Source organism: Kitasatospora sp. Xyl93 (assembly GCF_055383135.1).
In genome coordinates, this window is sequence record NZ_AP029185.1 from 8,003,375 (window position 1) to 8,117,064 (window position 113,690).

89 protein-coding genes, 1 pseudogene and 2 CRISPR repeat arrays (1 of these 92 cut by a window edge) are annotated in these 113,690 nt (G+C 74.8%); of the genes and pseudogenes, 51 read left to right on the forward strand and 39 right to left on the reverse strand.

Annotation, left to right across the window (positions count from 1 at the left end):
* Window positions 1-534 carry the start of an ATP-binding protein gene (locus ACZ5GH_RS34795; protein WP_387755756.1) on the reverse strand. 1,248 nt of this gene lie to the left of the window's left edge, so 534 of the gene's 1,782 nt are visible here — the first part of the coding sequence; it begins with the start codon at window positions 532-534; its stop codon lies beyond the left edge, outside the window.
* Between the two features lie 558 nt (window positions 535-1,092).
* On the opposite strand from ACZ5GH_RS34795, the gene ACZ5GH_RS34800 reads away from it, so the two are divergent.
* The 5 genes from ACZ5GH_RS34800 to ACZ5GH_RS34820 all read left to right on the forward strand — a co-directional run bounded on the left by ACZ5GH_RS34800 (window position 1,093) and on the right by ACZ5GH_RS34820 (window position 5,123).
* On the forward strand, window positions 1,093-2,088 hold the full coding sequence (locus tag ACZ5GH_RS34800; RefSeq protein ID WP_464336310.1) for a GlxA family transcriptional regulator: 996 nt from the start codon (window positions 1,093-1,095) through the stop codon (window positions 2,086-2,088).
* 37 nt (window positions 2,089-2,125) lie between these two features.
* Entirely contained in the window at window positions 2,126-2,866 is a 741-nt protein-coding gene (locus ACZ5GH_RS34805; RefSeq protein WP_464336311.1) for an MBL fold metallo-hydrolase, read from the forward strand.
* A 221-nt stretch (window positions 2,867-3,087) separates the two neighbouring features.
* Window positions 3,088-3,708, forward strand: coding sequence for a SigE family RNA polymerase sigma factor (locus ACZ5GH_RS34810; RefSeq protein ID WP_387755762.1), 621 nt, complete (start codon window positions 3,088-3,090; stop codon window positions 3,706-3,708).
* Window positions 3,705-4,406, forward strand: coding sequence for a hypothetical protein (locus ACZ5GH_RS34815; protein ID WP_464336312.1), 702 nt, complete (start codon window positions 3,705-3,707; stop codon window positions 4,404-4,406). Before ACZ5GH_RS34810 ends, ACZ5GH_RS34815 begins: the two co-directional genes overlap by 4 nt.
* Window positions 4,407-4,544: 138 nt before the next feature.
* The gene (locus ACZ5GH_RS34820) at window positions 4,545-5,123 is read left to right on the forward strand and encodes a suppressor of fused domain protein (RefSeq protein ID WP_387755766.1); all 579 of its coding nucleotides are present in this window, start codon (window positions 4,545-4,547) and stop codon (window positions 5,121-5,123) included.
* A 12-nt stretch (window positions 5,124-5,135) separates the two neighbouring features.
* Here ACZ5GH_RS34820 and ACZ5GH_RS34825 read toward each other — a convergent pair whose 3' ends face one another.
* The 5 genes from ACZ5GH_RS34825 to ACZ5GH_RS34845 all read right to left on the reverse strand — a co-directional run bounded on the left by ACZ5GH_RS34825 (window position 5,136) and on the right by ACZ5GH_RS34845 (window position 9,721).
* On the reverse strand, window positions 5,136-5,816 hold the full coding sequence (locus tag ACZ5GH_RS34825; protein WP_464336313.1) for an HAD family hydrolase: 681 nt from the start codon (window positions 5,814-5,816) through the stop codon (window positions 5,136-5,138).
* A 228-nt stretch (window positions 5,817-6,044) separates the two neighbouring features.
* Window positions 6,045-6,386, reverse strand: a complete 342-nt coding sequence (locus ACZ5GH_RS34830; protein WP_387755770.1) for a hypothetical protein — start codon at window positions 6,384-6,386, stop codon at window positions 6,045-6,047.
* On the reverse strand, window positions 6,383-6,787 hold the full coding sequence (locus tag ACZ5GH_RS34835) for a hypothetical protein (RefSeq protein WP_464336314.1): 405 nt from the start codon (window positions 6,785-6,787) through the stop codon (window positions 6,383-6,385). The genes ACZ5GH_RS34830 and ACZ5GH_RS34835 overlap by 4 nt, the downstream gene beginning before the upstream one ends.
* A 70-nt stretch (window positions 6,788-6,857) precedes the next feature.
* Window positions 6,858-8,660 (reverse strand): vWA domain-containing protein, encoded by a 1,803-nt coding sequence (locus ACZ5GH_RS34840; protein ID WP_464336315.1) that lies wholly within the window; start codon window positions 8,658-8,660, stop codon window positions 6,858-6,860.
* On the reverse strand, window positions 8,657-9,721 hold the full coding sequence (locus tag ACZ5GH_RS34845; protein WP_387755776.1) for an ATP-binding protein: 1,065 nt from the start codon (window positions 9,719-9,721) through the stop codon (window positions 8,657-8,659). The genes ACZ5GH_RS34840 and ACZ5GH_RS34845 overlap by 4 nt, the downstream gene beginning before the upstream one ends.
* A gap of 183 nt (window positions 9,722-9,904) precedes the next feature.
* Here ACZ5GH_RS34845 and ACZ5GH_RS34850 point away from each other — a divergent pair, with 183 nt between their 5' ends.
* Complete coding sequence (locus ACZ5GH_RS34850) at window positions 9,905-10,840, forward strand: class I SAM-dependent methyltransferase (RefSeq protein WP_464336316.1); 936 nt, start codon at window positions 9,905-9,907, stop codon at window positions 10,838-10,840.
* Window positions 10,824-11,405 (forward strand): GNAT family N-acetyltransferase, encoded by a 582-nt coding sequence (locus ACZ5GH_RS34855; protein ID WP_464336317.1) that lies wholly within the window; start codon window positions 10,824-10,826, stop codon window positions 11,403-11,405. The genes ACZ5GH_RS34850 and ACZ5GH_RS34855 overlap by 17 nt, the downstream gene beginning before the upstream one ends.
* Before the next feature lie 48 nt (window positions 11,406-11,453).
* Here ACZ5GH_RS34855 and ACZ5GH_RS34860 read toward each other — a convergent pair.
* A pseudogene (locus ACZ5GH_RS34860) lies at window positions 11,454-11,948 on the reverse strand (alpha/beta hydrolase fold domain-containing protein); the annotation flags it as partial.
* A gap of 92 nt (window positions 11,949-12,040) precedes the next feature.
* Here ACZ5GH_RS34860 and ACZ5GH_RS34865 point away from each other — a divergent pair.
* Window positions 12,041-14,122 carry a hypothetical protein gene (locus tag ACZ5GH_RS34865; RefSeq protein WP_464336318.1) on the forward strand — a complete coding sequence of 694 codons (2,082 nt, stop codon included), beginning with the start codon at window positions 12,041-12,043 and terminating at the stop codon, window positions 14,120-14,122.
* 88 nt (window positions 14,123-14,210) lie between these two features.
* Here the strand turns inward: ACZ5GH_RS34865 and ACZ5GH_RS34870 are convergent, their stop codons facing one another.
* Window positions 14,211-15,227 (reverse strand): NADP-dependent oxidoreductase, encoded by a 1,017-nt coding sequence (locus tag ACZ5GH_RS34870; RefSeq protein WP_464336319.1) that lies wholly within the window; start codon window positions 15,225-15,227, stop codon window positions 14,211-14,213.
* A 194-nt stretch (window positions 15,228-15,421) separates the two neighbouring features.
* Here ACZ5GH_RS34870 and ACZ5GH_RS34875 point away from each other — a divergent pair, with 194 nt between their 5' ends.
* Window positions 15,422-15,991: a Uma2 family endonuclease gene (locus ACZ5GH_RS34875; protein ID WP_464336320.1), complete on the forward strand. Its 570-nt coding sequence runs from the start codon at window positions 15,422-15,424 to the stop codon at window positions 15,989-15,991.
* A 60-nt stretch (window positions 15,992-16,051) separates the two neighbouring features.
* On the opposite strand, the gene ACZ5GH_RS34880 is transcribed toward ACZ5GH_RS34875, so the two are convergent.
* The 4 genes from ACZ5GH_RS34880 to ACZ5GH_RS34895 form a co-directional block, all read right to left on the reverse strand.
* Entirely contained in the window at window positions 16,052-17,098 is a 1,047-nt protein-coding gene (locus ACZ5GH_RS34880; protein ID WP_464336321.1) for an LLM class flavin-dependent oxidoreductase, read from the reverse strand.
* 294 nt (window positions 17,099-17,392) lie between these two features.
* On the reverse strand, window positions 17,393-17,782 hold the full coding sequence (locus ACZ5GH_RS34885; RefSeq protein WP_387755790.1) for an SCO5389 family protein: 390 nt from the start codon (window positions 17,780-17,782) through the stop codon (window positions 17,393-17,395).
* Between the two features lie 111 nt (window positions 17,783-17,893).
* Window positions 17,894-19,438, reverse strand: a complete 1,545-nt coding sequence (locus ACZ5GH_RS34890; protein ID WP_387755792.1) for an MFS transporter — start codon at window positions 19,436-19,438, stop codon at window positions 17,894-17,896.
* Between the two features lie 167 nt (window positions 19,439-19,605).
* The gene (locus ACZ5GH_RS34895; protein WP_464336322.1) at window positions 19,606-21,003 is read right to left on the reverse strand and encodes an NAD(P)/FAD-dependent oxidoreductase; all 1,398 of its coding nucleotides are present in this window, start codon (window positions 21,001-21,003) and stop codon (window positions 19,606-19,608) included.
* Between the two features lie 222 nt (window positions 21,004-21,225).
* Here ACZ5GH_RS34895 and ACZ5GH_RS34900 point away from each other — a divergent pair, with 222 nt between their 5' ends.
* A complete protein-coding gene (locus ACZ5GH_RS34900; protein ID WP_464336323.1) occupies window positions 21,226-21,429 on the forward strand; it encodes a hypothetical protein in 204 nt (67 codons plus the stop codon).
* Window positions 21,430-21,448: 19 nt separating this feature from the next.
* Entirely contained in the window at window positions 21,449-22,921 is a 1,473-nt protein-coding gene (locus tag ACZ5GH_RS34905; RefSeq protein ID WP_464336324.1) for a carboxylesterase/lipase family protein, read from the forward strand.
* An 84-nt stretch (window positions 22,922-23,005) separates the two neighbouring features.
* Here the strand turns inward: ACZ5GH_RS34905 and ACZ5GH_RS34910 are convergent, their stop codons facing one another.
* From ACZ5GH_RS34910 to ACZ5GH_RS34920, 3 genes are all read right to left on the reverse strand, one after another.
* Window positions 23,006-23,536, reverse strand: a complete 531-nt coding sequence (locus ACZ5GH_RS34910) for a hypothetical protein (protein ID WP_464336325.1) — start codon at window positions 23,534-23,536, stop codon at window positions 23,006-23,008.
* Window positions 23,537-23,645: 109 nt separating this feature from the next.
* Complete coding sequence (locus ACZ5GH_RS34915; RefSeq protein WP_387755802.1) at window positions 23,646-24,254, reverse strand: ester cyclase; 609 nt, start codon at window positions 24,252-24,254, stop codon at window positions 23,646-23,648.
* A gap of 121 nt (window positions 24,255-24,375) precedes the next feature.
* A complete protein-coding gene (locus ACZ5GH_RS34920; RefSeq protein WP_464336326.1) occupies window positions 24,376-25,119 on the reverse strand; it encodes an SDR family oxidoreductase in 744 nt (247 codons plus the stop codon).
* 130 nt (window positions 25,120-25,249) lie between these two features.
* On the opposite strand from ACZ5GH_RS34920, the gene ACZ5GH_RS34925 reads away from it, so the two are divergent.
* Window positions 25,250-26,188, forward strand: coding sequence for a LysR family transcriptional regulator (locus ACZ5GH_RS34925; RefSeq protein WP_464336327.1), 939 nt, complete (start codon window positions 25,250-25,252; stop codon window positions 26,186-26,188).
* Between the two features lie 21 nt (window positions 26,189-26,209).
* On the opposite strand, the gene ACZ5GH_RS34930 is transcribed toward ACZ5GH_RS34925, so the two are convergent.
* Window positions 26,210-26,605 carry an ArsR/SmtB family transcription factor gene (locus ACZ5GH_RS34930; RefSeq protein ID WP_401103517.1) on the reverse strand — a complete coding sequence of 132 codons (396 nt, stop codon included), beginning with the start codon at window positions 26,603-26,605 and terminating at the stop codon, window positions 26,210-26,212.
* A gap of 113 nt (window positions 26,606-26,718) precedes the next feature.
* Here ACZ5GH_RS34930 and ACZ5GH_RS34935 point away from each other — a divergent pair, with 113 nt between their 5' ends.
* Window positions 26,719-28,698 carry a heavy metal translocating P-type ATPase gene (locus ACZ5GH_RS34935; protein ID WP_464336328.1) on the forward strand — a complete coding sequence of 660 codons (1,980 nt, stop codon included), beginning with the start codon at window positions 26,719-26,721 and terminating at the stop codon, window positions 28,696-28,698.
* Between the two features lie 316 nt (window positions 28,699-29,014).
* On the forward strand, window positions 29,015-30,931 hold the full coding sequence (locus ACZ5GH_RS34940; RefSeq protein ID WP_464336329.1) for a glycoside hydrolase family 5 protein: 1,917 nt from the start codon (window positions 29,015-29,017) through the stop codon (window positions 30,929-30,931).
* Window positions 30,932-31,045: 114 nt separating this feature from the next.
* Here the strand turns inward: ACZ5GH_RS34940 and ACZ5GH_RS34945 are convergent, their stop codons facing one another.
* The 4 genes from ACZ5GH_RS34945 to ACZ5GH_RS34960 form a co-directional block, all read right to left on the reverse strand.
* A complete protein-coding gene (locus ACZ5GH_RS34945) occupies window positions 31,046-32,515 on the reverse strand; it encodes a condensation domain-containing protein (protein WP_464336330.1) in 1,470 nt (489 codons plus the stop codon).
* Window positions 32,512-45,846, reverse strand: coding sequence for a MupA/Atu3671 family FMN-dependent luciferase-like monooxygenase (locus ACZ5GH_RS34950; RefSeq protein WP_464336331.1), 13,335 nt, complete (start codon window positions 45,844-45,846; stop codon window positions 32,512-32,514). Before ACZ5GH_RS34950 ends, ACZ5GH_RS34945 begins: the two co-directional genes overlap by 4 nt.
* A 143-nt stretch (window positions 45,847-45,989) precedes the next feature.
* Entirely contained in the window at window positions 45,990-47,294 is a 1,305-nt protein-coding gene (locus tag ACZ5GH_RS34955; RefSeq protein WP_464336332.1) for an MFS transporter, read from the reverse strand.
* A gap of 263 nt (window positions 47,295-47,557) precedes the next feature.
* Window positions 47,558-48,016, reverse strand: a complete 459-nt coding sequence (locus ACZ5GH_RS34960) for a PaaI family thioesterase (protein WP_387755821.1) — start codon at window positions 48,014-48,016, stop codon at window positions 47,558-47,560.
* 398 nt (window positions 48,017-48,414) lie between these two features.
* Between ACZ5GH_RS34960 and ACZ5GH_RS34965 the strand changes: the two genes are divergently transcribed.
* From ACZ5GH_RS34965 to ACZ5GH_RS35000, 8 genes are all read left to right on the forward strand, one after another.
* The gene (locus ACZ5GH_RS34965) at window positions 48,415-49,134 is read left to right on the forward strand and encodes a Phenylacetic acid catabolic protein (protein WP_387755823.1); all 720 of its coding nucleotides are present in this window, start codon (window positions 48,415-48,417) and stop codon (window positions 49,132-49,134) included.
* 47 nt (window positions 49,135-49,181) lie between these two features.
* Entirely contained in the window at window positions 49,182-50,300 is a 1,119-nt protein-coding gene (locus tag ACZ5GH_RS34970) for a radical SAM protein (protein WP_401103500.1), read from the forward strand.
* A 125-nt stretch (window positions 50,301-50,425) separates the two neighbouring features.
* A complete protein-coding gene (locus ACZ5GH_RS34975) occupies window positions 50,426-50,680 on the forward strand; it encodes an acyl carrier protein (protein WP_387755827.1) in 255 nt (84 codons plus the stop codon).
* The gene (locus ACZ5GH_RS34980; RefSeq protein ID WP_387755829.1) at window positions 50,677-51,927 is read left to right on the forward strand and encodes a beta-ketoacyl-[acyl-carrier-protein] synthase family protein; all 1,251 of its coding nucleotides are present in this window, start codon (window positions 50,677-50,679) and stop codon (window positions 51,925-51,927) included. The genes ACZ5GH_RS34975 and ACZ5GH_RS34980 overlap by 4 nt, the downstream gene beginning before the upstream one ends.
* Complete coding sequence (gene fabI, locus ACZ5GH_RS34985; RefSeq protein ID WP_387755831.1) at window positions 51,927-52,739, forward strand: enoyl-ACP reductase FabI; 813 nt, start codon at window positions 51,927-51,929, stop codon at window positions 52,737-52,739. The genes ACZ5GH_RS34980 and fabI overlap by 1 nt, the downstream gene beginning before the upstream one ends.
* Entirely contained in the window at window positions 52,736-53,740 is a 1,005-nt protein-coding gene (locus ACZ5GH_RS34990; RefSeq protein ID WP_387755833.1) for a beta-ketoacyl-ACP synthase 3, read from the forward strand. Before fabI ends, ACZ5GH_RS34990 begins: the two co-directional genes overlap by 4 nt.
* Window positions 53,737-54,738 carry an alpha/beta hydrolase family protein gene (locus tag ACZ5GH_RS34995; protein ID WP_387755835.1) on the forward strand — a complete coding sequence of 334 codons (1,002 nt, stop codon included), beginning with the start codon at window positions 53,737-53,739 and terminating at the stop codon, window positions 54,736-54,738. The genes ACZ5GH_RS34990 and ACZ5GH_RS34995 overlap by 4 nt, the downstream gene beginning before the upstream one ends.
* A gap of 33 nt (window positions 54,739-54,771) precedes the next feature.
* On the forward strand, window positions 54,772-56,352 hold the full coding sequence (locus tag ACZ5GH_RS35000) for a long-chain-fatty-acid--CoA ligase (protein WP_464336333.1): 1,581 nt from the start codon (window positions 54,772-54,774) through the stop codon (window positions 56,350-56,352).
* 91 nt (window positions 56,353-56,443) lie between these two features.
* Here ACZ5GH_RS35000 and ACZ5GH_RS35005 read toward each other — a convergent pair whose 3' ends face one another.
* The 3 genes from ACZ5GH_RS35005 to ACZ5GH_RS35015 all read right to left on the reverse strand — a co-directional run bounded on the left by ACZ5GH_RS35005 (window position 56,444) and on the right by ACZ5GH_RS35015 (window position 59,559).
* Window positions 56,444-57,532, reverse strand: a complete 1,089-nt coding sequence (locus ACZ5GH_RS35005) for a branched-chain amino acid aminotransferase (RefSeq protein WP_387755839.1) — start codon at window positions 57,530-57,532, stop codon at window positions 56,444-56,446.
* A gap of 160 nt (window positions 57,533-57,692) precedes the next feature.
* The gene (locus tag ACZ5GH_RS35010) at window positions 57,693-58,469 is read right to left on the reverse strand and encodes an NAD(P)-binding domain-containing protein (RefSeq protein WP_387755841.1); all 777 of its coding nucleotides are present in this window, start codon (window positions 58,467-58,469) and stop codon (window positions 57,693-57,695) included.
* A gap of 73 nt (window positions 58,470-58,542) precedes the next feature.
* Window positions 58,543-59,559, reverse strand: coding sequence for an alpha/beta hydrolase fold domain-containing protein (locus ACZ5GH_RS35015; RefSeq protein WP_464336927.1), 1,017 nt, complete (start codon window positions 59,557-59,559; stop codon window positions 58,543-58,545).
* A gap of 209 nt (window positions 59,560-59,768) precedes the next feature.
* On the opposite strand from ACZ5GH_RS35015, the gene ACZ5GH_RS35020 reads away from it, so the two are divergent.
* The 9 genes from ACZ5GH_RS35020 (at window position 59,769) to cas2e (ending at window position 73,881) form a co-directional block, all read left to right on the forward strand.
* Entirely contained in the window at window positions 59,769-60,422 is a 654-nt protein-coding gene (locus tag ACZ5GH_RS35020; protein WP_464336334.1) for a TetR/AcrR family transcriptional regulator, read from the forward strand.
* A 226-nt stretch (window positions 60,423-60,648) separates the two neighbouring features.
* Window positions 60,649-63,787: a CRISPR direct-repeat array (repeat unit 29 nt; unit sequence CGGCTGACCCCCGCGGGTGCGGGGAGGAG).
* Window positions 63,788-64,306: 519 nt separating this feature from the next.
* The gene (cas3, locus tag ACZ5GH_RS35025) at window positions 64,307-67,138 is read left to right on the forward strand and encodes a CRISPR-associated helicase Cas3' (RefSeq protein ID WP_464336335.1); all 2,832 of its coding nucleotides are present in this window, start codon (window positions 64,307-64,309) and stop codon (window positions 67,136-67,138) included.
* Window positions 67,139-67,353: 215 nt separating this feature from the next.
* On the forward strand, window positions 67,354-68,943 hold the full coding sequence (gene casA / locus ACZ5GH_RS35030; RefSeq protein ID WP_464336336.1) for a type I-E CRISPR-associated protein Cse1/CasA: 1,590 nt from the start codon (window positions 67,354-67,356) through the stop codon (window positions 68,941-68,943).
* Entirely contained in the window at window positions 68,940-69,794 is an 855-nt protein-coding gene (gene casB / locus ACZ5GH_RS35035) for a type I-E CRISPR-associated protein Cse2/CasB (RefSeq protein ID WP_464336337.1), read from the forward strand. The genes casA and casB overlap by 4 nt, the downstream gene beginning before the upstream one ends.
* Before the next feature lie 60 nt (window positions 69,795-69,854).
* On the forward strand, window positions 69,855-71,069 hold the full coding sequence (gene cas7e, locus ACZ5GH_RS35040) for a type I-E CRISPR-associated protein Cas7/Cse4/CasC (RefSeq protein ID WP_464336338.1): 1,215 nt from the start codon (window positions 69,855-69,857) through the stop codon (window positions 71,067-71,069).
* A complete protein-coding gene (cas5e, locus tag ACZ5GH_RS35045; protein WP_387755855.1) occupies window positions 71,066-71,884 on the forward strand; it encodes a type I-E CRISPR-associated protein Cas5/CasD in 819 nt (272 codons plus the stop codon). Before cas7e ends, cas5e begins: the two co-directional genes overlap by 4 nt.
* The gene (gene cas6e / locus ACZ5GH_RS35050; protein ID WP_387755857.1) at window positions 71,881-72,537 is read left to right on the forward strand and encodes a type I-E CRISPR-associated protein Cas6/Cse3/CasE; all 657 of its coding nucleotides are present in this window, start codon (window positions 71,881-71,883) and stop codon (window positions 72,535-72,537) included. Before cas5e ends, cas6e begins: the two co-directional genes overlap by 4 nt.
* Window positions 72,538-72,596: 59 nt before the next feature.
* Window positions 72,597-73,520, forward strand: coding sequence for a type I-E CRISPR-associated endonuclease Cas1e (gene cas1e / locus ACZ5GH_RS35055; protein ID WP_387756177.1), 924 nt, complete (start codon window positions 72,597-72,599; stop codon window positions 73,518-73,520).
* Between the two features lie 40 nt (window positions 73,521-73,560).
* A complete protein-coding gene (gene cas2e, locus ACZ5GH_RS35060) occupies window positions 73,561-73,881 on the forward strand; it encodes a type I-E CRISPR-associated endoribonuclease Cas2e (protein WP_387755859.1) in 321 nt (106 codons plus the stop codon).
* 21 nt (window positions 73,882-73,902) lie between these two features.
* Window positions 73,903-75,698: direct repeats of the CRISPR family, unit length 29 nt; unit sequence GTCCTCCCCGCGCCAGCGGGGGTCAGCCG.
* A gap of 96 nt (window positions 75,699-75,794) precedes the next feature.
* Here the strand turns inward: cas2e and ACZ5GH_RS35065 are convergent.
* Together ACZ5GH_RS35065 and ACZ5GH_RS35070 are read right to left on the reverse strand one after the other, a co-directional pair.
* A complete protein-coding gene (locus ACZ5GH_RS35065; protein WP_464336339.1) occupies window positions 75,795-76,700 on the reverse strand; it encodes a universal stress protein in 906 nt (301 codons plus the stop codon).
* Between the two features lie 10 nt (window positions 76,701-76,710).
* Window positions 76,711-77,103 carry a DUF302 domain-containing protein gene (locus ACZ5GH_RS35070; RefSeq protein WP_464336340.1) on the reverse strand — a complete coding sequence of 131 codons (393 nt, stop codon included), beginning with the start codon at window positions 77,101-77,103 and terminating at the stop codon, window positions 76,711-76,713.
* Window positions 77,104-77,290: 187 nt separating this feature from the next.
* On the opposite strand from ACZ5GH_RS35070, the gene ACZ5GH_RS35075 reads away from it, so the two are divergent.
* Window positions 77,291-79,348 carry a GAF domain-containing sensor histidine kinase gene (locus ACZ5GH_RS35075; protein ID WP_464336341.1) on the forward strand — a complete coding sequence of 686 codons (2,058 nt, stop codon included), beginning with the start codon at window positions 77,291-77,293 and terminating at the stop codon, window positions 79,346-79,348.
* A 191-nt stretch (window positions 79,349-79,539) separates the two neighbouring features.
* Here ACZ5GH_RS35075 and ACZ5GH_RS35080 read toward each other — a convergent pair whose 3' ends face one another.
* Entirely contained in the window at window positions 79,540-79,755 is a 216-nt protein-coding gene (locus tag ACZ5GH_RS35080; protein ID WP_387755867.1) for a hypothetical protein, read from the reverse strand.
* Between the two features lie 383 nt (window positions 79,756-80,138).
* On the opposite strand from ACZ5GH_RS35080, the gene ACZ5GH_RS35085 reads away from it, so the two are divergent.
* Window positions 80,139-80,756, forward strand: a complete 618-nt coding sequence (locus ACZ5GH_RS35085) for a TetR-like C-terminal domain-containing protein (RefSeq protein ID WP_387755869.1) — start codon at window positions 80,139-80,141, stop codon at window positions 80,754-80,756.
* A gap of 146 nt (window positions 80,757-80,902) precedes the next feature.
* On the opposite strand, the gene ACZ5GH_RS35090 is transcribed toward ACZ5GH_RS35085, so the two are convergent.
* The 3 genes from ACZ5GH_RS35090 to ACZ5GH_RS35100 form a co-directional block, all read right to left on the reverse strand.
* Window positions 80,903-82,267 (reverse strand): FAD-dependent oxidoreductase, encoded by a 1,365-nt coding sequence (locus ACZ5GH_RS35090; RefSeq protein WP_401103455.1) that lies wholly within the window; start codon window positions 82,265-82,267, stop codon window positions 80,903-80,905.
* Between the two features lie 162 nt (window positions 82,268-82,429).
* Window positions 82,430-82,867 carry a glutaredoxin domain-containing protein gene (locus ACZ5GH_RS35095; protein ID WP_387755873.1) on the reverse strand — a complete coding sequence of 146 codons (438 nt, stop codon included), beginning with the start codon at window positions 82,865-82,867 and terminating at the stop codon, window positions 82,430-82,432.
* Between the two features lie 85 nt (window positions 82,868-82,952).
* Window positions 82,953-84,455 carry an FAD-binding oxidoreductase gene (locus ACZ5GH_RS35100; RefSeq protein ID WP_387755875.1) on the reverse strand — a complete coding sequence of 501 codons (1,503 nt, stop codon included), beginning with the start codon at window positions 84,453-84,455 and terminating at the stop codon, window positions 82,953-82,955.
* A 297-nt stretch (window positions 84,456-84,752) separates the two neighbouring features.
* Between ACZ5GH_RS35100 and ACZ5GH_RS35105 the strand changes: the two genes are divergently transcribed.
* From ACZ5GH_RS35105 to ACZ5GH_RS35145, 9 genes are all read left to right on the forward strand, one after another.
* A complete protein-coding gene (locus ACZ5GH_RS35105) occupies window positions 84,753-85,403 on the forward strand; it encodes a pyridoxamine 5'-phosphate oxidase family protein (protein ID WP_464336342.1) in 651 nt (216 codons plus the stop codon).
* A 252-nt stretch (window positions 85,404-85,655) separates the two neighbouring features.
* Window positions 85,656-86,894: a styrene monooxygenase/indole monooxygenase family protein gene (locus ACZ5GH_RS35110; RefSeq protein ID WP_387755879.1), complete on the forward strand. Its 1,239-nt coding sequence runs from the start codon at window positions 85,656-85,658 to the stop codon at window positions 86,892-86,894.
* A 232-nt stretch (window positions 86,895-87,126) separates the two neighbouring features.
* Window positions 87,127-87,672, forward strand: a complete 546-nt coding sequence (locus tag ACZ5GH_RS35115; protein WP_464336343.1) for a hypothetical protein — start codon at window positions 87,127-87,129, stop codon at window positions 87,670-87,672.
* Between the two features lie 126 nt (window positions 87,673-87,798).
* The gene (locus ACZ5GH_RS35120) at window positions 87,799-88,710 is read left to right on the forward strand and encodes a phytoene/squalene synthase family protein (RefSeq protein ID WP_464336344.1); all 912 of its coding nucleotides are present in this window, start codon (window positions 87,799-87,801) and stop codon (window positions 88,708-88,710) included.
* A 255-nt stretch (window positions 88,711-88,965) separates the two neighbouring features.
* Entirely contained in the window at window positions 88,966-89,133 is a 168-nt protein-coding gene (locus ACZ5GH_RS35125) for an SflA family class IV lanthipeptide (protein WP_387755885.1), read from the forward strand.
* A 56-nt stretch (window positions 89,134-89,189) separates the two neighbouring features.
* Window positions 89,190-91,754, forward strand: coding sequence for a class IV lanthionine synthetase LanL (gene lanL, locus ACZ5GH_RS35130; protein ID WP_464336345.1), 2,565 nt, complete (start codon window positions 89,190-89,192; stop codon window positions 91,752-91,754).
* A gap of 205 nt (window positions 91,755-91,959) precedes the next feature.
* The gene (locus ACZ5GH_RS35135; protein WP_464336346.1) at window positions 91,960-93,480 is read left to right on the forward strand and encodes a lipase family protein; all 1,521 of its coding nucleotides are present in this window, start codon (window positions 91,960-91,962) and stop codon (window positions 93,478-93,480) included.
* A gap of 303 nt (window positions 93,481-93,783) precedes the next feature.
* On the forward strand, window positions 93,784-93,972 hold the full coding sequence (locus ACZ5GH_RS35140) for a thiazolylpeptide-type bacteriocin (protein ID WP_387755892.1): 189 nt from the start codon (window positions 93,784-93,786) through the stop codon (window positions 93,970-93,972).
* A 175-nt stretch (window positions 93,973-94,147) separates the two neighbouring features.
* Window positions 94,148-94,921: a GNAT family N-acetyltransferase gene (locus ACZ5GH_RS35145; RefSeq protein WP_464336347.1), complete on the forward strand. Its 774-nt coding sequence runs from the start codon at window positions 94,148-94,150 to the stop codon at window positions 94,919-94,921.
* Window positions 94,922-94,933: 12 nt separating this feature from the next.
* Here ACZ5GH_RS35145 and ACZ5GH_RS35150 read toward each other — a convergent pair whose 3' ends face one another.
* Window positions 94,934-95,677, reverse strand: coding sequence for an SOS response-associated peptidase (locus ACZ5GH_RS35150; protein WP_464336348.1), 744 nt, complete (start codon window positions 95,675-95,677; stop codon window positions 94,934-94,936).
* Window positions 95,678-95,725: 48 nt separating this feature from the next.
* A complete protein-coding gene (locus tag ACZ5GH_RS35155) occupies window positions 95,726-96,469 on the reverse strand; it encodes an AraC family transcriptional regulator (protein WP_387755898.1) in 744 nt (247 codons plus the stop codon).
* Window positions 96,470-96,524: 55 nt separating this feature from the next.
* Between ACZ5GH_RS35155 and ACZ5GH_RS35160 the strand changes: the two genes are divergently transcribed.
* Window positions 96,525-97,781, forward strand: coding sequence for an MFS transporter (locus ACZ5GH_RS35160; protein ID WP_464336349.1), 1,257 nt, complete (start codon window positions 96,525-96,527; stop codon window positions 97,779-97,781).
* On the opposite strand, the gene ACZ5GH_RS35165 is transcribed toward ACZ5GH_RS35160, so the two are convergent.
* Window positions 97,771-98,619 carry a PaaX family transcriptional regulator C-terminal domain-containing protein gene (locus ACZ5GH_RS35165; RefSeq protein ID WP_464336350.1) on the reverse strand — a complete coding sequence of 283 codons (849 nt, stop codon included), beginning with the start codon at window positions 98,617-98,619 and terminating at the stop codon, window positions 97,771-97,773. The two genes, ACZ5GH_RS35160 and ACZ5GH_RS35165, sit on opposite strands and share 11 nt — an antisense overlap.
* A gap of 69 nt (window positions 98,620-98,688) precedes the next feature.
* Here ACZ5GH_RS35165 and ACZ5GH_RS35170 point away from each other — a divergent pair, with 69 nt between their 5' ends.
* The 3 genes from ACZ5GH_RS35170 to ACZ5GH_RS35180 are packed head-to-tail and all read left to right on the forward strand — an operon-like array spanning window position 98,689 to window position 100,920.
* Window positions 98,689-99,726: an alpha/beta hydrolase family protein gene (locus ACZ5GH_RS35170; protein WP_464336928.1), complete on the forward strand. Its 1,038-nt coding sequence runs from the start codon at window positions 98,689-98,691 to the stop codon at window positions 99,724-99,726.
* A gap of 6 nt (window positions 99,727-99,732) precedes the next feature.
* A complete protein-coding gene (locus tag ACZ5GH_RS35175; RefSeq protein ID WP_464336351.1) occupies window positions 99,733-100,059 on the forward strand; it encodes a saccharopine dehydrogenase NADP-binding domain-containing protein in 327 nt (108 codons plus the stop codon).
* Window positions 100,060-100,074: 15 nt separating this feature from the next.
* Window positions 100,075-100,920 carry a saccharopine dehydrogenase family protein gene (locus ACZ5GH_RS35180; protein WP_464336352.1) on the forward strand — a complete coding sequence of 282 codons (846 nt, stop codon included), beginning with the start codon at window positions 100,075-100,077 and terminating at the stop codon, window positions 100,918-100,920.
* Window positions 100,921-100,929: 9 nt separating this feature from the next.
* Here ACZ5GH_RS35180 and sigJ read toward each other — a convergent pair whose 3' ends face one another.
* Entirely contained in the window at window positions 100,930-101,859 is a 930-nt protein-coding gene (sigJ, locus tag ACZ5GH_RS35185) for an RNA polymerase sigma factor SigJ (RefSeq protein ID WP_464336353.1), read from the reverse strand.
* Between the two features lie 126 nt (window positions 101,860-101,985).
* On the opposite strand from sigJ, the gene ACZ5GH_RS35190 reads away from it, so the two are divergent.
* Entirely contained in the window at window positions 101,986-102,432 is a 447-nt protein-coding gene (locus tag ACZ5GH_RS35190; protein WP_464336354.1) for a hypothetical protein, read from the forward strand.
* Between the two features lie 6 nt (window positions 102,433-102,438).
* Here the strand turns inward: ACZ5GH_RS35190 and ACZ5GH_RS35195 are convergent, their stop codons facing one another.
* From ACZ5GH_RS35195 to ACZ5GH_RS35215, 5 genes are all read right to left on the reverse strand, one after another.
* The gene (locus tag ACZ5GH_RS35195; protein ID WP_464336355.1) at window positions 102,439-104,490 is read right to left on the reverse strand and encodes an alpha-galactosidase; all 2,052 of its coding nucleotides are present in this window, start codon (window positions 104,488-104,490) and stop codon (window positions 102,439-102,441) included.
* A 111-nt stretch (window positions 104,491-104,601) separates the two neighbouring features.
* Entirely contained in the window at window positions 104,602-107,010 is a 2,409-nt protein-coding gene (locus ACZ5GH_RS35200; protein ID WP_464336356.1) for an RICIN domain-containing protein, read from the reverse strand.
* Window positions 107,011-107,289: 279 nt separating this feature from the next.
* The gene (locus ACZ5GH_RS35205) at window positions 107,290-107,856 is read right to left on the reverse strand and encodes a rhodanese-like domain-containing protein (protein WP_387755916.1); all 567 of its coding nucleotides are present in this window, start codon (window positions 107,854-107,856) and stop codon (window positions 107,290-107,292) included.
* Window positions 107,857-107,976: 120 nt separating this feature from the next.
* Window positions 107,977-108,726 (reverse strand): sulfite exporter TauE/SafE family protein, encoded by a 750-nt coding sequence (locus ACZ5GH_RS35210; protein ID WP_464336357.1) that lies wholly within the window; start codon window positions 108,724-108,726, stop codon window positions 107,977-107,979.
* Window positions 108,723-109,142 carry a rhodanese-like domain-containing protein gene (locus ACZ5GH_RS35215; protein ID WP_464336358.1) on the reverse strand — a complete coding sequence of 140 codons (420 nt, stop codon included), beginning with the start codon at window positions 109,140-109,142 and terminating at the stop codon, window positions 108,723-108,725. The genes ACZ5GH_RS35210 and ACZ5GH_RS35215 overlap by 4 nt, the downstream gene beginning before the upstream one ends.
* Window positions 109,143-109,437: 295 nt before the next feature.
* Between ACZ5GH_RS35215 and ACZ5GH_RS35220 the strand changes: the two genes are divergently transcribed.
* On the forward strand, window positions 109,438-110,823 hold the full coding sequence (locus tag ACZ5GH_RS35220; protein WP_464336359.1) for an MBL fold metallo-hydrolase: 1,386 nt from the start codon (window positions 109,438-109,440) through the stop codon (window positions 110,821-110,823).
* Between the two features lie 269 nt (window positions 110,824-111,092).
* Entirely contained in the window at window positions 111,093-111,476 is a 384-nt protein-coding gene (locus ACZ5GH_RS35225) for a cupin domain-containing protein (RefSeq protein ID WP_387755924.1), read from the forward strand.
* On the opposite strand, the gene ACZ5GH_RS35230 is transcribed toward ACZ5GH_RS35225, so the two are convergent.
* Window positions 111,418-111,936, reverse strand: a complete 519-nt coding sequence (locus ACZ5GH_RS35230; RefSeq protein WP_464336360.1) for a helix-turn-helix domain-containing protein — start codon at window positions 111,934-111,936, stop codon at window positions 111,418-111,420. The two genes, ACZ5GH_RS35225 and ACZ5GH_RS35230, sit on opposite strands and share 59 nt — an antisense overlap.
* 40 nt (window positions 111,937-111,976) lie before the next feature.
* Between ACZ5GH_RS35230 and ACZ5GH_RS35235 the strand changes: the two genes are divergently transcribed.
* Together ACZ5GH_RS35235 and ACZ5GH_RS35240 are read left to right on the forward strand one after the other, a co-directional pair.
* On the forward strand, window positions 111,977-112,450 hold the full coding sequence (locus ACZ5GH_RS35235) for a DIP1984 family protein (RefSeq protein WP_464336361.1): 474 nt from the start codon (window positions 111,977-111,979) through the stop codon (window positions 112,448-112,450).
* 332 nt (window positions 112,451-112,782) lie between these two features.
* Window positions 112,783-113,376, forward strand: coding sequence for a GNAT family N-acetyltransferase (locus ACZ5GH_RS35240; protein WP_464336362.1), 594 nt, complete (start codon window positions 112,783-112,785; stop codon window positions 113,374-113,376).
* Window positions 113,377-113,690 lie beyond the last annotated feature (314 nt).

The following is a 113,690-nucleotide window of genomic DNA, read 5'->3' on the forward strand; positions in this document are numbered from 1 at the left end:
GGCCTGCCGGTGGATGATGGCCTGCACCCGGCGGGCGATGTTGACGAAGGCGCGCTCGGCGGAGTCGCGCCGGCTGACCTCGTCGTCGACGGCCTTGGCGACGGCCTCGGTGACGGCCACCAGGGAGCGGCGGAACCTCGGTGAGACGGGGGCGTCGCCCTCCTCCAGCGGGCGGGTCAGCACGTCGAAGGAGTACCCGTACCGGGCCCCGGCGACCACCCTGCGCATCTCGACCCTGGCCAGCCGGTCCAGCTCGTCCTCCTGCCCGGCCAGCCGGCGCTGCAACTCCTCCACCTGCCGGGCGTGCCGGTCGCGCGACTCGCTCAGCGCCCGCCCCCGGCGGGCCGACTCGGCGGCCACCACGGCCACCAGCACGGTGCCCGTCGCCCCGCACCACAGCACCCCGGCCCGGGCCCCGGCGGACACCACCAGCGCGGCGACCGCCACGGCCGCCGCCATCACGGCCGTCGGCAACAACCAGCCGAGCAGGGGCGCTCGGCGCCGTCTGGCGGGTGACGATCCAGCTCGAAGCATTCAGCATCCTCAAACGATCGGAACAGTACGGGGGACGGGTGGGGGCCGGCTCCGGAGGCGTGGTGGTGCAGCATAGCCAAGTTCAGGACATCCTGACCGAAAGTCAAAAATACCGTCCCGCAACCGACTTGTCGCAAACTGCCGGACAACCCCGACATCTCGCACACCAGTCGCAACCGGGGACGGCCACCGCCCGCCCACCAGGCTTCTCGCCCCGGCGCCCGCGCGCCGCCGACCCGCTCCGGATTCGCTCATGCGAAGGGTTTCCGCTCCAAGTCCCTCCGCCGAGCGCCGAGTTCGTGCTACGGCGCGGTGATGCCGGTCAATCGGTGGTGCGGCGATCACCCGGAAGGGGATTCGCGGCTGGGCCCGGCGGGCGGGCGGGCGGACCTGTCCGTCCGGCCGCCGCTTCGGCCGTCTCGGTCGCTTGCGCCGCCTCGCCCGCTTCGGCTGCCTCGCCCGCCTTGGCCGCTCGCGCCGCTTCGGTCGTGGCCGATGGCCGGATGTGACAGAACCCCGGCATTGCGGACACGGCCCGGGCGGCGGAAGGATCGGGGCATGCCCGAACCGCGCACCGTCGTCATCGCCGCGTTCCCCGGGGTCGAGTTGCTGGAGGTGACCGGCCCCGCGGAGGTGTTCTCCGTCGCGTCCCGCCTGGTGGAGGGCGACGCCCCCGCCTACCGGGTCGAGATCGCCGCCGTGCGGGCCGGCCCGCTGCCCACCGCCGCCGGGATCAGCCTGGTCGCCGGCCGGTCGCTGGCCGAGGTGGGCCCGGGCGTCGACACCCTCCTCGTGGCGGGCGCCATGGACCACGCCGACGGCCGGTACCAGGCCGTCGGCGACCCTGACGTCGTCGGCTGGCTGGCCACGGCGGCGCCGGCCGCCCGGCGCGTCGGCGGCGTCTGCGCCGGCGTCCACCTGCTCGCCGAGGCCGGACTCCTGGCCGGTCTGCCCGCCACCACCCACTGGCTCACCGCCGACCAACTGGCCGCGCGGTACCCGGACATCGCGGTGGACCCGGAGCCGATCTTCATCCGCGCCGGGCGGATCTGGACCTGCGCGGGCGTGACCGCCGCCCTGGACCTCGCCCTCGCCATGGTGGCCGAGGACCACGGACCGGCGATCGCCCTCGACGCGGCCCGCGCCATGGTGATGTACGTCAAACGCCCCGGCGGGCAGACGCAGTTCAGCGTGCCGCTCTCCCTCCAGGCGAGTGCCGACGACCGCATCGACGAACTCCGCCGCTGGATCGACGACAACCTCGCCGAGCGGATCCCGGTCGAGGCGATGGCCGCCCGGATGAACCTGAGCGTGCGCCACTTCGCCCGGGTCTTCCGCGACCGCACCGGCCGCACCCCGGCCGACTACCTGGAGGCGGTCCGGGTGGAGGCGGCCCGCCGGCTCCTGGAGGAGACCGCCCGCAGCCTGCCCGACATCGCGGCCGCCAGCGGACTCGGATCGGTGGAGACCCTGCACCGGGCCTTCCGCCGCCGCCTGGGCGCCACCCCGGCCGAATACCGGCGCCGGTTCCGCCCCCACGCCACCGCCCGCTGAATCCCCATCACCCCCTTTCTCCCCGAGGAGCAGCCAGTTGTCCCGCACCAGGGTCATCCCGATACCCGTCCTGGGCCGTCACGCCGTCAACGCCTACCTGCTGCTCGGCCGCCACCCGGTCCTCGTCGACGCCGGAACCCCCGGCAGCGCCCGGCGCATCACCGAACAGGTCGCGGCCCACGGCGTCGACCCGCAGGACGTCCGCCTCGTCGTCGTCACCCACGGCCACATCGACCACTTCGGCTCCGCGGCCGAACTGCGCCGGCTCACCGGCGCCCCGATCGCCGCCCACGCCGCGGACCTGGGCCCCTACCGCACCGGCCGGGTCCGCGAACCGTACCTGCCCACCGGCCCGATGGGACGGCTCATGGCCCGCAACGCGAAGCTCCACGAACAGGCGGAACCCTTCGAGCCCGACCTCCTCGTCCACGGCGAGACCGCCCTGGCGGACTTCGGCGTCGACGGCCGCATCATCCCCACCCCCGGCCACACCGCCGGCTCCGTCTCCGTCCTCACCGACGACGGGGACCTGGTGGCCGGCGACCTCATCGCCAACTCCTTCATGGGCCTCATCGAGGGCCGCCCGGCCAACCCGCCCTTCCACGACGACCCGCTCGCCAACCTCGCCAGCCTCCGCGCGATGCTCGACCTCAAGCCCACCCGGCTCCACGTCGGCCACGGCACACCCCTCGACCCGGCCCGCGCCGACCGCTGGGCGACCGCCGAACACCGCAGGCTCCACCGCCGAGCGGCCCGCGGCCGCCTGCGGACCAGGTGACAGGACCCGGACCCGCGGCCGGCCGCGCGAGACCGGTGACCGGGACGCGCACGGGCGGCCCCGGGGTGGGTTCCCCAGCCGTTCGGGGCGAGGATCCGCGGGATGCCCGCGCACGGCCCGTTCTCGTGGACAGGGCCGTGCAACCCTTGCGGCGGCGCGGCGGTGAGTAGGGCAGAGCGACGGTCCGGTCGGGCCGTCGCGTGGACGCGAAGAGGAATCGGATGACCGCGAGCGCATTGAACATCCCGGTGGAGGACCGGCCCAGGCCCGTCACGGCATCGGCTTCCGCGGGCGGTCCCGGACTGCGGGAGCTCGACTTCGAGGCGTTCGCCGCCACGCGCTGGCGGCGGCTGGTGCGCACCGCCTACCTGCTCACCGGCGACCACCACGAGGCCGAGGACGTGGTGCAGGCGACGTTCGCGAAGGTCTTCAGGAACTGGTCCCGGATCAGCCGCCTGGACGAGCCGGACGCCTACATCCACCGGGCCCTGGTGAACAACAACCTGAGCCGTCACCGGCGGCGCCGGGCCAAGCAGTTGCTCATGCCCGTCCTTCCCGACCGGGCGGCCACCGCCGGCGGCGGCCACCGCGGCGTCGAGGAGCGCTCGGTGCTGCTCCAGGCGCTGGCCGGGTTGCCGCAGCGTCAGCGGGCCGTGGTCGTCCTGCGGTACTGGGAGGACATGAGCGAGCGCCAGGTCGCCGAGGTGCTCGGCTGCTCGGTGGGCAACGTCAAGAGCCAGGCCAGCCGGGGCCTGGCGAAACTGCGCGGCCACCCGGCGCTGGCCTCGTACGCGGCGGACACCGGTTCAACGATCGACGGCACGAACGGAGGCGACAGGTGATGGACACCGAGGACATGGTGCGCGGCGCCCTGCGGGACGAGGCGGCCCGGGTCGAGGTGGCGGACTGGTCCGCCGGGCCGGTGCAGGCCCACGTGCGCCGCCAGCGGCGGGGGCGCAGGGTGGCGATGGGCGCCTCCGCGGTGGCGGTCGCGCTGGCGGTGGTGGCCGGGACGGGCGCGGCCCTGTCCGCGCACCGCGGGGCCCGGGCCGTCGGGCCGGCCGCCCAGGTCCTCCCGGAACCGGCGGGGCCCGCTCCCGAGGCGGTGGTGGTGGAGCCCGGCCAGCAGCTGCCGTTGGGCCGCCCGGGCTGGTGGATGCAGCTGAAGGACCAGGAGATCTGCATCCACGACGCCCCCGCGTACGGAAGCTCCCCGGGCTGCGGCGGATACTCCTGGGCGGGCGGAGCGACCGAGGTCACCATGCAGTACTACGGGAACCCCGGGCAGCCGGACAGCCTGTACAACCTCGTCTACCACGGGCCCGGGCAGGTGGCCCGGATGGCCGTCGAACTGGACGGCCGGTCCCGCTGGGCCACCGTCGCCTCCCTGCCCGGCACCCCGGGCTACGCCACCGGCTTCGTCTGGGGGCCCAGCCGGAAGACCGCCGACGGCCCGACGGAGTTCCCGCTCGAGGGCATCAGGATCGCCGCGTACGACGCCCAGGGAATGGTCCTGGCGAGCAAGACGCTGTCGCCCTGACCCACGCGGCTCGGCGCCGACGGGCGAAGCCCGCCAGGGCAGGGCAACGCCCCGCCCTGGCCGGGCCCGCGCCAAGCACTTCCCGACCCCTGAGCGATCGGCCGGGGCCGCCCCTCGACGGTCTGGCATGATCGCGCGGTGAGCGTTGCGAAGGTGCAGGCGGCAGCGGCCGTCGAGTCGCATGTCCGGAGGTTCTTCAACGGGCATCCCGTGGAGGTCGTCGAATACGACCTCGGGCCGGGCCGGCGGGAGGTGGTGCCCGACCTGCGAGTTCTCGTCGTGGGTCCCGGCCCGCGCGGCGACTGCTGGGCCTATGTGACGGCCGGTTGCTGGTCCGCGGGAGAGCAGGACGGCTACGGACTCGAGTTCGTCATGACCTCCCACGTCCGTGACCAGCGGTTCGTCGAACTCATGGCGGTGCTCGCGTACTACCACTGCGGAGGGCATCGGCTCGACCTGGAGCACAGCATGCCGATCGGTGAACCCTGGGTGCCGGGTTCGGCCTGCGACCACCTGCTCATCAGCCTGCCCTATCTCCACGGGCCCGAGCTCGAGCGCTGTCCGTTGCCCGCTGGACACGCCCGCGTTCTGTGGGCCTTGCCGGTGACGGCAGCCGAGAACGAGTTCCGCCGACATCACGGCCACGAGGCGTTGGAGCGACTCTTCGACGCGGCCGAGATCGTTCCCACCGATCCGTTCAGGGCCTCGGTCGTGTGAGCTCCCGCCCGGTCAGAAGAGGTCCAGCAGTTCCGCGAGGGACGCGATGGACGGCACCTCCGTTGTGAGCGATCCCCGGCAGACCGCGCGCCCCGCATACCCGAGTCCGATCGCAGCGGCGACCAGGGCCGGATCGTCGTCGACGAACAGGCACTGCGCGGGCGCGAGTCCCAGCGCGTCGCTGGCATGGTGGTACATGCGTGGGTCCGGCTTGTTGCAGCCGAGCACCGTGGAGATCGCATACGCCTCGAAGAACCGCCCGATCCCCAGTCCCGCGTGAAGGTCGGGCAGATTGGGCCAGGCATCCGACACCACCGCCATCCGCACGCCCCGGCGGCTGAGCTCTCCCAGGGTGCCCACGACCTCCGGATAGGTCTCCAGGAGAGTGGCCGGCGGGACCTCGCGGCGCAAGTCGGCGAGGAGTTCCGAGGTCGGTTCCACCCCCACGTCACGAAGCATCAGCCCGTGGTAGTCGTCGAGCCCAGGCGCGGGCGACGAGGCAGCGAGGAAGCGGTCGCCTGCGGCGATGGCTGCCGCGAACTGTTCCGACGTGACCGAAGGCACGTGGGCGAGAACGGTCTGCTCGAAGTCCGCCCGTGGGTTCCACCGGCCGCCGATCGGCTGCATCAGCACGCCGCCGGAGTCGAAGAGAACAGCGCGGAGGTCTTCCTGAGAAGAGGGTCGTGTCGTCATTGGGCTCAGTCTGGTCAACGGACGCCCGTCAGTCGACCCTTGAGCGATCAGCCGGTCTGAGTCAGACCGACATCACTGATTCAAGCCCAGTGGATCTGCGGGCCAGTGATCCTGCGGATCGGAAGCGGGGGACATGGATCGAGCTTGCGAGTCCGTTTCTCCAGTTCCCCCGGTGGCGCGTGTGGGTTTCATCTGCAGACCGGCTTACCGGCGCGATCAAGGGGGGCTTCAGTCCGCGCGTCGGGACTTCCATGTGAAGGCGTCTGCTGTCCGCCTGGCCAACGATCCGGTCTGCCAGGACTCCGTGATGTCGGTCCAGTCGTGGAGGCGTGCACTGCGGGCACCGTGTTCTGCCTCTTGGTCGTAGAAGAGGCTGAACCTGTAGACCCTGCCCTCGGCGGAGATGATCTGGCCGTCTTCGTGGTCGGGGCCTTCCTGCACGAGGTCGACGACGACCGTCCCAGCGGGATCGAGCCCCTGGGTCCGCAGAAGCTCGCGCAACCGGGTCCAGAGGTCGAAAGTGCTGGTCCGCAGAAGCTCGGTGTACTGGACGACGATGCTTGTGCTCATGAGCTCGTCTTCGGGGTGTTCCAGGACCGAGCCCAGCTCTCCGCCTGGTCCGGAGGCCACAGGAAGCGGGCGCCGAACTCCTTCTCCGCACCGGGCTCCGCCTCCGTCAACGCACGGACCAGCGCCGGGCTGTAGACGGCACGGACCCGGAAGTCCACCAGGAACCGGCTCTTGATCACCATCCGCACGTAGCGGCGGTGGCTCCCTCGGTGGCGGCCGGCCACGATGACGTTCTCACCGCCGTCGCCCGAGGCCGGCGGTGCGATCCACAGCTTCGCCCCGGGCGCGAAGTGCCGCAGCCCCTTGTGGAGCTCCAGGCCGCCTTCGCCGTGGCTGGTCTCCTGAGCGACATTGGCCACCAGGCATATGCCCAGCGGCTCCGCTCCAGTTGCGTCCGTCATGCCTGCCATGATGGCTTGGTCCGGGCGTAGTGGCGTGGTCTTTTTCCCGAGGGACGGCTCTCGGAACTGTTCAGCTCATCCGGAAGACCGGCCCGCGCGGGGTGAACGGCAGGGCGGCGCCGCGGGGGACGAGGAAGGCGTGGTCGCGGCGCAGCCGCAGGACGTCGCACTCGCCGTCGGTGATGACCAGGACGGGCGCGCCGGGCGGGAAGTCGTCGGCCCGTTCGAGCAGGTCGATGCCCGGCTGGAGGACGGTGCCGCCGCGCCCGTGCACCCGCAGCCGCCCGGCGATCTCCTCGACCGGGAGGTAGCCGGCGTCGTGCGGGGCGGCGTCGCAGTGCACCACCCGGGCGGCCGGGACGTCGCGGGCGGCGGCGTAGGAGGCGATCGCGCCGAGCGCCTTGCCGAGCAGCGGCCGGCTCATCGAACCGGAGGTGTCCAGGACGACCCCGAAGGTGCAGCGCGGCACCTCCTCCTCGGGGCGGTAGCGGCCGGCCCGGGGGATGTCCGGGGTCGCGGACTGCCGGCGGGCGGGACGGGAGTAGCTGCGCACCGGTTCGGGGCTCGGCACGAACTCGTCGAACCAGCGCGCCAGTCGCGCGTCCCAGGGGAGCGGCGGGTGGGCGAGTGCGCGGATCTCCTCGACCAGGCCGGCCGGGAGCAGGCCGCGTTCGCGCCGGTGCAGCTCGAAGCCCTGCTGGAGGCCGCGCCGGTAGAAGTCGTCGAGGTCCACGTAGTCGCGCGGGCCGCGGTCCAGCGGTGCGCCGAGGACGTCCGGGCGGTTCTTCCCGGCCAGGGTGGCGAGCCGGCGGATCCGGCGCTGATCGCGGACGATCCGGTCGTACACCTCCTCGGCCGACAGGCCCTTCAACTGCGGGTCGTGCAGCAGGCCTTCGGGCATCTCGCCGACGCCCATCTCCAGCAGCCAGCCGTTGATGACGTAGTCGGCGGCGACGTTGAACAGGAACGGGTCCCGCCCGCCCTGGCGCTCGCCGTGCCGCAGGGCGGCGTGCAGCATCTCGTGGCCGAGGATGAACCGCCACTCCTCGTCGGTGTACTGGCGCAGCGGGTTGACGTAGACCTCCCCGGCGTCGGCGTTGACGGCGGCGATGGCGATGTCGTGGGCGCGGGCGAGTTCGGCGTCGGCCACCAGGGTCAGGCCGGCCGCGATGCCGCCGAGCAGCGGGTAGGAGGAGACGAACCAGTTGAGCGCCCTGGTCCAGGGGCGTTCGGGCAGGCGCTGGCCGGTCTTCTCGTCGATCCGGCCGCCGGCCCGGTCCATCGCGGCGGACACGGTGCGGGTGAGCGCGGCCGCGAAGGCGCTCTGCCAGTCCTTGGGCGCGCGGCCGCTGCCGTGCCACTCGACCAGCAGCTGGTCGCGGCAGGCCGGGCCGGCGGTGCCGGCCGTCCCGGCGGCGTCGGCCGGCGGCAGGCCGTCGCGGCGCCAGCGGGCGGCCAGCTCCTCCTCGTCGCCGCCCGGGTACTCGGGCGGGAGAGCGACCGGCGGGTGGCCGACCGGGAAGGTGGCGAGGAAGCGGTTGACCACCGCGCAGCGGGCGGCGGCCGCGTGGTCGTCCGGCTGGACCCGGGGGCCGCGGGCGGCCGGGACGTGGCCGAAGCCGAGGTGCAGCAGGCCGTGCGCCAGCACCCAGGCCCACTCCTCGGGCTCGGCCCGGCGGCGCGGGTTGACGTGCACGGTGCCGTTGGAGTCGACCACCGCCCAACCGCCCGGCGGGGCGGCCCCGCAGGTCTCGGTGCGGCAGAACTCGGCGGGCAGGGCGGCGAGGGCGGGATTACGGCGCAGCAGCCGGACGCCCTCGGCGAAGGACTCGGCGCCCGGGTCGGGCTTCCGCTTCGCGGCGGCGGGCTTCACCGGCGGGCCTCGACCAGGCGCGGCATGTCCCGGGCGGCCTCGATCAGGAACCAGGAGGGCAGCACCGGATTGCCGTCCGCGCCGTCGGCGATCACCGTCTGGGCGACCTCGACCGAGATCTCGGCCAGCTGCACCAGCAGTGACTTGGCCCGGAAGGCGGTCTGCCGCTGCGCCCCGGAGGCGTGCTCCTTGCTGGCGGGCAGCTCCTTGACCAGGCGGCCGCGGAAGGAGTCGGCCAGGTAGTAGAGCAGGTCGCGGTCCTCCACCCGGTGCGGCCAGCGGGCGTCGCCCTTGAGGATGGCCTCCAGGCCGTACGAGTTGCGGACGATCTTCGCGTAGCCGCAGAAGGCGATCGCGTGCTGCGGCGTGAGCAGGCCGTACGCGAGGACCTTGAGGGTCTCCTCGTCCAGCGTGGGCCCGAAGGAGTGCAGCGCGTCGGAGAGCATGTGCCAGGCGCGCGGGGTGGAGAACGGCTCCTCGGTCTTGGGCGGGGCGGACCACAGGTGGTCGGGCCGGTCGGTGAGGTGGTCGAGGACCCAGGGGTGGATCCCGGCGCCGGCCGCCCAGCGCAGCCAGTCCTCGGCGCTGGCCCGCAGGTGGACGTGGATCATGCGGTTGACCAGCGCGGACGCCATCGGCCGGGCGAGCGCGCCGTCGGTGGCGCGGTTCCCCGCGCCGATCACGATCGAGCCGGGCGGCAGCTCGTACGAGCCGATCCGGCGGTCCAGGATCAGCGAGTAGAAGGCCTTCTGGACGTCCGGCGAGGCCGCGTTGAGCTCGTCGAGGAACAGGCAGTACGGCTCGTCGCGGGCGATCTGCTCGGGCGGGCAGAACCGGGAGCGGCCCTCGGGGGTGAGCTGCGGGACGCCGATCAGGTCCTCCGGGGCCAGCTGGGTGCCGACCAGGCTCACGCACTCCAGGCCGAGCGACTCGGCGAACGCCCTGACCAGGGAGGACTTTCCGATCCCGGGGGCGCCCCAGAGGAACACCGGGCGGACGGTGGCCAGGCCGAGCAGCAGCTCGGGGATCTGGGCGGGCGAGACGCTGACTGCTCCCTGCACGGGGCTCCTTCGCGGTACGGCGGACGACCGGCCCAGTGTGCGGGCCGGAGTTCGCCGGGCGCACCGGATTTTCGGCGGCGGGGGCAGGACACGGAGGCAGGGCGGCGAACGGCGCAACATGTGTTGCGCCCCAGGGCAATGAGTGTTGACGCCGCCCGCCGCCGGTCCGTACAGTGCCGGGCCATGGACACGGGTGATCTCGGGCGGCGGGTGGCGGCGGACGTGGCCGGTGGCGGCGGAGTCGACGGGCTGCGGCGGTTGTCGGGGGTGATCGAGGCGCTGGAGGAGCGGCGGACGGAGCTGGTGGAGGAGCTGCGGCGCGGGCGCGAGGCGACCTGGGAGGAGATCGGGCGGGCCTGCGGGATGACGCGGCAGGGGGCGACCAGGCGGTGGGCCGGGCGGCTGCGGGCGCGGTCGTTCGGGGCGGCGGCGGACGCCTACCAACACGGCCGGCCCGGCTATCCGCCGGCGCTGATCGGCTCGGCGGTGCCCCGGGAGGCCCGCAGGGTGCTCGATCTGGGCGCCGGGACGGGCAAGTTGACCGGGCAGCTGGTCGAGGCGGGCCTGGACGTGGTGGCGGTCGAGCCCGACGAGGGGATGCGGGCGCGGCTGGCCGCGGCGGTGCCGAGGGCGGCGGTCCGGGCGGGCTCGGCCGAGCGCATCCCGCTGCCGGACGCCAGTGTGGACGCGGTGGTGGTGGCGCAGGCCTGGCACTGGTTCGACCCGGCGGCCGCGGTGCCGGAGATCGCCCGGGTGCTCGTCCCCGGCGGGACGCTCGCCCTGGTGTGGAACATCCGGGACGAGTCCGAGCCCTGGACCGCCGCCCTGGGTGAGCTGATGCGCCCTCCGACGCCGCAGCGGATCGACACCCGGCCGGTCCTCCCGGCGCCGTTCGGCGCGCCCGAGCTGCTGGAGATCCGCTGGGAGCACCTCACCACCCGGGCCGGGATCGTCGACATGGTCGCCTCCCGCAGCTATGTGATCGCGCTGCCGCAGGAGGCACGGGTCCGCCTGCTGGCCGACGTCGAACAGCTGCTGGCCACCCACCCGGACCTGGCCGACCGGGACGAGATCGCCCTGCCGTACCTGACGAGGTGCACCCGTGTCCGTCTCGGCTGAGCGCGCGCGGCCGGTGCTCCTGCGCCGCCTCGGCGCGGCGGACGCCGTACCGTACCGGGCCTTCCGCCTCCAGGCGCTGCGCGAGTCGCCGAGCGCCTTCACCTCCAGCCACGCCGAGGAGGCGGGCAAGCCGATGTCCGTGACGCTGCGCCGGCTGGCCGAGGCCGAGAACGGGCCGGGCGCCCTGATCGGCGCCTTCGACGGCACCGGCGCGCTGGTCGGCACCGCCGGGCTGAAGGTCCCGCAACGCAGCCAGGAACGGCACAAGGGCACGCTGTACGGCATGGCGGTGGCCCGCGGCGCCGCCGGCCGGGGGATCGGCCGCGCCCTGGTGCGGGAGGTGCTGCGCACGGCGGAGGACGGACGGCTACGGCAGGTGCTGCTGACCGTCTCCGAGGGCAACGAGCCGGCCCTGCGGCTCTACACCGCCTGCGGCTTCGAGGTGTTGGGGCGGGAGCCCAGGGCCGTCCTGGTCGACGGCCGCGCGGTCGCGAAGCTGCACATGGTGTGCCTGCTGGACGGGGCCCGGGCGGCGGCGGCCGGGGCCCTGAGAACAATCCGCTGACGACGGCCCCTGTCGAGCGGCCCGGAAGCACCACGCGCGGAAGCCCGGTCACCGGTGGAGGAGGCGCCGCAGCCAGCGGGTGCGGGCGTCGTGGGCGTCCTGGCTGATGACGGCGTGCGGGGCGAGGGTGTCGAAGCCGTGGCAGGCGCCGGGCCACACGTGGAGTTCGGCCTCGCCGCCCGCCCGCCAGATGGCGTCGGCATAGGCGACGGCCTCGTCCCGGAAGGTCTCGGCGGACCCGACCTCGACGTACGCCGCGGGCAGTCGGGACAGGTCGGTGGCGCGGGCCGGGGCGGCGTACGGAGAGAGGTCGGCGGCACCGTACCGGTGGCCGAGCAGGGCCTGCCAGGCGGTGGCGTTGGAGGTGCGGTCCCAGGTGTCGTGGCCGGCCAGCTGGCGGCTGGAGAAGGTGTCGCCGCGGTCGTCGAGCATCGGGCTCAGCAGCAGCTGGCCGACCGGTGCCGGACCGCCGCGGTCGCGGACCAGCCTCCCAGCCCCACCCGTGCGGGACCGCGGCGCCCCCGAACCGCCCGGGACCGACCGGCGCGTCCGCGGCGCGTCCGTGGCTCCCGTCGTCGGGCCAGTCCACCACGGTGGCGGGGGAATTGTCGGTCCCGCCTGCGAGCATCCCGCCCATGGACCTCACCGCCGCCCTCGCCGGGCTCGACGCCCACCCCTGGGCCGACCTCTCGCACGCCTACGGCCCCGCCGAGGACCTGCCCGACCTGCTGCGTGCCCTCGCCGAGGGCGACGAGGCTACGGCGGAGGAGGCGGTCTCCGAGCTGTACGGGAGCATCCTCCATCAGGGCACGGTGTACCCGGCCAGTGCGGACGCCGTGCCCTACCTGGCCCGGATCGCCGCCGCCGGGGTCCGGACGGTCGACGTGCTCGGCCTCCTGGGCGGGTTGGCCGAGAGCGAGGGCGAGTGGGAGGTCCCGGACGGCGCCGTCCGGGCCGCGGTGGCCGCCCAACTGCCGCTGCTGCTCCCGCTGTTGGCCGACCCGGACGAGACCGTCCGGCTGACCGCCGCCTGGGCCGTCGGCCACACCGGGGACGCCGGGACGGCGCCGGCCGCCCTGTGGGGGCGCTGGGCCGTCGAGGAGAGCCCGGACGTGGCCGCCGAACTGCTCGTCGCCCTCGGCCGGGTGGACCTGGGCGCGGCCGCCGCCGAAGCCCGGGTACGGCTCGGCGAGGAGACCCCGGCGCCGCTGCGGCTGGCGGCAGTCCTGGTCTGCCTGAAGAACGAGGACCGCTGGGAGGCCGCCCACCACACGGCCGTGCTCGGCCTGCTGCCGGCCCGCGAACTCACCGTCGACCGCTACAGCGTCCACCACGAGGAACTGCTGCTCGCCGTCGTCGACACCCTGCTGGACCGCGACACCGACGCCGACCGCGAGGCCGCCCTCACCCTGTTGGAGGCCGCGCTGCGCGACCCGCGCCCCGAGGTGCGGGCCGAGGCGCTGTGGGCGGCCGACCACGCCTGCTACGTCTCGCGCGCCGCCCCGTCGCGGCTGATCCCGGCCGTCGCCCCGCTCGCCGCCCAGGACACGGCGGCGAGCCTGCTGGCCAAGCTCGGCCCGCTCGCCGCCGAGGCCGCGCCGGCGCTCCTCGAACTCGCCACCCGGCCGGACGACAGGGCGGCCGACCAGGCCCTCGCCGCACTGGTCCGGATCGCACCCGGACAGGCCGCCCCGCTGCTCGCCCGGGACCTCGCACGGCGCCCGGAAGCCCGCCGCGCCGCGGGCGACTCCCGTGCCCCCGCGTTCCCGTTCGCCCCGGAGCTGCTCGCCGCCGTCCGCGGCCGGCTCGTCGCCGACGGACTCGGCGACAACGAGACCGCCGACCTGGTCAACCTGCTGCGCCGGTGGGGCCCGCGCGCCGTCGACGGCCTGCCTGAGTTCTGCGCGGTGCTGCCCCGCTTCCCGCACGCCGCCTCCGCCGTCGCGGCCGTCGTCGCGGGCGGCCCGCCCGACGCCCGCGAACGGGCCGCCCAGGCCCTGCGGGCGAACGCCGGCCCGCTCCAGGTGGCCCGCGCCCACCACGACGTCACCGGCGAACCCGCCCTGCTGCTCGACGCCGTCGCCGAACGGCTGGCGGCCTCGCGCGAGCGGGCCGAGGCGGCGCAGGCGGCCGCCGACCTGGGCGCGGCCGCCGCCGGGCTGCTCCCGGACCTGCTCGCGGCGGTGAGCACGGAGCCGGAGCCGACCGTCCCGCAGCTGGACGCCGACATCGCCACCGCCCGCGCCCTCTGGCAGATCGACGGCGACGCCCAGGAGGCCGTCCGGATCCTGGCGTCCGTCCTCGACCGCACCGCCGGGAACGGGCCGTGGTACCGCTGGACGACGGTCCGCGCGCTGCGCGCCGCCGCCTCCCTCGGGGCGGCCGGCCGGGACCTCGCGCCCCGGCTGGAGGCGCTGCTCGACCAGCCGCAGGACGCCGCCGGCGCCGCCCGCGCCCTGCTCGACATCGCCGACCCCGACACCCTCGACGTCGGCCGCCTCGCCCGGGCCGCGCTCCACTCCGTCGAGACGGACGCCGACGTCACGGGCGGCTGCGAGGCCCTGCACGCGCTGGGTGCCGCGGCCCGGGACACCTCGCTGCTCCCGTACGTCGGGGACCTCGTCGAGCGCGACCGCCGGATCGTCACCTCCGGCCTCGCGTACGACATCATTGGCGAGGACGAGCGACTGCGCGCCCTGCTGGCCGAGCTGCGCTGACCCGGCCGGTCGGTCGACCGACCCGCCGGCCGCGCCCGGGCCCCGGGCGGCCGTGCGGGGGGTGACGGCCGCCCGGGGAGTCCGCTCGTCAGGCGAGCCGCAGCACCAGCTTGCCGGTGTTCTCACCGCGGAACAGCATCCCGAAGGCCTCCGGGAAGTCGTCCACGGTGCCCTCCACCACCTGCTCCTTGACCTTGATCCGGCCCGCCGCGATCCAGCCGGCGATCTCGGCGGCCGCCTCCGGGTACCGGCGGGCGTAGTCGAACACCACGAAGCCCTCCATCCGGGCCCGCCGCACCAGCAGCGACAGGTAGTTGGACGGGCCCTGCACGGCGCCCTCGTTGTTGTACTGGCTGATCGCGCCGCAGACCACCACCCGGGCGTGCATCGCCAGGCGGGTCAGCGCGGCGTCCAGGACCGGGCCGCCGACGTTGTCGAAGTAGACGTCGATGCCGTCCGGGGCGTGGGTGCGCAGGGCCTTGCGGACGTCCTCCGCGCGGTAGTCGATCGCGGCGTCGAAGCCCAGCTCACCGGTGAGCAGCGCGCACTTCTCCGGACCGCCCGCGATCCCGACCACCCGGCAGCCCTTCACCTTGGCGATCTGGCCCACCAGGCTGCCGACCGCCCCGGCGGCGCCGGAGACGACGACCGTCTCGCCCTCCTTGAGCGCCCCGACCTCCAGCAGTCCGAAGTACGCCGTCATCCCGGGCATCCCGAGGGCGCCCAGGTACGTCGACAGCGGCGCGAGCGCGGGATCGACCGTGAGCGCGCCCTTCCCGTCCGACACCGCGTACTCCTGCACTCCGAACGCCCCGACCACGTGGTCGCCGACCCGGAACTTCGGGTGGTTCGACGCGACCACCTCCACCACCGAGCCGGCCCGCATCACCTCGCCCACCCCCACCGGCGGCAGGTACGACGGCCGGTCGTCCAGCCATCCCCGCATCGCCGGATCCAGCGACACGTACCGCGTCCGCCCCAGGAACTCCCCGTCCCCCGGCTCCGGCACCGCCTCCGCCACGTGCGCCCAGTCCTCCGGACGCACCTCCCCGACCGGCCGACTGGCAAGACGGATCTGACGGTTGACTCCGGTGGCTCCGGCCATGACGTCTCCTGGTCACTCGGGATCGACGGCTGAACGCGCCGATTCTAAGCAAGCGCTTATTCATATGACCAGAGAGTGTCCGGAATCAGTGGGTAGGCCTGGTGGTGCGTGCATATGCAGGCGCGATGCGCCGGTAGGCTTTCCGCCGGGCAGCCCCTGAGCGCGGAGACCGGCGCCTGACAGGAGAGCACTACGTGAGCACAGCGCACCTCGGCCCGGGCGACTACAGCCACGTGCCGAACCCCGAACAGGCCCTCAAGTACGCCATTCGGCACATCGCGGGCGAACGCGTTGAGATCGTCGAGGGAGTCATCACCCCCGTGTCGCCGTCTTGGGACCACGAGAACACCGTCGATCTGATCCGCCTGCAGCTCGGGCCCCGTCAGCGCGAACTCGGACTGCGTTCGGGCTCGGGCAACCTCGACTTGCCGGGCACCGAGAACTTCTACATCCCCGACCTGGCCCTCGTTCCGGTGAAGCTGGCCGTGAACAATCCCGGCGCGTTGCTTCCCGACCAGACCGTTCTCGTGGTCGAGGTCACCTCTCCTTCGAACGCCGACACCGACCGGATCGTGAAGCGCCGCCGCTACGCCCAGTTCGGTGCGCCGCTCTACCTCCTGGTGGACCGGCAGGAACGGGCCTGCACGCTGTTCTCCCAGCCGGGGGCGCTCGGTTACACCCGGGTCGAGGGGCCGCATCCGTTCGGGGTGCCGGTGCGGCTGCCCGAGCCGTTCGAACTCGACCTGGAAACCGGCGAGTTCTGACTCGGGGGCGGGCCGGGTCGCGGTTCGGTCCGGCGGGATCCCGCGTGGGCCGGCGGTCGCTCAGCCCTGGTGCCCGGGCTCGGGCGACCAGCCGAGGGCGGGGCCGAGGCGGGTGGCGAGGTCGGTGAGGATCTGCACGTAGTCCTCGTACGCGAAGGTGAACGGCAGTGCGAAGGCGACTTCGTCCACCTCGCGGTAGCCGGCGTGGGCGTGCAGCCGCTCGACGAGCTCCTCGGTGGTCCCGACCAGGTCGGGGGCGAACAGCAGTCGGGCGGGGCCCTGCGGGGTGAGGGTGCGCGGGGTGCGGGCGAGGGCGTAGGCCTGGTACCTGGCGCGCTGTTCGGGGGTGGCGCTGTCGGTGGGGATGACCACCAGGCCCTGGGAGACCCGGGCGCGTCCGCCGTCGGGGTGATGCTCGCGGAAGGCGCGGATCTGGGCGGCCTGGATGGCGGCGAAGTCGAGCGGGCCCTCCTCGCCGGGGTCCTCCGGCTTGACCACGCTGCTGGTGAGGAGGTTGAGCCCCTGCTCGCCGGCCCAGCGGGCCGAGCGCAGGCTGCCGGCGCCGTACCAGAGGCGGGAGGCGAGGCCGGGGGAGTGCGGCTGGACCCGGCGGGAGTACACCTCGACGCCCTCGGTGCCGGCGAAGCCGGAGGCGTCCTCGCCGCGCACCAGGGCGAGCAGCCGTTCGGCGCGCCGGGGCCCGAAGTCCTCCTGCTCGCCGGTGTCGGGGTAGAGCGCGCCGCGCACGTGCTCGTAGTGGGTGGGCGGGCCGACGCTGAAGCCGGGGTTGAGCCGGCCGCCGGAGAGCACGTCGACGGTGGCCAGGTCCTCGGCGAGCCGCAGCGGGTTCTCCCAGCCGAGCGGGGTCACGGCGGTGCCGAGCTGGATGCGGCTGGTGCGCTGGCTGGCGGCGGCGAGGACGGCGAGCGGGGAGGAGATGCCGTACTGGAGGTGGCGGTGGCGCAGCCAGGCGCTGTCGAAGCCGAGCCGCTCGCCGAGCGTGATGAGGCCGAGGGTGGACTCGTGGCCGCGGCGCGGGTCCGCCTCGTCGAAGAGCCCGATGGTCAGGAAGCCGAGTTTCCGCAGCGGGCGAGGGGTCGGCGACATGGCGGGCTCCGCGGGGTGAGGCGTGGTGAGGGGCGAGGTCGCGAGGGGGGCGGTGGGGCGTGGCGAGGGGTGGCCCGGGGCGGGCCGGCCGGCTGGTGCGTTCCGAACGTACGCAGGCGCCGCGCCGCCCGACAAGATCGACGCGCGATCCGGACACAGGCCCGCAACGGAACGCAACGGAACGCAACGCCCGGCAACGATCGGCAACCCCCCGCAACGGCGCGCAACGCGGCGGCACGTACGGCGGCCCCCACCCCGTCGAGCGAGGGTGGGGGCCGCCGCGTCCGGGCGCCGTCAGCAGCTGCGCAGCTCCGGGCTCTGGTTGCGGATCTGGTTGTGCAGCGAGGTGAACTCCCGGTACGCCGCGCCGTCCTCGGTGCCGGGGCGGAAGGCGCCGACCCGGTGGCAGTTGACGAAGGCGAGCTTCACCCCGAAGTGGTCCTCCAGGCTGCCCCGGATCGCGTTGCTGGCGAGCGCGCGCAGCAGCTGGGCGCGCTGCTCGTCGCTGGGCGTGGTGTTGTCGGTGGTGAACTCCTCCTGGCCGGCGGCGAGTTCGGTGCTGAGCCCGGCGACGACCTGGTAGGCGTACGGGAGCGAGGTGCGGACGGTGTCGAGGAAGTCGGCCTCGTCGACTCGGCCCTGCTGGGCCTGGGCGAGGAGGGCGGGGGAGACGTCGAGCGACATGGGTGTCCTCTTTCGGGCGCGTCGGGGTTCGGTGGGCGGCGTTCGCCCGCAACAGTTATCGAAGATGAAAACCATTGCAAGGAAGACTCTCCCGGTCATCCTGACGCCCTGTCAAGCTCCGCCCCCCGGAGGGCTGACGGCGGGCGGCGGCGGCACCCGGCCGGCCTTGATCACGAACACCGCGACCGCCACCGCGAGCGCCGCGAACACCAGGCCCAGCTGGAACGCGCTCGCGATGCCGTGCACCAGCACCTGGTCGGAGTACGGTGCCGGGAGCCGGCCGGTGGCCCGGAACTGGGCGGCCTGCTGCGGGGTGGCCTGCCGGAGGAACGCCCCGGCCTGCTGCCGGGCCTCGGTGCGGCTGGCCGTGCCGTACACGGTGACCAGGATCGACAGCCCGAGCGAGCCGCCCACCTGCTGGGTGGTGTTGAGCATGCCGGTGGCCGCGCCGGTCTCGTGCGGGGCGACCCGGGAGACGGCGGTCAGCATCACCGGGACGAAGATCGAGCCCATGCCGAAGCCGAACATCAGGGTCGGCCCGAGGATGCCGCCGAGGTAGCTGCTGCCGATGTCGATCCGGGTCGCCCAGATGACCCCGCCCAGCACCAGCAGGGAGCCGGCCACCAGGAAGGGCTTGGCGCCGAACCGCGTCTGGCTGCGGGCGGCGAACTGGGCGGCGGCCACGATCGCGACGCTGATCGGCAGGAACGCGAATCCGGCCCGCAGCGGGCTGAAGTCGAGGACCTCCTGCACGAACAGGGTGATGAAGAAGAAGATGCTGAACATCGTCGCGGCCATGCAGAGCATCAGCCCGTACGCGCCCGAGCGGTTGCGGTCGCGGAACAGGTGCAGCGGGGTGATCGGCTGGGGCGCCCGCCGCTCGTGGGCGAGGAAGCCGGCCAGCAGGACGACGGCGAGGCCGAACGCGGTCAGCGTCACGGTGTCCGTCCACCCGTGGTCGGAGGCGCGGATGAAGCCGTACACCAGCGAGACCATGCCCGCCGTCGCGGAGAACGCGCCGGTCAGGTCGAAGCGCCCGGGGTGGCGCTCGGACTCGTTGATGTAGAGCGGCGCCAGCAGCGCGATCGCGATGCCGATCGGCACATTGACGAAGAACACCCAGCGCCAGGACAGCCAGGAGGTCAGCATGCCGCCGAGCAGCAGCCCGATCGCGCCGCCGGCCCCGGCGACCGCGGAGAACACCCCGAAGGCCCGGTTGCGCTCCGGGCCCTCCCTGAAGTTGGTGGCGATCAGCGCCAGCGCGGTCGGCGAGGCGATGGCGCCACCCAGGCCCTGGAGCGCCCGGGCGGCCAGCAGCCAGCCGGAGGACTGCGCGACCCCGCCGAGCAGCGAGGCCAGGCTGAACACCAGCACCCCGACGACGAACACACGTCGCCGCCCGAGGATGTCGCCCGCCCGCCCGCCGAGCAGCAGCAGGCCGCCGAAGGTGAGGGTGTAGGCGTTGATGACCCAGGACAGCTCGGTGGTGTTGAACCGCAGCGCCTGCTGGATGTGCGGCAGCGCGATGTTCACGATCGTGATGTCGAGGACGACCATCAGCTGGGTCGCCGCGATGACGGTCAGTGCTATCCCCGGGTGCTGGCCCCGACGTGCGGTCGCGGGCGGAGCCTCGGCCAGGGCGCGCGAGGTGGCCATGGCAGGTCCCCCAATGGGTTCGGGGGTGAACGACGGGCAAACGACGGGCAGGGGACGGATTCGTTCACCACTACCGACGGTATCCCCGGGAGATAGGGAACACAATCGTTCATTACGGACATCCGGCCACGGCGAATCCCTCGCGCACCCGCCTGCCCGCCCGGCCGTCAGCTGTCGAAGCCGAGGCCGAAGCGGTCCAGGGTGCGCAGCCAGAGGTTGCGGCGCCCGGCGTCGGCGTCGGCGCGGGTGAGGGCCCACTGGGTGATGCCGATGCCGATCGAGCGGGCCGGCTCGGGCGGGAAGGGCAGGGGCTTGCGGCGGACCATCTCCAGCGCGGTGCGCTCGGTGCGGGCGCCGTCGAGCAGGTCGAGCATCACCTCGGCGCCGAAGCGGGTCGCGCCCACGCCCAGGCCGGTGAATCCGGCGGCGTAGGCGACCCGGCCGTCGTGGGAGAGGTCGAAGAAGGCGCTGAACCGGGTGCAGGTGTCGATGGCGCCGCCCCAGGCGTGGCTGAACCGGACGCCCTCCAGCTGGGGGAAGGTCCGGAAGAAGTGCCGGGCGAGGGTGGCGAAGGTCTCCGGCCGCTGGTCGCGCTCGGCCCGGACCCGGCTGCGGAACTGGTGCACCACGTCGTAGCCGCCGAACAGGATGCGGTTGTCCGCGGACAGTCGGACGTAGTGGAAGTGGTTGGCGCTGTCGGAGAAGCCCTGGCGCCCCCGCCAGCCCACCGAGGCGAGCCGCTCCTCGCTCAGCGGCTCCGTCATCAGCGCGTAGTCGTAGACCGGCACGGTGTACGGGCGGTGGCGGCGCAGCAGCGAGGGGAAGGCGTTGGTGGCGAGCGCCACGCGGCGGGCGGCGACCCGGCCGTACGGGGTGCGGACGGTGATGCCGCGAGGGGAGCCGGTCAGGCCGGTGGCGGGCGTGTGCTCGAAGATCCGTACGCCCTGGTCGAGGCAGGCCCGCCTGAGGCCCCAGGCGAGGCGGGCGGGGTTGAGCATGGCGACGCCGTCGCGGTCCCACAGGCCGCCGAGGAAGGTGGGGGAGTCGATCTCGGCGCGGACGGCGTCGCCGTCCAGGACGTCGAGCCGGCTGTCGTGGCGGGCGGCGAGCCCGGCGAACTCGTGCAGCTCGCCGACCTGGTGGGGCTCGGTGGCGACGACGAGGGAGCCGGTGCGCTCCCAGTCGCAGTCGATGCCGTGGCGTTCGAGGGTGTCCTCCATGGCCTGGAGGTTGGCGGCGCCGAGCCGCTCCAGGGTGTGGAGTTCGTCGGGCCAGCGCTGGTACCCGTTGGCGAGGCCGTGGGTGAGGCTGGCCTCGCAGAAGCCGCCGTTGCGGCCGGAGGCGGCCCAGCCGGCCTCCTTCGCCTCGACGAGGACGACGTCGAGCGAGGGGTCGCGCTCCTTGGCGATGAGCGCGGTCCACAGCCCGCTGTAGCCGCCGCCGACCACGAGCAGGTCGCAGCGCACGTCGCCGACCAGGGCGGAGGCGGCCGCGGGCCGGGCGGGGTCGTCCAGCCAGAACGGTACGGGCTGGGCGTCCTGGAGGGCGCGGACGGGGTCGGCCATGGCGGTGGCTCCTTCGGTGCATGGCGTCGGTTCGCGGAGGGTCGGGCCTCCGTGTGCCGCCATCAGACCGGGGCGCCCGGCTCAAAGTCAATGGTGTTGACATAAGGCTGCGGGTTCAGCGGGCGGGCGCCGTCCCGGTCCCGTCCGCCCGCTGGACCACCGTCGGCCACGGGCGCGAGATCTGGCACGCCTACGAGCCCGCCGGCGCCGGCGGGCTTCGCCGTGGCCCTCGGCTTCTGCGGGCACCGCCCCGCCGACGCCTGCACCGAGACCGACCCCGACGCCGACGCGCTCGCCCTGCGGCGCGACGGCCGGATCTCCGTCACCTCGGTCACCCCCGACCGGACCTATGGTGTCCGCACGGCCGACCACCGGGAGCTGAACCGGCTCCGGCACTACATCGACCACGAGGCGCCGCGCCCGTGACCCGCACAGGAGAGCACGCATGAGCACCGCAGGACCTCAGCAGCACCCGGTCGTCCCCACCGGCCGGGGCCCGGTGCGCGGCGAGCGCCGCGCCGGCGGCGGCGTCCGCTTCCTGGGCATTCCGTACGCCCGACCACCCGTCGGCGAGCTGCGGTTCGCCGCCCCGGTGCCGCCCCGGCCGTGGACCGAGGTGCTGGACGCGACCGAGTACGGGCCGACCGCGCAGCGCCGTCCGTTCGGCGAGGTCACCACCATCCCCGAGCCGACCGTCCCCGGCGCGGGCATCCTCAACCTCAACGTCTTCACCCCGGACCCGACCCCGGCGGCCGGACTGCCGGTGCTGGTCTGGATCCACGGCGGTGGCTTCGTCGCCGGGTCCTCGGCGAGCCCCTGGTACGACGGCGCGGCCTTCAACCGGGACGGCGTGGTCGTGGTGTCGATCGGCTACCGGCTCGGCGTCGAGGGCTTCCTGCACCTGGCCGACGCCCCCGACAACCGGGGCGTACGGGACTGGATCGCCGCGCTGGGATGGGTGCGGGACAACATCGCCTCCTTCGGCGGCGATCCCGCCAAGGTCACCGTCGCCGGGCAGTCGGCCGGCGGCGGCGCCGTGCAGACGCTGCTCGCGACGCCGGCCGCCCGGGGGCTGTTCCGCGCGGCGATCTCGGTCTCCGGCGCGGTGATGCGCCCGCAGGACCGTGCCACCGCCGAGGCCGTCAGCCGGGTGTTCACCGCCCGCACCGGCGTACCCGCCACGGCGGCCGCCCTGCGGGACGCCACCGACATCGAACTGCTGGCCCTCCAGGACGCGCTGGACTCCGCCGGGCCGGACCCCGACGGGCTGCCCGCTCTGCCCCTGGCGCCCTTCGCCGACGGCGAGTTGGTGCCGGTGCCGGTGCCGGAGGCGATCGTCGACGCGGACGTCCCGCTGCTGCTCGGCTTCACCGCGCACGAGTTCGCGGCTCCGGCGGGGGACGCCCCGGCGGGGGACGGCGCCCCGGCGCCGTCCCCGGAGGGCGAACTGCTGGGCCTGCTCCATGCGTTGGGCCTGGACGACGGCAGCCGTGCCGCCCGCTTCCTCGCCGAGCGGCCGGCCGCGTCCGGCGGCGACGCGATCACCGACTGGCTGTTCCGCGCCCCCGCCCTGGCCATCGCCGAGGCCCGCGCCGAGCGTCAACGACCCACCTGGCTCTACCAGTTCGACTGGTCCGGGGCCGCCCCCGGCCGCACCGGCCAGGCCTACCACTGCATCGACCTGCCGTTCGCCTTCGACCTGCTGCACGCCGAGGGCGTCGAGGCCGCCCTCGGCGCCCACCCGCCGCAGCCGCTGGCCGACGCCGTCCACGGGGCCTGGGTCGCCTTCGTCCGCGACCTCGACCCGGGCGCCGCCTGGCCGCCGTACCAGGAGGGCCGCGCCACCATGCGCTGGCACACCGAACCCCGGGTGGAGCGCGACCCGCTGCGCGCCGTCCGGGAGATCTGGCTCGGCTGACGGGCCAGGTCAGGGCGGGTGCGGCCCGGATCCGCTCCCGGGCCGCACCCGCCCGCCCGCCGGCGTGGAAGTCCCGCTCGCCGGCTACCGCGCCACCCGGCAGCGGCGCCGGTAGTAGGCGAAGGCGAGGGCGAGCACCAGCGGGCCCCAGAGCACGAACAGGCCGCTGACGGCCGCCGCGAGCAGCCGCCACCAGCCGTTGACGTACGGGACCTCCGAGAAGCCGGCGAGCTGGAAGGCGGCGAGCACCCAGTCCACGGTCAGCGCGGTGAGGGCGAGGCCCGCGACCGTGGCGGGGACGAGCACCGCGTACGGGCGGATGTTCCTGCCGCCGAGGACGGGGACCCAGTGCGGCACCACCTCGCCCGAGCGCCGCACCAGGCAGGAGCAGAGCAGCGCGAACACCTCGGACAGGATGCTCAGCGTGCCGACGTACCCCACGCCGGCCCACAGCGGCAGGTCCATGCGGGGCACGTCCATCCCCATCAGGAACCCGAACCCGATGGGCAGGCGCCAGAGGCACACCGGCAGGCCGAGCCACGGGATCGCGCGGGCGGTCCGCTCGGCCCAGCGCGGGACGGGGAGTTCGGTCGGGTGGATCGTCGTACTGGTCACCCGTCCAGCGTGCCGAGCGGGCGGCGGGCCGGAATCGCGCGTGCGGATGATCGGCCTCCCCCGCCCGGGGGAGGCCGATCATCCGCACGCGGGGCGGGGGCCGAGGGCGTCAGGCGTGGACGCCCAGCTGGGCCATCAGGGTCGCGTTGTCCTCGATGTGCCAGTCCTCGACGATCCGGTCGGTGCCGACGTGCTGGATGTCGATGGCGTTGAACTCGACGCGCTGGCCCTGGCCCCGCACCCCGTCGAAGGTGCCGGTGAAGTGGCCGCGGAACACCAGCCGGGCGGTGATCCTGTCCCCGGCGACCAGGACGTCGGACAGCTCGCAGGTCAGGTCCGGCACCGCGGCGCGAAAGTTCTTCGAGGCGAAGACCGGCCCGGCGGGGCCCTGCGGACGGCCCCCCGGCAGGGTGTTGTCCCGGAACTGCGGGCTGACCGCCGCGTCCAGGTACCGCTGCTGCCCGGTGTTCCAGAAGGTGTACAACTGCTGGGCCAGGTGCACCTCCTGGGCGGCGCGCCGGGCGCCGATCGAGCGGTCCACGGTGAGCGCCTTCGGCTGGACGAGGCCGGGCGTGCGGTCGATCAGGCGCTGCGGCCAGTCGCGGGCGGAGTCGTGGCGGCCGCCGTCGTGGGCGGGGGCGGCCGCGGCGGTGCCGCCCGCCAGGCCGGCCACCGCCGCGAGGACGGCGGCGGTACGGATCAGGGTGCGCGAACGCATGGGAACAGCTCCTCGGATCGGGTGGTCACGCCCGGGATCCGGGCGTGCGGGGGTGGCCGGTGCCGCGGCCGCGCCGGGTGCGCCGCGGCCGACGACGGCCGGAGATCGGGCGGGCCGGACGTCAGGCGAGTCGGCCGCCGCCGTCGACGTGCAGCACGGTGCCGGTGACGTACGGGTTGTCGATGGCGTACAGGACGGCCTTGACCAGGTCCTCCGGGGTGCCGACGCGCCGGGCCGGGTTGCGCTCGGCCACGCCGCGCAGGAACGCCTCCTTGTCGGCGCCCAGGCCGTCCCAGGAGCCGGTGTCGACGATGCCGGGGGAGACGGCGTTGACCCGGACCGGCGCGATCTCCACCGCCAGCGCCTGCACCAGGAAGGCCAGCGCGCCGTTGGTGGTGGCCATCACCGTGCGCGCGGGGGCCGGGCGCCACGCGGCCACACCGGAGAAGAAGGTGAACGAGCCGTTCTCGGAGACCTGCCCGACCAGGTGCTTGGCCAGCAGCAGCGGGCCGATCACCTTCGCCGCGAACGCCCGCTGGACGTCGGCCGCGTCGAGCTCCCGCAGCGGGCCGTTGGCGGGCATCGCGGCGGTCGAGACCAGGTGGTCGAAGCGGCCGGCCCGGGCGGCGAAGGCGGCGATCGACTCCTCGTCGGCGATGTCCAGGGCGATCACCTCGGACGGGCCGGCCAGCTCGCCGGCCGTCCACTCCAGCTTGCGCGGGTCCGGGCCGGCCAGCACCAGCGAGGCGCCGGCCGCCGAGGCGGCCTTGGCCAGGGCCTGCCCGGTGCGCGAACCGGCGCCGACCACGACGAGCCGTCGGCCCTGGAGCGAGGTGGCGGCGGGCGCCGAGACGGAAACGGACATGGGGAACTCCTGAGGATCGTCGGGGTGTTCGGCCGCCCGCTGCTTCCCGCGGCGGCCACCCCATGACCCTCTCCCGACCAGGGATGATGAGTCCAAGGCTTGTTTTCTACCCCAGCGATAAAATCCGTTCATGGCAACACCGACGCTCAGGCAGCTCGAATATCTGGCCACCGTGGTCGACACCGGATCGTTCACCCGCGCGGCCGAACAGCTGCACGTCACCCAGCCCGCGCTGTCCCACCAGATCAGGGCCCTGGAGGGCGCCCTCGGCGGACCGCTGCTGGAACGCCTGCCGCGGTCCGTACGGCTCACCCCGATGGGCCGGGCGGTCCTGCCGCACGCCCGCGCCGCGCTGGCTGAGGCCGAACGCCTCCACGCGGCGGCCCGCCGGTCGGCCGGCCTGGAGGAGGGCGAACTGGAGGTCGCCGTCGTCTACTCGGTCAGCCTCGGCATCCTGCCGCCGGTGCTGCGGGACTGGCACCGCCGGCACCCCGGCGTGCGGATCCGGCTGCGCGAGTACTCCCACACCGGCCTCCTCCAGGAGGCCATGGCCGCGGGCCGCGCAGACCTCGCCATCGGCCCCGCGCCGACCGGCTGGGAGGGGCCGATCCGGGAGCTCGGCGTCGAGGAGTTCACCGTCGTGCTGCCCGCCGAGGACCCGCTGGCCGACCGCCCCGACGGCACCGTCGCGTTGGCCGAACTCGCCGACCGGGACTGGGTCCACTACGCCCCCGACAACGGCCTCGCCGACCTGCTCGACCAGGTCTGCGCCCGGGCCGGCTTCCACCCCCGGGCGGCGATCCGCGCCGAACAGACCTCCGCCGCACCGCTGTTGGCGGCGGCCGGGCTCGGGCCGGCGCTGGTGCCGGCCAACATCGTCCCGGCCCGCTTCGAGGGCGTCCTGCTGCGCCCGGACCCCCCGATCCTGCGCGTCCTCACCGCCTACACCCGCACCCGTCCCGACCCGCTCACGGTGGCCTTCGCGGACCTCCTGGCCCGGCAGGCCCGGGTCAACCCGGTGGTCTCCAGCCGGTCGGCCGGGGCCGGGCCCGACGGGACGCGCGCCTGAACCAGGACGGCGCCGCGACGCTCAGCGCGCGGCGCCGCCGACCGGCCGGTCCGCGTCGTCGAGGTCGACGGCGTCGCTGAGGCCCAGGCGCAGGTGCTCGATGTGGTAGACGGCCTGGTCCAGCAGCGCGGCCACGTGGTTGTCGTAGAGCGCGTAGACGACCTGGCGGCCGTTGCGCTGCCCGACGACCAGGCCGAGGTTGCGCAGCAGGCGCAGCTGGTGGGAGCAGGCGGACTGCTCCAGGCCGACCTCGGCGGCGAGTTCGGTGGCGGCACAGGGGCCCTCGCGCAGCCGGGAGAGGATCAGCAGGCGGGACGGTGTGGCCAGGGCTTGCAGGGTGGTGGCCACCCGGGCAGCGCTGGTGGCGTCCAGGCGCGTGTGCGGGACGGCGGTGGCGGGGGCGGCTCCATGACCCATGAGGACCATCCTACAACTCATAGATGAAGAAGCGTTCATATGTTCATGTATGGTGAGTGAGCCATAGACCCGGCCCACGTCTGCCCGCGCCCGTCCCGAAGGGTCCTGCCCGCATGTCCTCCACCACCCTGGCCGAGCGCCCCGCGCCCTCGGCCGCGCCGCGTCCCGACACCGCGCCCCGCCGGCGCACCCGGGTGCTGTCGCTGCCCGAGGCCCGCTGGGCCGGCGCCGCGACGGTGCTCTTCCTGCTCGCGCTGCCGCTCCAGCTGGCCGGCGCCCCCGCCTGGGCCTGGGGCCCGCTGTACGCCCTCGCGTACGCCACCGGCGGCTGGGAGCCCGCCTGGGCCGGGCTCCGGGCGCTGCGGGAGCGGACCCTCGACGTCGACCTGCTGATGATCGTGGCCGCGCTCGGCGCCGCCGCCGTCGGGCAGGTCATGGACGGCGCGCTGCTGATCGTCATCTTCGCCACCTCCGGCGCCCTGGAGGCGCTGGCCACCGCCCGGACCGCCGACTCGGTGCGCGGACTGCTCGACCTCGCCCCGGCCACCGCCACCCGGCTGCTGCCCGGCGGCGGCGAGGAGACCGTGCCGACCGAGGACCTCGCCGTCGGCGACACGGTCCTGGTGCGGCCCGGCGAGCGGATCGGCGCCGACGGGCGGGTGCTCGACGGCGCCGGCGAGGTCGACCAGGCGACCATCACCGGCGAGCCGCTGCCGGTCGCCAAGGGCCGGGGTGACGAGGTGTTCGCCGGCACCCTCAACGGCACCGGGGCGCTGCGGGTGCGGGTCGAACGCGATGCCTCGGACACGGTGATCGCCCGGATCGTGCACCTGGTCGAGGAGGCCTCCGAGACCAAGGCGCCCACCCAGCTGTTCATCGAGAAGGTCGAGCAGCGCTACTCGATCGGCATGGTGCTCGCCACCCTCGCCGTCTTCGCCGTCCCGCTGGCCTTCGGCGCGGCCTTCACCGGCTCGCTGCTGCGCGCGATGACCTTCATGATCGTCGCCTCCCCCTGCGCGGTGGTGCTGGCCACCATGCCGCCGCTGCTCTCCGCCATCGCCAACGCCGGCCGGCACGGCGTCCTGGTCAAGTCCGCCGTCGTGATGGAACGGCTGGGCCAGGTCGACGCCGTCGCGCTGGACAAGACCGGCACCCTCACCGAGGGCACCCCCCGACTGACCGACCTGCGGCCGCTCACCGGCTCCGGCCTCGACGAGGAACGGCTGCTGGCACTGGCGGCCGCGGCCGAGCACCCCAGCGAGCATCCGCTCGCCCGCGCCGTCGTCGACGCCGTCCGCGGCCGCGGCCTGACCCTCCGCACCGCCGAGGACTTCACCTCCACCCCCGGCGTCGGCGTCACCGCCACCGTCGACGGCCGGGTCGTCGCGGTCGGCACGCCCGCCCGTCTGATCAACGGCCGCACCGACGCCGCTTCCGCCGAAGCCGCCGCGCTGGCAACCGCGTTGGAGGAGACCGGGCACACCGCCGTCCTGGTCGAGGCGGACGGCGTCCCGGTGGGCGTGCTCGGCATCGCCGACCGGCTGCGCCCGGACGCCGCCGCCACCGTCGCGTCCCTGCGGGCGCTGACCGGCACCGCGCCGGTGCTGCTCACCGGCGACAACCCGCGCGCCGCCGCCCGGCTGGCCGCCGAGGTCGGCATCGGCGACGTCCGGGCCGGGCTGCTGCCGCAGGACAAGGTCGCCGCCGTCCGGGAGCGGGAGGCGGCCGGGCGCAGGGTGCTGGTGATCGGCGACGGCGTCAACGACGCGCCCGCGCTGGCCGCCGCCCACACCGGCGTCGCGATGGGCCGGGCCGGTTCCGACCTCGCCCTGGAGACCGCCGACGCCGTCGTCGTCCGCGACGAACTCGCCACCGTCCCGGCCGTGGTGGCGCTCTCCCGGCGGGCCCGCTCCCTCGTGGTGCAGAACCTGGTCATCGCCTCGGTGTTCATCACCGTCCTGGTGGTCTGGGACCTGGTCGCCACCCTCCCGCTGCCGCTCGGCGTGCTCGGCCACGAGGGCTCGACCGTCGTCGTCGGCCTCAACGGGCTCCGACTGCTGCGCGAGGCCGCCTGGACCGGGGCGCGGGCCTGACGGCCTCGACCAGCGGATCCGACCGCTGCCGCCGCTCGACGGCCGGTCCGAGCCGCTGATCCCGCCCGGCGACGGCGGCTTCGGCCGGTACCGCGGCCGGCGGGAGGCGCCCCGTCGTGCGGTCCGCTGCACGGGCTACCGGCCCGCCGGGCGCACCGGGGACCAGCGCGCCGAGGACGGCCCGGGGGCGGACGCCGAGGACTGAGTGCGGTCCCGGCGTGCGCCCTTCCCGAACATGAGGATCCGTCATATTCTCGGTCCTCGCCGACGGTGCGGGACCAAGCCGTCGATCCCGGGCCGCCTCACCACAGCGGGGATGACCATGAAGAGTCCTGCGGCGCGACTGCTCGCCCTGGCCGCCGTCCTGCCGGTGCTCGCCGTCCTGGCGGCGGGCCCCGGGGTCGCGGCGCCGGAGGACGGCGAGCCGACCCGGTCGGCCGCGTCCTGGACCGGCCCGCTGAGCACCCGGGGGCGCTACATCGTGGACGCCGCCGGCGAGCGCTTCAAGCTGAAGTCCGCCAACTGGGCCGGCGCCCAGGGCACCTGGCAGGGCAGCGGGAGCCCCGACGACCCGGCCGCCAACCAGGCCGGACAGGTCTCGCACAACATCCCGCTGGGCCTGGACCGGGTGCCGGTGGCCCGGCTGCTGGCCGACTTCCACGGGCTGGGCGTCAACAGCATCCGGCTGCCGTTCGCCAACGCGATGATCCACGACACCGTCCCCGTCCCGGACTCCGCCGTCGCCGCCAACCCGCAGCTGCGCGGCCGGACCCCGCTCCAGGTCTTCGACGCCGTGGTGGCCGCCCTCACCGCCGACGGCTTCGCGGTGATCCTCAACAACCACACCACCGGCTACCGGTTCTGCTGCGGCCTGGACGGCAACGAGCGCTGGAACAGCGGCCAGTCGACGGCCCAGTGGGAGGACGACTGGCTGTTCATGGTGAACCGCTACAAGTCCGACAAGCGGGTGGTCGGCGCCGACCTGCGCAACGAGGTCCGGCGGGACCTCTGGGACGACCCCAACTGGGGCCTCGGCGACGCCCACGACGAGTACGCCGCCTTCGAGGAGGCCGGCAACCGCATCCTCCAGGCCGACCCGGACCTGCTGGTCGTCATGGAGGGCATCAACTGGTACGGCGTCCCCGCCGCGGGGTTCAGCCACGGCCGCCCGATGCTCACCCCGGTGCGCAACCTCTCCAACACCCTGGTCGACTCCGGAAAGCTGGTCTACTCCGCGCACTTCTACGGTTACACCGGCCCGGCCAACACCGGTGCGGGCAGCGGCCCGGGAGCCACCGACGACCCCCGCTACCAGGACTTCACCCCCGAGCAGCTCGCCCAGGTGGTGGACGACCAGGCGCTGTTCGTCACCCGGGCCGGGCAGCACTTCACCGCCCCGGTCTGGATCAGCGAGTTCGGCGCGGGCGGCCTGGGCTCGACCGACGCCGAGGAACAGGCCTGGCTGCACGCGTTCACCGACATCCTGGTGCGCGGCGACACCGACTTCGCCTTCTGGCCGCTGGTCGGCTGGGCCGACGGCGCCGGCCGGCCGCTGGACACCTGGGCGCTGCTCTCCTACGGCCCCGACGGCAGGCGCACCGGTCTCACCGACCCCGGCGACTGGCGGGCCGCCGACTGGACCAGGCTGATCGGCGCCCCGGCGGTGAGCGGCCCGGTGCCCGCGGTGGACCACTGGAACATGCTCGACCTCGACCACGCCGACCGGAACCTCTCCCGGCGGATGCTCGCCCGCCCGGACTGGAGCCCCGGCAACCGCAAGGGCGACTGCCCGGACGGCCAGCGCCTGACCGCCCTGGCCCGCGGCGACAGCCGGGCGCTGTGCACCGACGCGGGCGAGCCGGCCGCCGGCGGCGGCGACTGGACCACCGTCACCGACGAGCGCTACGTCACGCAGGGCGACTGGGCGTCCGGCTACGACAAGCTCCAGTGCCCCGACCGCGCCTTCGCCGTCGGCTACAGCGTTCGCGGCAACGGCATGGCCGCGCTGCTGTGCGCCCCCGCCGTCGCCCCGCTGCCGCTGACCGGCCGCACCCTCTGGTTCGACCGGGGCGACAACCGGCCCGCCACCGGCGGCTCGGTGGCGAGCGACTGGGCGCCGGGCCGCTACAAGGGCCAGTGCGCGGACGGCGAGTACCTGGCCGGCGTCGCCTCCACCTGGCAGCGGCTCCAGTACGGCGCCCCGGCCGCCCTGCTCTGCCGCCCGCTCGGCTGACCCGGCGCGGGAGGAGGGGCAGCGTCTCCGGACGCCCTCCGGCGCCCGACCGCGACCAGCGGAGCCCGACGGGCCCCGGCGGGCGGCGCACCGCCCGCCGGGGCCCGTCCGGTGTCACGTGAGCCGGACGGCCAACTGCCGGGCCAGGTCCGCCACCAGGGCGTCCAGCCAGCCCCGGACGGTGTCCGGGTCGAACAGGTCGGCGTCGTACTCGGCCAGCCCCGCGTAGCCCTCGGCGTCCGGGGTGAGCGAGATCGCGAAGTCGGCGCGGGCGGACGGGCCGGGGATGTCCTCGATCTCGGTGGCCAGGCCGGGGAGGTCGAGGGCGATGGGCGGGGTGCTCTGGACGGCGAGCAGGATCTGCGGGTGCCAGGCGGGCAGCTGGACGCCGCGCTCCCGCAGCGCGTCGACCAGCAGGCCGAACGGCACCACCGAGTGGTCAAGGCCGGAGGCGATCTCGGCGGCGGCGCGGTCCACCAGCTCCCCGAACCCGGCCTCGGCCCGGCTGGGCACCAGGAGCGGCATGCTGTTGGTGATCAGGCCGACCACCCGCTCGTCCGCCGGCCGGGTGCGGTTGGCGTTGGAGAGCAGCAGGAACATCCGCGGCGCACCGCCGAGCGAGCCCAGCAGCCGGGCGAACGCGGCCACGATCACCGCCGAGGCGGTGGTGGAGCGCGCGGCGGCGTAGCGCCCGACCGCCTCGCCCAGCGCCGCCGGGATCCGGAACGCGGCGGTCTGCCCGAGCCCGGAGCGCCGCTCTGGGCGCGGCCGGTCGGTGGGCAGGTCCAGCGCGAGCGGGGCGCCGCCGAGCGCCCCCACCCAGTGGTCGACCGCCGCCGCGACGGAGGCGCGGGTGACCACCGTCCGCTCCCAGCAGGCGTAGTCGGTCATCCGGCCGGGCTCCTGCGGCAACGGCCCGCCGGTCCGGTAGAGCGCGCCCAGGTCGGCCAGCACGGTGGCCAGCGACCAGCCGTCGACCGCGATGTGGTGGATGACCAGCAGCAGCACCCACTCCTGGTCCGCCGGGCGCAGCAGCCGGGCGCGCAGCAGCGGGGGCGCGGCCAGGTCGAACGGGCGGGTGGTCTCGGCGTCGAGGGCCGCGGCGAGCGCCGCGTCCCGTTCGGCGGGCGCGAGGGCGCGCAGGTCCTCGACCGGGACGTCCAGCGGGGTGTTCGGCAGCACCTGCTGGAGCACCCCGAGCCCGGTGTCCGCGAAGCGGGTCCGCAGGCTCTCGTGCCGCTCGACCACCGCCGTCAGCGCGGCGGCCAGCCGCTCGGGCTCCAGCGGCCCGCGCAGGGTGATCCGCTGGGTGATGTTCCAGACCGCCGGATCGGCCGAGCCCGCGTGCGCCCTGCACATCCGCCGCTGCCCCGCCCCGGCCGGCGCGGCGGCCAGGGCGGCCCCGGCGCCGGTCAGGGTGGTCAGCAGCCGGTCGCGGTGCGCCCGGACCAGGCCGGCGACCTCCTCGTCCATCGCCCCCGCGGGGGCGAGGTAGCCGAGCCGCTCGCCGGTGGTGCGCAGCACGATCTCGCGTTCGTCGAGCAGCTTGAGCAGCCGCTCCCAGCCCTCCTCCGCGGCGCTCACAGGGTGCCCTCCTCGTACGCCGGGGCCGGGGCCTGCTCGGCGGCCGGCCGGTGGGCGGCCATCGCGCGGACGGTCGGGCGGCGGAAGAAGTCCAGCACGCCGATCCGCAGGCCGGTCGCCTCGCGGACCCGGTTCAGCAGCCGGGTGGCGGCCAGCGAGTGCCCGCCCAGGTCGAAGAAGGAGGTCTCCACCCCGGCGGGGCGGCCGAGTTCCTCCTCCCAGAGGCGTTGCACGGTGCGCTCCAGTTCGGTGGCCGGCGCGGCCGCGGGCTCGTCCGCGCCGAGCGGGCGCGGCTCGGGCAGGGCGGCGGTGTCCAGCTTGCCGTGCGCGGTGAACGGCAGGGCGTCCACGGCGGCCCAGAGCCCGGGGACCATGTAGTCGGGCAGCAGGTCGGCCAACTGGTCGCGGACCCGGGGCAGTTCGGCGGCCGGGCAGTCGACGTACCCGGCGAGCACGGTGCCCGCGGGGGTGCGGCGGGCCGTCACGGCGGCGGCGCGCACGCCGGCCAGGCCGAGCAGCACGGTCTCGATCTCGCCCGGTTCGACCCGGTAGCCGCGGACCTTGACCTGGCGGTCGGCCCGGCCGAGGTACTCCAGCCGGCCGTCCGGCCGCCACCGGCCGAGGTCGCCGGTGCGGTAGGTCCGGCCCTCCGGGGTGTCGGCGAAGACGGCGGCGCTCTCCTCGGCGCGGCCGGCGTAGCCGATGCCGACCTGGACGCCGAGGGCGTATATCTCGCCGACCGCCCCGGCCGGCACCCGGCGCCCGGCGGCGTCGCGCAGCACGATCCGGCTGCCCGGGGTCGGCCGGCCGATCGGCGCGTACTCCGGGCCGTCCGGCTCGATCTCGCCGGCCGTCAGCGCGTGGGTCTCGGTCGGGCCGTAGTGGTTGATCAGCCGGCAGCCGGGGTTGCGGCGCAGGAAGGCCCGCAGCCCGGGGGTGAGCAGCACCTGCTCGCCGCCGGAGATCAGCTCCCGCAGGTGCGGCACCGGCTCCTCGCCGAGCGCGTCGGCCAGCGCGGCCAGCGGCGTGTACGGCAGGTGGAGCCGTTCGGCCCGGGTGGCCCGGACGACGGCGGCCAGGGCCGTCACGTCGTAGCGGGTCTCCTCCTCGATCAACAGCAGGGTGCCGCCGCCGGCCAGCGTGGTCAGGATCTCCTGGATGCTGACGTCGAACCCGCAGGAGGCGTACTGGAGCGTACGGGCCGCGGGGTGGTCGGCGACGTTCCAGGCCACGAGGTGGGCCAGGGCCAGGGAGTGCATCAGCACGCCCTTGGGGCGGCCGGTGGAGCCGGAGGTGTACAGCAGGTACGCGGGCGCCTCGGCGGAGGGGGCGGGCAGCGGGGGCAGCCCGGCACCGGCGGTGTCGGCCGGGGCGGTGCCGGTGAGCACCGTCGGTACGGTCAGGCCGAGTTCCGCGGGGAGGTCGGGCGAGGTGGTGAGCAGGACGGCCGGCGCGCTGTCCTCGACGATCAGCCGGCAGCGCTCGGTGCCCTGCAGCACGTCGACCGGCACGTGGACGGCGCCCAGGCGCAGGACGGCCAGCAGTGCGGCCACCTGGTCCACCGAGCGGGGCAGCAGCACGCCCACCCGGTCGCCCTCACGGACGCCGGCCGCCAGCAGCCGGCCGGCCAGCTCCTCCGCCCGGGCCAGCAGGGTGCGGTAGTCCGTGGTGGTGCCGTCGGCGGCGACCACCGCCGTCCGGTCGGGCCGGCCGGCCGCGGTCGCGGCCACGGTGGCCAGCGGGTGCGCGGGGTCCTTGGCGGCGGCCGGTCCGCACTCCAAGGCGGTGTCGGCCTCGTCCGAGGCCACGGCGGTGAGCTCGACGAGCGGGCGCTCCGGGTCGGCGACCGCGGCGCCGAGCAGCCGCTCGAAGGCGCCGAGCAGCCGGTCGACGGTGGCCCGGTCGAACAGGGTCTCGGCGTACTCCACGTGGCAGCGGATGCCGTCGGGCAGGCTGGTCAGGAAGAGCGTGAGGTCGAAGGCGGAGCGGTCCGCGACGTGGTCCAGCGGGCGGGCCGTCAGCCCGGGCAGGTCCAGTTCGAAGACCGCGTGGTTCTCGAACTCCACCATGACCTGGAACAGCGGGTTGCGGCTGGTGTCGCGCCGCGGGTTGAGGTCCTGCACCAGGACCTCGAAGGGCAGCTGCTGGTGCTCGTAGGCGTCCAGCGCGGTGGAGCGGACCCGGCCCAGCGCCTCGGCGAAGGCCGGCTCGCCGGAGAGGTCCAGGCGCAGCGCCAGTGTGTTGACGAAGAACCCGACCAGGTCCTCGGTGCCCTCGGCCCGGTTGGCCACCGGGGTGCCCAGCACGATCTCGTCCTGGCCGGCGTACCGCTGCAGCACGCCGGCGAAGCCGGTCAGCAGCACCATGAACAGGGTCGAGCGCCGGGACCTCGCCAACTCACGCAGGCCGTCCGCGAGTTCGGCGGGCAGGTGGTGGACGAAGGCGCGGCCGCGGCCGTCCGGGACAGCCGGGCGCGGCCGGTCGGTGGGCAGCGCCAGCACCGGCAGGTCACCGCCGCCGAACACCTTGCGCCAGTAGGCGAGGCTCTCCTCGTACTCGCCGGCGGCCACCCGGGCCCGCTCCCGGGCGGCCTCGGCGGCCGGGCCGGTGGCGAGCACCGGCAGCCGGGCGGCCCGGTCCTCCCGGGCGGCCAGGTACAGCTCGCCCAGCTCGCGGGTGATCACCACGGTGGACAGGGTGTCGATCACGATGTGGTGCATCGACAGGACCAGGACGTGCCGGTCGGCCGCCTGTTCCAGCAGCAGCGCCCGGAACAGCGGGCCCTCGGCCAGGTCGAAGCGGTGCTCGCCCTCGGCGGCGACCAGGTCGGCGACGGCGTCCGGCGAGGTCCGGTCGGCGGTGACCCGCCGCAGCACCGGGCCGGTGGGCGGCGCCAGCACCTGCTGGAACGGTTCGCCGTCCTGCTCCCGGAAGACGGTGCGCAGCGCGACGTGGCGTTCGACCAGCCCGCGCAGCGCGGTGTCCAGCGCCCGCGGGTCGAGCGGGCCGTCCAGCTCGATGGCCTTGACCTCGTTGTACTGCCCGCCGTCGGGCAGCATCCGGTGCAGGAACCACATCCGCTGCTGGGCGTAGGACAGCGGGGCGCGGCGCAGGGTGTCCCGGCGCAGGACGTCGAGCTGCGGCAGGCCGGCCGCGACCAGCTCGGGGGAGATCCCGAAGTCCACGAAGGCGGCGATCTCGTCCGCGCCGGCCGCCCGCAGCTCGGACAGCACGCCCTGGACGCTCCGCGGGGTGCCGATCAGCGCGCGGGAGGCGCAGTACCGCTCGTACGCGCGCTCCAGCACGAACTCCAGGTCGTCCTCGCGGGCGTTCTCGAAGTCCAGGGTCAGGCCCAGGCTGTTGGCCATCTGCCCGAACAGCGAGAGCGAGGAGCGCAGGTAGTTGCAGAACGGGCGGTAGGCCTGTTCGCGGGCGGTGGCCAGGTCGGTGCCCAGGTAGGTGTGGACCAGCACGACCACCCGGCCGGCCTCCGGGTCCAGGCCGTGCTCGGCCCGGGTGCGCCGGTAGACCGCGATGTTCTCGGCCAGCTGGGCGACGTCCTGGGTCATCAGGTTGGTGATCACGCCGAGGTCGTTCCGGGCCGCCTCGCGGAAGCTGTCCGGGTTGCCGACGATCGCGGTGAACATCGGCGGCAGGTCCTGCAGCGGGCGCGGGTGCAGGGTCACCTCGATCGGCTCGCCGTTGCCGTTGCGGCCCTGGTACGGCTCGCCGCGCCACAGCGCCCGGACGGTCTCCACCTGCCGGTGCATCAGCTCCTTGTGGCTGCCGTAGCGCTCGGGGAAGAACAGGAAGTCGTTGGGGTGCCAGCCGCTGGCGCAGCCCAGGCCGACCCGGCCGCCGGACAGGTTGTCGACCACCGACCACTCCTCGGCCACCCGCACCGGGTGGTGCAGTGGCAGCACGGCGCAGCCCGCGTTCAGCCGGATCCGGGTGGTCTCCCGGGCCAGGGCGGCGGCCAGCACCGAGGGGTTGGGGAAGATGCCGCCGAAGGAGTGGAAGTGGCGCTCGGGCAGCCAGACCGAGTGGAAGTCGTGCCGGTCGGCGAAGCGGGCGCTCTCCAGGACGATGCGGTACTTCTCGTCCTCCGGGGAGTCCAGCGGGTAGTCGCCGAAGAAGTAGAGGCTGAAGTCCACCGGCCGCTGCGGGTCGCTGACCGGCTGGTACGGAACCGGTTCGGCGTGGGTGCGGACGGCCTCGGCGGGGCGGGGGAGTTCGGCGGCCGGTCGCGGGGCGGGCAGCCGGACGCCGGGCGAGGCCGGGAAGAAGCCGCCGCGCCGCAGGTCGCGCAGCGACTCGCGGACCGCGTCGACCACGAACTCCAGGTCGCCGTCGGTGTGGGCGGTGGAGAGGAAGAAGTTGCGCCACTCCCACACGTAGACCCCGCGGGTGAGCAGGTGCGGGTAGAGCAGCTCCATGTCGGCCCGGGGCTCGAACCGGAAGAGCGAGCCGAAGTGCGCCAGGCGCAGCGGGAACTCCTCCTCCTCGAAGAAGCCGTTCAGGGTGGCCGCCAGCTCGTCGGTGCGGGCGTTCAGGCGCTCCTGGAGGCCGGGGCCGGCCGCCTTGAGGTGGCGCAGCACCGCGCCCGCGGCGGTCATCGCCAGCGGGTGCTGGATGTAGGTGCCGCCGAAGAAGGTGGTGTCCCTGGGCGGGTAGCTGTCGTCCCCGTAGTCCCAGTGCCCGCCGTCGATCCCGTCCAGGACGTCGGCCCGTCCGGCGATCGCGCCGATCGGGTAGCCGCCGCCCAGCACCTTGCCGTAGGTGGACACGTCCGGGGTGACGCCCCAGAAGCCCTCGGCGCCGCGCAGGTGGGGCCGGAAGCCGGTGAGCATCTGGTCGAAGACCAGCACGATGCCGAGCCGGGCGGTCAGTTCGCGCAGCGAGCGGACGAAGTCGACGGGCTGGCGGCCCGGGTGGCGGCTCTGCACCGGCTCGACCAGGACGGCGGCGATCCGGTCGCCGTGCTCCTCGATGGCCTTGAGGCTCTCCGGGTCGCCGTACCGCAGCACCAGCAGGTCGGCGACCGCGCTGCCCGGGATGCCGATGGACACCGGCACCGTCTCCCGGTCGGCGCCGCGGCCCAGCGTGCGGCCCAGGGTGTGGTCGAAGTGGCCGTGGTACGAGCCCTCGAACATGACGATCTTGTCCCGGCCGGTGTACGCGCGGGCCAGCCGGATCGCCCCGGCGTTCGCCTCGGTACCGGAGTTGGCGAAGGCGACCCGCTCGGTGCCGGTCAGCTCGGCCAGCAGCTCGGCGGCCTCGCCGGTCTCCGGGCCGCGCGGGCCCAGCCGCAGGCCCGAGGCCAGGTGCTCGCGGACGGCTTCGGAGACGAACTCCGGGTCGTGGCCGAAGAGCAGGACGCCGAAGCCCATGGTGATGTCGACGTACGGGTTGCCGTCGACGTCCTCCAGCCGGGAGCCCCGGGCCCGGCGGGCGGCCAGCGGGTAGAGCATCTCCTTGGTGCCGGAGCGGAAGCCGACCACGGCGCGGCTGTCCGCCAGGGTGCGGCGGTGGCGGCGGGTGATCGCCTTGGAGGCGGTGGTGCGGGCGGTGAAGCGGGCGACCAGCTCGTCCACGTGGGCGCGCTGCTGGTCGGTCAGGCCGCCGGAGGCCATGCCGGACTCGCGGGAGACCGTCACCCGGGGGCCGTGCACCTGCGGGGCGGCGGGGGCGGCGGCAGGTGCCTCGGCGGGGGCCTCGACGGCGGCCGGGATCTGCGCGACGGGGGCGGCGGGAGCCTGGACGGTGGCCGGGGCCAGGGCGGCGGGTGCCGGCGCCGGGGGGAGGGCGGGCGCGGGCGCGCCGCCGGCCAGCAGGCCGAGCTGGTCGCGCATCAGGTCGGAGAACTGGCCGAGCAGGGAGAGCTGGCGCTCGATCAGGCCGGTTCCGTCGGTGACCGGGGCGGCGGGCGCGGCGGGCGCGGCGGGGGCCGCGAGGACGGGCTGCGGCGCCGGGGCCGGCGCCTGCGCGGCCGGGGTGGCCTGCGCGGCCGGGGCGGTCTGGACGGCCGGGGCAGTGTGTACGGCCGGGGCGGCTTGTACGGCCGGGACCGGAGCCGCCGCCACCGGGGCCGTCACGGGCACGGCCTCGGGCGCCGGCACGGGGGCCGCCACGGGCTCCGGCTCGGCGGCCGGCAGCAGCGCGGCCAGCACCGCCGGCTCCAGCCGGGAGGCGATCAGCCCGGCCAGCCGGGCCGGCGTGTCGGCCGCCTCGAACAGCTCGCGCATCGACACCCGCACCCGGAACGCGCGCTCCAGGTCCCGGATCATGTTGATCATCGAGAGCGAGTCGGCGCCCAGGTCGAAGAACGGCTCGTCGGCGCCGACCGACGCCTCGTCGTAGCCGAGCTGGCGGGCCGTCTGCTCGACGACCTGCCGCAGCACGGCCTGCTCGGCCAGCTCCTCGGGGGCCGGCGACGGTACGGCGGCCGGGGCCGGGGCCGTGACCGGCGCCGCGGCCGGGGCCGGGGTCGCGGCCGGCGCTGCGACCGGCGCCGGGGCCGGTGCGGTCTGCTGGGGTGGTTCCTGGCGCATGACGGGGTCCTCGGTGGTCGGCCGGGCAGGGGCGGTGAACCAGTGGCGGCGGCGCTGGTAGACGGTGGTCGGCAGCGGGACGCGGCGGGCCGGGCCGTCCGGCCAGTCCCGGGCGGCGGCGAAGCGGGCCCAGTCGAGCGGGACGCCGTACGCCCACAGCGCGGCCGCGGCGGCGTCGAACTGCTGCTCCGGGGACGCGCCGCGCCGGCCGCCGGCGACGAAGTGGCGCCGCGGCAGCTCCCGGCGGCCCATGCCGGTGAGCGTCGGGTGCGGGCCGATCTCCAGGAAGAGTTCGTGGTCCTGCCCGTCCAGGGCGGTGAGGACCTGGTCGAACCGGGCGGTCTCCCGGGTCTGCCGGAGGAAGTAGTCGGGCGTCGGGACGGTTCCGGGCGCCAGCACCTCGCCGCCGAGGTTGCTGACCAGCGGTACGGTCAGCGGCCGCAGGCGCAGCCGGGCCAGCTGGTCGCGGAAGGGGTCGAGCATCGGGTCGAGCAGGCGGGAGTGGAACGCCCGGTCGCCGCGCAGCCGCTCGGTGGCGACGCCGTCGGCGGCCAGGACGGCCTCGGCGGCGGCGATCTCGCGCGGCGGGCCGGCCAGCACGCACTGTTCCCGGCCGTTGACCACGGCCAGGTCCACCCCGGGCAGCCAGTCGCCGAGCCCGGCCAGCCGGTCCAGCCCGGCCCGGACCACCGTCATGGCGCCCGGCCCGGTCAGCCGGTGCATCAGCCGCCCGCGCAGCGCGGTCAGGAACATCCCGTCCGCGAGGTCGAGCGCGCCGGCCGCGTGGAAGGCCGCGTACTCCCCGGCGCTGTGCCCGGCGACCGCGGCCGGCCGGACGCCGAGCTCCTGCCAGAGCCGCAGGTAGGCCGCCTGGAGGGCGAACAGCGCGGGCTGCGCCGCCTCGGTGGTCCAGATGTCGTCGGTGTCCTGCGGCGCGGCGTCCAGCAGCAGCGGCAGCAGCGGTTCGTCCCAGCTCTCGCGGTGCAGCCGGTCGCACTCGTCCAGGACGGCGCGGAACACCGGGAAGGCGCGGTGGAGTTCGGCGGCCATGCCCCGGTACTGGGCGCCCTGGCCGGTGAAGAGCAGCACCGGGTGGACCTCGCCGCGCCCGGTCTCGCGGTGGACCGCGCCGGCGGTGGGCCGGCCCGCCAGGAAGGCGTCCAGGCCCTTGCGCAGGGCGGCCGGGTCGGGCCCGGTGACGGCCAGCCGGTGGCGCAGCGCGCGTCGGCCGGCGCCGAGGGTGAGCGGCAGGTCGCCGGGCGCCAGGGCGGGTTCGGCGTCCAGCCGGTCGCGGACCAGGGCGGCCAGCTCGGTCAGGCCCTGGGCGGTGCGGGCCGACAGCGGCAGCACGGTCGGGGCCGGGCGCGGCTCGGGCACCGCCGCGGTGGCGGCCGGGGCCTGCTCCAGCACCAGGTGGGCGTTGGTGCCGCCGACGCCCAGCGCGCTGACCCCGGCCCGGCGCGGGGTGGGGCCGTCCGGCCAGTCCCGGCGGTCGGCGGCGAGCCGGAACGGGCTGTCGGCGAGTTCCAGCGCGGGGTTGGGGCGGGTGAAGTTGACCAGCGGCGGGATGGTGCCGTGCCGCAGCACCAGCAGTGCCTTGATCAGGCCCGCCATGCCCGCGCAGGTGTCCAGGTGGCCGATGTTGGGCTTCACCGAGCCGAGCGAGCAGAACCCGGCGGCGTCGGTCCGGGCGCGGAACGCCTGGGCCAGCGCCCGGAACTCGATCGGGTCGCCGAGCGGGGTGCCGGTGCCGTGGGCCTCGATGTAGCCGATGGTGTCGGCCGGCACGCCCGCCAGGTCCAGCGCCCGGCCGACCACGGCCGCCTGCCCGTCCACGCTGGGCGCGGTGTAGCCGACCTTCCGTCCGCCGTCGTTGTTGACGGCCGAGCCGAGGATCACCCCGTGCACGGTGTCGCCGTCCGCCAGCGCCCGGTCCAGGCGCTTGAGCAGGACGGCGGCGACGCCGTTGCCGCCGACGGTGCCGCCGGCTTCGGCGTCGAAGGCCCGGCAGGAGCCGTCGGGCGAGAGGATCGACCCCTCCTCGTAGCGGTAGCCGGCGGCCTGCGGGATGTGCAGGGCGGCGGCGCCGGCCAGCGCCAGTTCGCAGTCGCCCGCCAGCAGCGACTGCACGGCCAGGTGCACCGCGACCAGCGAGGTGGAGCAGGCCGTCTGGACGCCGATCGCCGGACCGGTGAGGCCCAGCCGGTAGGCGACCCGGGTGGCGGCGAAGTCCGCCTGGTTGCCGATCGCGGTCTGCAGGGCGGCCACCGGCTCGGCCGGGTCGGCGGTGGCGGCGAGGGTGTGCTGGTAGTAGTTGCGCAGCGCGTACAGGGTCATCCCGGTGCCGGCGAAGACCCCGACCCGGCGCTCCGGGTCCGGCGCGTCGTAGCCGCCGTCCTCCAGGGCCTGGCGGCAGATCTCCAGCAGCAGGCGCTGCTGGGGGTCCATCAGGGCGGCCTCGGTGCCGCTGATGCCGAAGGCCTCGGCGTCGAACCTGTCGACGTCGCTGAGCGCCCCGGTGACCGGGACGAAGTCGGGGTGGCGGTACTCCTCCGGGCGCAGCCCGGCCGCCGCCAGTTCCTCCTCGGTGAACCGGGTGGTGCTCCGGACGCCCTCGACGATGTTGCGCCAGTACTGCTCGGGGGTGTCGGCGCCCGGGAGGCGCAGGGCCAGGCCGACGATCGCCACCCGGCGGTCGTCGCCCGGGCCCGCGGCGGAGCCGCCGCCTGGGGCGGCGGGGGAGGCGGCCGGAGCGGCGGGCGTGGCCGGTCCGGCGGCCAGGTGCGCGACCAGGGCGTCCACGGTGGGGTGGCGGAACAGCTCGGTGGGCGCCGGGGGTGTGGGCAGCGCGGCGCTGAGCGCGCCGTGCACCCGCATCAACTGGAGTGATCCGATGCCGAGTTCGGCCAGCGGGCGGCCCGGGTCCAGCGGGCCGTCGAGGACCGACTCGAAGGCGTCCAGGACCAGCCGGCGCAGCCCGGAGGGGGCGGTGTGCCCGGGGGCGGACGGTCCGGCGGGCCGGGCCGCCGGGGCCGCGGCGGACGGCGACGGCGCGGCGGTGGCGGACGGTGCCGGTGCGGCGGTGGCGGCCAGCGGGCGGGGCGCGGTGGCGAGCAGCCGGCGCCGGGCTGCGGGGGAGGTCGGGTCCGGACCGGCGTACCGGTGGCCCGGGGCGCCGGCCAGCAGCAGGGCGGCCAGCCGGCGGCCGTGCGCGGCGCTCAGCACGGCGATGCCCCGGTCGGCGGCGGCCTGCTCGTTCTCGGTGTCGCGGTTCATGCCGATCCCGCTCCACAGGCCCCAGGAGACCGTCCAGGCCGGGGTGCCGGTCTCCCGGCGCAGCCGGTCGACGGTGCTCTCCAGGTAGCGGTTGGCGGCGGCGTACCCGGTGGAACCGACCGCCTCCTGGAGGCCGATCATCGAGGAGAAGGCGACGAACTGCGCGCCCGGCCGCTGCCGGACCAGCTCGACGAGGTGGTCGGTGCCCTCGGTCTTGGTCCGGACGGCGTCGCGCCAGCCCTCGGTGTCGGTGTCGGCGAGGAGTGCGAGCCGGTAGCCGCCGGCCAGGTGGAGCACGCCGTCCAGCGGTGCCCGCCATTCCCGTTCCGCCTCGGCGAGCACCTCCGCCAGTCGCTGACGATCCGTCACATCGGCCTGTCGGTAGCTGATCTGGCCGCCCTGGACGGACAGCCGGCGCAGCGCGGCCCGGCGCTCGGCCGCTTCGGCGGTCGGGGCGTCCAGGTCGCTGCGGCCGACGATCAGCAGCCGGGAGCCGTACTCGCGCAGCAGCCCGGGCAGCAGCTCGGCGGCGATCCCGCCGAGGCCGCCGGTGACCAGGTAGCGGGCGCCGGGGGTGAGCAGCGAGCAGCCCTCGCCGGCCGGGCCGGGGGCGGTGTCGGCCACGCCCAGCCGGGGCACCCAGGGGCGGCCGGCGCGCCAGGCGGACTCGGGTTCCGGGCGGGGGTCGGCGAGCAGGGCGAGCAGCGCGGCGGCCTGCTCCGCGGCCGGCGCGTCTCCCGGCAGGTCGAGGTGTCGGGCGGCGGGCACCAGCTGCTCGGCCCGGGCCCCGGCGGTCAGCGCCGCGGTCAACGCCGCCCGCGGCCGGGGGAGTTCACCGGGGAGCACGGCGTGCAGCCCGGCGCTGACGGAGACCAGTTCGCGGACCGGCGCCCGGGCCGGGAGCGCGCGGAGCAGGGCGAGCAGCGCCTCGTCCGGCGGCGTCGTGCCGTCGGCCGTCGCGCTCCACAGGTAGACCAGCCGGTCGGCCGGACGGTCCCCGAGCGCCCGCAGCCAGTCCTGGGGGTCGCCGGTCGGCTGTTGGTCCACCACCACGGCGGTCGGCAGGGCGGCGGTCAGGGCGTCGGTGAGGGTGCCGGGGCCGGACGGGCCGAGCAGCAGGATCGTTTCCTCGGCCAACGCGGGCAACGCGGCCAGCGCGGGCCATGTGGCCGACGCGGTTGATCCGGCCGACGTAGCCGACCCGGCCGCCGCGCCCCCCGGAACCGGCCGGGCCTCCCAGTCGAGCCGCCGCACGCAGTCCGGCAGCGTCCGGGAGTTGCCCTCCGCCAGGTCCAACGCCACGATGTGGCCGTCGAGTTCGCCGTCCAGCAGCCGGCGGCGCAGCGCGGTGCGCTGGATCTTGCCGCTGGTGGTGCGCGGGAAGTCGGCCGCCGGGACCGGGAGCACCAGCGCGGGGGCCGGCTGCCGGCGGGCCGCCAGCAGCTGCCGCACCTCGGCGGCGACGGGCGGTGCGGGGGCGTCCGGGTCGTTCTGGACGTAGGCGATCACCAGCTGCTCGGTGCCGGTGCGCTCGTCCGGCACCCCGAAGGCCGCGACGTGCCCGGAGCGCACCCCCGCCACGGAGGCCACCACGTCCTCCAGCTCGTGGCAGAAGTAGTGCACGCCGTTGACGATGATGATCTCCTTGCGACGGCCGGTGAGCACCACCTCGCCGTCGGCCAGGAAGGCCAGGTCCCCGGTGTCGAACCAGCCGTCGCCGACGAAGGCCTCCTGGTTGGCGGCCGGGTTGTTCAGGTACCCCGGTGTCACCCGCCCGGAGTGGACCTGGAGGCGGCCGACCCGGTGCTCGGGCAGCACCCGCCCGTCGTCGTCGGTCACCCGTATCCGGGTGCCGGGCGCGGGCCGGCCCATGCTGAGGAAGCCGGTGCCGCGCTCCGCCGACGCCGGGTCGACGGGCTCCAGCCGGCCGGTCAGCGAGCCGGTGCGGACCAGTCGGCGGGCGCCGTCCTCGTGGTAGCGCTTGTAGGTGATCACCGTGCAGGTCTCGGCCATGCCCCAGCCCAGCAGCAGGTGCTCGGGGCGGATGCCGAACTGGGCGGTGGCGGCCAGGAACTCGTCCAGCACCGCCTCGGTGCACTGCTCCCCGGCGTTGATCAGCGACTTGACCGCGGAGAGGTCCCAGTGGCGGCCGGGCCCGGCGGCCCGGACGGCCTCGGCGACCAGCCGGAAGCCGAAGTTGGGGGACCAGGAGTGCGCGGCCCGGTAGCGCTCCAGCGCGTCCAGCCAGACCAGCGGGTCGGCGAGGACGAGTTCGGTGGGCACCTGCACCTGGTCGGCGGCCAGCACGACGTCGCGCAGGTGGAACATCAGCAGTCCGGCGACGTGGTCCAGCGGCAGCCAGTTGACCGTGGTGTCGGCCGGGTCGCAGCCCTGGGCGACGGCTCCCGCGACGTACTCCAGGATGCCGCGGTGGGTGATCTGCACCGCCTTGGACCGGCCGGTGCTGCCCGAGGACAGCTGGAGGATCGCCACGTCGCCGGGAGCGGGGGCTCGCTCGGGGGCGGGCGCGGGGCCGGCGGCGCTCTCGGAGGCCGACGGCCCGTCGACCGCGATCACCCGCAGGCCCGGCGCCTCGTACAGTTCCCCGAGCTGCTCCAGGCCCGCCACCGCAGGCCCGCAGGCGAGCACCGGCGGCTCCTCCAGGGTCTGCCAGGCGTGCCAGAGCTTCTCCAGGACGGGGTTGCGCTCGTGGTAGTCCGGCGGGCGGGCGACCGTCACCGGCTGGACGCCGCCCAGCAGGCAGGCCCACAGGGTGGGGAAGTAGAGTTCCGGCTCCGGGACCTGGAGGATCACCCGGTCCCCGGACCGCAGCCCGGCGCGGGCCAGGGTGGCGAGGATCTCGCGGGAACGCTCCAGGAGTCGGCGGTACGTCAGCCTGGTGGCCTCGCCGCCCGACCGGACCAGGTGCAGGCCCCGGTCGGGGTGCAGCTCGGCGGCGCGCAGCAGCGCCTCGGGCAGTGTCCGGGGCGCGTGCGGCCCGGCGTCGGGCAGCGGGGCGCCGACGGCCTCGGTGCCGGGGCCGTCGACTCCGGGGCCGTCGAATCCGAGATCCTCGGCGCCGGGATCCGCGGGCGGGGCCGCCTGCTCGGCCGGGGCGGCGCCGGATGTCGCCGACACCTCGCCGAACGGCCGCCAGCGGTCGGTGAGCTCGCGCAGGTGGCGCAGGGCGGGGCCGGGCGCGGCGGGCGGCCGGGTGAGCGCCGCGGCCAGGGCGGCGGCGTCGGGTTCGCCCTCGGGTGTGCGGACTATGCCGTCCAGGAGGTGGACTTCGGCGCTCGGGTCGGCGTCCAGCAGCGCGGCGGCGGCCCGGCGGCGCAGGGCCTCGGGATCGCCGTCGACGGCGGGGACCAGGTAGGCCAGCAGACCGGGGCGGCCGTTCTCGCGCTCGACGGGCAGCAGGGCGCAGTCGGCGATCTCGGGACGCAGCAGCAGTCGGGCTTCCAGGGTGCGCAGCCGGCCGTGGTCGGGACCGGTGGGGCTCATGAGGTTCGGCACCTTTCGGATCGGTGCCGGGGCGCGGGTGTGGGCCGCCCCGGGGCAGGGAGGGGGAGCGGAGAGGGGTGGCGCGTACGGTGCGGGGCGCCGGAGGTGGTGCGGAGAGGTCGGTGGGGCGGGCCCCGGGCCTGTCAGCGGCGGCGGGTGCGGGCGACCAGCACCAGGAAGGCGAGCGCCAGCACGATCGGGACGGCGTGCGAGACGCCGACCACGGTCAGCGGGCTGAGCACTGTGAGCAGTGAGCCGCTCAGCAGCATCCCGGTGCCCATGCCGATGTTCTCGGCGGAGGCGAGGATGCCGAAGGCCTCGCCGCGCCGCTCGTCGGCGAGGGCCTGGATCCGCGTGGTGTAGGAGATCTCGGTGAAACCGTCGCCGAGGCCGGCGCCGATCGCGACCAGCAGGAAGAGCGGCGTCGGCAGGTCGGTGAAGATCAGGATGAAGCAGACGGACATCAGGCAGGTGCCCAGCGCGAAGCCGCGCTCGCCGGGCTCGATGCCCCGGCGCAGCATGAACCGGGAGACCAGTTGCTGGGCGCAGAGGTTGCCGATCGCCCAGGTGGCCCAGAAGGTGCCGAGCAGGGCGGCCGGATTGGCAGGGGAGGACTGGTCGGCGAAGACCGGCAGGCTGATGTTGTGGGCGGCGGAGCCGAAGGCGTCCAGCAGCCGGATCCCCGCCATGGCGCCCACCACCGGAGCGGCCCGCAGGACGACCAGTGCCTGCCACCGGGAGCCGTGCTTCCCGGCCTTCGGCGCGGGCTCGTCCGGGTCGGCCGCGGGTTCGTCCGACCGAGCCGCGGGTTCGTCCGACCGGGCCGCGGGCCCGTCCGCCGGGGCGGCCCGGGTGGGCAGGGGCAGCCGGATCACCAGCGCCCCGAAGAGGACGAAGCTGGCCGCGTCGATGAGCAGCGCGGCCCGGAACCCGGCCCAGGCCACCACCACGCCGGCGGAGGCGAAGCCGAGCACCATCGCGGTGGAACGGCAGCTCGCCATCAGGCTGTTGGCGCGGGCCCGGCGCTCGGCGCCGACCATCTCGGGGATGCTGGTCCGCAGGGCGACGGCGGCCACCGCGGCGGCGCCGCCGAGGACCAGGGCGAGCGGGTAGAGGACGGGGATGCGCAGCGAGGCCGGGACGCCGGCGACGACGACCAGCGCCAGTGCCTGGGCCAGGGCGCAGCCCGTCATCAGCCTCCGGCGCTCCAGCCGGGCCACCAGCCGCCCGGCGACCAGCCCGCCGACGACGCCGCCGCCCAGTCGCAGCACCAGGTACCCGGCCGTGCCGAGGGCGTTGCCGGCCGCCTCGTAGGCGAACAGGCTCAGTGCGACCAGGTCGAGCTGGCTCCCGTACGTGTTCAGGGCGTCGCCTGCGGCCAGCCGGTAGAAGACCCGGGGCAGCCTGCTCGCGGCCTGGTGCGGTGCTTCCAATGCGGTGTCCGACACCGTGGTCCCCCCGGGCATCCCGTATGGCCGTTCAGTGTGACATTGCACCGCAACCTAGAGGTGGCCGGGCCGGAGATCAATGCCTAGATCGTTTCCTGTCCGAAAGATCGTGAGTTCGGCCGACTTGCTGTCACCTTTCACGCCACCCTGGCGAGTTGTTGGCGTACGGACAGCGGTGGGCTCGGCGCCGGCGGGGGACTCGGCCTCGGCGGTGGGCCGGCCGTCGCCGGCGCCCGGGCGCGCCCCGGGAGAGGAGAGCCGCGTCAGGCCGTCCCGGGGCGGGCCGGCGGGATCGCGTAGGTCAGCGTGGCACTGGCCACCAGCACGCCGTCGGCGTCCAGCAGCTCGGCCAGCACCACGCACAGCCGGCGCCCGAACTTGGCCGTCCTGGCGTGCACGCGCAGCGCCCCGGGCCGCGGCCGGTTGAGGAAGCTGATCTGCAGCGAGCTGGTCAGCGCCATCAGGGTGGGTCCGAGCCGGGCGTTGATCAGGAGGAACGCCGCCAGGTCGCACAGGCCGGCCTGCTCCGGGCCCGAGACGGTGCCGCCCGGGCGGGTGCGCAGCCGGTCGCCGTCCACCGCCATGGTCAGCGTCCGGCCGTCCACCTCGGTCACCCGGCAGGCGGTGTAGTCGGGGAACTGGGCGGTGATCAGGTCGTTCAGCCGGTCGGGGCCCAGCAGGACGTCGACGGTGGCGACCGCCGTGTTCGAGTCGGTGGTCATGGGGCTCAGCGTAGTGGTCGGCCCGGCGGTACGCCCGGGGCGGTCCAGGCCTGGTTCCGGCCAGCTTCTTCTGCCGTGGTCATCCGCCAAGATCCTTAACGCGCAAGGGAATTACGCATGTCGCGCCGGTGCCGCCGGGGCCGGAACCAGCCGCTCCGGCGGTGCCGGATGGCCGAATCCGCTCGGCATGATTCGTAAGGGACCTTGTTCGGCCCAAAATGCAGCACCTACGCTCCGAGGAAGTTCAGCGGAGCCGGTGCGGCGCTCCGCCGGCCGCTGGGGGGCGGCGTTCTTTCCTTGTGGTCGTCATCGAGGGCCTCGGCGGAAGCGGGCCCCCGGCCGCTCACACCCGACCATGTCCTGCTTCAGAGTCCTTCTTCAGAACGGGGTGTTGCGCCATGGGTATTTCCATCCTGGACGACGAGGCGGTGGTGGTCCGCACTCCCGACGAGTTCCTGGCGATGCCGGAGGAGTACCGGGAGATCGCGATCCGCGGCATGGTCGTCAACACCGAGGGGGAGCTCTCCGGCGGCGACGACTACGTGCAGGTCTTCCTGCCGCTGGCCCCCGACGCGGAGGAGCGGCAGGTCTGCGCCGAGCGCGCCGCCGAGGAGTACGACCACTACAAGATCGGCAAGCGGGTCCTCGCGGAGATCGGCGTGGACACCGGCTACATGGAGACCCAGACCCTGGCCGAGCGGAACCTGTTCCGCGCCCAGGAGTTCCACACCTGCACCACCTGGGCCGAGCGCGGGATCTTCTCCTACATCGGGGAGGAGACCGCGATGGTGATGATCTCCGAGTTCGCGCAGAGCAGCTACCGGCCTTGGGCGGACGCCGTCCGCACGATCATCCTCGACGAGAAGGTGCACATCGCCCACGGCGCCCGGGTGTGCCGCAACCTCGCCGCCACCGACGACGGCCACGAGCAGCTCCAGCAGGCCCTGGACCGGCTGTGGCCGACCTTCATCCGGATCTTCGGCAGCCCGCGCTCCGAGCGCGCCAAGCTGGCCGTCCGCTTCGGCCTGCGGCAGACCACCAACGGCCAGGCCTGCGACCTGTGGCGGGAGAAGGTCACCCCGCGCATCAAGAACCTGGGTCTGCGCCTCCCGGAGTAGCAGGAACAGCAGCACGCCGATCCGCGACTCCCGAGGAGCCCACCGTCATGGCAACACCCGTCACCATCGAACAGCGCCCGCTGAGCCGACGCGAGGCCAAGGCGCGCACCGCCGAACTCATCGCCGACCGGCCCGACCTGGCCGAACGCCTGCACCGGCTGCGCCGGCTGGGCCGCGAGGTCCGCTCCTGCGAGGTCCACCTCACCAACACCTGCAACATCCGCTGCAAGGGCTGCTGGTACTTCGAGGGCGGCTTCGACACCGCCGTCAAGGAACTCTCCGACCTGGACCGCATCCGGGCCTTCGCCCGCAAGCTGGCCGACGACGGCGTCAACCAGGCCACCCTGATCGGCGGCGAGCCAACCCTCGTCCCGCGCCGGGTCGAGGCCTTCGTCGAACAGCTGCCGTACATCACCATCTCCACCAACGGCCTGCGCCCGATGCCCAAGCAGGGCTTCGAGAAGATCGCCATCGCGGTCAGCATCTTCGGCGGCGGCCCGCTCGACGACGACCTGCGCGCGATCCGGGTCAACGGCTCGAAGTTCACCGGCCTGTTCGACACCGCGCTGTCGCACTACCGCGACGACCAGCGGGTGCTGTTCATCTACGCGCTCTCCGAGGCCGGCGTCGAGCACATCGAGCCCACCGTGCGGAAGATCGCCGAGAACGGCAACATCGTCACGTTCAACTTCTACAGCGAGCACGGCACCGAGACCCCGCTGAAGATCGCCAACGAGCAGCGGGTGCTGGACGAGGCGCAACGGGTCAAGGACCTGTACCCGCACGCGGTGGTGAGCCACCCGTACTTCATCCGGACCCTGGTGACCGGCCGTACGCACTGGGGCGGCCGGTTCGGCTACGACGTCTGCCCCAGCCTCAGCGTCGACGCCCCCGAGCACGAGGACCGCGTCGCCAACGGCAACCCGGTCATCCCCGGCTTCAACGTCTGGGGCGCCGACTACGAGTCGCTCCAGTTCTGCTGCACCTCCGGCGACTGCGGCGGTTGCCGGGACAGCCAGGCCGTCTACAGCTGGCTGGTGGTCAGCGCCAACCGCTTCCTGGACGACGCCGCCCGGCTGGAGCAGTGGCTGGACATCGCCGAGAGCTACTGGCGGCAGTGGCACTGGGCGCCGTACCACGCCTCCAAGGCCGGCACCACGGCCTGAGTCCGCGCCGCCTGCCCGCGTCGCCTGCCTGCGCCGGGTGCGCGCGCCGCCCGCCCGCCTGCCCGCACGCACCGCCCGTACGTCCCCCGCACCGCCACCGCCGCCCCGCGCGGACGAGGAGAGCCATGCCCGACACACTGGACCGCAGCGCCATCGAGAACTTCGTCGTCGACGCCCTGGTCGACCTCGGCGTCGAACGCGAGAGCATCGTCGACGACGCCGCCCTGGACGAGCTGGAGATCGACTCGCTCGACATGGTCGAACTCAGCCAGTCCATCCGCAAGCAGCTCGGCGTCCCGGTCAAGCCCAAGGACTTCGACCAGCTGTACACCGTCGGCGAGGTGCTCGCCCTGTGCCGCCGCAAGGCCGGGCTGGAGTGAGGCCCCGGGCCGTCGTCACGGGCCTGGGCGCGGTCACCCCGCTGGGGGTGGGCGCCGACGAGCTGCACCGGCGCGCGGTGGCCGGCGAGAGCGGGCTCACTGACGGGCTCGGGCTGTGCCGGGACTTCCGGCCCGCCGACCACCTGTCGCGCCAGCAGATCCGCCGCACCGACCGCTTCACCCAGCTCGCACTCGTGGCCGCCGCCGAGGCCCTGGCCCAGGCGGGATGGACGGACGGCCCCCTGCCGTACCCCGCCGAGCGGATCGCCTGCGTCGTGGGCTGCGCGCTCGGCGGGACGGCCAGCTTCGAGAGCCAGAGCGAGGTGCTCCGGCAGCAGGGCGGGGAGTTCGTCTCCCCGCTCATGGTGCCCGCCATGATGGCCAACGCCGCGGCCTCGCAGATCGCCCAGCGCCACGGCCTGCGGGGCGAGGCGCTCTGCCTGGCCTCCGCGTGCAGCAGCGCCACCCAGGCGATCGGCACCGCCCTGCTGCTGCTCGCCGCCGGAGCCGCCGACGCGGTCGTCGTCGGCGGCGCCGAGGCCTCCACCTCCGCCCTCGTACGGGCCGCCTTCCGGACCGCCGGGGCGCTGTCCGAGAGCGGCCGCTCGGTGCCCTTCGACCGCGACCGGGACGGCCTGCTGATCGGCGAGGGCGCCGGGATCCTGGTGCTGGAGACCGAAGCCGGCGCCGCCGCCCGGGGCGCCACCGCGCTCGGCGAGGTCCTCGGCTACGGCGCCACCTGCGACGCCCACCACCTCACCGCCCCCGACCCGACCGGCGGACCCGCGGCCCGCGCCGTCACCCTGGCACTCGACGCGGCCGGAATCACCCCCGGGCAACTCGGCTACCTCAACGCCCACGGCACCGGGACCGTCCTCAACGACCGCTCGGAGTGCGACGCCCTGCGACTGGCCCTCGGGCCGGCCCTGGAAGAGCTCCCGCTCTCCTCCACCAAGTCCTGCACCGGCCACCTCTTCGGCGCCGCCGGCGCCGTCGAGGCCATCGCCACCCTCCAGGCGCTGCGCCACGCCACCGCCCCGCCCACCGTCGGGCTGCGCGAACCGGACGAGAAGCTCGGCCCGCTCAACCTGATCCGCCACGCCACCCCGCTCGCCGGCCCCACCCTGCCGGGCGGGCGCCGGGCGGGGCTCTCCACCTCCTTCGGGTTCGGCGGGCACAACGCGGCCCTGGTGCTGGCGGCCGCCGCCGCCCCGGGGACCACCGGCACGACGAAAGGCCAGGAGTGATGCTCGGCTTCCACGGACGCCGCTATCTGATCACCGGGGTGCTCAACCAGGACTCCATCGCCTGGCACACCGCCAGGGCGCTCCAGGAGGCGGGCGCGGAAGTCCTGCTCACCGGCTTCGGCCGGGCCCGGCGGATCACCGAGAAGGCGGCGGAGGTCCTGCCCCACCCCACCGAGGTGCTGGACCTGGACGTCACCCGGCCCGAGGACTTCGCCCGACTGGTCAAGGAACTCGAACAGCGCTGGGGCGGCGTCGACGGCGTCCTGCACGCCGTCGCCGCCGCCCAGCAGACCGCCCTGAGCGGCAACTTCCTCACCACCCCGCCGGACGCCGCAGGCCTCGCGCTGCGCACCGCCGCCGTCTCGCTGCACTCGCTGGCCACCGCGCTGGCCCCGCTGCTCAGCGCGGACGGGCGGCGCGGCAGCGTCGTCGGACTGGACTTCGACGCCAGCGGCGCCTGGGCCGGCTACGACTGGATGGGCGTGAGCAAGGCGGCGCTCGGCGCGGTCTGCCGCTACCTGGCGATGTACCTCGGCCCGTCCGGCATCCGGGTCAACCTGGTCGCGGCCGGCCCGGTGGAGACCGTCGCCGGACAGGCGATCAGCACCTTCGACCGGATCGCCGACCGCTGGCAGGCCGAGGCCCCGCTCGGCTGGGACCGCACCGACCCGGCGGTGGTGGTCGGACCGGTGCTGTTCCTGCTCTCCGACCTCGCCGCGACCGTCAGCGGGGAGATCCTGCACGCCGACGGCGGGATGCACGCCGTCCGGATGGGCACCGGTCCCGCCTTCGCCGAGGGGGGTGCGGCATGACCGCCGCCATCGTCGGGGTGGGCGCCGCACTGCCCGAACGCGTCGTGCCCAACGAGCACTTCGAGCGGATCGGCGCCTCCCCGGAGTGGATCGTCAAACGGACCGGCATCCGGGAGCGCCGCTTCCTGGCGCCGGAGGGCCGGCTCGCCGACCTCGCGGTGGCCGCCGCCGAGCAGGCGCTGCGCGGCTCCGGGCGCACCGCGGCGAGCATCCGGCACGTCGTGGTCGCCACCATCACCCCCGACCGGGTCACCCCCGGGGTGTCGGTGGAGGTCGCCGCCCGGCTCGGCCTGCCGCAGGCCGTCGCCTTCGACCTGCACGCGGCCTGCGCCGGGTTCGTCTACGGCCTGGACCACGCCGCCGCGCTGATCGAGACCGGCCGGGCCGAGGCGGTGCTGGTCTGCGGCGCCGACGCGCTGACCCGGATCACCGACCACGAGGACCGCGGCACCGCGGTGCTGCTGGCCGACGGCGCGGGCGCCGCCGTGGTCGCCGACGTGCCCGGCGCGCCCGAGCCCTGCTTCTCGCTCGGCAGCGACGGCGAGCAGATCCCGCTGCTCTACGCCGACCGGGAGGACCGCAAGCTGCGGATGGACGGCCGGGAGGTGTTCGACCACGCGGTGGAGAAGATGTCCGCCGCCACCCGGGAGGTGCTCGCCCGGCGCAGCCTGACCTGCGAGGATCTCGACCTGTTCGTCGCCCACCAGGCCAACGCCCGGATCGTGCGCGCCGTCGGCAAGGAGGTGGGGCTGCCCCCGGAGCGGCTCTACCTGAACGTCCACCGGGTCGCCAACACCTCGGCGGCCTCGATCCCGCTGGGCCTGACCCACGCCCGCGAGGAGGGCCTGCTGGACGGCCCGAAGCTGCTCGGCCTGGCCGCGTTCGGCGCGGGCATCACCTGGGGCGCCGGGGTGATCGGCTGGCGGCCGGGCGCCGGCGCCGGCGCCGGGTCCGCTTCCGAGACCGGCGCCGGGTCCGTCGACCGGGAGGCGGGGACGTGAAGACCCCCCGGTTCCCCGTGATCGCCGAGATCGCCGCGCCCGACGGCGCCCGGCTGACCGTCCGGGCGCTGGCCCGGCCGGAGCCGGGCGCCCCGGTGGTGGTCGTCCTGCCGGCGATGGGGACGGCCGCCCGGCACTACACCCCGCTGGTCCGCGCCCTGCACGCGGCCGGGCTGAGCGTGGCCACCTGCGACCTGCGCGGCCACGGCGAGAGCCGGCCGCGGCCGCGGCGCGGGGTCGCCTTCGGCTTCCGCGAGCTGGTGGAGCACGACTTCGGGGCGGTGCTCGACGCGGTGGCCGGGGCGTTCCCGGGCGCGCCGCGGTTCCTGCTCGGGCACAGCCTGGGCGGGCAGCTGGGCCTGGTGCACTGCGGCGTCTACGGGCCGCGGCTCGCCGGCGCGGTGCTGGTGGCCAGCGGATCGGCCTGGTACCGGACCTTCGGGCTGCGCGCGGGCCTGCGGCGGCTGGCGCTGAGCCAGTTCTCGATCGTCGCCTCGGCGGCGGTCGGCCACTGGCCGGGCGAGCGGTTCGGCTTCGGCGGCCGTGAGTCGGCCCGGCTGATGCGGGACTGGGCGCGGCAGATGCGCACCGGCCGCTACCGGGTGCGCGGCGCGGTCACCGACTACGAACGGGCGCTGGCCCGGGTCGACCTGCCGGTGCTGGCGGTGGACGTGCAGGGCGACGAGCTCGCGCCGCCGCGGGCCGTCGACCACCTGTGCGCCAAGCTGCCCTCGGCCCGGGTGGAGCGCTGGAGCTACACCGCCGAGCAGGCGGACGGCCGCGAGCTGGACCACTTCCGCTGGATCCGGCACAACCGCGGGCTGGTGGAGCGGATCGCCCCGTGGATGCTCGCCATCGCCGCGGAGGCCGCCGCGGAGGGAGCCGTGAGCGCCTCCGAGGGGGCTGCCGCGGGGGACGCCCCGGGCGCCGACGCGAAGGTCGGTGCGACCGCCGGCGAGACCGCCGCTCCGCACGGCGGCGTCCGTCCGACCGTATGACGATGTGACCGAGCCTGCCCGAGGAGCGCCCGCATGCCCGCCGTCCCCGACCCGTCCGACAGAAGCACCGACCTGCCGCCCGGCGGCCTCGGTCTGCCGCCCGGCGGCCCCGGTCTGCCGCACACCATCCCCGACCTCCTGGCCGCGACCGCCGCACGCTGTCCGGAGCGTCCCGTCCTGCGGCTCGACGGGCAGGTGCTGAGCTTCGCCGACCTGGAGGCGCGCAGCGCCCGGACCGCGCACTGGCTGGCCGGCCTCGGCGTCGAGCCCGGCGACCGGGTGGCCGTCCTGCTGCCGAACGTGCCGGAGTTCGCCGTGCTGTACTACGGCATCCTGCGCGCCGGGGCGGTGGTGGTCCCGATGAACCCGCTGCTGAAGACCCGGGAGATCGAGCACTGCCTCGCCGACGCGGGGGCCGCCGTCCTGCTCGCCTGGCACGCCGGCGCCGAGCACGCGGTCGAGGGCGCCCGGCGCACCGGCACCCGGCTGGTCGCCGTCGAGCCGGCCGCCCTGGCCGCGACGCTCGCGGACCAGCCGGCCGGGCCGCCGCGGACCGGGCGGCGCGGGGCAGCGGACACCGCGGTCATCCTCTACACCTCCGGCACCACCGGCGCCCCCAAGGGCGCCGAGCTGACCCACCGCAACATCGTGTGCAACGTCCGGGCCGGCGTCCGGGTGCTGGGGCTGGTCGAGGGCGACGTGATCTTCGGCGGACTGCCGCTGTTCCACTCCTTCGGCCAGGTGATCGGCCTCAACTGCGCGGTCTCCGTGGGCGCGTGCGTGACCCTGGTGCCGCGCTTCGACCCGCTCGCCGCGCTCTCGGTGATCGAGCGCGACCGGGTGAGCGTCTTCCTCGGCGTCCCGACCATGTACACCCTGATGCTGACCCACCCGCAGCGCGCCGGGTACGACGTCTCCTCGCTGCGGGTCTGCCTGGGCGGCGGCGCGCCGATGCCGCCGGAGGTGCTGCGCGGCTTCGAGGCCGACTTCGGCTGCGTGGTGCTGGAGGGCTACGGCCTGTCCGAGTCCTCGCCGCTGGCCTGCGCCAACCGGAGCGACCGGGAGCGGGTCGCGGGCACCATCGGCATCCCGATCGAGGGCGTACGGATGCGGATCGTCGACGAGTCCGGCGCGGAAGTGCCGGACGGCACGGTCGGCGAGGTGGTGATCCAGGGCCACAACGTGATGAAGGGCTACTGGCGCCGGCCGGACACCACCGCGCGGACCGTCCGGGACGGCTGGCTGTACACCGGGGACCTCGGCACCCGCGACGAGCGGGGCGACTTCCGGATCGTCGACCGCCGCAAGGACCTGATCATCCGGGGCGGCTTCAACGTCTACCCGAGGGAGGTGGAGGACGTGCTGTACGAGCACCCGGCGGTGGCCGAGGCCACGGTGATCGGCGTCCCCCACCCCGTCCACGGCCAGGAGGTGGCCGCCGCGGTGGTCCTGCGCGAGGGCGCGTCGGCGACCCCGGAGGAGATCCGCGGCTTCGTCCGCGAGCGGGTGGCCCCGTACAAGTACCCGCGGCTGGTCTGGACGGTGGACGCGCTGCCCAAGGGGCCGACCGGAAAGATCCTCAAGCGTGAGGTCGTGGTGCCCGAAGGGAGTTGAGCCGGGAGCCGGGGGACGGGGAGGGGGACGGGAGCCGGGCGTCGGTTCCGGCCGGTGGGCAGGGCGGCCCGGTCGGGCCGCCCCCGGGTGGTCAGACCACCCGGCGCATCCAGCCGTGGACGTCCTCGGCGCGCCCGTACTGGATGTCCAGCACGTGCTCGCGCAGCGCGAGGGTCTGCTTGCCGGGCGCGCCGTTGCCGACGGTGAACTCGTAGCCCTCGCCCTTGAACCCGACGATCGGGGTGATCACCGCGGCCGTCCCGGCGGCGAACACCTCGGTGACCGTGCCGTCGGCGGCACCGCTCCGCAGCTCGGAGAGGGTGATCGCGCGCTCCACCCGGGTCAGCCCGAACTCGCCCGCCAGGGCCAGGATCGAGTCCCGGGTCACCCCGTCGAGGATGCTGCCGAGCGCGGGGGTGACCAGCTCGCCGGCCGAGGTGACCAGGCACAGGTTCATCGTGCCGGACTCCTCCAGGTCCCCCTCGCCGCCGGTGTCGTCCAGGAACAGCACCTGGTCGCAGCCGTGCTCGCGGGACTCCAGCTGCGCGGCCAGGCTGGAGGCGTAGTTGCCGCCGCACTTGGCGGCGCCGGTGCCGCCCCGCCCGGCGCGGGTGTACTTGCTGCTGACCCAGAGCGTGATGCCCGTGACACCGCCCGCGAAGTACGGGCCGGCCGGGCTGGCGATCACCGAGTAGGCGATCTCCTCGGCGGGCCGCACCCCGAGGAAGGCCTCCGCGGCGAACATGAACGGCCGCAGGTAGAGGCTCTTCTCGTCACCGGAGCCCGGCACCCACGCCTCGTCCGCGCGGACCAACTCCTCGACGCTGGCGAGGAAGTCCTCCTCCGGCAGCACAGGCAGGGCGAGCCGCTCGGCGGAGCGGGCGAAGCGGCGGGCGTTGAACTCCGGGCGGAACAGCCAGACGCTGCCGTCGGCGTGGCGGTAGGCCTTCAGCCCCTCGAAGATCTCCTGGGCGTAGTGCAGCACGGCGGCGCTCGGGTGCAGCGAGTACGGCACCAGCGCGGAGACCTTGCGGTCGTGCCAGCCCTCGGCGGGCGTCCAGGTGGCCGAGGCCATGTGGTCGGTGAAGAACTTGCCGAACCCCGGCGCGGCGAGGATGGTGCGTCGCTCCTCCTCGGGGACGGGATCGGTCGTCCGGGACAGAGGGAAAGCGCGACTCATCGTCAACTCCTCGAAACCGCTGTGGAATCTGTGCGAACCGACGCCAATGACCGGCGTCATACCCGTCATGCTAACGGTCGTCAGCCGGGCGGGATACGGCGCGACCCGACGAGCGGGGAGCCGCCGGCCCCCGAGGGGACCGACGGCTCCGGGACCCGCCCTACCGGTGGCCGGCGTGGAGGTCGGTGACGAGCCCGTCCAGCGCGGCCCGCAGCGCATCGGAGTTCGCCTGGTCGAACCAGGTGGTACGGATGCGCTCGTTGCTCCCGCCCGGCGTCTCGTGATCGGCCGCGAGGCGCTCCAGCGAGTGGGCCCCGTCGCCCAGCGAGCGGCCCACCTCCTGGAAGACGCCGCGGACGAACCGGTCGGCGTCCTCGGCGGGGACGCCCTGGTCGGCGGCCCAGGAGACCAGCGTGGTGAGGAACGCGTAGTGGGTGGTGAGCGTCGACGTCAGCGCGGACAGCACGTTGAGCGCCGCCTCGTCCGCCACCGGCAGGGCCCCGCCCAGCCGTTCGAAGAAGGCGTCCACGTCGGGGTGCGAGGGGTGGACCACGGTGACCGAGCGGCGCTCGCGGATGGGCGGCAGCGGAATGGCGTGGGTCACCGTCGCGTCGGTGGCCAGCACCCGGCGCAGCTCGTCGGTGCCGACGCCGGGGATCACGTTGACCACGATCCGGTCGCCGGGCACCTCCAGCCCGGCCAGGGCCCCGCGCCAGTCCTGCCGGCGCAGCGCGACGATCACCAGGTCGGAGCCGTCCACCACCTCCTGGTTGTCGGCGCACACCCGTACGTCCTCGTACCGATCGGCCAGCTCGGCGGCGGTTCGGGCACCCCGCGGGGACAGCAGGACCTCCGGCCCCGCCTCCTCCCCGTGGCGCAGCCCCATCACGATCGCCCGGCCGATCTCGCCCACTCCGATGATGCCGATGCGCTTCACGATGACTGCCTCCGTCGGTTCCGATGGTCCAGGGGAGGCCGGACGGAGTCGGTCGTCGTGCCCGTCGCGGCCCTCATCGGACCGTAACCCCTGCGGGGCCCGGGCCGAGAGCCGAACGGAGGAAGCCGATGATCTCGGTCCGGGCGGCCGCGGCCTGCGGGACCAGGCCCGGCAGGCTCAGGAACGCGTGCGGGGCGCCCGGGTACTCGCTCAGCCGCACGGCGACGCCGGCCGACCGCAGCCGCTCGGCGTAGCGGCGGCCGTGGTCGGCCACCGCGTCATGGGTCGGCACCACCACGAGGGCCGGCGCCGGCCCGTCCAGTCCGGCCGGGTCGTCCAGGCTGTCCGCGTACAGCGGCGAGAGCGCGCGGGCGTCGGTACCGGCCGGGACGGCGAGCCGGCGGAACAGCTCCAGCTTCGGCATGGCGTGGGTGGCCTCCCCGAACTCGGCGGCCGAGGGGTAGTCGAACATCGACGCGGTCACGTCCACGGCGGGGTTGACCAGCACCTGCGCGCGCAGCGGCAGCCCGGTCCCGCCCGCCCGGATCGCGGCCAGCGCGCACACCAGTCCGCCGCAGCTCTCCCCGAGGAGGGCCGCACGCGCCGGGTCGACGCCCCACCGCCCGGCGTCCCGCAGCACGTGCCGGAGGGTGTCCCAGCCGTCCTCGACCGCCGCCGACAGGGGGGTCGTGTGGTCGAGCAGCCGGTGCTCGACCGAGACGACGACCGCGCCCAGCCCGGCGGCGACATGGCTGTTGATCCAGTCGCTCTGCGGGGCCGTCCCCACGAAGGCGCCGCCGTGGACGTGCAGGACCAGCGGCAGCGCGGTGCGGCCGGCGTCCGGCCGGCCGTCCCCGGCCGACGGCCGGTACACCCGGACCGGCAGCTCCCGGCCGGGCAGCGCCACCCGCTCCCAGCGGATCACGACACCGGCGGCGGGCTCCCCGGTCGCAACCCGGGCCGCGGCGGAGGCCCGGAAACGGTTCTCCGCCTCGCGGTAGGCGATCAGCTCCTCGGCGGATATTGCCGAGAAGTCCGGCTCCGGCGGCTGCGCGGCAGTCGCCGCGCTCGCGGTGTCCGCGGCGTTCATGGCATCGGTGGCGTTGGTGGCGTCGCTCATGTCTCCCATGTCTCCTGCTCCCCTTCCCCGGCCGAGGGCCGGGCGCGTGGCTGGTGGTCGTACGGGTGGAACGGGCTCGCGCACTCATTATGCACGCACCGCGTGCAATGGCGAGTGCGTTACCGCGTGCTCGCTCGCGCGCATTCGTTACACTGACCCGACGGGACGAGAGGGGCGACATGGCAGGCCGCAGACGTTGGTCGACCGAGGAGATCCTGGACGCGGCAGCGGACCTGCTGCGCACGGGCGACGCCGAGTCGTTCAGCGTGCGCAGACTCGCCGCCGCGCTCGGGACCGACTCCTCCAGCCTCTACCGGCACTTCCGCAACAAGACCGAACTGCTGCGGTCGCTCGCCGACCGCATCCTGGTGGCCGCCCTGGACGGCTACCGGCCGGAAGGGGACTGGAAGCAGCGCATCACGGCCCTCGCCCTGCGCCTACGGGGGGCCTTCGCCGAGCAGCCCCAGGTCGCCTCGATCTGGGGGCGCTACGCCTCGGGCGGCGCCGGCTCGCGGCTGGCCATGGAGGAGGTGCTGCAGGCCCTGCGCACGTCGGGCCTGCCCGACGAACGGATCCCGGCCTGCTACCACCGGATCGTCGTCCTGCTCTCCGCCCTGATCGCCGCCGAGGCCGGAATCGGCGGCATCACCTCCGAGGAGTACGACCAGGGCATGGAGCAGTTCCGCGTCGCGGTCCTCGGCGCCGACCCCGACCGCTTCCCCGCCCTCGCCCACTTCGCCCGCGACATCCGCCCCCTGGGGGTGGACCGCCAGGCGGCCTTCGAGGAGATCCTCGCCGCCCACCTCGCCCAGATCGAGATGGAGATCCCCTGACCGACCCTCAGCCCAGACGCCGGCGCGCCGCCGCCCTCGCGGTCGTCGAGGACGCGAGCCGCGGCGTGTTGACGGGCTCTGAGCCCCAGTCTGCGGATCGTATGCCTGGTGACCCCGCTGGCGCGGGGAGGTGTTCGACGGCACCCCAAGATGTGAGCGGATCGCCGGCTGACCCCCGCTGTCGCGGGGAGGAGAACCGCGGCCCGATGACCGCCCGCAACCGCTCCGGCTGACCCCCGCTGGCGCGGGGAGGAGCCGCACGACACCCCGCACCACGGGAACGCGTGCGGCTGACCCCGGCGGGTGCGGGGAGGAGGCCTCAGCCACCTCCCCGAGCTCCTCGCCGATCGGCTGACCCCCACGGGTGCGGGGAGAGTTGACGATCCGGCGCAGGGTGCGGCCCGGGTCCGGCTGACCCCCGCGGGTGCGGGGAGGAGAGGTCGAACGGGCGGCTCAGGCTCCAGCCTGGCGGCTGACCCCCGCGGGTGGGGGGAGGAGCGGGGCCGGTGTAAACGGCGTTTACACCCCGGCGGCTGACCCCCACGGGTGCGGGGAGGAGCGGCCGGTGGAACGCCCCGGCAACACCCGCTGACCCCCGCGGGTGCGGGGAGGAGGCGTCCATCTGCCTGGCCGAGAGCGCCTGCAGCGGCTAACCCCCGCGCGTGCGGGGAACAGGAGTCGGGCGCGGAGGCCGAAGGGGAAGAGGGCGGCTAACCCCCGCGGGTGCGGGGAGGAGCTGGAGCGCGGCGCGAGTGCCCTCCAGGAACGCGGCTAACCCCCGCGGGTGCGGGGAGGAGGCCTCCAAGCCCGTTCCCCGGGAGGAAGAAGTCGGCTAACCCCCGCGGGTGCGGGGAGGAGTCCGGCGCGGCCTCAGCGAGTACCTTCTGGGCCAGCTAACCCCCGCGGGTGCGGGGAGGAGTCGATAGCGACCGAGATGCCGTACGAGATCGCGGGCTGACCCCCGCAGGTGCGGGGAGGAGCAGGGGTGGCCTTCTGCCGCGATTCGGTGAACCGGCTGACCCCCGCGGGTGCGGGGAGGAGATGGCGGACCTCAGGACGGCGTAGCGCTGAACCGGCTGACCCTCGCGGGTGCGGGGAGGAGGAGGCCGTGTCCGGCAGCAGCACCGTGTCCGCCGGCTGACCCCTGCGGGTGCGGGGAGGAGACGGTGCGGATGCGCCGTCACCGACTGGACGGCGGCTGACCCCCGCGGGTGCGGGGAGGAGACGTCAATCCGATCCTGTCCGTGGACGCCGACCGGCTGACCCCCGCGGGTGCGGGGAGGAGGGCAAGTGCACCCAACCCATCTCGGCCATTCACGGCTGACCCTCGCGGGTGCGGGGAGGAGGGGGAAGGTGCCGTGCTCGACCACTGCTGCTCCGGCTGACCCCCGCGGGTGCGGGGAGGAGGGACGAAACTCATGATGCAGGATCACCCTGCCCGGCTGACCCCCGCGGGTGCGGGGAGGAGAGCGGCTCCCAAGCCTCGCGCGGCGCATGACCCGGCTGACCCCCGCGGGTGCGGGGAGGAGTGGCCGACCTCGACCCCGTCGTCCTTGCGGTTCGGCTGACCCCCGCGGGTGCGGGGAGGAGGACGAAGCCCGTGGCGTCATGGACAAGTTGGGCGGCTGACCCCCGCGGGTGCGGGGAGGAGAAGATCCCCGACGCCGAGTTCAACGCGAAGACCGGCTGACCCCCGCGGGTGCGGGGAGGAGGCCCTGTGGGGCGCAGCGATAGTGCTCGACCGCGGCTGACCCCCGCGGGTGCGGGGAGGAGCACCGCCACCCGCACCCCTTCGACGCATCGGACGGCTGACCCCCGCGGGTGCGGGGAGGAGACCGCGGCGGTCACGATGACGTCGCACAGCTCCGGCTGACCCCCGCGGGTGCGGGGAGGAGGTACCGGAGCAGCCCGGCCGGGGGTCAGCGGCCGGCTGACCCCCGCGGGTGCGGGGAGGAGACCGCCGCGAAGCGGAAACGGGAGCCGCGCGACGGCTGACCCCCGCGGGTGCGGGGAGGAGCTGCTCGCCGCCGCCAAGAGCGCGGCCGCGCGCGGCTGACCCCCGCGGGTGCGGGGAGGAGTACCTCGGGCCCAACGGAGAAGACCCGCAGTGCGGCTGACCCCCGCGGGTGCGGGGAGGAGGCCTCCGGCACGCTCGCGCCCCACGCCCGCGACGGCTGACCCCCGCGGGTGCGGGGAGGAGTTGGCCAGGCCCGCCCGGATCCGGGCGAGGGTCGGCTGACCCCCGCGGGTGCGGGGAGGAGCGCAGACGGTCACGGAGGAGACGCTGCGGCTGCGGCTGACCCCCGCGGGTGCGGGGAGGAGGACAGGCTCTTCGGTGACGGCCGGGTGCAGGACGGCTGACCCCCGCGGGTGCGGGGAGGAGCAGCCGTACAACATCGAGATCCTGCGCGACGCCGGCTGACCCCCGCGGGTGCGGGGAGGAGCAAATGCGGATGCCAGCCATTCCGAGTGCCGTAAGTGACGGCTGACCCCCGCGGGTGCGGGGAGGAGTGACGAAATCGTGATCGAATTTCACAAACAGACGGCTGACCCCCGCGGGTGCGGGGAGGAGCGTCCGGTCATCGGCGTCACCTCGTTGGCGTGCGGCTGACCCCCGCGGGTGCGGGGAGGAGCTCGGCTACGGACGGCGTGAGACGGTGGTCTGCGGCTGACCCCCGCGGGTGCGGGGAGGAGGGCGTTGCCTGCGGCGTCCGCGGCTCCGGCGACGGCTGACCCCCGCGGGTGCGGGGAGGAGAAGCGCGACTACCACCTCGATGCCTTCGGCGCCGGCTGACCCCCGCGGGTGCGGGGAGGAGTCCGACGCCCACGGGTCCGGCTCCGACTGAACCGGCTGACCCCCGCGGGTGCGGGGAGGAGGGGCGAGCAGATGAGGCCGAGGTTGTCGAGGTCGGCTGACCCCCGCGGGTGCGGGGAGGAGGTGAGGATGTCCTCGACGCGGTGGCGCTCGACCGGCTGACCCCCGCGGGTGCGGGGAGGAGGCCCAGGACTCTGCCGCGGCAGCGATCGCCGCCGGCTGACCCCCGCGGGTGCGGGGAGGAGCCCTTCGGCCTGGCCTGCCCCACTGGCTGCGCCGGCTGACCCCCGCGGGTGCGGGGAGGAGCCCTTCGGCCTGGCCTGCCCCACTGGCTGCGCCGGCTGACCCCCGCGGGTGCGGGGAGGAGGGTTCGGCGCGGCGGCCGTAGAGGTCGAGCAGCGGCTGACCCCCGCGGGTGCGGGGAGGAGCCGACGACCGGCCCGACACCCACGCGCAGCAGCGGCTGACCCCCGCGGGTGCGGGGAGGAGTACAGGCCGACGACCGGCCCGCCGATCCATACCGGCTGACCCCCGCGGGTGCGGGGAGGAGGCTTCCTGACCTGCGGCGCAGCGATGGCTTTGCGCTTTCTTGACCATGCTGGCGAGGTGTCGGATGCCTTGGCCAGGTGCGCCGTTCGGTGTAGAAATGTCAAGGATCGCTCACATGATGCCATGAGCGGTTCGGAGCCTGGGGTACGGCAGTTCGCGGGTATGGGAGGGGGCTGCCGGGCTCGACGAGGGGGGCGGGGCGAGCGCCACTCCTGAACAGCGACGGCAAGCCGGTATCCGTGTACTCGTGATGGTGGGCTCATTGCGCCTGGAGGCCGGTTCGATCGCCGAGGTCCCCGGTGCCAGGCCAGGTTCGGCGGTAGCCAAAAGTTCCAATTTAAGGGGTGGCCCAGCCTGTTTGGTGGTGCCTGGATCGTTACACGAACTACCCGGCGACGCCCTCCTGGTGCCTATGAGCTCGGGTGATGCGCCTCGGCCCCCGTCCGCCAGGTCCTCGTCTGCCATCGATTCCGATGAGAGGCCGCGAGGATTGTCAGTGGCAGCTGATACATCCTCAGGCGTGAGCAAGAACAAACCTGTTGGTGGCTTCGAGTCGGCCGGTCCCGACTCCCGCATGTGGGGCAAGAGCGCCGGTCTGCCCGGTCCCTACCCCGTGATCTGCCACCTCCTGGACGCGGCCGCCGTTGCGGGTGCGCTGTGGGACGCCGTCCTGAGCGACCGCATGCGAACGCGGATCGCCGGGGCCATGGGCGTAAGCGAGGCCGAGGGTGAGGCCCGGAAGATGGTGATGCTGTGGGCTGGGCTCCACGACATCGGGAAGATCTCGCTGCACTTCCAGCAGCAGGTCGCCGACGAGTTCGCGAAGCTGACGGGGGACCCGGCGTATGCGGAGGACAACCCGGCGGTGAAGCGCAGCGGGTACCTGAGGCACGAGACGGCCACGCACTGGGGGCTGGTCGAGTTCTTCAAGCAGTGCGGCTATCCGCTCCACAAACCGGTCAGGAAGTCGCCGGCCCACCAGATCGCCCAGCTGCTCGGCGGGCACCACGGGTGCTTCGCCCCAGCGCTGCAGGTGAAGGAGATCAACAACCCGTCGGGCTACCAGCCCGCTCTCGGCACTGCGGAGGGCTGGCGGGAGCAGCGCCTCGCGCACGCACATGCGGTCCGTCGGACGGTCGGGGCCGACAAGCCGTTGGATTCCGTGCTGCCCGGTGAGCTGGCGGTGGTGGTCGCCGGGTTGGTCGTGGTGGCCGACTGGCTGGCCAGCCAGGTCGACGTCATCGAGCCGCGGATGCCCGGGGAGGACTGGAAGACCGGGGACTCCGAGCTCGCCGAGCACTTCGAGACGGCAGCCGAGGCCGCATCGGGGTGGGTTCGCGAAGCCGGTCTCGGGCGGGCGGCGTTTCCGGCCAAGCCCTTCACGCAGCAGTTCCCGTTCCCCCCGAACAAGCTGCAGGCAGACGTCGCGGAGTACCTGCCCAGGGTGGTGAAGGGGCCCGGACTGTTGCTGGTCACAGCCCCGACCGGCGACGGCAAGACCGAGACCGCCCTGCACGCGGCCTCCGTGATCGCAAGGGCCTCGGGCGCTTCCGGCGTCTACTTCGCGCTGCCGACGATGGCCACGGCGGATGCGATGTTCACCCGGGTCCGCAGGTTCGCCGAGGACAACGTCGAGGGCGATCGCGCGCTCACGCTGCTGCACAGCATGGCCTGGCTGAGCCCCGACTACGCCCCCGGGGAGGGTGCGACGGACGGCTCGGCCGTGCTCGCGGACACCGAGGCCGGCCAGTGGCTGCGTACGGGGCGTCGGGGTCTGCTCGCGCCGCTCGCCAACGGCACGGTCGACCAGGCGCTCACCGGCGTACTTCCGGTCCGCTACGGCTTCCTGCGACTGTTCGGCCTGTCGAACAAGGTGCTGGTGGTGGACGAGGCCCACGCCTACGGCCCGTGGATGCACAGCCTGCTGGTGCGACTGCTGGAGTGGCTCGGCGCGTTCGGCGCCCCGGTCGTGCTGCTGTCGGCGACGCTGACCGGCAAGGCGGCCTCGTCCCTCGTCGACGCCTACCGGCGCGGCGCGGGCTTCCGCGAGCCGTCCGCGGTGGAGCCCTGCTACCCGGGATGGCTGTTCGTGGACGCGGGCAGCGGAGAGGTGTCCACGCCGCGCGAGGTCGGCAGCAGCCGCGCCCGGACCCTGCGCCTGGAGACCCGCCAGGTCCACTGGGACGTCCGGGACCAGGGCGTCGCGAAGAAGCCCGGACGGCAGGGGCGCCGTGAGGCCCTGCGCGAGATCCTCGCACCGGTGACCACCGAGGGCGGCTGCGTCCTCGTCTGCTGCACCACCGTGGACGAAGCCCAGCGCACCTACCGTTACCTGGAGTCGGCCCTGCCCGAACTCGCCGCGCGCGACGGCGGCCTGCGGCTGCTCCACTCCCGCTACCCAGCCCACGAGCGGCAGCGCATCACCACCGAGTGCGAAACCGCGTACGGGAAGCCCGCGGACGACACGGCGGCGGCCACCCCGCGCGCGGGCTCGATCCTGGTGGCCACCCAGATCGTCGAACAGTCACTCGATCTCGACTTCGACCTGATCGTCTCGGACCTCGCGCCGTTCGCGCAGCTCCTGCAGCGGGCCGGCCGCGGCAAGCGCCACGAACGCCCCAACCGCCCGGCCTGGACCGGCGAGCCCGCCGAGCCGCGCATGATCGTGCTGGAACCGCTCGACGACGAGGGCCGCGTGGCAGCCCCCCGCTCATGGGGCACCGTCTACGGTGCCTCCCTGCTGCGCCGCACCAGCCTGCTGCTCGCAGGGCAGTCCAGCGGTGCGGTCGAAGTCCCGGGAGACGTCCAAGAGCTCGTGGACGACGTCTACGCGGACGACTTCGGAGCCGGCCTGGAGACGGCCGCCGCAGTGGAGCTCGACCGGATGGACGCCGAGCGCATCGCTTCGGAGGCGGCCGAGGAGCAGATGGCGGAGATCACCGTGATCCCGGCGCCGTGCGACGTGGTCGACGACCTGTCCGAACTCAGCGAGCGCAGCTTCGTCGTCTCGGACGACCTGCTGACCACCCGCCTCGGCGCGGACAGCGGCCGTGCCGTGTGCGTCTTCGAACGGGAGAACGGCTGGAGCCTCGACCCCGGCCACGATGTTCCGCTGCCCTCGGCCGCGGCGAACCGGGATGAAATCGCGTTGATCATGCGGCATACCGTGCCGCTGCCCGGCCGCTGGCTCGCCGGCCGCACGGACGAGAACACCGTGCCGAAGGCCTGGAGGGACCGGCCCCTGCTCACCGACCTGGCCCTGCTGCGCATGCGCCGTGACGGCGACCAGTGGACGGGCCGGCTGGGGGAGAGGCAGCTCATGTACTCGAACGTGGGAATTTCCGAGAACTGACGTCATAGGCACCGCACTTGACGATACGTTGGCTACGCCTGCCCCGGACAGGGCTGTCGCCCGTCCGGGACCGGCACGACCCCCGCTTGAGCGGGGACAGGTCTGCCGACACGGCCACTTCCTAGGCACCGCACGGCTCACCCCCGCTCGATCGCGGGGACCGCGCAGAGCCTACCCACCCTGTGCTCACCCGTACTCGCCTCGCCGGAGGCCGCATGCCATCCGCACCACTCGCACCACCCAGCTACAACCTCCTCGACGAAGCGTGGATCCCCGTCCGCTGGGTCCCCCGCAGGGAGGAGGACGACGAGGCCGCCACCCGCCCGCCCAGGGTCGGCCTGCGCGAACTCCTGCTGTACGCACACGAAATCGAACAGATCGCGATCGCCGACCCTCCCGCGCTCTCCGCGCTGTACCGCGTCCTGTACGCGATCACCGCCCGTGTGACCGAGCTCGACGAAGCCGGCCCCGGCGACTGGTCCGACCGCCGCCACGGCCTGGTCGACCAGGCGCGCTTCGACGAGAAGCAGGTCGCCGAGTTCACCGAGCACAACCACGGCCGCTTCGACCTCTTCGACCCCGAACGTCCCTTCCTCCAGGACCCGAGGCTGGCCGAGCAGTGCGACCCGGCGAACACCGCCGGCGTCGACAAGCTCATCACCACCCGCCCCTCGGGCAACAACCACTCCTGGTTCCAGCACGTCAACAGCACCGCTCCCGAGCTGCCCACCCCCGACCAGGCCGTCCTGCACCTGCTCGTCTGGCACTACTACGGTCCCTCCGGACGGTGCTCCAGCCGTACGGTCGGCGGCACCAAGGCGGCCAGCAGCAAGGCCGGCCCCCTTCGGAGCACGCTCTCCTACCACCCGGAGGGCGAGACGCTGTTCGAGACGCTGCTGGCCGGACTTCCCAAACCCCGCGAGAGCGTCTCCCGTGTCAGCGACCTGTGCCCGTGGGAGCGTGAGGAACTGCCCGACCCCGCAGCCGCTCCACCGCCGCTGAAAGGTCCGTGCTCCGGCCTCACCGCCCGCTCCCAGCACGCGCTGCTCCTGGTGCCCGATGCCACCGGCCGGTACGTCCGCGACGTCTTCATCACCTGGGCGAACCAGCTCAAGATCTCCCGCGAGGGCGACCCGTACCTGATCTGGCAGACCAGCAAGGAGGGAAACCTCTACCCCCGCCCCGCCGACTCCCGGCGCGCGCTGTGGCGTGATCTGGACGCCCTGCTGCTCAACAACCCCGCGGGCACCACCCGCCCATGCCGCCCCGAAGTGTTCCGCACCGCGCTGGAGGTCTCGGAAGACCTGAGGGTGCGCGCGCTGGGGTTCGAACAGGACGGACAGGCGAAGGACATCCAGTTCGTCGACGCGGTCACCCCACCGGTGCTCGGGCTTGCGGAGGAACCCACGGTCGCGGTCGAGATCGGCCGCCTGCGCGTCCTGGGGGAGCGGTACGGGAACCGGCTCGACCGGGCCGTCAAGAAGGCCTGGGCCGGTTTCACCACGGCCCCCAAGATCCGCGACTGCACCTGGGCCGTCGACGCCGCGGCCCGCTACTGGCCCGCCGCCGAGGCCGAGTTCTGGAAGCGCCTCGGCGAACGCGACTTCCACGGCGCCGCCACGGCCTTCCGCATCCTCGCGGAGAAGGCCTACGACACCGTCACCTACGGCGCGCTCGGCACCATGCGCGGGGCCAAGGCCTGCACCACCGCCCGCATCGAGCTGTACGGCGGGCCGGTGAAGCGCCCGGCCAGGACCGGGGGCGCCGACGGTACCGGCCGCAACACCAGTACGGAGGACGCATGAGCACGACCAGCACCATTCCGGGGCCCGCCAAACCGGCGGACGACGCGGTCGGCACACCGAAGGAGCCCGCCCTCATCCCCTCGCTGGGGCGGGCACGTGCCTTCACCGCCAGGATCGACAAGCGCAGTCACGAGGATCCCGGTGTCCGCGCGGCCCTGCGCCGTGGCGTCGGCAAGGACCTGGACGCGGTGCCGTTCATGCACCGCTACGTGGCCTCCTGGCTCACCGACGAGCAGACGCGCAGCCGCGACGTCCAGCGCGCCTTCTACACCGTCGCCTCCCTGATCGCCGCGCAGCGCCGCGACCAGTACGCCGCCGCGAAGGCCGAGACGTCGAGGAAGAACGGGTCGAAGGAGCAGCCGAAGGAGCAAGCGAAGGACGAGGAGGCGACGGCCGCCGGATCGCCGCCGGACGCGCCCGGCGCCCCGACCGACCGCGGGGAGGAAGCGGACCCCGGGACCGCCGAGCGGATCCCCCCGCGCAGCCTCGGCCAGGCCTTCGCCGACGGTGTCATCAAGGGCGGCCAGGCAGGCGGTCTGCGCGAGACCTCGGCCGAGACCCGCCTCAACCTGCTGAGCCGGCAGAGCGTCGACGGCCTGCACCGCCACCTGCCCGGAGCCGTCCGCCAACTGCGCGGCAGCGACGTGGAGATCGACTGGGCCCAGCTCCTCATCGACCTCTGCCAGTGGCGCCGCCGCTCCGGCACCGTCAAGCGGATCTGGCTCCAGGACTACCACCGGACCCTGCAGAAGGACGGCGAGCGCCGGGCCCGCGAGCACGACGACGACCAGAGCGAGGCCGCAGACGCCGCCGAGACCGAGGGCACGGACAGCGCCGCCTCCGAGGCCTGACCGCCACCCCGACCCCGTACAGGCCACCACCGCGAACCATCCGACCCCCAGGAGCAGAGCATGCCCGGCCCCGACCGCACCACCGCCCGCTTCCTCGACATCCACGTCGTCCAGAGCGTCCCGTTCGCCAACCTCAACCGCGACGACAACAACTCCGTCAAGACCGTCCGCTACGGCGACACCGAGCGCACCCGCGTCAGCAGCCAGTCCTGGAAGCGCGCCGTGCGCGAGTACTTCCAGCAGAGCTTCGGTGAGCAGGCCCTGCGCACCCGCCGCATCGGCGCCCGCGTCACCCGCCTCCTCCAGGAGCAGCACGGTTGGCCCGCCGAACTCGCCCAGCGCGCCGGCCAGCACGTCGCCGCCGGCAGCAGCATCAAGTTCGAGACCAAGGACTCGCCCGTCGTCACCACCAACGCCATGGTCTACGTGCCCGAGACGGCCGTCGCCGAACTCGCCGCCATCGCCCAGGAGCACCGCGCCGAGCTCGAAAGCGCCAAGGACATCAAGAAGACCAGCGACAAGAGCGTCCTGCCCAAGGAGGCCGTCGACGCCGTCCTGCGCAGCCGCAACGGCGTCATCAACCTCTTCGGCCGCATGCTCGCCGAGGTCGACGACGCGGGCGTCGACGGCGCCGTACAGGTCGCCCACGCCCTCACCACCCACGGGACCGACGTCGAACTCGACTACTTCTCCGCCGTCGACGACGTCACCTCCGCCTGGGGCGACACCACCGGCAGCGCCCACATGGGCCACGCCGAGTTCAGCGCCGGCGTCTTCTACCGCTACGCCACCGTCGACCTCGCCGACCTCGCGGCCAACCTCGGCGGCGACCGCGCCGCCGCCCGAGAGCTCGCCGCCGGATTCGCCGAGGCCTTCATCCTCTCCCTCCCGCGCGCCAAGAAGACCGCCACCGCCCCGCACACCATCCCCGACCTCGTCCACATCGCCGTCCGCAGCGACCGCCCGCTCTCCTACGCCGCCGCCTTCGAACAGCCCGTCGCCTCCCACGAGAGCGGCGGCTACGGCCCCGCCTCCCGCACCGCCCTCGCCCGCTACGCCACCGCCGCCCACAAGCTCCTCGGCAAGCGCGGCACCGTCACCGCGGCCTGGGCCAGCCTGGAGGACAAGGACCTCCAGGGTCTGGGCACCCGCGTCGACTCCTTCCCGCAGCTCATCGACACCGCCATCGACGCGGCCTTCACCACCGACCGCACCGGCGCGGACACCGCTGCCCGCCCCGACGCCGCCTCCGTCACCGCCGGGGCCGGAGCATGAGCACTCCCACGCGGGGACTGCTGCTGCGCCTGGCCGCGCCGCTGCAGTCCTGGGGCGAGACCGGCCAGTTCAACGAACGCGACACCGCGCCCTTCCCCACCCGCTCCGGCGTCGTCGGCCTGCTCGCCGCAGCCCTCGGCCGGAAGCGCGGCGAGTCCATCGACGACCTCGCCACCCTCTCGCTGACGATCCGCACCGACCGGTCGGGTGTGATCCTGCGCGACCTGCACACCGTCGGCGGCGGCCTGCCCGCCGCCCGCACGGTCACCACCGCCGAGGGCAAGAAGCGCACCGGCGCCACCGCCACCCTGCTGTCCCACCGCTACTACCTCGCCGACGCGGCCTTCACCGCCGTCGTCACCGCGGCTCCCGACCGACTCGACGGGTGGGCGCAGGCGCTGCGGAACCCGCACTGGCCGCCCTACCTCGGGCGCCGCTCCTGCCCGCCCGAAGGCCCGCTGCTGCTCGGCCTGGTCGACGACCCCCTGCACCACCTCGTCCACCTGCCGATCGCCCGACGGGCCCGCGCGGGTAGCAAGACCGTCGACATCGTCTTCCACGGCGACCAGCCGCTCGACCGCCTCGGCGACCACCCCCAGCCCGGGAACGACGACGGCAGCACCCCCGCCGGAGAGGTCACCGACGACCCGCTCACCTTCCACCCCCGACGGCGGGCCTATCGCGCCCGTCCCCGCTACCAGCGCACCCTCACCCTGCCCGCCGACCGCTGCAAGGGCCTCGCCACCGGCTACCTCACTGCCCTCGGCGACTACCTGACCCGGCACACCACCAGCCCCGAAGGTATCCCCGCATGACCCTGTGGCTCACCCGCATCGTCCCCGACCCGCGCAGCCGCGACGCCCGCCGCGACAGCGCCGGCGCGGTCGACCTGCACCACCGCCTGATGTCGCTCTTCCCCGACCAGCTCGCCGACGACGAACCGCGCCGCCGCCTCGGCGTCCTCTTCCGCTGCGAGTCCACGCCCGCCGGCGACCAGATCCTCCTCCAGAGCGCCGAGCGGCCCGACCTGGACCGCCTCCCCGCCGGATACGGCCAGGCCGCGACCAAGACCCTCACCCCGCTCCTCGAAGCCCTCCGGCCCGGCCTGCACATCCGCTACCGCATCGCCGCCAACCCCATCCGCAGGCCCAGCCGAGCCACCCGCGAGCTCTACCGGCTCAAAGCCGTCATCCCCCTCCAGGGCACGGCCGCCGACGACTGGTGGGCCCGCCAGGCGGAGTCCTCCGGCCTGGACCTCGGCACCCTCCACTCCAGCCCCCTCGAAGCCGCCAAGGGCCACCGGCGCAGCGACCAACGGCCCGTCAGACACGACCGCGTCCTGTTCGAAGGCACCGCCGCCATCACCGACGCCGACCTCCTGCGCACCCGCCTCATCGACGGCATCGGCAAGGGCAAGGCCTACGGCTGCGGCCTCCTCAGCATCGCCCCCCACCGGGGGCCGCAGTGACCGCCCGCCGCCCCGACCCCGGCGGTGCCCGGCGCAAACTGGCCGCCCCCACCGTCGCCATGCTGCCCCGCATCGCCGACTCCCTCTCCTTCCTCTACCTCGACATCGTCCGCATCGTCCAGGACGACACCGGCGTCTGCGCCGAGGTCACCAGCCCCCACCGCGGCACCGAGACCGTCTACCTCCCCACCGCCGCCCTCAGCTGCGTCCTCCTCGGCCCCGGCACCTCCATCACCGCCCGGGCGCTGTCCACCCTCGCCCGCCACGGCACCACGGTCGTCATCGCCGGATCCGGCGGCGTCCGCTGCTACGCCGCCACCGTCCCCGAATCCCTCAGCACCACCTGGCTCGAACGCCAGGCCCGCGCCTGGGCCGACGACACCACCCGCCTGGCCGTCGCCACCGCCATGTACGAGCAGCGCTTCGGCCCCGGCACCGCCCCGGCGGGCAGCGGCCTCGCGCAACTGCGCGGCCTGGAAGGCCAACGGGTCAAGGCCCACTACCGCCTCCTCGCCCAGCAGCACCGCATCGGCCGCTTCCGCCGCAACTACGACCCGAACTCCTGGGACACCCAGGACCCGGTCAACCTCGCCCTCTCCGCCGCCAACACCTGCCTCTACGGCATCGTCCACGCGGCCGTCCTCGCCCTCGGCTGCTCGCCCGCGCTCGGCTTCGTCCACAACGGCAACCAGCAGGCCTTCGTCTACGACGTCGCCGACCTCTACAAGGCCGAACTCACCATCCCGCTCGCCTTCTCCCTCCACGCCTCCCCACAGCCCGAAGCCGACGCCCGCCGCGGCTTCCGCGACGGACTGCGCCTGTTCCGCCTGCTGCCGCGCATCGTCACCGACATCCAGCGCCTGCTCGCACCGGGCCAGGACATCACCCTCCCCGACCCGGAGGAGCAACTCGTCGACCTGTGGGACCCGGTCTCCGGCCCCATCCCGGGCGGGGTCAACTACGCGGGCGAGGAACTGCTGTGAGGCGGCCGTGCCGGTGTGCCTACCCGTTCAGGGGGCAACCATGGCAGCGATGACCGTCCTGTCCGCCACCGCAGTCCCCGACCACGTACGCGGCGCGCTCACCCGATGGCTCCTCGAAGTCACCCCGCAGCTCTACGTCGGCACCATCTCCGCCAAAGTGCGCGAGGAACTCTGGCACGCCGTCAGCGGCTGCGTCGGCGACGGCGTGGCGGTCCTGGTCCACACGGCGGCCAACGAACAGGGCTTCGAGCTGCGGACGGCGGGCGAGCAGCGGCGAAAGCCGGTGGACTTCGACGGGCTGACGCTCGTTGCGATGGCGGGGGTGCAGGTGAGCGATGGTCAAGAAACGGCAAAACCCTAGAAACGCTGCAGGTCAGGAAGTGTCCTCCCCGCGCCAGCGGGGGTCAGCCGGCCGTCGTCCTCGGCCCGTTCGGAGACCGCGCGTCCTCCCCGCGCCAGCGGGGGTCAGCCGTAGGGCGCGAACCGGTCGGCCTGCGAGGGCGCGTCCTCCCCGCGCCAGCGGGGGTCAGCCGCTCGTCTTCGGCAAGAACGACCAGCAGGACACGTCCTCCCCGCGCCAGCGGGGGTCAGCCGTCACCATCCAGGCGGAGCCGCCGCCGAGGATCGTCCTCCCCGCGCCAGCGGGGGTCAGCCACCGAGCCGCCCAGGCCCCGTACGGCCACCGTCGTCCTCCCCGCGCCAGCGGGGGTCAGCCGGCCCTCAACGACCACTACCACGACGACCTGTGGTCCTCCCCGCGCCAGCGGGGGTCAGCCGGCACTGCTCGCCGAGCAGCACACCGAGGACCCGTCCTCCCCGCGCCAGCGGGGGTCAGCCGGTTGATTCTCCGACGGCGGGCACCACCTCGGCGTCCTCCCCGCGCCAGCGGGGGTCAGCCGGGGCTGCTCGACCACGTCCAGTCCGTGCGCGAGTCCTCCCCGCGCCAGCGGGGGTCAGCCGCAGCTGGGGATCTCGACTGCCGATCTGACGGAGTCCTCCCCGCGCCAGCGGGGGTCAGCCGTCGAGTCTCGACAGCTACCGGCGCAAGGGCCCGTCCTCCCCGCGCCAGCGGGGGTCAGCCGGGGCCTCGGCCGGGAACAGCCCTGGGTACAGCGTCCTCCCTGCGCCAGCGGGGGTCAGCCGGCCCGGCGCACGGAGGCGATCCGGGACGCCGCGTCCTCCCTGCGCCAGCGGGGGTCAGCCGTCCCCGGACTTCTCGGAGTGGATGACGAGGCCGTCCTCCCCGCGCCAGCGGGGGTCAGCCGACCCCGCGACGGGGCTCTCCGAGTGGTACGAGGTCCTCCCCGCGCCAGCGGGGGTCAGCCGCTCGCCGACGCCCAGGGCCGACTCACCATGCTGTCCTCCCCGCGCCAGCGGGGGTCAGCCGTGGGCCATGGACGATGTGCCCATGCTGCTGACGTCCTCCCCGCGCCAGCGGGGGTCAGCCGGGCCTGGTCAACATGCACGGCCAGCAGTGGCCGTCCTCCCCGCGCCAGCGGGGGTCAGCCGTCGGTCGTGCCGGAGTCGGTCTTGGCCGGGGCGTCCTCCCCGCGCCAGCGGGGGTCAGCCGAACCGCAGCGAGTACCAGATCGACGACTGGGAGTCCTCCCCGCGCCAGCGGGGGTCAGCCGAGCGCCTCCGCCACCCTGACCACCGGCGGGCAGTCCTCCCCGCGCCAGCGGGGGTCAGCCGACGTGGGCACGCGAGCAGGCCATCGACTTGGAGTCCTCCCCGCGCCAGCGGGGGTCAGCCGCCGCCTCCACCGGCACTTCTTCCCTCCCGACGGTCCTCCCCGCGCCAGCGGGGGTCAGCCGAGCAGGTACTCGGGCACTGGGCTCCCTACTTCGTCCTCCCCGCGCCAGCGGGGGTCAGCCGTGCATGCTGTCCAAATTCCCCGATTTTGGGCTTGTCCTCCCCGCGCCAGCGGGGGTCAGCCGTTGTACAGTGCATGGCCATCAGCAATTGCCATGTCCTCCCCGCGCCAGCGGGGGTCAGTCGGCGAACCCGCCGGTGGTGACCTCGGGGCGGTGGTCCTTCCCGCGCCAGCGGGGGTCAGCCGGCACGGCTGCAGGCCGCGTTCCGGGCGATCCCGTCCTCCCCGCGCCAGCGGGGGTCAGCCGCGCGCCGCGTCCATGGCCCAAGCCGTCTGGTCCTCCCCGCGCTAGCGGGGGTCAGCCGGGCCCGTCACTGCCGGCGATTATGTTGTCTGATCCTCCCTGCTCCGGGGGGATCGTTGCGACGCGTGACAGCACAAGGGCGGCAGGGTGGCCCCGGTCACGCGTGGGGGACGAGGGCGACCGGGCAGTGCACGTGGTGGATCGCGGCGTGGGCGACGGGGCCCAGGTGGGCGCCGAGCAGGGTGCGGCGGATGCGGCGGCCGATGACGAGGAGGCGGGCTCCGGTCGCCGCGTCCACCAGGGCGGTGGAGCGGCTGCCCTGGATCAGGTCGGCGGTCACCGACACCTCGGGGTGGCGCTCGCGCCAGGGGTCCAGCTGTTCGGCGAAGCGGGTCCGCTCGACGGCGGAGAGTTCGCCCTTCAGTCCGCCGACGGCCTGGAGCGCCATGTACTCGCTGGAGACCGGCGGGGACCAGATGTGCACCACCCGCAGCGGGGCCCGGCGCCGGATGGCGGCGTCGAAGGCGAAGGCCAGGACGTCGTCCATCGGGTGGGCCAGGTCGAGGCCGACCAGGACCGGGCCCTCGGGCTCGGCCGCCTCCGCCCGGACCAGCACCACCGGGCAGCCCGCCCGGCGCAGCACCTCCTGGCTCACCGAGCCGACCAGGAAGCCGCGCACCGCGCCGAGGCCGCGGGAGCCCAGGACGAGCAGGGCGGCCGAGTTCCCGGCCGCCTCCAGGGCCTCGGCCGGGTCGGTCGGGACGATCGACGAGGTGACCGGGCCGGGCCCGGCCAGTGGGCGCAACTCCTCGGTCCGGAACGCCAGTTGGTCCATCGCGTGCCGGTAGGTCTCCTCGCTGCCGACCACGTCCTGGCGCGGCCACGGCCAGGCCTGCAGGACGTCCAGCGGGCAGCCGCGGCGCCGCGCCTCGTGGGCGGCCCACTCGGTGGCGGCGAGGCTCTCGGGGGATCCGTCGTATCCGACGACGACGGGTTCGGTGGCGACGGGTTCGGTGGCGGCCGGTTCGGCGGGGACTGGCGTGGTGGCGGCGGGTTCGGTCATGGTCTGCTCCTCATCCGCGCAGGGTGTCCAGGGCGGCGGTCAGCCGCTGCGCCGCCTCGTCCGCGACGCCGCCGAGCCCGCCCCCGGGCCCCGCCAGGGTGACCATCGTCTGCGGGTCGACGGCCTCCACCACCGTGGCGCCGCCGTCCGTCCGCACCACCACGTTGCACGGCAGCAGCAGCCCGATGCGGGGGTCGGCCTGGAGCGCGCGGTGGGCGAGGGCGGGGTTGCAGGCCCCGAGGATAAGGTAGTCCTCGATCTCCGCACCGATCTTCTCCCGCAGGGTGGCCCGGACGTCGATGGTGGTCAGGACGCCGAACCCCTGCTCCTTGAGCGCGGCGGTGACCGCCTCCACCGCCTGCGCGAACGGCTGGTCGAGCCGTACGCCGAGACCGTATCCCATGGTTCCTCCGTAAGAATCCGGGCCGCCCCAGTATCGGCGGGCGCCGGGTCGGCCGCCTCTCGGAGCCGACCGCGCCGGGAGCGTTCGGCCGCCCCGGCGGCCGGCGGGGCCGTTGCCTCATGCGCCCGGGACAACGGGTGGCGCAGACTGCAGAGATCGGCGGGAGCCCGGCGGCGAAAGGGCGGACATGGCTGCGGAGATCACGCGAAGAGCCCGGTGGCGGCCGCGGTCCGGGCCGGCGGAGCGGCAACTGGCCGCGGCCGGGCTGTGCGCGCTGGTCTGCCTGGTGGCCGGCGGCCTGTGGGTCGGGTACGTGCTGACCCACCTCGGAGCACCCGGGACGGCGACGCCCGTGCGCCTGCTGCCGGAACTCGGCTACGGCCTCGCCGCCGTCGCCGGCGGGGTGCTGCTGCACGCCCACCGGCCCGGCAACCAGCTCGGCTGGGTGCTCCTCGCGTACGGGACGGCGGTGATCGTCCCGCTCGCCGCCCAGACCCCGCTCTGGGGGCAGGCGGCCGACTCGCACGTGGTCGGGGCGGTGGTGATCCTGGTGGGGGTGGGCTACCTCGTCGACGGCACCCTGTGGCACGCGCTGCCGTTGTGGCTGCCGTACGGGAGACTGCCGAGCAGGCGCTGGTGGTTCGCGGTCGGAGCCGTGGCCGTGTGGAGGCTGCCTCCGTCGCTCTACGTGCTCTCCGAGCCCACCGTCTTCGGCCGGCCCAATCCGTTCGCCGGCAGTGCCGTCGCGAAGTGGCTGGACGGCTTCAACGGCCGGATGCTCGATGCCCAGCTCGCCGTGTTCGTCGCGCTGACCGTCCTGGTGGTGCTGGTTCCGCTCGCCCGGATCCGCGGGGTGTCCCGGCGGCGCCGGCAGAACGTGCTGATCGCCCTCGGCGTGTACCTGCTGTGGGGGGCGGCCGACTTCGGCGACTACTTCGGACACAGCACGGCCTCGCTCGTCGCCTTCGCCGTCACCTCGGCGCTCTGGACGGTCACCCTGGCCGCCGTGGTGGTCCGGGACGGCTCCTGGCGGCTGGACCGGGCGGCCCGACGGGTGCTGGTCGGCCTGCTGGTGGCCGCCGGACTGGCCCTGGTGTTCCTGGCGGTGGCCCGACTGCTCTCCACCATGCTGATGCCGGGCCAGGGCCTCGGAGGACTGCTGGTGGTCGCCGCGATCTTCCTGCTGGCGGTCGGTCTGCCCCGGGGCGTGCACTGGACCTCCGGACTGGTCGACCGCTGGTACTACGGCTCGCGCGCGCAGCCGTACCAGGTGCTGCGCAGCCTCGCGGGCCGGGTCAGCCAGACCGTCGACCCGCAGGAGGTGCCGGCCGTGCTGTGCCGCACCGTGAGTGACGAACTACTGCTGCCCGGTGTGGAGTTGACCGTCACCACGCGCAGCGGTGAGCGGTCGCTGGCCGCCGTGGGCGAACGCTCCGGCAGCGGGGAGGGCTTCCCCCTGGTGCACCGCGGGGAACAGATCGGACGGCTCACCGTCGCCCCCCGCGAGGGGCAGCGGGTGCTGGACGACAGCGACCGAGACGTCCTGCGTTCGCTGGCCGACCAGGCCGCGCCCGCCGTCGCCTCGCTCCAGCTGACGGAGGACCTGCGGGCCAGCCGCGAACAGATCGTCGCCGCCCGCGAGGAGGAGCGCCGCCAGCTGCGCCGGGACATCCACGACGGCCTCGGCCCGATGCTGGCCGGGCTGCGGCTGCGCCTCCAGGGCGCCGCGGCGGTTGACGACCCGGCGTGCTACGCGGTGGTGCTGGACCGGGTCGCGGACGACCTCGCCACGGCGGTCCGGGAGGTCCGGCGGATCACCGACCGGCTCGGGCCCACCGCGCTGGGTGACTACGGTCTGTCACTGGCGCTGAGCCGGCTGGCCGAGACCTTCAGCGGCCCGGATCTCGCCGTCGCCACCCGGCTGGAGCCCGATCCGCTGCCGGCCCTGCCGGCCGCCGTCGAGGTCGCGGTGTACCGGATCACCGCGGAGGCGCTCAACAACGTGCTGCGCCACGCCCGGGCGGGAAGTGCCACGGTGTCCGTCCAGGTCGACGACGGGCACCTGGAACTCGACGTCGAGGACGACGGGCGGGGGCCCGGTCACGGCCCTCCGGAGATCCCGGGGGTGGGGCTCCGGTCGATGTCCGAGCGGGCGGCGGAGATCGGCGGCCGTTGCACCGTGGACGCCCTGCGGCACGGTACCCGGGTGCACGCGGTGCTCCCGCGCCGGCCCGCGAGCGGCTGACCCGGCGCCTCCGACCGCAGTGCCCGAGCGCCCGAGCACCCGAGCGCTCAAGCGGGTGAACGGGCGAGCGCCCGAGCGGGCGAGCGGCGACCGGCTCGGGCGCGCGGTGCAGCGAAGAGGCCCCCGGCTCGCGACGGGTGGCGGCCGGGGGCGGGGGACGGGATTCGTAGGGAACGAGGGGCGGCGGGGGTTCAGCAGTGGTTCGGCGGTGTGCAGCGGCGGTCGCTGCGGGTGCCGAGAGCCGTACCGGTGTCGGTGGTGACGGGGCGGCGCCGTCCCGCTCCCGAGGCGCCCTCGGCGCCCGGGACCGGGCACCGGCACGCCCGGGCGGCGGCGACGCTCACGGCGGCGAATACCGCGGCGGCACCGGCCGCCACCAGCGCCGCGCCGGCCGTTCTGTCGGTCATGGGGTCCTCCACGGGGTTCCGCAGGCGGTCCGCTTCGACCTGCTCCTCCATGCCACCGCCAGTAGTGCCCCAACCGCATGGGGCCACGGTCCCGTCCCGGTCCCGTCGTACGGATCGGTCGTCACGCACGGGTGGGGTGGTCACGCACAGGAGGGGTGGTCACGTACGGGTGGAGGGCACCGCACGGCGCAACCTGGAAGACGGCGGGAACGGGTTCGTTCACTAACATCGACAGTAGCCCCCGGCTATGTCGGGGCTTAAGGGAATCGTGATAGAGGAAATGCCCCACCATTCGCGCGACCGGCCCGGCATTTCCCGGAGATCCGCGGCGCGCGCGTGGAGCGACGGGACCGAGGAAAGGCGACTGAAGAAGGTGCGCAACCATGACCGCTGAGATGGATGCCGGGCACGGAACGGTGACGGGCACCCCGCTGCGCCGGCGCGGCGAGGCGCTGGAGAGCGCCATCTACGAGGCGGTCCTCCAGCAGCTCACCACCGACGGCTACGCCCGGCTGACCATGGAGGGAGTGGCCGCCGCCGCGCAGACCGGCAAGGCCGCGCTCTACCGCCGCTGGCCGTCCAAGGAGGAGCTGGTCAAGGACGCGCTGCGGGCCAGCCTGCCGCCGTCCGGCCCGGCCCCCGACACCGGCAGCCTGCGCGGGGACCTGCTGGAGGTGGTCACCAGGCTGCGCGCCGCGATGTTCAGCGAGCTCGGCGCCGCGGTGCGGGCGATCATGAGCGAACTCGACCACCAGCGGGCGCACGCCTTCGTGGAGATCGTGCTGGAACGGGTGGTCCGGCCGACGACGGCGCTGATCGCCGAGGTGCTGGACCGCGGCACCACGCGCGGCGAGGTCCGCCCCGGGGCGGTCACGCCGCTGGTGACCGACCTGGTGCCGGCGCTGATGCTCTACCGGATCAAGATGTGCGGCGGGGACGCGGTCCAGCTCGACCCGGCGGAGATCGTGGACGAGTTGCTCCTGCCGATCGTCCGCGCCTGACGGGCGCGGTCACCGGGCGGCGCCGCCATCCATCCGACAGTGCGGTCGCCGGATGGGTGTTCATCAGCCGGTGTGGTCATCCGCCGAAATCCCGTGGGAGTGCTCCGGGTGGAATTCCCACGGGATTTCGGCGGCCCCCGCGGGGCTCAGGCCCCGCTGTGGCGGAGCATGTCCTCGCGCTCGACGACCTTCACCCGCTCGCGCTGCTCGGCCTCGCCGAGCGCGCGCTCGTGGGCGTCCAGCAGCTGCCAGCCCGCCCAGGTGGTGAAGCGGACGCCCTGGGCGCGCAGGTGCTCCTCGACGGCCGCCGGGTCCGGCTCGGCGGCGCCGGGCAGGCGGTCGGCGGCGTGGTCGTCCAGCAGGCAGGCGACGGTCTCGTTGGCGTCGCCCTTGGTGTGGCCGATCAGGCCGACCGGGCCGCGCTTGATCCAGCCGGTGACGTACGTGGCGGTGCGGTGCGAGCCGTCGCCGTCCAGGACCCGCCCGGCCTGGTGCGGGACGGTGCCCGAGGCCGGGTCGAAGGGCAGCTTGGGCAGCTCGTCGGAGTAGTAGCCGACCGCGCGGTAGACCGACTGCACGTCCCAGTCGGTGAACCGCCCGGTGCCGCGCACGTTGCCGGTGCCGTCGAGCTCGGTGCGCTCGGTGCGCAGGCCGACCACCCGGCCGTCCTCGCCGAGCACCTCCACCGGGGACTCGAAGAAGTGCAGGTACACCCGGTGCGGACGGTCGCCGACGTCCCGGATCGCCCAGTTCTCCAGCGTCGAGGCGACCAGGTCGACGTGCTTGACCGCGCGGCGCTCGGCGATCGAGCCCTCGTCGTACTCGATGTCCTCGGGGGCGACGATCACCTCGATGGTGGGGGAGTGGTCCAGCTCGCGCAGCTCCATCGGGCTGAACTTGGCCTGGGCGGGGCCGCGGCGGCCGAAGACGTGCACCTCGACGGCCCGGTTGCGCCGCAGGCCCTCGTGGACGTTCGGCGGGATCTCGGTGGGCAGCAGCTCGTCGGCGGTCTTGGCGAGGATCCGGGCGACGTCCAGGGCGACGTTGCCGACGCCGAGGACGGCGACCTTCTCGGCCTCCAGCGGCCAGGTCCGGGGCACGTCCGGGTGGCCGTCGTACCAGGAGACGAAGTCGGCGGCGCCGTAGGAGCCGTCGAGGTGGATCCCGGGTATGTCCAGGGCGCGGTCGGCCATCGCTCCGGTGGAGAAGACCACGGCGTCGTAGAAGCGGTGCAGGTCGTCCAGCGCGAGGTCGTTCGGGTAGTCGACGTTGCCGAACAGCCGGACCTGGGGCTTGTCCAGCACCTGGTGCAGGGCCGTGACGATGCCCTTGATGCGCGGGTGGTCGGGCGCGACCCCGTAGCGGATCAGGCCGAACGGGGCGGGCATCCGCTCGAACAGGTCGATCGAGACACCGGGGGCCTGGGCGGCGTCGGACTTCAGCAGGGCGTCCGCGGCGTAGATGCCGGCGGGGCCGGCTCCGACGATCGCGACTCGGATCGGGCGGGGCATGACGAGTGGTCCTCCGGTCGGGCGCGGCGCAAAGGTGGTCCGAACCTTTGTAGCAAACCCTACGAATGACCAGGGAAGTAGGCGGTGGTGATCTATGACGTCATAGAGCCGGCCTATGGCTCGGGGCCGGCGGAGCGATCGGTGCTGACCGCCGCCCTTCGGTCAAGCCGCGGCGGGAACCAGGGCGCGCACCCAGGCGGGGTCGGGGTTGGTGTGCGGCCGGCCGTCGACAACGACGGTCGGGACGGTCTCGTTGCCGTCGTTGGCCGCCCGGACCGCGGCCGCCGCCTCCGGGTCGCGCCAGATGTCGACCCAGTGCAGCTGTCGGGCCGACCGGCCCAGCCGGAGGCGCAGTCGCAGGCAGTACTTGCAGCCGGGGCGCCAGTAGACCACCGGTCGGCCGTCGGCCGCGCTGCGGCGCCGGGCCTCCGCCGCGCCGATCGGTTCCGGGAACGGCAGCGGCGAGTGCAGGCCCGCGAGCGCCGCGAACAGCAGCAGGTGGAGCACGGCCAGGCCGGGACGTCCGCCGACGGCCGTTCCGGCCGCGACGGCCGCGCCGCAGAGCGCGAACAGCAGCGGCAGCTTCCACACACGTGTCATGACGGCCCACCCTATCCGGGAAGTCGGCCGCCCCGGGGGCGGTCAGGAGACCCCGGGCCGGATCGGCCCGTCGATGCCGGTGACGCTACGCGGCCGCCACGGACTGGGGGAAGGCGAAGACCCCGTCCGGGTCGTAGCGGCGGGCCACGTCCTTCAGCCGGGGCAGGTTCCCGCCGTAGTAGGCGCGGCCCCAGTCGGGCAGCGTGCCGTCGATGTAGTTGACGTACGCGCCGTGCGCGCCGAGAGCGGCCAGCCCGTCGCGGATCCTGTTCACGGTGGTCCGGACCCGGTCCTCGCTGATCGACGTGGCGCCGGCGTAGACCTGGGCGGTGGCGAGCGAGTCGCGGTGGGGGAAGGCGGTGGCGTCGGGGGCGAGTTCGCCGACGGCGCCGCCCAGGGAGTCGAGCAGCAGGTCGACGCCGGTGCGGCCGGCCATCAGCGCCGTGACCCCCGCCGGGTCGAGCGGTGCCGGTCCCAGTACCCGGGAGACCGCGACGAAGCCGGCCCGGGGCAGGATGCCGCCCTCCCAGGTGGGGTGGCACTGGGCGATGGTGTCGTTCGAGCAGCCCGCCATGAACTTCATGGCGCCGAGGTAGTCCCTGGGGGAGACGGTGCGCGAGGCCGGGGTGGTGCCGGCCGCCGTCACCAGGCGGTCGAGCAGGGGGTTCGCGCCGCTCGGGTCGCCCACGTAGCAGCCCACGATCCGGCAGCCGGGCGGCGTGCCGCCGGAGATCTGGCAGCTGGCCCAGAGCTCGTACGGGGCCGCGGCGACCCACTGCTGCCAGGCCCCCAGCACCTGGGTCACCGAGCCGGCCGGGAAGGCGAGCACGAAGACGGTCAGGCCGGGAGCGGGGGCGGTGGCGAAGGCGAACCGGGTGACGATGCCGAAGTTGCCTCCGCCGCCGCCGCGCAGCGCCCAGTACAGGTCGGGCTCCGTGGTGGGCGAGGCGGTGAGCAGGCGCGAGTCGGCGGTGACCACGTCGGCAGCGGTCAGCCGGTCGCAGGTGAGCCCGTACCTGCGGGTCAGCACGCCGAGGCCGCCGCCCAGGGTCAGGCCGCTGACCCCCACGGTCGGGCAGCTGCCGCCCGGGAGCAGCCGGCCCGCGTCGGCGAGCGCCGCGTACACCTCGATCAGGCGGGCGCCGGCGCCGATCTCCGCGGTGCCGTCGGGCTGCACCCGGACGTCGGCCATCCGGCGCAGGTCGATCACCAGGCCGCGGGCGGGGATGCCGTACCCGAGGTAGCCGTGGCCGCCGCCGCGGGCCGCGATCGGGATCCCGTGCCCGCGGGCCACGTCCAGGCAGGCCCGGACGTCGTCGGCGGACACGCACTGCGCCACGGCGGCGGGGAGCCGGCCGTCGTTCAGCGTGTTGTAGCCGAGCCGGGCGGTCCCGTACCCGGGGTCGGCGGGGAGCACCAGCCGGGTGCCCAGGCGGTTCCGCAGCGCCTTCCAGTCGGGCGGTGCGGCCGCCCAGCCGCGGTCGCGGGGCGGGAAGGCCACGAGTGCCCGGGCGGGGGTGCCGCCGGCGGCCACCGCCGTGGCGGCGGCGCCGAGGGCGGTGAGGAAGCGTCGTCGGTTCAGGTTCATGGCGGGCCCTTCTCCCGGCGTCCGGCGCACGGGGGCTTCCAGCCGATCGTCACGCGGCGACGGCGGTCGGGCCTGCGGAGCTGAGCCTTCCGGCGCACCGGATCGGGGAGGGGGACGGGAGAGGAGGGGAGGGGGTGGGGATGGGGCGGGGACGGGGGCCCGGGGCAAGGGCGGCCGCACCGACACGCACGGGCCGTGCTGTTGCTCGACTTGCCGCAGGCCGGGCGCTTGGATGGACCGGCCTGGTCAACGCCCGGACGCGGCCCGACGGCCTCCGGCAAGTGAGGAGTCACCACCGTGCACGACACCCCCGACCCCGCCGTCGTGGCCCGCCGGATCACCGAACGGCGCGAGCAGTTGGGCCTCAGCGAGGAGGCACTGGCCAACCGGGCCGCGATGGCCCCCCGCTACCTGCGGTGCCTGCTGGACGCCGGGCCCGCGTTCGATCCGGCGGGCTTCGTCCGGATCGCCGCCGCCCTCGACAGCACCCGCGGCGAGCTGCTGTCCGGCCGCGCCGACGCCCCGCCCGGGCAGGGCTCCCCCGGTCCGCGCCCCCGGCTGCTCGCCCTCACCGAGCAGGACTGCTGGCAGCTGGTCGGCGGTCACGGGATCGGCCGGATCGCCCTGCCGGTGGAGCCCGGGCCGGTGGTGCTGCCGGTCAACTACGTGGTGGACGAGGGCTCCTTCGCCTACCTCACCGGCGAGCACGACGCGGCCGCCCCGGAGGAGGGGGCCGCGGTCTCCTTCCAGGTCGACCGCATCGACGAGTTCCTCGGGCGCGGCTGGAGCGTGCTCGCCATCGGTCCGGCGCACTACGTGGACGACCCGGTCGAGCTGGAGCGCCTGGCCGGCCTGCCCGGCGCGGCGCCCTGGGCGGGCGGGAGGCGGCCGCGCTGGGTGCGGATCCGCCCGGACGAGATCAGCGGGCGGCAGCTGGTCTCGGGGTGAGGCTGCGGCCGTTCCGCCGGGCCCGCCTCCCGCCCGCAGCCGGTTCGGTCGCCCGGACCCGCGAAGACCGCCCATGTCCCGTACGCTCGTAGGGAGTTGGGCGAGAGGCGGCTCGCGTCCGGGCAGCGGCGCCGGGTGCGGCGGACAGCGGTCCGGCCCGTGGACGGGCGGGGCGATGACTGGTAAGCAGACCAGTGGCGGCGGGGCCGTGCCGGCCGCCGTCCGGGTCGTACCACCAGGAGAGCAGGGGCGATGCGCAGAGTTCTGATCGTCGGAGCCGGGCAGGCGGGGCTCCAACTGGCCCTGGGGCTCCAGGCCCACGGCTACGACGTGACGGTGCTGACCGACCGCGGCCCGGAGGAGGTGCGCGACGGGCGGGTGACGTCCAGCCAGTGCATGTTCGACTCCGCGCTGCGCACCGAGCGCGCCCTCGGGCTGGACCTGTGGGCCGACCGGGCGCCGCGGATCGAGGGCGTCGGGCTGTCGGTCGCCGGGCCGCAGGGGGAGCGGCTGATCGACTGGGTCGGGCGGCTGGACGCCTACGCGCAGTCCGTCGACCAGCGGCTGAAGATGTCCGCCTGGCTGGAGCTGTTCGCCGAGCGCGGCGGCCGGGTCGAGCTGCGCCAGGTGACGCCCGCCGACCTCCAGAACCTGGCCGGCTCCTACGACCTGGTGCTGGTCGCCTCCGGCAAGGGCCCGCTGGCCTCGCTGTTCGAGCGCGACCTCGTGCGCTCCCCGTACGAGCGGCCGCAGCGCGCGCTCGCCGCCAGCTACGTGCACGGGCTCGGGCCGCGCCCCGAGCACGACTTCCCGGCGGTGCGCTGCGACGTGGTGCCGGGCGTCGGGGAGTTCTTCGCGGTGCCGGCGCTGACCGGGACCGGGCCCTGCGACATCCTGCTCTGGGAGGCCCAGCCGGGCGGCCCGGCGGATGCCTTCGACGGGATCCGCGATCCGGCCGAACACCTGCGGGTGACACTGGAGTTGATGAAGACGTTCATCCCCTGGGAGTACGACCGGACCCGCTCCGGCGTCGAACTCACCGACGCCGGCGCCACGTTGGCCGGGCGCTTCACCCCGGTGGTCCGCCACCCGGTCGGCGAACTGCCCGGCGGCGCCGCGGTGCTGGGCGTCGCGGACGTCGTCGTCCTCAACGACCCGATCACCGGCCAGGGTTCGAACAACGCCGCCAAGTGCGCCGCCGACTACCTGGAGGCGATCCTCGCCCACGGCGACAAGCCCTTCGACCGCGACTTCCAGCAGACCGCCTTCGACCGCTTCTGGCGGACGGCGGGCCCCGTCACCACCTGGACCAACGCGATGCTCGCCCCGCCGCCCCCGCACGTCCTCGACCTGTTCGGCGCGGGCGGCCGGGTACCGGCCGTGGCCGACCGCTTCGCCAACGGCTTCGACGACCCGGCGGACCTGGACGACTGGTTCCTCGACCCGGCCGGGGCGGCCGCCTACCTGGCGTCGGTCACGGCGGGCCGCTGAGTCACGGCGGGCCGCTGAGGTCACGGCAGGTCTCCGGAGCACAGCAGGTCTCCGAGGTCACGACAGGGGTTCGCCGAGGTCACGGCAGGTCACCGTAGGGTCAAGCTCTCCCCAAGTCCCGTACGGGCCCCCGTCGATCATGGTGGGTTCTTCTCGCCCCCTCGCGGAGGGGGACCATCCGGCGCGGGGCAACGGCCGGGAGAGCGATCCGGACGGCAACAGGAGAAGAGCAGTGGCGGTCGACGGGGGCAACATGGCCCAGGCTGTGATCGATACGGCGTACAACGAGCGCAAGCGGCTGCACACCGGCCGCAGCCGGACCGTCGCCGTGGTCTTCTTCGGCCTGCTGATCGCCCTCGGCTTCTTCCTGGCGCTGGTGGTCGGCAAGTCGGACCCGAACACCCCGCCGACCTGCGACGGCAAGACGATGACCCGACACAGCGAGTGCCGGATCTGGTCGAGCCGCGGGGGCGGGGGCACCTACTCCTACGACGAGATGATCGACCGGCGGGAGTCCGGCAACGGGGTGTGGCGGATCGTCGGCTTCGGCGGCGCCGGCCTGGCCGCCGTCCTGATGGTCGTCTCCATCGCCAAGCTCAACCCGAACCGCCCCTGGGGCCGGCCGGTCGGCGCCGCCTGCCCGCGCTGCCGGGAGCCCAACCTGCGGGAGAAGCACACCACCCACAGCGTCACCCGGGGCCGTACGACCTACCGCTACAGCGGCATCGTCACCCTCTGCACCCCGGCCTGCGGCTTCTCCGCGATCCGCCAGAGCTGACCTGCGGCCGGGGCCCCTGTCCGGGCTCCTGTCCGGGGCCTGCTTCCGGGCCCGGGGCCCGAATAGGTCCGGCCGCTCCCACCGGCTACGCTCGGTCCCCGGCGAACGAGCGACGGGGTGGACCGAGTGGGCAGGTGGGAGCGGGCGCTGGACGCGGCCGGCGTACGGGAGGCCGGGCTGCGGGCCGACTACGCCCGGCAGCGGCAGCAGATGGCCCGGTACCGGCGGGAGGCCGCGCTCGCCGCCGAGTTGCTGCTGCCCGCCCGGATGGTCCCGCACGTGATCGCCGCCGCCGCCTTCATGCACCGCACCGACACCCTGCTCGACAGCGGCCCGCTCGCCGAACGCCGGGCGGCGTCCGCCCGCTGGCAGCGGCGGGTCACCGACGGCCTCGCCGCCGGCCGAACCGACGACCCCGAGCTGCGCCCCCTGCTGAACAGCGTCGACGCCCACCCCGTCCTGCGGGACCGGGTGCTGGACTTCGTCGCCGCGACCGCCGCCGACCTGGACTTCACCGGCTTCGCCACCGAGGAGGACTACCAGGCCTACGTCGACGGGTACTCGCTGCCCGGCTTCATGGTGGTCGCCGGCCTGATCGGCCCGGACGGCGACCAGCGCGACTACCGCGCCGCCTGCCGCACCTTCATCGACGGCAGCCAGCGGCTGGACTTCGTCAACGACCTCGCCGAGGACCTCGCCGACGGCCGGCTGACCGTCCCCGAGCGGACGCTGGAGGAGCACGGCGTCACCCGCGCCGACCTGGAGCAGGGCCGCGACCTGCCCGCCGTCCGGGCGCTGCTCACCGCCCTGCTCGACCGGGCCGACCGCACCCTCGCCGAGGGCCGGGCCGTCGTCGACCGGGTGCCGCCCGCCCACCGGCCGATGGTCCACTGCATCGTCGGCGTGGAGGAGCTCACCAGCGCCGCCGCCCGCGCCGACCTCGGCGCACTGTTGCGCCGCTCGGCGAGCCCGGCCAAGCCCGCCGCGCTGCGCCTGCTGGCCCGTGAGTACCTCCGGGCCCGCCGCCTGCGCGGCTGACCTGGTCGGACGGCCCGCCGCCTGCGCGGCTGACCCGCCTTGCCACCTCCGGCCCGGCTGACCGGCCCGGATGTGGCAATCCGGTGTGTGCCGCCCCGGTGAGGGCGGGCGGAGCCGGCGTCCACAAACGGAACCACCCTTTGTCGTAGGCGATCCGGCGGGTCCGTCAGCTCTCTGTCCCGGGCCGGACGGCGTGGCTAGCATGAGCCCGCTCAGCGAAAGGACCCATCAACACCAATCATTGGGAGGACCCCCATGAGTGCCTTGATGACCGCCGTCCGCGACGCCGGCCCGCTGGAGATCGACGAGGACGCCATCGTCTTCGAGGACGCGTTCGACGCCGACCTCACCCCGGTCGCCTGCCTCGCCGACCCGTGGGTGACCTACGTCCCGACCCGCTTCCCCTGTGAGGTCGACTTCTGATCCACCCGGATCCGGACGAACAGTGACCACGGTGGGGCCGGGGAAGGACGGAAACCATGCGCACACCGCCCGACCCCGGCTCCGCCGCGGCCCCGGGACACGAGGAACTCCGGCGCCGGGTCGAGGAACTCGCCGCCCGGGCGCCCGGGCCGCACCGCCCGCCGCGCACCGACGGCCAGTGGTGGTACCTCCGGGACCCCCGGATGCCCGAGCTCGCCCACGGCTGGAAGCTCCACCTGTCCGCCCGCCCGGACGGGTTCACGGCCCTGCTGGACACGGTGCTCCCGATCCTCCTCCGCCGGGTCTGCGACGTGAAGTTCGCGATGAGCACCGAGGCGCTGTGGGAGCTCAACAGCGGCCGGCACGGCGCCGCTGCCGTCGGCAAGGCCGTCACGGTCTACCCCCGGCCCGAGGAAGTCCGTTCCCTGGGGCTGGAGTTGGCGCAGGCGCTGGCCGGCCGGGAAGGCCCCGCGGTGGTCAGCGACCGCCGGGTGCGGCCGGACGCCCCGGTGCACTACCGCTACGGGCCGTTCCGCGTCACCGACGACGAGGCGCAGGCCGGCATGACCGGCCCGGACGGTTCGCTGTTCCCCGGCCTGGCCGAGCCCCGCTACCGCCGGCCGCCGTGGGCGGACGACCCGTTCGAGGCGCCCGGCACCCCCGCCCGTCCGGCGACCACCCGGGTCGGCGCCGGCCGCTACCGGATCACCGCCGGCATCACCCGCGCGCCCAGCGGCCACGTCTACCGCGCCGTCGAACTCGCCACCGGCCGCGAGGTGGTGGTCAAACAGGCCCGGGCCTTCGTCGCCGAGGACGGCGCGGGGACCGACGCGCGCGGCCGGCTGCGGCACGAGCGGCGGGTGCTCGACGCGCTGGCCGGGGTGCCCGGCGTGCCCGCGCTGGTCGACTACTTCCGGCACGGCACCGACGAGTACCTGGTCAGCGCCGCCCGCGGAGTGACCGACCTGCGCCGCGAGCTGCTCACCCGCGGACCGTACGACGCCGCTGCCGGCGCCGCCGAGGACGGGCGGGACTGGTGGACGCTGGCGCGCCGGCTGCTGCGGGTGCTGGACGCGGTGCACGCGCGCGGCGTGGTGGTCTGCGACCTCAAGCCCGCCAACGTGGTGCTCGACCGGGACGGCCGGCCCGCGCTGGTCGACTTCGGCGTGAGCGCCCTGGCCGGCGACCGCCCGCCGGGCGCCACCGCCGGGTACGGCCTGCCGGGCGCCACCGGGCAGGACCCCACCGAGGACCACTACGCGCTGGGCACCACCCTGCACCACGCCCTCACCGGCCTCGACCCGGTGGTGATCGACCCGGACCCGCCGGTCAACCGCGACCGCACCCTGGCCTGCCTGCGCGCCGCCCTCCCGGAGCCCGGGCACCCGGCGGCGGAGCTGGTCCGGGGCCTGCTGAGCTTCGACCCGGCGCGCCGCGCCGCCGCGGCCGCCCAGCTGCGGGAGGGCACCGCACCCGCCCGACGGAGCGCCCCCGCCGGACGGGCCACGGCCCGGCCCGCCGAGGCGCTCGACCACACCGTCACCACCTGCGTCCGGATGGCCCGCGAGCTGGTCACCGCCGACTCCGGCGCGGAGCGGCCCCGGACCCTGCTCTCGCTGTACGACGGTGCGGCCGGCCTCGGGCTCGAACTGCTCCAGCACCCGGACCGCCCGGACGCCCGGGCCGCCGCCGCCGAGCTGGCCCGCTGGACGGCCGCCCACCCCGCCCTCGACCACCTGGACGGCTCGCTGTACCAGGGCCGTACGGGCGTCGACCTGTTCCTCGCCGAGGCGGCCGCCCTGCTCGGGACCGAGCCCCCGGAGCCCCGCCGGTACCAGGGAACGGGCGTGGACCAGATCGCCGGCACCGCCGGGATCGGCACCGGGCACCTGCTGCTCGCCGCCCTCGGCTCGGCGGGCACCGGGGCGGCGGCCGACGGCCCGGCGGCCGAAGCGCACCGCGCGGCCGCCGCCGACTGCGCCGCCGAGCTGGCCGGCCGGCCGCTGGACGACCTCGGGGAGGAGCCCAACCCCGGCACCGCGGCCCTCGCCGAGGGCTTCGCGCACGGCCGCGCGGGCGTCGCCCACTTCCTGCTCGCGATGCCCGACGAGGCGTCCCGGCACAGCGCCCGGCGCATCGTGGACGGCCTCGCCGCCGACCTCCCGGGCATCATGGCCGCCGCCCGCGCGCCCGGGGCGACCCGCCGCTACCTGGCCTGGTGCCGGGGCCTGGCCGGGCTCGGCACCCTGCTGGTCCAGGCCGGCCGGCGGTACGGCGACGACGACCTGCTCGCCCTGGCCGCCGAGGCGGCCGACACCTGCCGGACGATCGGGCCGAGGACCGCGCAGGTCTTCCGCTGCTGCGGCCTCGCGGGCGTCGGGGACCTCTTCGTCGACCTCGCCGTGGCCACCGGCGAGGCCCGGCACTGGGCGGCCGCCGAGGACCTGGCGGGCCTGATCCTCACCCGGGCCGGCGGCCCGCCCGGCCGGCCGCTGCTGCCCGGCCGCCGGCCGGACGCGGAGGCCCGCGCCTGGGCGGTCGGCACCCCCGGCGTCACCACCTTCCTGCGCCGCCTCGCCCGGCGCGGCGGTCCGGTCCCGGGGCAGCTGCCGATGACGTGAGCAGCCGTACGGGTCGGGCGGTGGCCCTGCCCGGCCCAGGATCGCGCCCGGCCTGCGCCCGCGCCCGCGGCCGCCCGGCGCCGTACCGCGCCGTCGGCCGAACGCGTGAGGCGCCGGAGGTGACGCCCCGCCGGGCCCGCCGTGCGGCAACAGGATGGGTACGACCCGTGCCGTCGAGGCCCGGGCGGACCCGAGGAGCAGCCGCATGACGACGGTGCAGTCCGAACCGATGACGCCCCAGGCGGCGATGACCCTCGCGGCGATCGCCGCGACCGCCGCCGCCACCCGGCCGTCGGGGGAGCAGGTGTCGCAGCAGTGCAACCGGGCCTTCCTGGGCCTCAACCAGCTGCTGCCCGACTCCTCCCTCGCCACCCGGGGCACCTGGATCCTCAACTGGATCGCGATGAGCCCGGCCAACGCCAACATGGCCTACCTGGCGCAGAACCGCGACGGCTCCAACCAGTTCGCCGTGGTCCTGCGCGGCACCGTCGGCACGGTGACCGACCTCCTGGAGGACCTGGACGTCGGCACGGTGGTCCCGTTCGGCTTCGCGGGCTCGTCGAGCGACCCGGCCTCGGTCTCCAAGGGCGCGATGACGGCCTTCAGCCAGGTCCTCACCATGAACTCGGTCGGCGTCACCCTCGCGCAGGCGCTCGCCGGCGTCCTCGCCAAGGCACCCGCCAACCCCACCGTCTACGTGATCGGGCACAGCCTCGGCGGCTGCCTCGCCACCATGGTCGGCGCCTACCTCCAGGCGCAGTCCTGGCCGGGGAACCCGCAGTTCGGCCTCTACACCTTCGCCGCCCCCAGCGCCGGCAACGCGGCCTTCGCGAACCACCTCACCGAGGAGCTGTCCTGGGTCGTCAACCAGCGGTACGTCAACTGCTGGGACATCGTGCCGCTGGCCTGGACCAGCCTCGACGAGGCCAAGAAGTGGTACCCCGACAAGGGCCCGAAGGCGAACGAGGACGTCCGCGCCGTCATCTCGGCGCTCGCCGGACTGCCCGGGCCCAACGTCTACGCCCAGCCGGGCCCCGCCGTCCCGCTGAACCAGCACTACGTGCCCGATCCGGCCCTGGTCAAGGGGTCCCTGCAGGACTTCATGGGCCAGGTCGCCTACCAGCACGCCAACGACACCTACCTGGGCCTGCTCGGCGCCCCCGACGTGCCCTCCGGGCCGGTGGTCACCGGCATCGGCCCCGACACCGGCGGCACCGGCAACCAGGTCACCGTCACCGGCACGGGCTTCAACGCGGGCCAGGGCGTGGCCCTGGACTTCGGCACGGTCGCCTGCCCGCGGATCGCGGTCAGCACCGACGGCACCACGATCACCACGTACCCGCCCGCCGGGGCCGGCGTGGTCCCCGTCCGGGTCACCACCTTCCTCGGCACCTCGCCCGCCGTCGCCACCGCGCAGTTCGCCTACGAGGGCGCCGCCCCGGTGCGGGTCACCGCCATCAGCCAGGACCACGGCCGGACCGGCACCCCCGTCACCGTCACCGGCGTCAACTTCGGATCCGACGCCAAGGTCTTCTTCGGCGACAACCAGGCGGTCGGGCAGGTGACCCCGCCGGACACGATCGCGGCCACCGCACCCGCCCCGACCAAGGGCGTCGGCAAGCCGAAGACCGTCGACATCACCGTGCTCTCGAACGGCTGGTCCTCCCCGGCGAGCCCCGCCGACGAGTTCACCTACGAGGAGCCGGCGGGCCCGGAGCGCGGGTGACGCCGGCGTCGGAACGGTCGGGCGCGGAGCGGGGACCGCGGGCCGGAAGCCCGCGGCGGCCGGTGGACCGGCGGTCGAGCCGGACCGGTCCCGAGCCGCCGGGGAACGGGATCCCGGCCAAGATTCCCGAACCCGTATCCCGCCCGCCGCCCGCGGGCTAGAGTCTCCTCGGGCGGCGCGAGCCCGGGTCCGAGACCCGCCGGCGGCGCACCCACGGGGGGCCCGGCACATCCCGCAGTACTCGCTTCGCAGGCACACCGTTCCGTTCCGGCCGGCACGCCTGCCGACTCAAGGGAGAACGCCATGTCAGACACCACCGCGTCCCGCACCGAGGCCCTCGACCTTCAGGACCTCGACCTCAGCGACCTGACCGTCACCGCGCTGCGCGACACCGTCGCCCTGCCGGAGAACGGCGCTTCGTGGGGCTCCTGTTCCTGCCAGGCCTCGTCCTCCTGCGCGCAGCCGCAGGACTCGATCGCGCCGATCGTCTGACGATCGCCACCCGGGCCCGGCACTGAGCCGAGCCTCCCGGCCCGGCCTTCCGAGGCCGGCGCCACCGCACCATGACGGGCCCGGCGCGTCCACCCGACGCGCCGGGCCCGTCCCGCTCACCGCACGACCGCCGTACGGCGCGGGCGGCCTCGGCGACGGTCTTTGGAGTGCCGCCATGACGGATGACGAACTGCGGCGGATCCGCTCCTTCCTGGCCGGCTCCGCACGTCGGCGAGCCGAGCGTACGGTCGAACTCCCGGGCGGGGTCGCGGTGTTCGACGACACCTTCGCGGACTCGTGGTCGCACAACCAGGTGCTGCTCGACCGTGCCGACGGTGCGCCGGCCGAGCTGCCCGGTCTGGTGGACGGGGTGATGGGTGAGCGGCCGTTCCGTCTGGTGACCGTGCTGGACGGGGACTTCGGGGAGGCGTGCGCCGAGCCCTTCCGGCGGGCCGGTTACCGGCACAGCAGCTACCTGGTGATGCTGCACACCGGCCCGGTCCCCGCCCCCGGCGACGGCCGCGGCGTCGAGGAGGTCGGTCTGGAGGCGATCCGGGCGCCGCTCGCGGCGAGTTGGCGCGCGGCGCTCCCGGAGGCGGACGAGGAGGTGGTCCGGATGCTGGTCGACCGGCGGGCGGCCGGCCGGCGCGGGGCCGAACGCGTCCAGCTGCTCGGCGCCCGGGCCGCGGACGGCGAGGTGGCCGCCTGGACGGACCTGTACCTCGAACCCGCCCTCGGGATCGCCCAGGTCGAGGACCTGATGACCGCCGAGGCGCACCGGCGGCGCGGCCACGCCGACGCCGTCCTGGCCGCCGCGCTGCGCCGGGCGGCGGACGCGGGCTGCGGCACCCGCTTCCTGATCGCCGAGTCCGACGACTGGCCGCGCCGCTGGTACGGCCGCCGGGGCTTCGCGGTCATCGGGCGCACCCACGGCTTCGCGCGCACCTGAGGCGGCCCGGCCTCAGTCCGCGAGCCCCAGCGGGTCGGGGGCGTCGGCGAGGAGCTGGGGGCCGTTGTTGCGGACGCTGTTGACGGTGGTGGGAACCGCGCGGACGCGCAGGTCACCGTCGGCGGGGCGGCGCAGCAGGTGGTGGAGTTCGGCCGGGTCGGTGTGGGCGGGTGAGAGCCAGGTGGCGAGGTCGTCGAGGGCGATGGTGAGGGGCATCCGGTCGTGGACGCGGCCCGCGGAGTCGGTGGCGTCGGTGGTGATGACGGTGGCGGTGGCGAGCCAGGCGAGCGGGTCGTCCTCGGGCAGGGTGCGGTCGCGCCAGAACTCGTAGAGGCCGGCCATCAGCATCACGCCGCCGGTGCTGAGGAAGTACGGCTGCTTGTACTTCTTGCGGTCGGCGCCGGCCGGGACGTCGCGCCACTCGAAGTAGCCGTCGGCGGGGATCACGCAGCGGCGGGCGGTGAAGGCCTTGCGGAAGGCGGGTTTGGTGTCGACGGTCTCCGAGCGGGCGTTGATCATGCGGGCGCCGCCGGACGGGTCCTTGGACCAGGACGGGACCAGGCCCCAGCGCAGCGGCCGGAGTTGGCGCAGGATCTCACCGGTGTCCCGGTCGACGCGTTCCAGGACGGCCGGGACGGGGTCGGTCGGCGCGACGTTCCAGCTCGGCGCGAAGGTCTCGGCCGGGTCCCACCGGAGTTCTCCGAGCAGTGAGACGAGGTCCTGGGGCGTGGTGGTGGAGACGAAGCGGCCGCACATGGCCCCAAGCCTCCCATGCCGCACGCTCGAAGGTGCGGCCGACGCCGTTCAGCGGGACGCCCGCGCGCCCGGGGTGTGGCCGAAGGCGCGGCGGAACACGTCGATGAAGGCGCTGGCCGAGGCCCAGCCGCAGCGGTGGGCCACGGCGGTGACCGGCAGGCCCTCGGCGAGCAGCACCAGGGCGTGGTGCAGGCGCAGTTGGGTGCGCCACTGGGGGAAGGTCAGGCCGAGGTCGGCGCGGAACAGCCGGGAGAGGGTGCGGTCGCTGGCGCCGACGGCGCGGCCGAGTTCGGCGAGGGTGCGGCCGTCGGCCGGGTCGGCCTCCAGCAGCGCGCACAGCGCCCGCAGCAGGGGCGTGGCGGGGGTGGGCAGGTGGAGCGGGCTCTGCGGGGAGGCGCGCAGCCGGTCGAGCAGGACGGCGCGCAGCCGGGAGCGTTCGGGGCCGTCCTGGCCGGGGGTACGGGTGTAGGCGACGATCAGTTCGCGCAGCAGCGGTTCGACGGCGAGGACGGTCGGGCGGTCGAGGCCGAGCGGGTTGTCGGCGGCGGGCAGGCCGACCAGGTGGAGTTCGAGTTCGCCGTGGGCCTGGTGGGCGTGGACGGTACCGGCCGGGATCCACAGGGCGCGGTTGCCGGGGGCGACCCACGATCCGGCGTCGGTGGTGATGCCCAGCACCCCGCGGGCGGCGTAGGCGATCTGGTGGTCGTCGTGCCGGTGGGCGTCGATCAGGCCGCCGGAGGGCAGCAGCCGGGCCCCGGTCGGGGCGACGGGGTCGTGGCGGATGTTCGGCATCGCCTGGCAGATTATCGGAAGCCCGACAGGGGTGACGGCCCCGAGCATGGGCGGCATGCCGAAGCGAACCTCCGACCGCGGGTCGATCCTGCTGCTCTCCGTCGGGCACTCCTGTGTGGACGTCTACCAGGGCGCGGTGGCGGCCCTGGTGCCCTTCCTCGTGGCCGAACGCCACTACGGCTACGCCGCCGTGTCCGGGGTGGTGCTGGCCGCCTCGCTGCTCTCCTCGGTGGCGCAGCCGCTGTTCGGGGCGCTCACCGACCGCCGCCCGCTGCCCTGGCTGCTGCCGGTGAGCACCCTGCTGAGCGGCGCGGGCATCGCGCTCAGCGGGGTGAGCGGCTCGTACGGGCTAACGCTGGCGTTCGTGGCGCTGTCGGGGGTGGGGGTGGCGGCCTACCACCCGGAGTCGGCCCGGGTGGCCCGGCTGGCGGCGCAGCGGGCGGGGGCCGGGCAGGGCGGCCCCGGTGTCCACCGGGGGATGGCCTGGTTCTCGCTGGGCGGCAATCTGGGCTTCGCGGCGGCCCCGCTGCTGGTCGCCGCCGTGGTCGGGACGGGCGGACTGCGGCTGACCCCGCTGCTGGCCGTGCCCGCGCTCGCGGGCGCCGCGCTCTGCCTGCCGGTGCTGCGGGAGCTGGAGCGGCGCCGGGCGGCCGGGGCGGTGCGGGCACCGGCGCCGGTCGCCGACGACCGGGCCGCCTTCCTGAGGCTGTCGCTGGCGGTGGTCTGCCGCTCGGTCGCCTTCGTCGGGCTGAGCACCTTCCTCTCGCTGTTCACCGCCCAGCGCCTCGGCGGCGGTCCGGCGGCGGGCACCGCGGCGCTGGTGGTGCTGTACGCGGGCGGCGCGGTGGGCTCGGTGCTGGGCGGCGCGCTGGCGGACCGCTGGGGGCGGGTCGCGGTGGCCCGCCGGTCCTACCTGGTGGCGGCGGTCGCGGTGGCAGGGGTGCTGCTGGTGCCCGGCCCGGTGCTGTACCTGTTCGTGGCGCTGGCCTCGGCGGGGCTGTACGTGCCGTTCTCCCTGCAGGTCACCCTCGGGCAGGACTACCTGCCGTCGCGGGTCGGCACGGCGAGCGGGATCACCCTCGGGCTGACGGTGAGCATCGGCGGCCTGGCGAGCCCGGCGATCGGCGCTCTCGCGGACGCCACCTCGCTGCGTACGGCGCTGCTGCCGCTGGTGCTGATGCCGGTGCTGAGCTGGGCGCTGTTCCGCACGCTGCCGGAGCCGGTGGTGCCGGACTCCGAGGCCGACGCCGAGGCCGACGAGGACGCCGACGAGGACGCCGAGGCGGGTGGGCCGGCCCCGGTCAGCCGGTGACCGAGGCGACCACCTCCGCGTAGGCGTCGAACAGCCGGGGCGCGCCCGGCGCCGGGTCGGCGAGCAGCAGGGCCCAGCAGCGGGCGACCAGCGCGCGGGCCTCGGCGCCGGGCCAGGGCCGCGGCAGCAGCTCCGGGGGCAGCAGCGGGTCGGGCTCGCAGGCCTCGGTGAAGACGGCGGCCAACTCGACGGCCACGGTGAGCAGTTCGGTCTCCGACAGACCGCCGGCGGTGAGCCGGTCGAGCTGGTCGGCGGCGAAGGCGGCCAGGCGGCGGTGGCCCTCGGCGAGCTGGTCCAGCGGCCACCAGCGGCGGGCGAGTTCCCGGGGGTCCGCGGTGTCGCCGGTGTTCAGGTCGCGGGTGCTGAGCAGGGTGAGGTTGCCGAGCACGCCCAGGGCGCCGGCCGCCTCCCGGACGTCCGGCTCCCAGGGGTGCGGCGAGACGTAGAGCCCGTTCTGCACCGGGGCGCCGCCGAGCCGCAGCAGGGCCTCGCGCAGCCCGTCGCGGGCGGTGCGGTCGCGTTCGGGGACGGCGAACCCGGCCAGGTGCCAGGCGCCGTCCCAGGGGGCCTCGCCGCGGTCCTGGGCGTACATCAGGGCGAGGTACCCGACGTCCGGCTCGATCTCACGGCGGGTCGCGGCGGTGGCGCGCAGCAGTGCCCGGCGGCCGCGGCCCTCCTGGACGAAGCGGCCGTCGGCGGTCAGGCGCTTGATGGTGAGCCGGACCTGCTGGTCGCTCATGCCAAGCCGGCCGGCCACGGCGTAGAGGTCGCCGCAGTCGACCGTGCCGTCGGCGCGGACCATCGCGTCCACCAGTACCCGGGTCGGGATCTCCTGCATGACGGTCATCCTAGTGCGTTCATTTCTGCTACGGTCGTGTTCAAAACGAACGATATAGGGGTGAGCGATATGCGGATGTCGGGCAGGCGCCGGTGGCTCTGGGGAGCGCTGCTGTCCGTGGCCGTGCTGCTGGTCGGCGCGGGCGGCTGGGTGGTGTACCAGAACGAGTACGACCTCGACGAGGAGCGCGTCACCGTCACCGGCGGCAGGCAGCCGCTCCAGGGCGTGCTGGCCAGGCCGACCGGCGGCCACGGACCGTACGGACTGGTGGTCTTCGTCCACGGCGACGGACCCGTCGACGCCACCCACGACACCTTCTACCGGCCGCTCTGGGAGGCCATGGCGAAGGCCGGGTACGCGACGCTCTCCTGGGACAAGCCCGGCGTGGCCGGCGCCCCCGGCGACTGGCTCGACCAGAGCATGCAGGGCCGCGCCGACGAGACCCTCGCCGCGATCCGCTGGGCGAAGACCCAGCCCGGCATCGACCCGGACCGGATCGGCCTCTGGGGCGCCAGCCAGGCCGGCTGGGTGATGCCCAAGGCAGCCCGGCAGTCGCCGGACGTGAAGTTCGTGATCGCCGTGGGCCCCGCCGTCAACTGGCTCCGGCAGGGCCGCTACAACCTGCTCGCCGAACTCCGGGAACGGCACGCCTCGCCCGAGGAGACCGCCGCCGCCGTCGCCCGCAGCGACCGCAACCTGGCCGCCCTGCGGGCCGCTTCGACCTTCGAGCAGTACCGGGCCGCCGGCGGCGACACCGAGGGGCTCAGCCCCGAGCGGTGGGCGTTCAACAAGCGCAACCACCTCTCCGACGCCACCGAGGACCTCGCCGCCCTCCGGGTGCCGGTGCAGCTCGTCCTCGGCGGCCGGGACCTCAACGTCGACAGCGACGACACCGAGGCCGGCTACCGACGCCTCGTCACCACCCCCGGTCTGCTCCGGGTGCTGCGCCTCCAGGACGCCACCCACACCATGGTGCCCAAGGACGTCGAGGACTCCGAACTGCGCAGCACCTTCCTCGCCGTCGCCGCCCCGCGCTCGCTGTTCGCCCCCGGCTACCTCGACGGCATGCGCGACTTCCTGACCTCGCTCGACCACCGGAAGGGCTGACCCGCGATGAAGCTGCTCGCCCTCGGCGGTGCCGGCGCGATGGGCCGCACGGCCACCCGGGTCGCGGCCGCACTGCCCGGCGTCCACGAACTGGTCGTCGCCGACCGGGACCTCGACGCCGCCCGCCGCACCGCCGCCGCACTCGCCGCCGACGCACCGGTGCCCGTACGCGCCACCCGGGTCGACGTCACGGACGGCCCGGCGCTGCACACCGCCCTCACCGGGGCCGACGCCGTGCTCAACACCGTCGGCCCGTACTACCGCTACGGCCTCGACGTGCTGCGCGCCGCCATCCGCACCCGCACCCACTACCTGGACATCTGCGACGACTGAGAACCCACCCTGGCCATGCTGGAACTGGACGACCGGGCCCGCGCCGCCGGGGTGCGGGCGGTGCTCGGCATGGGCGCCAGCCCCGGCGTCAGCAACCTGCTCGCCGCCCGGGCCGCCGCCCGCCTCGACACCCTGACGGACCTGTACACCGCCTGGCCGGTCGACGTCGGCCCCCGGCCCGACCCGCCGGCCGAGGCGTCCCCGCCCGACCCGGGCGGCGCGGTCCCGGCCGCCGCCGTGCACTGGATGCAGCAGATCAGCGGCACCGTCGCGGTGGTCGAGGACGGCCGGCTCGTCCGGCGGCCCCCGCTGCGCCCGGTCGCCCTCGACCTGCCCGGCGGGCGCCGCGGCACCGCCTACACCGTCGGCCACCCGGAACCGGTCACCCTGCACCGCGGCCTGCGGCCCGCCGGCGCCGCGGCCGACCTGATGGTGGTCAGGGCCGGGACGGCCGCCTACCTGGACGTGCTGCGCGAGGACCTGGACGCCGGGCGGCTGACCAACGAGGCAGCCGCCGCCGACCTCGACCGCCCCGCCCTGCGCCGCACCCTGCGCGCCGCCGCCCGCGCCGCCCGCTTCCGCGGCCCGGGCACCCTCCCGCCGTTCTTCGCCGCCGCCACCGGCACCCGCGACGGCCGCCCGGCGACGGTCCTCGCCCGGCTGGGCGGAGCGGACCGGCTGCTGGCCGACATGGCGGAGGCGACGGGCGTCCCCGCGGGGCTGGGGCTGGCCCAACTGCTGGACGGGACCGCGGGACCGGCCGGGGTGCACCCGCCGGAGGCGGCGATCGACGGGGACCGGTTCTTCCGGGACCTGGCGCGCGCGTGCCCGGGGGTGGAGGTGGTGGTGGAGGGGCCGTAGGGCGGGGACTCAGCCGCCGCGGGGGTCCTCCGCCGTCCACGGGCGCAGCTTCTCCGGGTTGCGGACCGCCCAGATGCGGGCTATCCGGCCGTCCGCCAGGCCGAACGCCGCCACCGTCGCGGTGACGCCGCCGGCCCGGGCGACCAGGCCGGGGCGGCCGTTGACGGACCGTTCGAGGAGCGCCAGTCCGGGCGCCTTGTCGGCCATGTGGACCAGGTACCGGGCGATCCGCTCGCCGCCCGCCACCGGGCGCAGGGCCGCGCCGGCCAGGCCGCCGCCGTCGGCGGTCATCGTGGCACCGGGGGCGAGCAGGCCGACCAGGGCCGCGATGTCCCGGGCCTCCCAGGCCTCCTTGAACTGCCGCACCAGACCGGCCTGCGCGCCCCTCGGCACCGCCGGGGCCCGCGCGGCCCCGACCCGGCGGCGGGCGGAGGCGGCCAGCTGCCGGCAGGCCGCCGGGGTGCGGCCGACGATCTCGGCGACCTCGGGGAACGGGTAGCGGAACACGTCGTGCAGGACGAACGCGACGCGCTCGGCCGGGGTCATCGCCTCCAGGACGACCAGCAGGGCCATGTCCACCGACTCGTCCAGGGTGACCCAGTCCGCGGGATCGGCCGGGCCGCCGCTGCCGCCGGCCGGCCCGCCGATCCACTCGCCGCGGTCGGGCAGCGGTTCGGGGATCCACTCGCCCACGTAGCGCTCCCGCCGGGCCCGGGCCGAGCCGAGCAGGTCCAGACAGACCCGGGTGGCCACCGTGGTCAGCCAGGCTCCTGGCGACACCACGTCCTCCCGCTGCCGCCGCGACAGCCCGTACCAGCGGGCGTACGTCTCCTGCACCGCGTCCTCGGCCTCGGCCAGCGAACCGAGCAGCCGGTAGGCGAGGTTGATCAGCTGCCGCCGCTCGCCGACGATCACGCTCAGCTCCGCTTCGGTGGTCATGCCCGGTGCCGCTCCCTGGTCCTGTTCGCCCGTCACCGACCAGACCTCACACTTCGCCGGCCTGTGTCGTCGGATCAGCGGGACACTACCGACCAACCGCCGCGAGGCAGAAGAGGGGGCCGCACCATGGCCGTGCAGACCACGGCAGGACAGCCGGTGGAAGCGTCGTCGAAGACGGTGGTGGAACAGCGCACCCGCGCCTACCTGCGGGGCTCCGTCGCGCTCCAGACCGCCGCGATCTTCTTCCAGGCGGCCACGGCCGGCCTGCTGCTCTCCACCTCCTACGGCGAGACCCTGCACAGCGTCGGCGCCCGGGTGATGTACGGGGCCTCGATGCTGTACCTGCTCGCCGCCGTCCTGGCCTGGCGGCCGGGCGGCGGTTCACCCCGCCCGATCCTGTACGCCACCGGGTTCCTGGTGCTCGCCTCGGCCCAGGTCGTCCTGGGGGTGGCCCACGTTCCCGCGGTCCACGTCCCGCTGGGCGTGCTGATCTTCGGCCTGAGCCTGGCGGTGCTGGTGCGGATGCCGGCCGCCCGCCTCGTTCGGCGGACGGCCGGCACCCGGGACCGGTGAGGGTTCTCAGGAGCCGAGGGCCCAGCTCTGGCCCGCGGCCGGACGGGTGGTGACGGGTGTTCCGGCGGTGCCGGCGCCGGCGTCGAGGGCCAGGCCGGTGGCGACGTTGGTGACCGTGACGCCGCCGGCCAGGCCCTGGGTCAGCCGCCACTCCTGCCAGGGATTGCCGGGCGACAGGTCGAGCAGGTAGGCACTGTCGCCGGCCGAGGCCCCGGCGGAGAGCACGGTGTGCCGGTGCGGGCCGGTGGCGCAGCCGTCGCTGATCCGGACGGTGCCGTCGGGGTTGGAGGTGAAGGTCCACTGCTGGGCCGGGTCACCGCCGCGCCGCGGCTCCAGGTCGGTGACCGAGCCCAGCGGCGCGGTGCACGAGCCGAGCAGCGACAGCGCGAGGCCGCCGCTGGTCAGTGTGTGGTACCCGCCGTCGTCGACCACGTCCGACGGGCCGCCCGCCGACTCGGCGGTGAGCCGGTACAGGGCCGCGCCGTGCGGCGGAAGGGCGGCGCCGAGCGGCCCGGTGACGGTCGAACCCGCCCCCGTCCACAGCTCCCTGGCCCGGTAGCCGGAGCCGCCGAGGCCGAGTTCGGCGAGGCTGGTGGCGACGGTGCGGCCGGCCGAAGGGTCCTGGTTGACCAGCAGCACGGCGGTGTCGCCGTCGGCGAGCTGCCGCTTCAGTACGACCGGCGCGCGGCCGTCGGCGGGCCGGGCGCCGACCAGGGTGGCGGGCCGGGCCAGGCTGTCCTGGTCGACGGCGATCACCTCGCGGTTCTTCAGGACCGCCAGGCTCGCGTCGCTGATCCCGGTGGACCAGGTGTAGCCGTCCGCGCTGTGCCGGGACTGCGCGGCGGTGCGCAGGTCGGCGCCGGAGATCAGCGGCGCGGCGAGCATCGCGAGGATCGAGGTCTCCGTCCGCGACTCGTCGTCGGTGAAGGGCCTGTGGCAGGGGCAGGTGTCGGTGGTGCCCCACAGGCCGTAGGGGTCCTGCCAGCCGGCGAACATCATGTCGAGGTCGTTCCAGCTGCCCGGGCGGACGTTGCCCGGGTAGTCCAGCGCCGTGCGCAACTGCCCGTTCCAGAGCACCCCGTCGAGCTCGCTGCTCCGGTCGCCGCCGATCCGGCACAGGTGGGCGACCTGGCCGCACCAGACGCCGGTGGGCGCGTAGCCGGGGGCGTGGAAGGGGGCCGTGCCGGCGGCCCGGACCACCGGGTCGGTGCGGGCCGGGTCGTCGGCGGCGAGCAGGTACGGGACGCCGGTGTGGACGGGCTGCGCGGAGACGCTGAGGGTGACCTTCGGCCCGCCCTGGGCGGCGGAGGCGGCGTCCAGCGCGCGCTGGAAGGTCTGCACCCGGGTGTAGACGGAGCGGGTCAGCTCCTTGCCCTCGCCCTGGGTGCCGTAGTCGTGGCCGTCCGGTCCGGTGATCGCCGGGCCGTACGGGCAGTCGTCGTACTTGACGAAGTCGACGCCCCAGGAGACGAAGTCGGCCGCGTCGGTGGACTCGTGGCCGAGGCTGCCCGGGTGCATCTGGCAGGTGAGATAGGTGTCGGTGGCGTAGAGGCCGAACTTCAGGCCCTTGCCGTGCGCGTAGCGGGCGAGGTACTCGATGCCGTTGACGGTGCGCCCGTCGACGGTCCGCGCGGGGAAGTGGTCGGGGCGCGGGACGAGGTGGCCGGAGGTGGGGTCGTTGCCGGTGCCGTCGGTGCCGCTGACCGGGTTCCCGGCGTCGTCGTACAGCTGCAGGCCGCCGTCGGCGTTGCGGACCAGGTCGGTGGTCTGGCCGTCGCGGTGCCACAGCGACCAGCCGTCGTCGACGGTGACGGTGTCGTAGCCGGCCGCCACCAGTCCGTTGGCGGCCATGAAGTCGATGGTCTGGACGACCTGCTCCTGGGTGACCTCGGTGCCGAGGGAGTTCCAGGAGTTCCACCCCATCGGCGGGGTCAGGGCGTTGCCGTCACCGAGCGCGGCGGCGGGGGCGGCCGTGCCGAGACCGACGGCTCCCAGGCCGCCGGTGGCGAGGGCGAGGGCGAGCAGGGAAGCCGCGAGACGGCGGCGGGGTCGGCGCATGTGCGCACTCCTGAGGATGTGGGGGACGTGGCGGTTCGTCAGGATGGTCTCCGGGGAGAGAACGCGGCCGGCCGGGTGGGGCCGGCCGGCCGCGGTGGTGCGGTGTGGGGGTCAGTCGGTGACGGCGGCGGTCGCGGAGCGGCCGGGGGCGAGGGTCACGGTGGTGGAGGTGTGGGCCAGGCCGTCGACGGTCGTGGTGCGGACCTCGCGCTGCTCGCCGTCGACGGTGAGGCCGGCGTGCCGACCGGGGAAGCGGGCCTCCCAGGTGAGCGGCTCGGTACCGGTGTTGGTGACGGTGCTGCGCAGCGCACCGTCGTGGCGGACGGTCACCGTCCCGGTGCCCACCGGGATGCCCGCGACCTGCAGCCAGCCCATCGAGGCGGGCAGGCGCGAGGTGGTGGCGAGCGCGCGGCCGGCGGCGTCCGGGGTGACGCCGAGCAGGCCCTGGACGGTCTGGGCGAGCAGGGTGAACGGGACCTCGGGGTAGTCGCCGTTCAGCATGGCGCCGCTGACGTGCGGCTCCCCGACGCTCTCGTAGACGTGCCGCATCCACTTCCAGGCGGTGGCGCCGTCGTGGTTGGCGAAGAAGGCGTCCGGCAGGTAGGTGTAGGCCTCCAGGTTGGCCGAGCGCTCAGGGCCGGAGTCGGCGGCGTCGATGGCGGCGAGGTGGGCGTCCCGGCGCGGGCCCGGGTCGAGCAGCTGCTTGACGGGCATCAGCACACTGGCCTCGTAGCCCCAGCCGGTGATCGGCCTGCCGGTGGTGTCGTAGCCGTGCACGACCTCGCCGGGCTGCGAACCGTCCACGCTCCAGGTGGAGTTGACGTACGAACGGAGAGTCTCGGCGGCCTTCCGGTAGTCGGCGGCGGAGGCGGCGTCGCCCCGGGCGTCGGCCAGGGTCGCGGCGGCGAGGTAGGCCTGGTACTGGGCGCCGACCGCGTCGCCGGCCTCGGCGTAGGTGCGGGTGGCGTTCTCGGCGTAGCTGGCGGTGCCCGCGAAGATGCTGCGGCTGGTGGCCTGCGGGATCGGCACCCCGCCGTTGTCGACCGGGCCGGGGTGTCCGGCGATGAACGGGCCGAGGGTGTTGCGGACGTAGCGGCCCAGGGCCGGGTCCTCGGCGTAGTCGCGGTCGCCGGTCCAGCGGAAGGCCTCGCCGGCCTGCTGGACGAGTTCGAACGGCGCGGGCAGCTCGCGCACGAAGCGGTCGGGGCCGCGGTAGTCGATGGCGGCGTAGCTCCGGGCGTCGAGGTTCAGCGCCCAGACCGGGTAGAGCCGGTTGACGTCGGTGGCGGAGGCGGCGAAGCCGCGCAGCATGGTCTTGTTCTCGGCGTCCAGGCCGAGCAGGTGGGCGCCGACCAGCTGGTGGGCGAAGTCGCGGCTGTAGAAGGCGGATCGGAACGGGTAGCCCGCCCAGTAGGTGGCGTCGTAGGTGGTGGTGCCGGTGCCGCCGGGGTGGTTCTCGTCCTGGTCGAGCACACCGGTGGCGCCCGCCTGCTGCACCCAGCTGTTGGCCTTGGCCTTCGCCCAGTCGAAGAGGGCGGCGACCTCCGGGTCGGAGGAACTGGCCACCGGGTCGTCGGGGGCGGACGGGGCGACGGTGGCGTCGTCCACGTTGACCCAACCCGTGGGCGAGGAGCCGATGGTGAGGGTCAGCCGGTCGCCGGGGGCGACCGCCACCCGGGGGAGGGTGTACTTCGCGTAGAGGGGCTGCTCGGGCAGCGGGAGGGTGCGCACCACCGTGCCGTTGACGCTCACCGAGAGGCTGCCGCCGGCGCCGCCCGTCGCGATCCAGGCGGACAGGTCGTAGGAGCCCGCGGAGACGGCGGTCACCTGCTGGCTCACCGCGTGGCTGGGGCCGGCGTCGAGGTAGGCGAGGCGGCTGCCGCCGTGCGGGTTGTTGGTGGCGGTGCCGGTGTGCCCGGTGAAGGTCCAGCCGGCGGAGCCCTGTTCGAAGCCGGGGTCGGCGAGGACCAGCGGCTCGCTGCGGGTGAGCGTCCAGCGGTGGGCGGGGCGGTGGTCACAGTGGTGGTCGTGCTCCACCGGCGCCGGGTCGGCGGTGAGGCAGCCGCCGGTGCCGCGGGCGGTGAGGGTGTAGGTGCCCTGGGGCGCGCGGGAGACGGTGAAGCGCTCGGCCTCGGGGGAGCTGCCGCAGTCGGCGGTGGCGGGTCGGCGGCCCGGGCCGCCGGGGCCGCCGGGGGTGCCGGGGGTGCCGGGGGCGCCGAGGGTGAGGCAGCGGCCGCTGGCGGCGTTGACCAGGAGGTAGTCGTTGCCGGTGCGGCGCAGTTGCCAGCGCTGGCTGAGCAGCCGCCCGCAGGCCGTGCCGACCACCGGGGTGCCGGGGGCGGGCTGGGCGTACTGCGGGCCGAGGCAGCTGCCGTCCAGGGCGGAGCCGAGCCGGTAGCTGCCGCCGTCGACGAGGGGTGCTCCGGCGGCGGCCGGGGCCGGGGCGGCACCGAGGGCCTGGGCGGCGAGGACGGCCAGCAGGGCGAGACCGGTGGGCAAGGCGCGGTGGCGGTGCGGCATGGCGGAGCTACCTCCGGTCGGTGAGGGGCAAGGGGCGTTTGAACGTTCAAATCATGGGCGGTGTGGATCCAGAGCTATGATGCATCGCATGTGATGGGTGACATTTCACATGGTGGGCCCGGCCACGTCAACGGGACGCGCGGTGACGGCTTCCGGGAGGTGGTCGGGAGAACGGGTGAAGGCCCCTGCCCCACGGGGGTGGGCAGAGGCCTTCAGGTGCGGGGCATCGCGTGCCGGGCTCGGGGCTCGGGCGTGGCGGTGGGGGCGTTCGGCTGGGGCTCAGGGCTTCAGGGCGGCGAGCGTCTCGTCCAGGCTCGGCGCGCCGGGGCGGGGCCGGTTGAAGGGGAGCCTGGAGAGCATCGAGCCCATGGCGCAGGTGTTGGTCAGGGCGGAGAAGGCCAGGCCGCCACCGACGGCCGCGGAGACCCAGCGGGCGCCCGGCAGGGCGAGGTCGATCAGCACGCCGGCCAGCACCAGCGAGCCGGCCACCATGCGGACCTGGCGGTCCAGCGCCCACACCCGGCGGGCGCCGGCCGCCCGGTCCAGCGGCCGGCCGGCGCCCGCCCAGGCGTTGGTACCGCCGGTGAGGGTGAGGGTCGGGACGCCGGCGTCCGCCAGCTGCCGGCAGGCGTTCTCGGCGCGCGGCCCGGCGGCGCAGACCACGGCGATCTCGCCCTGTCCGGCGGCCTCGCGAAGCGCGGGCAGGGCACGGTCGAGCTGGTCCAGCGGGACGTTCAGGGCGCCGGGGATGTGGCCCGCGGCGTACTCGCCGGGGGAACGGACGTCGATGAGGGTGAGCTGCCCGAGGCGGGGCTGGAGCTGTTCGACGGTCAGCGGCGTGGTCATGGGGTGGGGAGTCCTCTCGGGAGGGGGTGATCGGTGGGGGAGGAGGTCTGGATCGGGGGTGTCCGGCTATCAGCTCAGCGCGGCGATCAGCTCAGCGTGGTGATCAGCCCAGCGTGGTGATCAGCCCAGCGTGGTGATCAGCATCAGCGCGGCGACGGCGAGCAGGGCGACGGCGAAGGCCTTCTGGAGGGTGCGCCCGCTGAGCTTGTCGGCCAGCCGCTTGCCGTCCCAGGCGCCGAGGATCGCGGCCCCGGTGAAGGGGGCGGCCACGGCCCAGTCGATCGCGCCGGTCGCCCCGAGGCGGGGCAGCAGGGCGGCGAGCGAGTTGGCGGTGATGACCAGCAGGCTGGTGCCGACCGCCTCGGCCATGGTGAAGGCGAGCACCGAGACCAGGGCGGGTACGGCGAGGAAGCCGCCGCCGACGCCGAGCAGCCCGGTGACGGCGCCGAGCCCGGCGCCGGTCGCGGTCGAGCGGCCGGGACCTGCGGCGGAACGTTCCTGCTTCTCCGCCTTGGGCGGCACCAGCATCCGCCAGGCCGCGAGCGCCGCCAGCAGGGCGAAGGCGCCGGTCAGCAGCGCGCCCGGCAGATGGGCGGACAGCGCCCCGGCGGCCATGGCGGCGGGCAATCCGGCGGCGGCGAACAGCGCGCCGGTGCGCCAGCGGACCCGGCCCGCCCGGGCGTGGGCGAGCAGCCCGGTCAGCGAGGTCGCGGCGACGATCACCAGGCTGGCCGTGGTGGCCAGCGCCGGGCTGAAGCCCAGCAGGTAGACCAGGGCGGGAACGGCGAGCATGCTGCCGCCGCCGCCCAGCCCGCCCAGGGCGAGTCCGACCACCGCACCGGCGGCGAGCGCCAGCAGCAGGGTGGTCATATCACGTGCCCGGCAGTGCCGCCGGGCGTGGTGACCGGCAGCCCGGACAGTGCCCAGGCGTCCATGCCGCCGGCCACGTTCAGCACCTGGACGCCGCGCTGGGCGAGCAGTTCCGCCGCGCGCCGGGAGCGGTTGCCGGAGCGGCAGACCGCGAGCACGGTCCGCCCGGCCGCCGCGGTCGGCAGCGGGACGCCGGCGGCGAGCCCGATCAGCGGCTGGTGCAGCGCGCCGGGCGCGTGCCCGGCGGTGAACTCGGCGGCCTCGCGGACGTCGAGCAGGACGGCGGCGCCGGTGCGGGCGAGCTCGTGGGCCTCGGCGGGACTGGTCTGACCGGGCGTGTTCGGTCCGAGCGCGTTCGGTCCGGGCGTGTTCGGTCCGGGCGTGTTCGGTCCGTGGGTGTGCGGCAGCAAGGGCATGGGGTGTCTCCAGTGGTGCAGCCCGGACCCGCAGTGGTCCGGCGAATCGGGGGCGGCGCGGGCGGCCGTGCGGGCCCGGTGGCCCGAAGCGGCGGCGTGGCCTCGGCCCCGCCCGTACCGGATCGGTGGCGGCGGCCGGCCCCCTGATGCCACCATAGTACCCCCGGGGGTATTATCGAAATCGTTCGGCATACCCCCGTCCGTATCGGCCCGAGAGGCCGTATGCTCGCAAATATACCGAGGGGGGTATCCAAGACGGCGCTGTTTCGCCCGTATCCGCCCAGGAGGGTTCCCCGTGTACTTCGCCCAGTTCTACCTCGACTGCCTCTCCCAGGCCTCCTACCTGATCGCCGACGAACGCACCGGCCGCGCCGTGGTGGTCGACCCGCGGCGTGACGTGGACGAGTACGTCGCCGACGCCGAGACCCGCGGGTTCACCGTCGTCGGTGTCGTCAACACCCACTTCCACGCCGACTTCCTGGCCGGCCACCTCGAACTGGCCGACCGCACCGGCGCCTGGATCGGCTACGGGCGCCGGGCGGAGACCGAGTACCCGATCCGCAAGCTCGCCGACGGCGAGCGGATCGAACTCGGCGACGTCACCCTGCAGATCATGGAGACCCCCGGGCACACGCCCGAGTCGATCAGCATCCTGGTCTTCGAGCAGCCCGACGACACCGTCCCGTACGGCGTGCTCACCGGCGACGCCCTGTTCATCGGCGACGTCGGCCGCCCCGACCTGCTCGCCTCCACCGGCGTCACCGCCGAGGAACTCGGCGCCATGCTCTACGACAGCGTCCACCGCAAGCTCATGGCCCTGCCCGACGAGACCCTGGTCTTCCCCGCCCACGGCGCCGGCTCGGCCTGCGGCAAGAACCTCTCCAGCGAGAAGCGCTCCACGATCGGCGCGCAGCGGCTGACCAACTACGCCTGCCGGCCCATGGACCAGGACACCTTCGTCCGCATCGTCACCGCCGGCCAGTCCGCCGCCCCCGCCTACTTCGGCCACGACGCCGACCTCAACCGCCGCGAGCGCGAGCTCTTCGACCGCACCAACGCCGCCCGTCCGCTGTGCCCCGAAGGCTTCAGGGAGGCCCGCGCCGCGGGCGCCGTCGTCCTCGACGCCCGCAGCCCCCAGGACTTCGCCGCGGGACACCTGAGCGGCGCCGTCAACGTCCCCCTCGACGGCCGCTTCGCCGAACAGGCCGGCACCGTCCTCACCCCCGACAGCACCATCGCGATCATCGCCCCACAGGACCGCGAGGACGAAGTCGTCGTCCGCCTCGCCCGCATCGGCTTCGACCACGTCGCCGGCTACCTGCGCAACCCCGGCAACGCCCTGCCCGCCCTCGCGGACGACCTCACCCCCGCCAACCGCCTCACCGCCGACCAACTCCGCAGCGCCCTCGCCGGTGAGCAACCCCCCACCGTCCTGGACGTGCGCACCTGCGGCGAACGCGAAGCAGGCTTCATCGAAGGCTCCCTGCACATCGCCCTCGCCGAACTCCCCGCCCGCCTGGACGAGATCCCCACCGACCGCCCCCTGGTCGTCCACTGCGCCGGCGGCCACCGCTCCTCCATCGCCGCCAGCCTGCTGCGCCACCACGGCCACGCCGACGTCTCCGACCTCCTCGGCGGCTACACCGCCTGGGACACCCCCACCCGCCCCGCCCAGGGCTGAACCCGGCCGTCCAGGCGGGCACGCCGGTGGCTCTGAACCGGGGCTTCGCGTTGCGTCCAGGCCCGAACCGGTCGGGAACGAAGCCGGCCTCGGCCGGATCGCGGTGGACCACCGAACGGGCCTGTTCAGGCGCTCTGCGGTCCGCTTGACGCTCATGGACTGCGCGAGCGCGGAAAGCGGCCGTCCTCTCCGGATGCGCCCCACTGCGCGAAGTGGTCGACTCGAAGCGACGGGAAGTCTCGGAGTCATCACCGAGAGGAGTCACCGCGATGCCGAAGGTATCCAGACTGTCCGCGACGAAGGTCCAGGAATTCGGGCCGGTGACCGACCGCCGCGAGGAGCTGAACGGGTACACCGTCGAATTCGTGTCCTTCGCCGCCGACGCGGACCTTGACGGGCCGCTGCAGGCGCTGCCCGGCGGGGCGTGCCAGTGTCCGCACTGGGGCTACGTCATCGCCGGACGGGTGCGCTTCACCTCGGGGGATCAGGAGGAGGTGTACGAGGCCGGTGACGCGTTCTACCAGCCGCCGGGACACCGGCCGTACGTGGACGCCGGCACCGAGCTTCTGCAGTTCAGCCCGACCGAGGAACTCGTCAGGACCGAGCGGGCGATCGAGGAGTGGATGAGCCGTCAGCAGGGCGGTACGCCGTAGCCCCGGCCGTTGGCTCCGCCATGGGCACGAGGGCCGGGACGGGCTTGGCGCCGTGACGGTCCTCGGTGCCGTTACCCGGCCGGCCGGAACTGGCGCCGGTAGGTCGAGGGGCTGACGCCCGTCGCCTCCCGGAGTGGCGGCGGAAGCCCGCGACGGTCGGGCCCACCCGGCTGGCCACCACCTCGATCGGATGGTCCGCGGACTCCAGCAGCGCGGCGCCGGCCCGGATCCGCTGGTGGGTGATCCAGCGTCCCGGCGGCAGGCCGGTCGCGTCGACGAAGCGGCGTTCGAACTGGCGTACCGACAGGTGCGCGACGCAGCCAGTTCGTCGACGGCGCGCCGCCGGTGCAGGTTCTCCAGCGCGAACCCCACGGCGCCGTCCACCGGGTCGTCGGCCGGCGCCCTGCGCGCCGCCGCCCGGCCCCGCCCCCGGTGATCGCACCGTCAGTCTGATGTGCATACTTACCGGACGATCAGTAGCAGGGAGAGGTGGTGACCCGGTGAAGCTGGCTGAGGCGCTCGCGCAGCGCGCGGCCGCGGTGCGGCAGGTGGAGCAGTTGCGGGCACGGGTCGTCGATAACGCCCGCTACCAGGAGGGCGAGGAGCCGGCCGAGAACGCGGCGGCGGCCCTGGCCCAGGCCGGCGAGGTGCTGGACGAGCTGGAGCGGCTGATCCGGCAGATCAACCGGACCAACTCCACCGCGGTCGTCGACGGCGGTGGCACTCTCACCGACGCCCTCGCCCGTCGGGACGTCCTGCGACTGCGTCACTCGGTGATCACCGCGGCCGCCGATGCCGCCTCCGGCCGTGACCAGCGCGGCGCCGTACGGCAGTTGAGGTCCGAGCTCAGGATCCTCTCCGCCCTGCCGGTCGCCGAGCTCCGTGCCCGGGCGGATCTCCTGGCCAAGGAGATCCGCGAAGTGGACACGCTGATCCAGCGCACCAACTGGGAGATCGACCTGATCGAGGACTGACCCCACGAACTGGGTGTGGGAAGCAGGTAGTCGTCAGGGAGGCGTGCACAGACCGCGGCCGGCGGTTCATCCGGCCCTTGGCGCGTGAAGAGCAGCGCAGGGGTTCGACTCCTCACCAACACCGCAGCTCAGCACCGCGTACAGGTGACGCGGCACACCGCACACCTCATCACCATGTGCAGATTCCGGACGACGAGGGCGGGAACGGGGCGCCCACACCCGGTGCGAGGGCCGTGCACACCGCACGGCCCTCGCACCTCCTGCGCGTCGACGTGTCCGCCCGCCGCGTAAAGCACTGGACAGCCGTCAACCGCTGGGCAAACATCTCCGCGATGAACAACGCACCCCACCCCACCCCCAAGCGCGTCCGCTTCGTGGAGCTCAGCGCGAAGGCGCTGCAGGCGCTCGCCGACGGCGACCTCGCCGGCGGCAGCGCCGAGGCCGGCGTCGCCCTCGACCCGCACTTCGTCGGCGACCGGGCCCGTTGGATCTTCGGCTACCGCGCCGGTCAGCTGGCCGAGGACCCTTCGGCCGCGCCCTGGACCACGCGGGCCGCGGTCTCCGAACCGGACGGGGTCGTCGTCGGCGACGCGGGGTTCCACGGCCCGCCGGACGAGGCCGGCATGGTCGAGGTCGGCTTCACCGTCGTGCCCGGGTACCGCCGCCAGGGCTACGCCCGGGCCATGCTGACCGCACTGCTGGCCAGGGCCGCCGCCGAACCCGGTGTCAGGACCGTGCGGGCCAGGGTCAGCTCGGACAACACCGCCTCCCTGGCCACCATCGCCGGCTTCGGGTTCACCCGCGTCGGCGAGCAGGGAAACGAACGCGACGGACTCGTCATCGTCTTCGAGGTCCCGGCGGACGCGGTGCGGACCGAGCACCCCACCGCCCCGGCGGACGCGGCGGCCGTCCCGGTCACCCTCTGACAGCCGGACGGCCCCTGACAGCTGGACGGCCCCACGGATCGACCGGGCCGTGAGGCCGCCCGCCCGGCAGGCCGTGGCGGCACCCACGCCCCGCCGAGTAGTTCCGAAGTCGGCCAGTGGCCGTAGGCGATGAGCGAGCGGGTGGCGGGTCGGCCGGTGGCCCGGTCGTGCCGGATCGCGCAGGTCGTCGCCAGCAGCCGCACCGCCACGCCGCCGGTGTTCGAGCAGCTCGTGGTGAAGCACGTGGGAAGCGTGGGGCGGCGGGAACGCGCAGGGCCTCCCGGAGACCGGGAGGCCCTGCCCTCGTGCCCCGC

What these genes read in the sequence shown, in the direction of transcription:
- ACZ5GH_RS34800 (WP_464336310.1), top strand. Translation starts at nt 1,093, where the DNA reads ATGCCCGAACCGCGCACCGTCGTCATCGCCGCGTTCCCCGGGGTCGAG.
- ACZ5GH_RS34810 (WP_387755762.1), top strand. Translation starts at nt 3,088, where the DNA reads ATGACCGCGAGCGCATTGAACATCCCGGTGGAGGACCGGCCCAGGCCC.
- ACZ5GH_RS34825 (WP_464336313.1), bottom strand. Translation starts at nt 5,816, where the DNA reads ATGACGACACGACCCTCTTCTCAGGAAGACCTCCGCGCTGTTCTCTTC.
- ACZ5GH_RS34830 (WP_387755770.1), bottom strand. Translation starts at nt 6,386, where the DNA reads ATGAGCACAAGCATCGTCGTCCAGTACACCGAGCTTCTGCGGACCAGC.
- ACZ5GH_RS34835 (WP_464336314.1), bottom strand. Translation starts at nt 6,787, where the DNA reads ATGACGGACGCAACTGGAGCGGAGCCGCTGGGCATATGCCTGGTGGCC.
- ACZ5GH_RS34850 (WP_464336316.1), top strand. Translation starts at nt 9,905, where the DNA reads ATGGACACGGGTGATCTCGGGCGGCGGGTGGCGGCGGACGTGGCCGGT.
- ACZ5GH_RS34865 (WP_464336318.1), top strand. Translation starts at nt 12,041, where the DNA reads ATGGACCTCACCGCCGCCCTCGCCGGGCTCGACGCCCACCCCTGGGCC.
- ACZ5GH_RS34870 (WP_464336319.1), bottom strand. Translation starts at nt 15,227, where the DNA reads ATGGCCGGAGCCACCGGAGTCAACCGTCAGATCCGTCTTGCCAGTCGG.
- ACZ5GH_RS34880 (WP_464336321.1), bottom strand. Translation starts at nt 17,098, where the DNA reads ATGTCGCCGACCCCTCGCCCGCTGCGGAAACTCGGCTTCCTGACCATC.
- ACZ5GH_RS34885 (WP_387755790.1), bottom strand. Translation starts at nt 17,782, where the DNA reads ATGTCGCTCGACGTCTCCCCCGCCCTCCTCGCCCAGGCCCAGCAGGGC.
- ACZ5GH_RS34890 (WP_387755792.1), bottom strand. Translation starts at nt 19,438, where the DNA reads ATGGCCACCTCGCGCGCCCTGGCCGAGGCTCCGCCCGCGACCGCACGT.
- ACZ5GH_RS34895 (WP_464336322.1), bottom strand. Translation starts at nt 21,003, where the DNA reads ATGGCCGACCCCGTCCGCGCCCTCCAGGACGCCCAGCCCGTACCGTTC.
- ACZ5GH_RS34905 (WP_464336324.1), top strand. Translation starts at nt 21,449, where the DNA reads ATGAGCACCGCAGGACCTCAGCAGCACCCGGTCGTCCCCACCGGCCGG.
- ACZ5GH_RS34915 (WP_387755802.1), bottom strand. Translation starts at nt 24,254, where the DNA reads ATGCGTTCGCGCACCCTGATCCGTACCGCCGCCGTCCTCGCGGCGGTG.
- ACZ5GH_RS34920 (WP_464336326.1), bottom strand. Translation starts at nt 25,119, where the DNA reads ATGTCCGTTTCCGTCTCGGCGCCCGCCGCCACCTCGCTCCAGGGCCGA.
- ACZ5GH_RS34925 (WP_464336327.1), top strand. Translation starts at nt 25,250, where the DNA reads ATGGCAACACCGACGCTCAGGCAGCTCGAATATCTGGCCACCGTGGTC.
- ACZ5GH_RS34930 (WP_401103517.1), bottom strand. Translation starts at nt 26,605, where the DNA reads ATGGGTCATGGAGCCGCCCCCGCCACCGCCGTCCCGCACACGCGCCTG.
- ACZ5GH_RS34935 (WP_464336328.1), top strand. Translation starts at nt 26,719, where the DNA reads ATGTCCTCCACCACCCTGGCCGAGCGCCCCGCGCCCTCGGCCGCGCCG.
- ACZ5GH_RS34940 (WP_464336329.1), top strand. Translation starts at nt 29,015, where the DNA reads ATGACCATGAAGAGTCCTGCGGCGCGACTGCTCGCCCTGGCCGCCGTC.
- ACZ5GH_RS34950 (WP_464336331.1), bottom strand. Translation starts at nt 45,846, where the DNA reads ATGAGCCCCACCGGTCCCGACCACGGCCGGCTGCGCACCCTGGAAGCC.
- ACZ5GH_RS34960 (WP_387755821.1), bottom strand. Translation starts at nt 48,016, where the DNA reads ATGACCACCGACTCGAACACGGCGGTCGCCACCGTCGACGTCCTGCTG.
- ACZ5GH_RS34965 (WP_387755823.1), top strand. Translation starts at nt 48,415, where the DNA reads ATGGGTATTTCCATCCTGGACGACGAGGCGGTGGTGGTCCGCACTCCC.
- ACZ5GH_RS34970 (WP_401103500.1), top strand. Translation starts at nt 49,182, where the DNA reads ATGGCAACACCCGTCACCATCGAACAGCGCCCGCTGAGCCGACGCGAG.
- ACZ5GH_RS34975 (WP_387755827.1), top strand. Translation starts at nt 50,426, where the DNA reads ATGCCCGACACACTGGACCGCAGCGCCATCGAGAACTTCGTCGTCGAC.
- fabI (WP_387755831.1), top strand. Translation starts at nt 51,927, where the DNA reads ATGCTCGGCTTCCACGGACGCCGCTATCTGATCACCGGGGTGCTCAAC.
- ACZ5GH_RS34990 (WP_387755833.1), top strand. Translation starts at nt 52,736, where the DNA reads ATGACCGCCGCCATCGTCGGGGTGGGCGCCGCACTGCCCGAACGCGTC.
- ACZ5GH_RS35000 (WP_464336333.1), top strand. Translation starts at nt 54,772, where the DNA reads ATGCCCGCCGTCCCCGACCCGTCCGACAGAAGCACCGACCTGCCGCCC.
- ACZ5GH_RS35005 (WP_387755839.1), bottom strand. Translation starts at nt 57,532, where the DNA reads ATGAGTCGCGCTTTCCCTCTGTCCCGGACGACCGATCCCGTCCCCGAG.
- ACZ5GH_RS35015 (WP_464336927.1), bottom strand. Translation starts at nt 59,559, where the DNA reads ATGAACGCCGCGGACACCGCGAGCGCGGCGACTGCCGCGCAGCCGCCG.
- ACZ5GH_RS35020 (WP_464336334.1), top strand. Translation starts at nt 59,769, where the DNA reads ATGGCAGGCCGCAGACGTTGGTCGACCGAGGAGATCCTGGACGCGGCA.
- casA (WP_464336336.1), top strand. Translation starts at nt 67,354, where the DNA reads ATGCCATCCGCACCACTCGCACCACCCAGCTACAACCTCCTCGACGAA.
- casB (WP_464336337.1), top strand. Translation starts at nt 68,940, where the DNA reads ATGAGCACGACCAGCACCATTCCGGGGCCCGCCAAACCGGCGGACGAC.
- cas7e (WP_464336338.1), top strand. Translation starts at nt 69,855, where the DNA reads ATGCCCGGCCCCGACCGCACCACCGCCCGCTTCCTCGACATCCACGTC.
- cas5e (WP_387755855.1), top strand. Translation starts at nt 71,066, where the DNA reads ATGAGCACTCCCACGCGGGGACTGCTGCTGCGCCTGGCCGCGCCGCTG.
- cas6e (WP_387755857.1), top strand. Translation starts at nt 71,881, where the DNA reads ATGACCCTGTGGCTCACCCGCATCGTCCCCGACCCGCGCAGCCGCGAC.
- cas1e (WP_387756177.1), top strand. Translation starts at nt 72,597, where the DNA reads ATGCTGCCCCGCATCGCCGACTCCCTCTCCTTCCTCTACCTCGACATC.
- cas2e (WP_387755859.1), top strand. Translation starts at nt 73,561, where the DNA reads ATGGCAGCGATGACCGTCCTGTCCGCCACCGCAGTCCCCGACCACGTA.
- ACZ5GH_RS35065 (WP_464336339.1), bottom strand. Translation starts at nt 76,700, where the DNA reads ATGACCGAACCCGCCGCCACCACGCCAGTCCCCGCCGAACCGGCCGCC.
- ACZ5GH_RS35070 (WP_464336340.1), bottom strand. Translation starts at nt 77,103, where the DNA reads ATGGGATACGGTCTCGGCGTACGGCTCGACCAGCCGTTCGCGCAGGCG.
- ACZ5GH_RS35075 (WP_464336341.1), top strand. Translation starts at nt 77,291, where the DNA reads ATGGCTGCGGAGATCACGCGAAGAGCCCGGTGGCGGCCGCGGTCCGGG.
- ACZ5GH_RS35080 (WP_387755867.1), bottom strand. Translation starts at nt 79,755, where the DNA reads ATGACCGACAGAACGGCCGGCGCGGCGCTGGTGGCGGCCGGTGCCGCC.
- ACZ5GH_RS35085 (WP_387755869.1), top strand. Translation starts at nt 80,139, where the DNA reads ATGACCGCTGAGATGGATGCCGGGCACGGAACGGTGACGGGCACCCCG.
- ACZ5GH_RS35090 (WP_401103455.1), bottom strand. Translation starts at nt 82,267, where the DNA reads ATGCCCCGCCCGATCCGAGTCGCGATCGTCGGAGCCGGCCCCGCCGGC.
- ACZ5GH_RS35095 (WP_387755873.1), bottom strand. Translation starts at nt 82,867, where the DNA reads ATGACACGTGTGTGGAAGCTGCCGCTGCTGTTCGCGCTCTGCGGCGCG.
- ACZ5GH_RS35100 (WP_387755875.1), bottom strand. Translation starts at nt 84,455, where the DNA reads ATGAACCTGAACCGACGACGCTTCCTCACCGCCCTCGGCGCCGCCGCC.
- ACZ5GH_RS35110 (WP_387755879.1), top strand. Translation starts at nt 85,656, where the DNA reads ATGCGCAGAGTTCTGATCGTCGGAGCCGGGCAGGCGGGGCTCCAACTG.
- ACZ5GH_RS35125 (WP_387755885.1), top strand. Translation starts at nt 88,966, where the DNA reads ATGAGTGCCTTGATGACCGCCGTCCGCGACGCCGGCCCGCTGGAGATC.
- lanL (WP_464336345.1), top strand. Translation starts at nt 89,190, where the DNA reads ATGCGCACACCGCCCGACCCCGGCTCCGCCGCGGCCCCGGGACACGAG.
- ACZ5GH_RS35135 (WP_464336346.1), top strand. Translation starts at nt 91,960, where the DNA reads ATGACGACGGTGCAGTCCGAACCGATGACGCCCCAGGCGGCGATGACC.
- ACZ5GH_RS35140 (WP_387755892.1), top strand. Translation starts at nt 93,784, where the DNA reads ATGTCAGACACCACCGCGTCCCGCACCGAGGCCCTCGACCTTCAGGAC.
- ACZ5GH_RS35145 (WP_464336347.1), top strand. Translation starts at nt 94,148, where the DNA reads ATGACGGATGACGAACTGCGGCGGATCCGCTCCTTCCTGGCCGGCTCC.
- ACZ5GH_RS35150 (WP_464336348.1), bottom strand. Translation starts at nt 95,677, where the DNA reads ATGTGCGGCCGCTTCGTCTCCACCACCACGCCCCAGGACCTCGTCTCA.
- ACZ5GH_RS35155 (WP_387755898.1), bottom strand. Translation starts at nt 96,469, where the DNA reads ATGCCGAACATCCGCCACGACCCCGTCGCCCCGACCGGGGCCCGGCTG.
- ACZ5GH_RS35160 (WP_464336349.1), top strand. Translation starts at nt 96,525, where the DNA reads ATGCCGAAGCGAACCTCCGACCGCGGGTCGATCCTGCTGCTCTCCGTC.
- ACZ5GH_RS35165 (WP_464336350.1), bottom strand. Translation starts at nt 98,619, where the DNA reads ATGCAGGAGATCCCGACCCGGGTACTGGTGGACGCGATGGTCCGCGCC.
- ACZ5GH_RS35170 (WP_464336928.1), top strand. Translation starts at nt 98,689, where the DNA reads ATGCGGATGTCGGGCAGGCGCCGGTGGCTCTGGGGAGCGCTGCTGTCC.
- ACZ5GH_RS35175 (WP_464336351.1), top strand. Translation starts at nt 99,733, where the DNA reads ATGAAGCTGCTCGCCCTCGGCGGTGCCGGCGCGATGGGCCGCACGGCC.
- ACZ5GH_RS35180 (WP_464336352.1), top strand. Translation starts at nt 100,075, where the DNA reads ATGCTGGAACTGGACGACCGGGCCCGCGCCGCCGGGGTGCGGGCGGTG.
- sigJ (WP_464336353.1), bottom strand. Translation starts at nt 101,859, where the DNA reads ATGACCACCGAAGCGGAGCTGAGCGTGATCGTCGGCGAGCGGCGGCAG.
- ACZ5GH_RS35190 (WP_464336354.1), top strand. Translation starts at nt 101,986, where the DNA reads ATGGCCGTGCAGACCACGGCAGGACAGCCGGTGGAAGCGTCGTCGAAG.
- ACZ5GH_RS35195 (WP_464336355.1), bottom strand. Translation starts at nt 104,490, where the DNA reads ATGCGCCGACCCCGCCGCCGTCTCGCGGCTTCCCTGCTCGCCCTCGCC.
- ACZ5GH_RS35200 (WP_464336356.1), bottom strand. Translation starts at nt 107,010, where the DNA reads ATGCCGCACCGCCACCGCGCCTTGCCCACCGGTCTCGCCCTGCTGGCC.
- ACZ5GH_RS35205 (WP_387755916.1), bottom strand. Translation starts at nt 107,856, where the DNA reads ATGACCACGCCGCTGACCGTCGAACAGCTCCAGCCCCGCCTCGGGCAG.
- ACZ5GH_RS35210 (WP_464336357.1), bottom strand. Translation starts at nt 108,726, where the DNA reads ATGACCACCCTGCTGCTGGCGCTCGCCGCCGGTGCGGTGGTCGGACTC.
- ACZ5GH_RS35215 (WP_464336358.1), bottom strand. Translation starts at nt 109,142, where the DNA reads ATGCCCTTGCTGCCGCACACCCACGGACCGAACACGCCCGGACCGAAC.
- ACZ5GH_RS35225 (WP_387755924.1), top strand. Translation starts at nt 111,093, where the DNA reads ATGCCGAAGGTATCCAGACTGTCCGCGACGAAGGTCCAGGAATTCGGG.
- ACZ5GH_RS35230 (WP_464336360.1), bottom strand. Translation starts at nt 111,936, where the DNA reads ATGCACATCAGACTGACGGTGCGATCACCGGGGGCGGGGCCGGGCGGC.
- ACZ5GH_RS35240 (WP_464336362.1), top strand. Translation starts at nt 112,783, where the DNA reads ATGAACAACGCACCCCACCCCACCCCCAAGCGCGTCCGCTTCGTGGAG.